We start from the raw sequence: 111491 nt of genomic DNA on the forward strand, positions 1-111491 counted from the left end.
TCGGATGCAACTCCCCGGGGTTACCGACCCTGGCCGTCGTCAGCGGCGGGCCCGGCACCGGCAAGACCACCCTCGCCCACGAGCTCGCCCGGGAACTCGGATGCCCCGCGATCATCCGCGACGAGATCAAGCAGGGCATGGTCCTCTCGACTCCCGGATACGAAGGCGGAGGCAACGACCCGCTCAACTACCCGACCCTGGACGCGTTCTTCGGCGTGCTGAACGTGCTGCTCAAGGCAGGGGTGACGGTCGTCGCCGAGGCCGCCTTCCAGGACCGGCTGTGGCGGCCGAACCTGGAACCGCTTGCCAGCCTCGCGCAGATCCGCGTCATCCGGTGCACGACCCCGACCGCCATCGCCCACGACCGCATCGTCCAACGCGCGCAGGAGAGCGTGCACCGGACCGCGCACGCCGACCGCGACCTCCTCGACGCCATCGCCGCGGGGGAACACTCCCTGGAGTCCTTCGTCCCGATCTCCCTCGATGTCCCCACCCTCACGGTGGACACCTCCCACGGCTACACCCCTCAGCTGGGTGACATCGCCTCCTTCATCCGAGCGACCACCGCACCGGCCGGGGAGTCCGGATGACACAGCACCCGTCCCGTGAGCAGAAGGCACGCGGCGGCGGGCTGTGCCCCAGCGAGCAGATGCGCGAACTCGGCATCGTCCAGTACGGCGCCCCCATCCTGGCCGAGCCCGCCCGCCTCTTTCTGCTCCCCAACGAACGGGAGGCCGCCGACACCGTCATTGGCCAACTTCTCGACGCCATGGCACGCCTCCGCCGCGCGCACGACTTCTCCGGCAAGGGCCTGGGCCTGGCCGCCCCGCAGATCGGCATCGGCCGGGCCGCAGCTGTCGTCCAGCCCCCTGGGGCCGACCCGATCGTGCTGCTCAACCCCCGCATCGCCGTCGCCTCCGAGGAGATGGACGAGAAATTCGAAGGATGCCTGTCGTTCTTCGACGTACGGGCCCCGGTTCCTCGGCCGTTGCGGATCACTGTGGAGACAGTGACGCCGGACGGTAGGGCGGCAACCGCGGTCTACGAACGGGGCGAGGCCCGGCTCATCGGGCACGAGATCGATCACGTTGACGGTCTTGTGCTGTTGAACCGAATGCGGCCCGGCGTGAAACCGGTCCCCGTCGAGGAGTACCGCACGATGGCCGAGGCCACCGGCCGCGGCTGGTCATACGAGTAGAAGGGGCAGGGCACGATGGGGGGCAGGCATGCCCGCCCCGGACCGCCGGACCAGCCGTCCCGCGCGGTCCCGAGCATCGACCCCGACGATCCGCTCGCCCCGTACCTGCGGCGCAGGCGGGCGCCGATGGACGTCTACCGCCGGCACCGGCCCGTCGATGGCGGTGCAGCCCACGTGCGGCCCGAGGAGCCGCGGGTCTTGGAGTCCTGGGACGGTTTCGCGTACGTGCCCGAGGGCACCGCGCCGAACCTCGCGGCAGCGCAAGCCTGGGCCGCTGGCGGACCGGCGCCGGGCGGGTAGACCACGCCTGGCAGTCTTTGTAGCGGGAGCCTGCGTCGCAGGGGCGGCATTCGCTGCTTCTCACAACTTGCCGACCGTGCTCCGGTCAGGAGAAGCCCATCGAAGGGTCCCGCCCGACGGTGCCGTGAGATGTTGCGTCGCATTGCGCGGCGAGGCGGGCGGCGTACAGGTCGAGCCGGCGGCGGAGCTCGAGGCGCCCAGCCTTCTAATGGGCGGGGGTGAGGAACTGGGCAACCTGGTCGACCGGCAGCGTCCTGTCCCGGCCGGGGAGAACCGCCCCGGCGCTTAGGGGCAGTTGAGATGCTCGGACTGGGTGACCTCAGCCCAGACGAGAACCGCGGCAAGGTCAGGTTCCTGCCGAGCCAGGCGGCCGAACTTGGGAATGCCGTTGCACAGCTCGGGCCAATCAGGCGGCGGCATGCCCAGGTCAGCGTGCCCGCCCTATGACAACTACTTCAGGCAGTCGCAGAGGGCTCTCCGTTTACCGCGACCAGTACGCACCATGTGTCCGTCTATAATCACCAGTCAGCCGACAAAGACACTTCACCGCCCACCGGCGCGTCAGCATGACCGTCCCTCGGCAGCTCCAGCACAGGTCGAGGAGCTGGTGTAGGCCCTCACCTCCCGCCGGCAGCTAGGTCAGCACGCTGTCGAGATGCGCCTGCACCGGCTCGAACAGGCCGTACGGAACGAGTTCCGGGATGTCTGCAAGCGCAACCCACTGCAGCTCGGCCAGCTCGTCCTTGTCGGCCACGTAAGCGGTGCCGGAGGTGACCGCACAGGCGGTGTAGGACATGTTCCTTCCGCTCTTGGGGTGGACGCGTTCGCCGAGGGGCTTGACTGCGGTCACTGCCAGCCCGACCTCCTCCTGCGTCTCGCGTACGGCCGCCTGCTCGGAATTCTCCCCGTCTTCGATCTCGCCGGCGGGGAACTGCCAGGACAACTGGCCCTCGGAGATCCTGCGCCGCACCATCAGGACTCGGTTCTCGTGGACCACGATCGCAGCGGAGATACCCGGCCGCTCCGCTGCCGTCTGCTCGGTCATACGTCTTCCTCCAGCGCTTCCAGGATCGGCGGGTAAATGTTGTCGGCGGGTATGAAGCGGGTCACTGCGCGCCGGCCCCTCTTGTCGTGCCCTCAGCCTCGGCGGGGGCCTGTGACGGTCGGCGCGGACATCGCCAGGCCGATCATGTCGGTCCACGCTGCGTCGCCCACGCTGTCCTGGAGTTCCTTGGCCACGCGTTCGTCGGCCGTCAGCACGCCGAACTCCACCCGCGTGTCGTACGGCAGGAAGTCGAGCGCCAGACGCCGGCCGACGTAGTCCAGGACGGACGTGGCCTGCTTGATCTCAGGGTCGTTGGTCAGGCCCGCGGGCTCGAAGCGCATGCTGACGTACTCGCGCACAAACACCTCCAGTGGGACCTGGTGCCGCAGCCCCTGGGTGATGGTCGTACTGAAGCCGTCCATCAGACCCGCCATGGTCGAACCCTGCTTGGCCATGAAGATCGTGACTGCGGCAGGACGGCCGTCCTCGGTGCAGGCGACCGTGAGGTAGCCCTTCCCCTCGCCGACATTGAACGACCGGGTCGTCGACTTCAGACGCCTCGGGGATCGCGGGGGTACCTGTCCAAGGGGGCTTTCCCCGCCCCTCTGCGTACGCGCCATGCCGTCAACGGTTCGGTCCGCCATCGAATCTGTCCTCTGCGTGGTCAAAAGGGGCCTAACAGGGCCGACGTCCACAACCTATGGGCACCCGACGTTCGATGACCACAAGATGTGGGTTTTCCACCGTAGAGGTGCGGGGTGGTCGGCACCAATCGCGGCACGCCGAAACATACGCCCCCAGCACGGTTGTTCCGCCGCGGACTACTCAGACCCCCATAAGCAGGGAGAAGCGACCGGACAAGGACGTCGGGGTGTTACTCCCAGAGCCGCAGCAACCGCGCCATCGGGCCGGGCCCGCCACGTTGTGGGCCGGCTGAGGGGGCCGGCGTCCGATGATTCAAGGCGCCTGAGTGGGGGTGCCGTTCGGCTCTCCCTCGGCCGTTGCCGGCAGCCGGGCGTCCCGGGGGACGACAACAATCTCGCTTCCGCTGAGCAGTCGCCAGTCGAGAGGTGCCCCAGCGGCTTTCCGAGCCCGCCGATACGTCAACGCCCACCCCATGTCCCGCTCGACCTTCCCGTCCGGCCCGATCCGGGTGCTCCACCACAGCCAGCCGATCCAGGATGACCGCTCCTTGAGGAGTGGCGACGCGAAGGCGTAGGCGACGGTGGTCATCTTTGCCAGCGCGCCGGCAAGCTGTTGCATCTCGCCCAGCGACACCAGGTCCTGCCTGATCGATACCCGAGCCGCGCGTACGAAGCCGCGTCCGACGGCCGCGATGACCACGGCGACGAGGAACCCGAGAAGGGCCCAGAGCGCGGTCATCGTGATGCCCGTATGGTCGTGCGGCTCGCTTCGTTCGTCTCCGCCAACGTGGTGTGGACCCGAAGCTCCGGGTAGGCGAGGGAGAGCTGCGTCACCACATTCGTGCGGCGCACGTAGCCGGGGTCAGTCCCAACGACCAATGACGCCCTGCCCTGGCCGACAAGCGTTCCCAGCTCGTACAGGGCGATCGGCTGGTGGTTGGTGGGCGAGTCGGGGAACCAGAACATGACGAGGTCAGCGCGGCGCAGATGCCGGTACTCCCAAGCAACTTGGGCCGCTTCCGCGTTCGGGTCGTGCAGCGGGAAGTTGCTGTGGGTTGAACACCGTGACATCGAGGTCGTCGAGCGCGGCTGTCGCGCTCTTCTGCCAGTCGGGGCAGTCGGTGATCCCTCCGGCGAGGAACAGGCAGGGGCCGCAGCCGGTGAACTCTTCGGGTGCCTCGACGTATCGCATTAGGCCGCCATGCGCGGGGCGGCGAGGGTGCGGCCGGCGAGGCCCTCCAGTTCCGTCTGCAGGCGGCGTGCCGCGCGGGTCGCCCGGTCGTAGGCGGCCTTGCCGTCGGCGAAGCGGGGCCAGGCGCGCACAGCGTCCCCCTTGGTGTACTGGCGGGACATCTCACTGAAGGCGTCGTCCGCGTCGGGGTCGACACAAGCGGCGGTGTTGCGGTAGTCAATCCAGGAGGGTCGCAGCGCTAAGAGGCCGGCGATCGCGGCCTGGGCCTCGATGAGCGCTGGGAGCAGCGGGCTGTGGGGCCCGACGCGGGCGGCCAGTGCCTCCAGGGCTCTGTGCACCGCCGCGCTGTCATACGCGGCCTGCCCGACGAACGTGTCCGGATCCGCCGGGCTGTCGTACACCGCCTGGCCCACGTGCGTGCCCGAATCCTGATGGGCCGTGGTGTCGCAGAAGGGGACGCGCGTCGCGACCGCGAGCATCGCGGCCCAGGCGAGCTCGCACTCCCGCCGAGCGGCCTTGCGTTTGAACCAATCGGGCACGATCGTGTTCCCCCTCATGAGTCGCGCGTCACACCCTGTGTACAGGACCGCGCTCCCGTCCCACAACGCGCCTCCACGCCTTCGGTCATCTCGGTCTCGGCGTTCCGCCATGCTTGTAGAGGCCACCAGCCTCTCGGTGCGTCGACAGCTGGTGAGGCCAGGGAGGCTTTGACCAAGTTCAATCACTCGAGCCACGATGCGTAGCCTGGTCGCCCTGGAATGTGGCCGTCAGGGCGGTACGACGTTGGTCACCGGCGGGTGACGCTGTAACCGGTGTCGTTGAGGGCGGCAGTCCAGATGTCCCGGTCGAACCATTTGCTGATGTCGGGCTGCATGGAAGTGATGGCGTTCATGCGGTGTGCCCAGTCGTGGCCCGAGGGCCCGCGACTGTCCTTGCATCCGTTGCATCCATCCTCGCCGTGGATGTGGCCGGCCATCCACGCGTTGACGGCCACGTTGGTGATCACCTGGTAGAGGTCGCCACCGGATTCCTCCAGGGAATCGGGAACACCGGCGAGGATCAGAGCCAGTTCGGGATTGTCTACTGGTGGCATTGGCGCCTGCCCGATCTTGCCCTCGTCGCCTTGCTCGAACTCCTGGCGTTGCTTCGCGAGAGTCTCGGCAAGGGCCTTCGCGTCGAAGTATCGCCAGGCAGAGGGAATTTTGATGCCGAGTTGGGTGGCCACAGCAGTGACGTTGTGCTCGATGACATCGGCAACGGTGCCCGGCCGGACTGTGATGCCCAGCCGGGCCAGCTCCGCGAGCGTATCCGTTACGGCAGATTTGAAGGCTTTGGTATTTCGCACGGCCCCAGCTTAGAGGCGAGGGCTTCGTGGAGTCCTCCGCTTCATCCCGAAGGCAGGCAGGCCGCCCTCGCGGAGCGCGAGCGAGACCCGGAGGGAAATGTGAGGTCGACGGCGGGGTCAGCGAGCGCGGCATTCATCAGCGCATGGGTCGGCATGGAGCCCCTCCCTACCCAGCTCGACTCGGCCCGGTATCACTGCCATCACCGTTGCCGTCTACCCGAGGACGGGATGGCCGAGCTCAACGACCGCGTCCGTGCTGCGATGGAGAAGGTCCCCGGCTCCGACTTCGAGCGCGATGGCTTCACAAGGCCAGTGCCACGTGATCACTGAGTACATACTGGACGGCAGTGAGGCCGTATCCGTGGCGGGCGAGGGAGTCGTCCCAGTTGCGTTCATCGGCGTCGTGCTCGTAGCGCAGGTGCTGCCAGCGGGCGGCGACTGGGTCGGTCTTGTCGTCGATGTCGTGACCCAGGTTCTCCAAGTGGGCCTCCCACCGCCGGACGATGCCGAGGGCGGTCTCCCCGGGGCGCGGGTCCATCAGGTCGTCGACAGCCTGCCGGGGCGCAGCGGCGGCCTCAATGCGCTGCTCCCTGGCCGTGATGTACAGAGCTGTAGCCAGCGCGGAAATTCCCTCCTCGTGCGAGCCGTCACTGTCGCTTTCGCTGAAGCGGTCGGCCCGGGTGCTAATCAGCTCGCGGGTGCGGCCCCATGCTCGCGTCCACTCAGCGGGGCCGCCTTCGCCCTGCCACGTCCGGGTCTGCTCGTTGATCGTCGTCATGTGGTCATCCTTCGCTGGGGTGTCGTGAAGGCGAGGGCTCGGGCTGTTTCGCCGGCGCGCACCCAGACGCCCTCGGCGACCTGGTAGGACCCCGTTGTCTCCTCTCCGTCGGGAAGACCGTTGGGGAAGATCCAGAACCCGTCCTCACCTCGGCAAGCCCCGGCAGCCTGCCGGGCCTCCTCGACCTCGAAGGCGCGGCGGACGGCACCACAGGACCCGCACGGGCATTCCGGCGGCTGTTCCGTCGCAACCCACTTCTCGTACAGCGCCTGCCCCCTGTCGGCGGGGAGCCCCCGGCCGATGGCCACCGCTTCGAGCATGGCGTCCCACCGAGCTGCCTCGATCGCGGGCAACTCGACGGTGCCCCCGACGGAGCGGTGGCTTCGCTCCTGGTGGACGTGGCGGAAACACGTACGGACATACCGAGATTCTGGCGAGTCCACCCCAGCCGAGCCAAGGAGTTGTGGGAACTTGCGGGAAGGGAAAACTGCGGCGCGGAGCCGGCCGGACGAGACGCGAGACGGCCAGCACCATCAACCGCCAAACCACCGACCGCGTCACGCGGAAGGGTGGCCACATCCTGCTCAGCCTCGGCTCTCGGCGGCTCATCCAGCTGCTGGCGCCGCTGGACGGTCCCATGTTGGACCCAGTTGCGCCTCGGACCGCCAATAACTCTGATCCGCCACGAAGGAGACTGGCTCTTCCCCGGACGCTCGGCGGGCCTGCCCATCCACGATTCACAGATCGCCGTCGGATGAACGCGATCGGCGTGAAGTCACGGCAGGCCCGAGGCACCGCCTTGTTCGCGCTCGCCCAGCGGCTGCCCGCGTGGCAGTTGGCCAAGATGCTCGGGGTGCACGTCAGCGCGGCCGTCGCCTGTTTGAGGCGCGGCTGGGTTACGTACGGAAACAACGGACGTCCACGACGTCCATGCCGGCGGCCTTGGCCGCTTGTACGCCTTCGGTCGAGTCTTCGTAGACCAGGCAGCGGGCTGGTGCGACGGCGAGGCGGGCCGCGGTGAGGAGGAACAGCCCAGGGTCCGGCTTGCCCCGAGAGGCGTCTTCACCGGTGATGACGTCGGTAAACAGAGGGCGTAGCCCGGTGGCGTCGAGGCCGGCGTGGACGGCTCGGCGTGCGCCGCCCGAGGCGACTGCCAAGGACAGGCGACCGTGCAGGGTCTCGGCAAGTTGAACCACCGGCCGGTATGTCTGCAGTTCGGCGACCTCGTCGAGGATCAGGTCGAGACACTGGGCGACGACCTCGTCGATCGGCACGTGGGTCCCCGTGGCGGCTGCCAGTTCACTGATCAGCTCTGCCCCGGAGGTCCCGATCCTGGACGCGTAGAACGACTCGTTCAGCGTCAGGCCCCAGTTGGCGCAGGCGCGGGAGAGGCCGCGGAAGTTGAGCGGATGGCTGTTGACGAGCGTTCCGTCCCAGTCGAAGAGCACCGCGTCGTAGCGGCCGAGGTCCGGAGGATTCCCGTGGTCGCAGGCGCCGGGCGCCGGGCAGTTGGCGTCGGGTGGTGGAGCGACGCCGAGCGGGTCACGTGCGCGCGGTTCGGTGGACGAGCACTGGTCGGCCGAGGGAACAATTCGGGGGTGACGTGCCTGCATGGTGGCCTCGCTGTCGTGTGGTCAGGTAGTTTTCGCGCTCAGGTCTCGTGCGTGGCGCTGGGCAGCCGCGGGGTCGGGCGGGGTTGCGGTGACCGCTGACATGAGACGTCCGAGCAGGTGAACGGAGCGGTAGGCGGCCAAGGTCTCCTCGGAGTGCGGGATGCCGTGGTCGGCGAGGACTCGGCTCAGACGGACCGGATGGACGGCGAAGGCATGAGCAGTCCGCGCGTAGTCGAGGCCCGGATCTCCGTAGATCGCCAGCTCCCAGTCGAGGCCCGCGGTAGCGGCTGGCCCGAACAGAAAATTCCCGGGCTCCGGATCGTTGTGCAGGAGGTGAGGCGCCGCCGGTTCGGGAAAGGGCGCACACGCCAGTGCCTCGGCTGTGGCCGCGGCTTCGTGGAATCCGTGACGGGCGTGCGCCGCCTCATACGAGACGAGCCGCTCGCGCAGGTACTCTCCCCAGCTTGCGGCCACCGGGGCGAAGAGCCGGCCGAAGCCGGGGCCGGTGCACTGGTGGACGCGGTGCAGGTAGGGGATCACTCGCCGTACCGCCTCCTCACCGCCGCCCGGCGCCGAGCCGTGCAGACGGCGTAGGACCAGCAGCTGGCGGCCCCGGATGGCGCCGCCCGCGAGTACGGACGGGGCTCGTATGCCGGCTTCGGACAGCCGCTCCAGAGCTGCCCTCTCGGTCTGCGCGCGCCAGGACTCGCGGTAGATCTTGACCACGGCGCCGGGCAGTTGGAGAAACCGGTTGGTCGGGGGGATCACCGTGGCGCTCATACGCGTGACGCGGGGCTGAAGGCCGCGCGCACGGACTCGGTGACGGCGGCGTACGGGGTGCGGGTGCCGAAGCGCAGGCTGACTGCCGGTCGGTCGGCGAGGGCGCCGAGGACACGGGATGCGTTGCTCGTCAGCTCGTCGGCGCCGCTGGTACGGATGTCGAGCCAGTCGCTGACGTAGATGTTGTCCCCCGGCGACATGCACTGGGCGTTCAGCAGCTCCCGGGCCTGCCCGGGGGGCGTCGTCCGAAGATGGAGCTCGTGGGAGTCCTGGATGATCTGGGGGAAGACGATGAGGTCCACGGTTGCGGTCGTTGCCAGTGGGGTGCCGGTGCGCTCATGCCATTCGGAGGGGAGGACGTGAAGTTTGTTGGCGCCGTGGAAGCGCTGCCAGTCGGTGTCCTTCGTAGGCTGGGGGCGGGTGAGGTCCCACTGGTCGGCGCTCGCGTAGCCGAGTGCTTGCAGGGTGCCGCCGTTGAGCCGGATCGGGCCGGGCATGGCGACAGCCCGGGGAGCGGCGCCTGGGGTAGCGGTGATCATGGTGCGGTCGTTGGAGAGGAACGCGCCCGTTGCGGTCGCGGCCAGGGCGAGCGCGAGGGTGGACTTACCGGCGCCGGAGTCGCCGACGACCAGGATGCCGCGGCCGTCCACGGTGGATGCCGACGCGTGCAGGCACACCCAGCCGTCGTCCTCGGCCAGGCGGTAGCCGATCTCCCGCAGATGCCGGGCGGTGTTCATCGTGGCATCGGTGTCGTCGCAGGTGATGACGGTGAAGCTGCCTGGGTGGCGGACGATGAGCTGCGGCGCGATCCCGGCGTCGGGATCGGTCAGGAGCACCGGGCCGCCGGGAATCTGGTGCCATGTTGCCGGGGCACCGACGTGCATCCGTACGTGGCGCGGCGGCTCGGTGCCCTGTGAGCGGACTCGCTCGGCAAGGGCCGCGACGCGGGCACGGGGCAGGGCGATACAGCGCATCGTCGCGGTGCCGCCGGTGACTGCGGAGTCGGGGCGCACGACGTTCCACAGGTTGCTCGGCGGCGTGAACAGGCGCTGTACGTAGGTCGTTGCCGTGCTGGTCGACGCGAGCACATCGATCGTGAGACCGCCGAGCTCGACGGTGATCTCCTCGGTGCACCACGGGTCGAGGGAGGCCGCATGGACGTCGCCGTCGAGGAAGGCGTCGAGCACTGGTATGACCTGATCAATGGCGGGCATCGGCGTCTCCGGTTGCGAGGAAGTGTTCGATCTTGCTCTGGCCATTGCGGGCGTGTGGGATGTGGTGAGCCGTCAGGACGGCGGCGACGGTGTCGGCGGTCTCGGCCACGGACTGCTGGATCTGGGAGGCGGTCGCCGTGACGGGGGTGGCGGTGAAGCAGGCCCCGTACTCGATCTCGACCTGTTGGAGGGTGCCGGGGTGCGAAGAGAGGGTGGCGGTGTCGACGGTGACGGTGGACCAGTGGCCGTCCGCGCCGGGCGGCGAGGGCAGGTCCCAGGTGGCGCGGTGGAGCGCGCCGGTATGAACGAGGCGCGGGTGGCCGAGGACTTCTGCCACCTGGGCCAGGGCCTCGTCGCGAGTGGCGGCGGGGCGGATGCTCTTGTGGAGACGGCCGTCCTTGAGGACTTTGGCCTTGGCCCACCAGGTTCCATCGGGACGGGGGGTCAGGGCGGCGTACTCGCGCCGCCCTGCACCCGGCGGCAGATAGATGTCTGAGCGCAGGACCCGCCGGTGGATGGTGGGGCCGAAGACCGGCACACCGGAAGCGGGCAGATGATTCCGCAGCAGACGGGCGACAGCGACAGGGTTGGCGGGGACGGTGAGGGTGATCTTCTCCTCGGCCTCCGGGCCCTGTCCGGAGCGGTGGCCGGGGCGGGGCAGCGGGAAGTTCACCGCAGCACGCCCATCGGCGATGGCGCAGGCCCACGCTGTGAAGTCTCCGGACGCGTCGGCGGACATGGTGGTGCGGTGGAAGGCTGCCAGGACGACGGCGTCTGGGCGCCACTGCACGGTGGCGAAGAAGACGGCCTCACCGGTGGATTTGTCGAGATGGCAGGCCCATAGGGGGACGTGGTCCATCCCGGGGACGGCCTGTGTCGGGCGATCGCCGTCGGGCCCGTGCCACAGCTGGCGGCGCAGGGTCGGCCCGTCAAGGACGAGGGCGGGGCCGTGCATGGGGACGCTGAGGTGGGCGTAGGCGATGCCAGGGTCGGTCGGCGAATCGGTGGTGGCCGCGACGAGAAGCACGAGTGGTCCCTTCGGAGGAGCTACGGCCGGGTGAGGATCGCGCGCCATACCGAGCGCTGCCCCGGGTCTCCCGGGCTGAGGTACTGCACGGCTTCCCCGCTCGGGACGAGTCCTGAGGCGTGGATGAGGCTGAGCAGGTCGTCGGGGGAAAGGAGCGTCATGTGCTGGCCGTTCGGCAGCGCGTACCGGTCGTCACCGAGCGGAGTGAGGCACGGGTCGAGGTGGCCGGCGGTGAAGAGGTTCAGCGACAGCGTTCCGCCGGGGACGAGGACCCGGTACAGCTCGCGTAGCGCTGTGGCGAGAGCGTCAGGGTGGTGGAGGTTGTGCAGGACGCCGTGGCACACGACGAGGGACGCCCGCTGGTCGCCCAGCGGGAGGCTGGTGACGTCGGCTTCGGCGAATGCGGTCCGAGGACCGGTGTGGCGGCGGGCCTGGTCCAGCATGCCGGGGTGCAGGTCGATCGCGAGTACCCGGTAGCCCGCTGCGGCAAGGGCGGGCAGGTTCCGGCCTGCACCGCAGCCCGCGTCGAGCGCGAGGGCGGCTTCGGGGGCCGGGGCGGCGAGCAGCTCCGCGAGATAGGGCGGTGCGGGCAGCTCGGCGAAAGCGGCGACCGTGGCGTGGTCGTTCCAGTAGGTGCCGGTGGGTGCCGGTCCGGAGTGGGTCACCGTTCCTCCTGGCCGTGGAGCGTGTATCCGCTGTTCCACGGCCGGCAGCGCAGGGTCCGCAGTCCCGCGTCGGCGAACGCCTGCTCGCACCGTTCGGGGGCGCGGGTGAGGGCGGCGAAGGTGGGGCCGACGGAGGAGAGGGTGAGGACCTCGGCGAGGTGTTCGGTGAAGACGTGTTCGACCTCCTCACCGGTGGCCAGCAAGTCGGGATGGGAGAAGGCGCAGTTGGCGAGGCTCCCCATCCGGAAGCGGTAGTCGAACAGCAGGCTGCCGAGCGGCCTCAGGTCGCCGTCGAGGAGGGCGGGCCAGGCGTCGTGCAGGAGCCGGTAGGCGATCTCGGGGCCGTACGTGCGGCCGGTGGTGGTGAAAGCGTCGAAGTGGTGGGCCTCGGCGGCGAGGCTGTCGCGGGCGTCCCAGATCACCGGGTCGTGGGGCATGCCGAGCACGATGTGTGTCTCCTCGGGCAGGGCGGCCTGCAACAGCGGCACGTGCGCGCCGGCGATCACTTGGACCGCGCCGGGTATGAGCCCGGCCGTCGCGGAACCGCCCAGACACTGGACCGGCAGAAGGCGACCGTCCTCGTTGTCGATCTCCTCACCGTGGTTGAGCGCCAGGAACTTGACGAGTCGGCGGGCGGGGACGGGACGTCCGTAGAGCTCGTTGACGGCCGCGGCCACGGCTGCGATCTGCCCGCTGCTCGAGCCGAGCCCGAGGTGCGCGGGCAGGTCCGGGGCGCTCACCCGCACCCGCAGCCGCTCGCGGGTGCCGAGTGTCGCGCGCATCAGCAGCGCGGCGTGCCGGGCCAGGACCGGGTGGTCACAGTCGGGGGTGGTCTGTACGGCGGGTCCGTCGCCGACGATCTCGACCTCGACGCGGCGCATGAGGTCACAGGCGAAGAGGAGTTCGCCCGCGAGGTAGGCGCCCTGACTGGGAACGATCTTGCTGGAGTCCAGGGCCATGGCGTTGATGCGGCTGGGGTAGTCCAGACGTACCAGATCGGCAACCGGCTGCGGCGGATTGATGGGCTTGGGGTCGAGTGCGAGCGGGGAGCGTGGGGCGCCGAGCGGGAAGGGCGGGAAGTCGCTGTCGATGGAGGTGCTCATAGGGGACTCCCGGGGCTGAGGAGGGCGCGGGCGCTGTCGGTGACGTCGAGTAGGCGGTCGAGGGCGCTGGTGGTGTAGCCGCCGCTGCCGAGTGATCCGTCGTCTCGCACGGCCATGTTGTCCCGTGCGAGTTGGCGGTGGGGCAGGCGGAAGCGCAGCAGGTCGTCGATGAGCAGAGCGACGGCCGGCCGTAAGTGCGGGTGGCGGCGGGCGAGGCGGGCCAGGCCCGGAGTCCGGCGGGCCGCGTCGACCATGGTGCGGTGGTGCGGCGGCAGATAGAGGACGTTGTCGGTGAGGTACTGCTCGTACCAGGCGGCGAGGTTGCCGGTGGCCGCCTGGCTGAGGATCATCACGTCGAGTACGAGCAGGGGCATCTGGGCGCCGCCCGGCGCGTAGTAGGTGGTCCCGTCGATGTCCAGGGGCGGGTAGTACGGACGCAGGAGACCGGTGAAGTACTGCGGTGTCAGCGTGCGTTTGACCGTCAGCAATCGGGCGGCGAAGTCTCGCAGCCGCTCGTGGACGATCGCGGCGAGGGCATCGGCCGCGTCCCGGTCGGCAGCTGCGGGCAGGGCGGAGCAGTGCCGGATCGCGTCGCCGAGGGCGTGGCTGGCTGCGGTGACCTCGTCGATGAACACGTGCTCGCCCGGGGTGTCGGTGAAGGAGCGCCTTCGGGGACCGCGGGGGTTGCGGGTCGCGTAGGAGTACACAGTCTCCCGGGGGACCTCGTCGGCCGTGGCGCCGAGGTGGAGCATGGCCGCTTCGACGGCGGGTGGCGGAACCCGGCGGCCGGTGTGGCGGGCGAGGGAGGCGGTGATCATGCCCAGGTCCCGTAACGCCGCCCGTGCGGGGGCGACGTCACGGATCGAGGCGGCATGCCGGGAGAGGCGCTCGGCTCGGGTATGCAGCCAGGCGGTGTCGGCCGCGATGTTGGCCTGGGGCAGGGCCCTCATCACCGCGTCGGCGCCGAGCGGGTCGAGTGCGGCCGTGGTCGAGTCGAGGTCGCGGGTGAGCGTCATAGGTCATCTCCCAGCTCCCGGGGCCGGTGCCCCGGGCGCGGCTATTCGATGGGCAGGTCATCCCGGTAGGACCACACGCGGCCGGCGCTGAGGCTGTCGAGGTAGCCCAGCAGGGGTTCGATCTCGGGGCGGGTCGCAGTGGAAGACGCCAGGACGGCCTTGGCCTCGGCCAGCGGCAGCAGGACCGCGCCGGTCACTTTGCCGTCCGGGTCGTGCACCGAGATCTCGCCGTCCCACTCGGCGCAGTCGAAGGTCAACACCACGGTGGAGGGGTACCGGTCGGTCGTGGTGTTGACCAGGTAAGCCAGCGGGCCCACCGCCGTCAGGTTCAGACCGGTCTCCTCCTTGACCTCGCGGACCAGGGCCTCGGTGAGGAGTTCGCCACGCTCGACGCCGCCGCCGGGGATAGACCACATCTCCTTGCCGTCGCGTTGTTCCTGGACCAGGACAATGTGGTCGCCGCGGCGCAGCAGTGCGGCGACGACCTGGACGCCGGGCCCGGTGATCGGTGCGGGAGCCGGGGTGGCGGCGGCGGTTTCGTTGGCGGTCATGTTCGCTCCAGTTCGTTTCGCAGGGCCGCGGTGCACCCGGGGAGCTGGGTGGGGTCACGGCCGTGCCAGTACAGGAAGTACGACAGGGTGATGACCAGGCGGTGGAAGGCGAGGCGCTGCTCGAACAACGGGTCGGCCGGCTCTCCGCGTTGCTGCCAGTAGGCATCCAGCAGCTGCTGGCGGTCGTGGGCGGAGGGCAGGCACCAGCGGTCGAGTTTGACGAAGTCGCTGGCGTATTCCGCCGTGGTGGCGTGGTCGAAGTCGAGCAGGGCGATCTTGCCGCCGGGACGGACGAGGATGTTATCCGGGTGGATGTCCTGATGGGTATTCACGCACTCCAGGTCGCCAAGCTGTTCGGCCACCGGCAGACCGCGTCGGCGGGTCGCCTCGGCGAGCGCGGTGGGAATCAGCCGGTGTCCGCGGAGGCAGTCGAGGAGGTCGGCGAGCTGCCGGGTACGGGAGGCCGGTGTCGCCATGAGGGAACGCGGCGGCGGGATGGAGTGCAACAGGGCGATCTGGCGTCCGAGCCGCGGCCACAGGTCCGCCTCGATGGCATCGTCCTGGCGGGCTTCGGCGAAGGTGCGGCCGTCGAGCCATTCCTGGAGCAGGAAGGGACCCAGATCCGGGTCGGCGCCCACACGCAGGACCCGCGGGACCGCGACCCCGCCCGCCCTCGCGGCACTCATGGCCGCGGCCATCTGGTGCAGATGGGCTTCACCCTCACGGTCGTTGAGCTTGAGGAGGTAGGCGTGGCCGGAATCGGCAAGGTGCCAGCAGGTGTTGAAGCGGCCCTGGGGCAACGGCCGAGTGCTCAGAGTCCCAGCGCGGGGCAGGAGACGGCCCAGAGCCGTGTGGTCGAGGGCTGCTGTGGTCATCGGCCGGCTCCCGCGATGACAAGGCCGGAGGGCAGTCCGTCGCGCGTGAACACCTCATGGACGTGCTCGGCGAAGTCGATGACCTGCTCGATGCCGAGCTGGTCCGGGTCGCGAACGTCCAGCCGGGGCAGTGCGTCGCGCAGATGGCGGCCGAGGCCCCAGGGCGCGGCGAGTTCGATGGCATCGGTCCTGGGCTCGGACACAGCGGTGAGCGCCAGGTGCAGGCCGCTGTCGCTGACCCGGCCGTCAACGGTGCACAGCCCGGCGGTCGCGGAGCGGGCCGCCAGTACGGTGCCGATGCTGGTGGGGGCGAGAAGTTCGGCCAGGTAGGCGTTGCCCGTCCAGGTCCGGCCGACCTCGATCTCCAGTTCGGTGTCGAAGAACCGGTTCGGGAAGCGCCGGAACTGCTCGCGGCGAAGGTGCCGGCGGCGCGGCAGCAGCACATCGGCGTTGTGCCGGGCGCTCAGGACGACGGGCGCGGCGGCGCCGTCAGTGGGGCGCACGCTGATCTCGGCAGAGGTGTCGATGGAGAAGGAGTAGTCGTCGCTGTGGGGGCGGAGGAATCCCGCCGCATCCTTGCCGATCTTGGCGGTGATGGCGTCGGGGAAGATCTGCAGCTCGTCGGCTCCGTGCTCACCGAGGGCTTTGTACTCGGCGGAGCGGAAGGTGCCGTCCGCCTCGAAGTTCAGCAAGACACGCAGGGATCCCGGCAGCAGCATCGTGGCGTGGATCGCGCCGACCAGGGACAACTGCTGCTGGTGGAGGTCGAGGACTTCGAGGAAGTAGCGGTCGGTGCGTACGCCCATCAGCTCGTTGGCGAAGGGATTCTTCAGGTCGGGGGCGTAGACCCACAGGTCGCCGCCGGCCCGTGCCCGGCCCCAGCGGATGTCCTGCATCTGCTCGCCGGTGGCGCGCCGGTGGGCGAAGGTGTGGAAGGAGTAGCCCGGCACCTGCGGGTCGCGCCGTCCTTCAGGGTGGACGACGAAGTGACGGAAGCAGTCGGTGTGGGTGCGGGTGTCCGCGACCACCTCGGAGGTGATGCTCCGCCCGCTGCCGTGGTCGTCAAGGGCCGTCGCGCGGGCTTGGGCGGTGGCATCGGCCAGGTGCCCGGCGAACGCGGTGATCTGGGCATCGGTCAGGGAGCCGGAGGCGTAGAAGTGGTAGAAGAGGCGCGTCCCGCCGCCCCCATGCGGGTCCGGGAGGGTGAGGGGGACGAGCCGGTAGCGCTCGCACAATTGCGGCGGCAGCCGTCCGCCGGGGTGGCTGAAGGCGGCGGAGACGACAGCCGCGTGCGGGGCGGGCACCAGCAGGGCGTCCGGGTCGGCGGCCCGTACGGCGGCGGTGAGCTGGTCGCGGCGTTCGAGGCAGCGGGTGGTGAGGACGGTGTAGCCCGTACGACCCAGCGTGTGCAGCGTGGCCCACAGGGCTGCCGCGGTGGCGCCGGGGCGGGAGCCCAGGACGGTCTCGTCAGGGATCCGGGTGTGAGGGTCGATGCGGGTGACATGTTCGAGCAGTCCCTTACGCACGAGCAGGGCCCCGCACGCGTACGGCATGAGGCCGGCCTTGTGGGGATCGACGGCCATGGAGTGCACGCCGGGGCTGCGGAAGTCGAAGGGCAGATCTGGGGCGGTGAAGGGGAAGACGAATCCGCCGTGCGCGGCATCGACGTGCAGGAAGCAGCCCACCTGTCCGGGGCGCTGGATGGCGAGGTCGCGCAGGTCGGCGGCGATCTCGTCGACGGCGTCGGCGAAGCCGCTGTTGTAGTAGCCGGCGGTGGCCACAACGATGATGCCGGTGATCCCGGCCGCCATCGCCCCCTGGGCGGCGTGGCGGACCTGCTCGCGGGTCAGGGTCCAGGTGGGCCCGGGAGGCAGGCGTACCAAGTCGATGTCGAGGATCTCGGCGGCCTTGCCGACCGAGGCGTGGCACAGGTCGGAGGTGATCACGCGGACTTGGTGGCCGTCGGCGCGCAGTAGGTTACGGGCGATGCGCAGGGCGGCGAGGGTCGCTTCGCTGGCGCCACTGGTCAGGTGTCCGTCGAGGGCGCCGCCGCGATAGAGGCCGGCGAGGACGGCCAGGGCTTCCTTCTCCAGCCGCCGGGTGCCCGCCTTGCCCTCCCCGAAGCGGGTGTGGGTGCCGACGTTGTTGGTGTTGAGCGCGGACCAGTCGCCCAGGACACGTACCGCCTCCGGATGCGGGGCGGCCATCGCGAAGCCGAGCCGGGTCTGCTCGGGGTCGTCCCAGGCCGGTATCTCGCCCCGGGCCTGCGTGAGGTGCTTGTCGATTGACGCGCGGCTCCAGCCGGTTTCGGGGAACGCGGTGGGCACGGCCCAGCCGATGTCGAGATCACTCATGAAGTGCCTCCTGCGGTCTCAGCGGGCTATCTCGCCCAGGTGCTCGGTCTTGGTGAACTTCAGGTCTCGGCCGACGAGTTGGGCGGTACTCGCGCGCACGCCCAGCAGCCACGGACCGAGCGCGCTCACCGCGGGCTGCAGCATGTAGGTGGCGATGGCCGCGGCGGGGGGCGGCTGCCGCCAGGTACCGCCAGCAGGGTCCGGCGTCCGGAAGTCGTCGAGGACGCGTCCGCGCAGCCGGTAGGCCACGACCGGCTCGAGGAGGCCCGCTGCCAGAGCGGCGGCTACCAGTGGCTTGATCCGCCGCTTCACCACCAGGTGGGTGGCGGCGGCCCCCATGACGGCCGGTCCCAGCGCCCATGCCGCACCATCGGCCAGGGCGCGGGCCGCCAGGAGCCGCTGCCCGGCAGGTGAGAGGCGTGTGGGGTGCGCTGCGGCGAAGCGGTAGTCGTGACGGGTTGCGGTGTTCGCGAAGGCCACGCTGCTGAACGCGCGCGCCATGGCCCCTACGCTCTGGTACGGCTCGACGATGTTGACCGAGGCCAGGACCGCGATCGGCTCGCCGGCCATGCTCAGGCGGTGACCGACGGCGAGGTCGTCGTGCGGTTCCTGGAAGAACCCGATGTCCTCGATCTTGTCGCGGCGCACGATGAGCCCGGAGCCCACCCCGTAGACCATCGGGCGCGCGAGCGTGGCCAGGAGCCGGGGGCGCCGGCCGGGAGCACACCACCGGGCCACTTGGATACGGCGGTACTCGATGCCCAGGGTGCGGCGGAACGCGGCAAGATCCTGGCCGGACATCACCGCCGAGCGCCGCCCGCTGCTACTGCCGGGGAAAGCGGGCAGCATCGGCTGCTGGATCATCGCGGGCCGACCGCGCGCGGCGCGGGCGAACTGGGAGACAAGCCGGGCATCGGGGACCGCGTCGGCGTCGAACACCGCAACGTAGTCCCCCGCAGGCGGGGACAGCTTGTCCAACGCCGCTACGGCGTAGTTGAGCTGGGAGGCCCGGCGGCCCTGTCCCGGGTAGGACACGACGGTGAAGACCTCCCTGGCGAGCATGGCGTTGTGCTGGTGAGCCAGGTTCCGGCACACGTCTTCGGTGGTTGGCCGGCCGCTGGGGGTCTCGGCGGCCTCGCGTCCCGCGGTGACGACCAGGACGCGCAACATGGGGCACCGGGCGGCGAGAGCGGCGAAGTGCTCGAGCGAGCGGGGCATCACCGCCTGCTCCCGCAGCGCAGGAATGATCACCGTCAGGCCCGGCGTCTCCTCGGGAAGTTCCTCCTCGGGGCGGTCGGCCTCGCTACGCATAGACCGGTAGGACAGGGCCAGGGAGGCCGTCATGTAGAGGGCCCTGGCGGTGTAGGCGACGGCGAGCAACCGGCTGGCACGGATCACGGTCTCTCCTGTTCGGCGAGGCCCAGTTCGGCCAGGCACTGTTCGGCGTCCTCGAAGTAGCGGGGGCGGGCTTCGGCGCGGCTGGTCAGGATGCGGGCCCGCGCGGCGGACGCCGCCCATCCGCGCGAGCGCAGAATCGTGTACGCGGCGGCCGGTGAGCGGTTGACTCCGGCCGCGCAGTGGACATACAGCCGGGCGTTCTCCTCGCGTGCCGCCCGTTCGGCGAAGGTCACGCAGGCGGCGTACCAGTCGGTGCCGCGCGAGGCGCCGTCGTCCTCGGTGGGCGCCGAGCACCACACCAGGCCGGGGCGGATGGCCGCGGGCAGCGGCGCCTGGCGCGGGGTCCGGCAGTCCAGGACGTGCGTGACACCCCGCTCGAGGAGTTCGTCCACGGCGCGTGTGCTGTCGGGTGCGGCGCCGAGCAGGAGCCAGTTCGTCACCGCATGGGCATCGAGGCACAGTTCAGCGCCCATGGACAGCCTCCCGGGCCGTCGGGCGGGGAGTGGTGTAGATCCTCTCGGCGGTGCCGTGGACGAGCCGCCGGGCGATGTCCTGGCCCATGGTGACGGCGTGGTCCATGTTGCCGATCTCGTAGCGCCAGGTGCCGAAGCGTCCGCGCGAGTAAATCTCGTGGCTCTCCAGCCAGGGCTGGATGAGCGCGAGGGCCGTGTCCCGGCCGGTGGTCGGGACCGGGTAGGCATACGGGATCAGCTCCAGGTGGCTGCTGACGCGCTGGGCACCGTCGGGGACCAGACCGCAGCGCCGCAGGGCTCTGTCGCACTCCTCGACCAGGGCGGCCCCATCGAGGAGGGTTCCGGCGGGCAGGGACGTCTCGGTCATCCAGGCCGAGTACCGGCTGGGGTCGGAGTCCGGGACATTGGCCGGTGCGTACCGGGAGAAGTTCGTCGCCCGGTAGAACGGCGTCTCGCGGCCGGGAAAGTACAGCCACGAACGTCCGTCGGTGGTCGGCGACTCGTAGCCGAGGCCCACCATGGCCACGGTGGTGTGTTTCAGAGCCGTGGCGGCCTGTCGTACCTGCTCGGGCGCCCCGGCCGTCATCGCGACGAGCTTGTCGAGCGCGCCGGTGGCCACCAGGCTCCCGTAGGAGAGGACGGTGCCGTCGGAGGTCAGCAGGGTTTTCGCCGCTTCGTCGATGTGCAGGACGGGCTGACCGATCCGGACATCTCCCTCCAGGCGGGAGGCCAGCCGCTTCCAGATCGCGCCGGTTCCGCCCGACGCCGGGAAGGCGAACTGTGCGTTGGGGCCCCACCGTCTCGTCGGCGTAGTTCCCGACACCGGCGTCTGGCGCAGCGCACTGGTGTCCGCGGGGGCGACCCGCTCCGCTATCCACGAGGCGGACATCTCGCTCAGGGCTGTAGCCCATATCTTGCCGTTGTACGGGGCGAAGAACTCTTCCACCAGGGCCGTACCGTAAGTGGCCTCCAGCCACGCACCGAAGTCCGTTCCCGCAGGGGAACGCCCACGGGCCTGAGCCGCGGCCAGGCCCTCCAGGCACTTCTGGGCCCGTGTCCGGGGAAGGTGGTGCAGGTGCTGCTGGAAGGGGTAGGGCACCCACCGCCCGCTGTGCCGGACGAATGAGGAGCGCTCGTGGCGCAGCAGTTCATGGGGCGCGAACAGGCCCTCCAGTAACTCGTCGAAGCTCTTCATCGTGGAGAACACGACGTGACCGCCGAGATCCCAGGTGAAGCCGGCCTCGTCGACGACCGAGGACCCTAAGCCCCCGACCGTCGGCGCGGCCTCCAGCAGTACCCAGTCGCGGTGACCGAGGCGCTGGAGTTCGTGAGCGCATGCCAGCCCGCACGGACCCGCACCCACGATCACCACCGGGGCGGCGATACGGGCTCTGGTGTTCCTCACGACACTCTCCTCCTCGCGCGGCAGGGAACTCTGTCGGCGCCTGGCATTCACCCCAGCGCAGCTGGCTGCGAGCGCCGGATAGTCGGCATGTTGTCTTCTTGGAGCTGATGAAGACGGTGGGTCTGCGGAACATGGCCCGGAACGGATGTCACACGTCCGGCAGTCGGAGTCGGTAGGTCTGGCGCGTGCCGTCCGCCGAGGGGAGCGAGGCCGGTGTGAAGCCGAGGTGTTCGTAGAAGCCCCGGGCGCCGCGGCCAGGGTGATCCGGCCCGAACGTCGTCACCTCGACCGTGCCCGGGGCAACCGTGAGGTCGCGCAGGGCGGAGCGGACCAGGAGTTCACCGATGCCCCGGCCCCGCCAGGCGGCGCCGACCGCCAGCCAGCTGATCTCGTACTGCGGGGGACGGACCGTCATCAGCAGCCCGCCGGCGAGCGCGCCACCGGGCGCGTCCCCCGCGGCCCGTACGCACAGGGCGGTGCCGCGCTCCATGTTGCGTTCCACGGCCGCCCGGAACTGCGGGTCGTCGACCATGGGGCCGAACAGGTCCTCGACTTCGCTCGCGAGGCACAACCATGCGGGAAGGTCGGCCCGGACGGCGGGAACAGCCTGCATACGTGCACTCCTGGCAGTGAGGGACCGGTACCGGCGCGCGGATCCTTCGTGATCGGTCAGCAATGGTCCGCTCCTTCCCCGCCGTCGGCGAGGGTGCGGCCCAGGCGAAACCACACCTGCTTCCCGGTGAGCAGCGGCTGGGTCTGCAGTTCCTCGGTGAGCGCGGCCAGCAGGAACAGTCCCCGGCCGCACTCGGCGTCGCCCGTGGGCTCCTTCACCGCGGGGAGCGCGTCGTCGAAGTCGGTGACGCCGACCAGGACGCCGCCGGGCATCTCGCGGATCAGGAGCTCGCAGTCGCCCGGTGTGTGCTTCCAGACGTTCGTCAAAAGCTCGGTGACGCCAAGCTCGGCCACGAAGCTCAGGTCGCTCTTGCACCACATCCGCAGGAGGATCCGTACGATCTCGCGCACGGGCTCCATCGCATCCGGGCTGATCTCCGGCAGCACCATGTGGTGCTGCCGTACCGGGCTGATCACCATCCCAGGCACTGACCCTCCAAGCGGCGCGGACGTGCACTCGAACGCGGTGGCGCACCGTAACCGGTACGCCACCGCCCGATAGGCGAGCCTCGATAATGGACCGCCAACTACCCCTTCGACAAGCAGTCCTTGAGGAAAGTCTTTCCCCTCGGGGAAATGGCATATTCCCGAACTGGCGAAGGCGCTACTCTTTCGCGCAACACATGGAGGTGGGCATGCCCGTCGAGCCAACCCCGCGACGCCGCCGCCTGGGCGCAGAGCTCCGGCGCATCCGTGAGGCACTCGGGTGGACGCAGGAAGAGGCGGCCAAGCGCCTCGGCTACCGCTCCTTCTCGACGGTCAGCAAGATCGAGAAGGGGGTCCAGGGGCTCAAGATCCAGCAACTGCCGCACTTCTTCGAGGTGTACGGCATCACCGACGACGCACTGCGCGAAGAACTCCGCAACCTCGTCCGGCGGGCCGGCGAAGCGGACTGGTGGCAGCGGTACGAGGGCGTGGTCGACGACCCGCTCGGGGACTACCTCTCACTGGTGGAGAGCGCCAGCAGCCTGTTCGTCTTCAACCCCGTCGCCATCCACGGCCTGCTCCAGACCCCCGAGTACGCCAAGGCCGTGACCAAAGGCAGCCGGGCCTGGAAGACCCCCGACGCCACCGACCGCTTCGTGGCCATGCGCCAGGAGCACCAGACCCACATGCTGGAGCGCGACCCCGAGCTCAAGATCTGGGCTGTCCTGCCGGAAGGGCTCCTGCGCCAGGAAGTTGGCGGACGCGCCGTGATGCGTGCCCAGATCGAGCACCTCATCGGCCTCGCCAGCACCAACCCCAGCATCACCATCCAGGTACTGCCGTTCCGCGCCGGCGCCCACGCCGGGATGGACGGGTCGTTCATGCTCATGTCCTTCCCCACCGGGCGGGACCTCGTGTGCATCGAGTCCATGCGGGCTCTGCTCCACCTGAACGAGCCGGAGGCGGTTGAGGTCTACCGCACCACCAGTGACCTGCTCAAAGGCGACGCACTCTCCCAGAAGGCGTCTGTTCCACTACTCACCACCATCGCCAAGGACCTTGCATGAACAAGAACGACCTCGACCCCTCCTGGGTCGAGTCCCAGCTGCGCGACGCCCAGTGGCAAACCAGCAGCAGCGGCGGCACGACCTGCGTCCAGATCGCCTTCCTCGACGACGGCATCGTCGCCCTACGCGACTCCAAGAACATCGGCACAGTTCCGCCCCACCTGTTCACCGACGCCGAATACGACGCCTTCATCGGCGGCCTCCTCCGCGGCGAACTCCGCCGCAGCTGATCTTGCCGCCCTGACAGTCGGCCGGTCCCTGTCGTCCCGGGCCGGCCGACTCCGCACGCTCATCGTCGAGAGCCGTCTGCTCCGCTGATCGAACGGGCAGCACTATGCCGGGGAGCGCTGTTCCTCGACGACCGCGTACAGGTGCTCGCCGTGCGCCCAGCGCTTGAGCTCCGGCCGGCCGATGAGGACGATGCCGTGCCTCTGGCCGAAGTCCACTGCGGGCTTGGTGAAGCCGTTGAGAGCGACGATGACGGCGAGGTCCGCGCCGTGTTCGGGAACGGCGGTGCCGTTGAACTTCTGCAGCGCCCCTGACGCGACCGGGGCGGCGTACTGCTTGCACTGCACCACTATTTTCCTGTCGTCCGGGTCCCAGGCCACGACGTCCGCGCCCAGGTCTCCGGAGCCCCCGACTCGGCGGGCGCGCACGAACCCGTCCCGGGCCAGCAGGTCGGCGCACGCTTGCTCGAAGCCGTCCGCGCTCATCGCGGTGAGCTGCTTCATCCGGAACGTCAGGACGTTGGGCTCCTCGGGGACCGATGCGGCAGCGTACTCCTCCTCAACGTCTTCGGTGTCGCTGTAGTTGACGTAGACGGTGCGGTCGGAGAAGACCACGAAGCACAGCAGCACCAGGGTGCCCAGGATGATCAGAGAGAACCACCAGGGGTGTCCGATCAGCCAGCCCCACACGTCCTCGCTGATCCACGCCCATACGTCCACGCTCACCCAGTGCCAGACGTCCTCGGTCAGCCACTGCCAGGCGACCTTGGCGATGGCCACGGCGAGGATGAGCCCGAGGATGAACTTCAGTACCGGGTCCAGCGACCCGTCCTCGTCGAACAACGTTCCCCCTCTTTGTCTCTCCGACAGGCCCGCCTCCGGCGGGTCTAAGCGGCGCGTCGCGCTGCTGTCCTGCGCGGTCGGCGGACGGGCAGCCGCAGCAGGTCGTGGAGCGGGACGCCGTCTTCGGCCCACTGCCGCAGCCGCTCGCGGTCGACCCAGTGGACCTGGTGCTGATCGCCCCACGCCTTGGCGTCGCGGGTGAAGCCGCCATTGGTGACCACGACCGCGACATCGGCACCGTGGACGGGCCCGGCGGTCCCCTTGACCTGGTACATCACCTTCGAATCGACCTTCCCGCCGACCGTGGTGTGCTTGGCCTGCAGCACAATCCGGCCCCGCTGAACATGCTGGCCGATGACGTCGGCGGCCTGGTCGCCTTTCTGCCCGACCTGCCGTGCCGACCAGCCGTCGCGGATGAGGAGATCCCGTAGTGCGAACTCGAACTCCGCATCCGAGAGCGCGTCGACCCGGGCGAGCGGGATCTGGAGTACCGCGAGCAGTTCGGCCTGCGCCCGCCGGCGGCGTACTGCACGGAGTTGCTGCCAGCCGAGACCAGCCAACCCCGCGACGGACAGCACGACAGCGACGGGCCACTCACGGACCGCCGCATCCCACGCGGCGCCGACCGCCTTGGCCAGCATGGTCACCACCGCCACGGCGACGAGCGCGGCTGCCATCTGCTCGCGACGCCCGCGGGGCCTGCGCAGCCGCAGCCGGATGCCGCTCACCGGTTCGGTGAAGCGGACACCGACGGTGCAGGGGAGGACGGCTTGTCCGCCTCCGCCTCGCCGAAACCGAAGACCTGCCCCCACAGCCAGACGAAGGCGGCGATGCCGGCGATCGTCCAGCCGCCTAGCTTCTTCCCGCGCGACCCCCTCGGATTGCGTCGGATGTGCTGGCGTACGACGTGGAACCCCTCCGGCGGCATGCCGTTCCCCCTCCTGTGACCTGGCAACCTGATGAGACTGCGCTCCTGGATATGGGTGTATCAGCAGCCACTGACGAAAACTGATGGATCATCACGACAATCGCCCCGCAGCAACGACAAACCGGCCAGAGCAGTCCCGCCGCCCTCGCGGGCGGCGGGAATTTCTCCGTACGACGCCGTGACCTTGAGGTTTCTCACCTCATACGGCATTGGCCACGCCGAGTACACGGTGGGGCCGACGCCGATTTGCCGCTCGCCAGAAGCGAGCTACCTGCGTCAACGCATGAGGGACTGTCCACGGGCCATGGCTCGCAGTTGGCGAGAAAGACGGCCCTGTCAGTGTTGAGCCCCGGCATCGCGAAGGGCGGCTACGTGAGGAGTTGGCTGACACGCAGTCCGAGGATGCGGGTCAACTGCTGGACCAGAATCACCTTGTCGCGGTCAGCGAGAGCGGCGATCTCTCCGGTTACCCGCTGCAGTCGTGCCGGGTCTTGCTGTTGGAGAGCACCGACAGCCGTCTGGATCACCTCCACCAACGCCATGTTCGGGTAGTCCGATCCGGGTTCGACCACGGCCAACGGCACCCCGCTAGTTGCGTCGATTTCGACCAGCACTCCGTCGGCGTGAATCATGGCCTGCGCGGCGACCTGAAGCCACAAGGCGATGACCATCTCCATGGCGTCGACCTTGCTGCCGATCAACGTGGCGGTGCGCTCCCGAGCGTCCTCGTAGTGGCCGGCGGAGTTCGCAGCGATCACCCAGGCCGCTTGTGAGATCAGGCTTGCGTGAGCCGGATCGGACAGCTGAGGCCCGGCGCAGGCATGATGCAGCCGGGCACACTCCAGTAGTCGTTCCACTCCTCCGGCCGCACGCAGGGCCTGGCGTACACCCTGGGCCATTACGCTGAGCATGGCGAAGATGCTGGTGCCATCCAGGTGCTGCAAGGCGTCGCGACAGGCGCGCCAAGCCTGTTCCGTGTCGGACGAGGCCATGCCGTCCACTACCGCCTCGGCATATGGGAGCCAGAGCGTCTGGGGCGCCTTCTGCCGTACCTGCTGGAACACCACGTAGCTGGATGGCCAAGGCAAGGACAGCAGGTCTGCCCAGGCGAGAATCAGTCTGCTGAAGCGACCCGGCTCCTCCAGCTTCCCAAGCAGAGACTGGCTATCCGCGTGGCGGCCCTCAGCGAGCGAGGCGCTCAACTCGTCGGTGACCGCGGCGACAGAGGAGAACCGATCATTCAGCAGAAGCATCCCTACAACGTATCCGGGAAGTGAAAGCCTCTGTCAGCCCCTCTGGTGCCCGAGCTCATCGGCCCAGGGGGATCTCCGCTACCGGCTCCCACGTCATGCGCCACCCGCCGAGTCCGTCGTCGAAGGTCCACGCCACGTCGAGGAGGTGTACGCGGTCGACGCGAAGGCTGGCGCGGCGCGGGAGCACCTTGTTGCGCAGCTCGCTGTTGAGCGGGTCGGACGAAGCCGTGCCGTAGCTGTAGCCGAGTGAGATGTGCGGGCGCCCGCCGGAGTGCTGAAGCGCCTCGTCACCCCGGGCTTTCCGGATCGCTGACCGGATCCGCTCGATGAGGGCAACGGTGCCCTCCTCCGGCCAGACGTCCAGGACTGCCCCCGCAATATTTCCGATGGGGGGACCGGCCTCCGTTGTGAACGCGGGCACGTCCGACAGCTCCGCACGCAAGGCATCCGCGACTTCCGTCAGGGCCGCCTCGTCGTACTCGGCGGACGGCGCATCGGCGAGCATCTCGCATGTGAGGTGCAGGAGGCCGGAGTCGCTCGGGTCACTCCCGCACTGCGGGTCGATCGGGTAGCCACCCAGGATCGGCCGGCACGCCTCAGCAAGGCCAAGCAGCTCGTCATCCACTCCAGGCCGAGGCAGCACGTATACGTGAAGGGCTCGCATCCCGCTCACCCACGGGCGGCCCTGAAACTTCGGCACGAACGGTTCCACGCGTTCCTCCCCGCTACAGCGGACGCCGCTTCGGCGTCCCTTGACCATGGTGACCGTCTGCACCAGGCCGGGGTGCCGCTTTCCAGGATCTTCCTCAACTGCCCCTGGGACAGAGACCACAGCGTCCGGGAGGACGTCCGGCCGGCCACCTGTTCCGCCCCCGGTCAGAAGCGGATGCGCTCGCGGTAGAACGGAGCGAGGACGTGGCGCAGGCCGTTCTCTCCCGCGTGACCGGCACGCAGCGAGCTGTCGTCAAGGTCCCCGTAGGCGGGCTCCTCGTGTACGTAGTCCAGTGCGCGCCAGCGCACCGCGACAGGATCATCGGCATCGTCCAACGCGTGGCCCAGCGCCACAAGTCGAGTTCGGATCTGCTCATGCGTGCGGAGCCTCCCGGCGCCGGGCGCCGAGTCAGCCAGCTCGTCCAGATCCTGAACCGTGATGTCGGCCGGGGCCACGGAGCGTTCACGGGCAAGCAGGTAGAGGCTGACCGCCAAGGCCCCCGCAGCCTCGACGTGGTCGGAGCCGACGTCCAGGGTGGACCAGGGCGGAGTGAACTTCTCGTCCCCGAACACGGGGGCCAGGACGGTGCGCGTCTGTCGCCACGCCTCGGCCCACAGGGGGTTGCCCTCCCGCTCCGCTTGCGTGACCAGCTCGTCCAGGCGGGCGCGGACTGTCAGGACTGCGAAGCTGCCCAAGGGGAGTTCCGCGAGGTGGTCCCACCTGTAGTACCCGAGGTCGAGGTCCTGGTGCATGTAGACGGCGTGCACGCTGCTGACGCTGATTTCCACACGGTTTGGCCGGATCGAGCGAAGGCGGCGGTTGAAGTCGGCGTCATGGACGTCACCGGTGCGTAGTACGCGAGTGTGGAGTGCGGCCACGGACGGTCCGGAGCTGGCCGCAGGGTGATGCCGTCCACGCTGCAGACGGCTTCCCTGACTTGGTTGCTCACGCGTGCGAGCGCCGTCTCCGGGTACATCGCGACGGTCACGGCGCTCGGGCCGGGCCACACTGGGCCCATGTGGACGTCCGCACGTGTGCTGTCCATGGCCAGCTTGTAGCGGACCCGCTCAACCGCGCGCTCCACCTGGTCCCGAGTCAGGAGGTGGTGGATACCCAGTACCGTCCAGTGCAGCCACTCGGCAGGCACGGTCCCTACCTGGTCCCCGTGCTCGGCCAGCAGTTCATGGTGCGCCCGTGTGTACTCCACGTACGCCGGGTCATCCAGCTTGGCCACGAAGTGCAGATACGGGCCCTGCGCCCATGTCCTCTTCGGAGAGAAGAAGCTCTCCACGCCCCCACCTTTCCCTTGTCGGGATACGCATTGCGACACCTGCACGCTACCCAACAGTGCGGAATGCCGCCCAAGCTGCCTGACAGGCGGCCAAGTTGAGCCCCGGAGGCCCTGTGAGGAGCTGTCTGCCGAGTTGTTCACCGTCCGACTTCGAGTGCCAGACCGGCGGCGGGGACGGCGGCCTCACAGCCGCCGTCATGACGAGCGGCTCGGGGCCGTACGGATAGCGAGCATGAGGGTGCGGTACTGCTCCAGGAGCAGGTTGTGACTGACGCGGGTGCCGGTCGCGGGGAGATGGGCGAGGGCCTTGGCGATGCTCGTGCTGGCCTCGGGTTGATGGCCGACCATATGCTGACCTGTCGCGAGCCAGTACCAGCAGCTATGCGAATTGGGGAGCTCGCGTACTGCCTGCGAAGCCCAGGACACGAGCAGCGGTCCTTGCTCGATGAAGGGGTGGGCGACACCGAGCCCGTTGAGCAGCAGGTCGAGTGCGGCCTTCGAGCCGGCGCGCCGCTTCCACGCCTGCTCGGCCCTCATCTGCGCGTACGCGCGGGTCCATTGCGGTGACCCGAGTATGGCGAACGCGAGCAGGGCGTGCTCCAGGGGCCGGAGAAGGTCGGACTCCTCGCGTCCTGCCAGCAGGAGTGCGTGCACGTCGTCGAAGCGGAACGCCGTTCGTGCCCGCCCGACCTGATACAGGCGGGAGAACTCGGTGACGGCCTCGGGCTGATCCTGGGAATGGGCCAGATATTGGGCCGTCTCGCCGAGCGGGTCTCTGCCGAAGTCCGCGGCCGTCAGGAAGCCGAAGCCCATCGCCCAGATCTCAGCCGTGTCGCGCTGCCACGGGTCGGCGACCCGGCTGAGAATCCAGTTCCCGCACGCCGTGGCGGTCTCGAGCCCGGGGTCGGCCAGGAATCTCCTTCTCCAGAAGCGATCTGCGCAGATGAAGAACGCGTCCGAATCCAGGTCCGTTGAGGCGATGTCGAACGGTGGCTCGGCCTCGGCCGCTACCAACTCAGCGGAGATCGCTTCGCAGAGCGCATCTCGCTCACGCGGATCTGTCGGCGCCGCCCGCAACCGGGCTCGCACCGAATCGGCATCGCTTGCCTCCACGCGTCCCCCGTATGACCCCGTCGAGCGTTCGGCCAGGATGGTATCCGGCACGAGGCGCGTCTGCGGCGCTCGGACCCGAATACTCCGATCAGTGCGGACTGCCCAATGGGTTGGTGACCGCCTCGATCAGCTTCGCACTCCAGTCGATGCTGTCCGGCGGCGGCACCGTGGTGACCAGCGGCAGCATGGGCATACCGGCCGGCAGGGGATCGATCAGGCGAGGAGTCACGCCCCCGGCCGCGTACACCTGGTGGACGCCCCGCCCCCATGCGGCACCGTCGCGCAATCCTCCGCAGAACCGGACGGTCTGATCCTGCATCGACCAGCTGAAGTCCGCTCCGTACCAGCCGAAGTCGAGATGTGGAACCACCCAGTACAGCCAGGAAGGCCGTGATACGGGGTGGTCACCGAGTGCGGGGCGGAGCGGTGACCAAACCTCCACAGCTCCGCCGCCTCGGATGAGGTGGCGGACGGTGTTTCCCAAGTGGTCGACGGGGTGGCCGAAGGGATAGGCGACTTCCTTGTCGTCCGTGGATCCAGGGAGGGTCAGATACAACTCGGCGCGGAGCGGCGGCACTGGCATCGACATGTCGGCGTCGGACATCGCCATGTCGTACCGGTCGCTCACCTGGACTCGCGTGGTGAGGCCGCCCGAAGACAAACTCCTGCCCGCGAACCGGAACCCCGCGGTCTAGCGCTGTGAGCCGACTGACCGTGCCGAGGATCTCGAAATGCCGCATCTCATCCGCCATGATCCGAAGGTAACTCCGCTGTCGGGCACACATGGCCGGATTCGCGAACCTGGCGAACTCGACTGCAAATCAGCCGATTTGGCGCGCGCCCGGCATTCCCGGCAGCGGCCGAGTAGCACCCTGTCCCATCGGGCTCAAGACAGCCAGGGCATCGTACGAGGACGGCTCGTTACACGCCGCAATCCCGGCGTCCGTCACGCGTCCGGGCCACGCCGGGAGCGCTCGCAAAGCTCGCGACGCATCAGCTTCCGGCGCTCCTCCTTTATCTTGTTGTTCACTTCCGCCTGGAGCACCAACTGGCCCCCGATGGCGATCGAACCCATCAGGACGCCCGCGTACGAGGCGGGGGCGGGCAGGAACCATCCGGCGGCACACCCTGCGAGCCCGAAGCACCCCAGCAGCACGGTCCGCACGGAGTCGGTGTCGCGGCGCGGCATAGTGGATCCCCTCATCCTGTGGGCGTTTGCGCCCCGTACGTCCGTCTCCAGGACGCTCGAAGGCGGCGCCCGCCCTGAACCCTAGCAAGGGCCAAAACTCCTGGTGGGACAGCTTCACGCCCCGTCACCGTGCACGGCGGAAATGCTAGGCACGTGATGCCCGTGAACCCGGACGCCGGTGTTCGGGAGTCGCGAGAGAAGGTTCAGGCGGTGTCGGACACTGCCGAAGGCGCGCGGTCGGCGAGCAGGTCTTCGCTGACGTCACCCGCCGAGAGCGCGCCGGCGGGGGAACCCAGGGCACTGCGGGCCGAGGCAAGGAACGCAGTCCTCGCCTGCTCCACCTCGCTGGACGGGATGCCGCCGTCACGTTGAGCGAGCGAGGCAAGGTGCCGAGCAGTCTCGACGACGTTGCCGGGGCCGACTAGCTCCAGGACGTCCAGGGCACCGGTGACAGTCCTCCGTTCCTCCACCGTCGATATGCCGGTCATGCCGAGTGCGGCATCAACGCGTACCAGGAGCTCAAGGTAGGCCGGACGGCGCGCTTCCCGCTCGCGCTGGACCCTGGCGGCGTCATTCCTCAGAGCCAGGAGGGCTGCCGCGAGCGGCTGTGCACCCGTTGGCGTCTTGATCTTCATGGGCCTAGCGAACCATGCAGTGGTCAAACCGCCCGCTGCCGCCGCCCCCGCGGCCAGAAGCGCAATCTCCCAAGGACTCATGCCGCAATGCTGCCAGGGCACGGCCTCTCCCGTACCGGTATCCGCTCTCGGCGACCGTTCGCATACGTGGCCCCATCGCCAGGAAGCGACAGCCGCGCTTGGGCGCAAACACTCGCAACTCCCTGGTCCGCCGGGCGAGAACGGTGCAAATCTCGGCAACTTCCGCGAGATCAAGCTGGGTTCGGCGCAACTATCCGCAACTCCATAGCCACGGGACGCAGTGCTGCACCAGACTCACGGCCGACCACATCACCACCCCTGACCTGGGAGTGTTCCCGTGAGCCCTGCGCACGCCTACCTCGGCGACCGCCCGCCCACCGTCGACGAGCTGACCGCCGAGGTCGCCGCCCTCGCCCGCGAGCATGCGGACGTCTGCGAGCTCGTCACGATCGGGAAGTCCCGGCACGGCGAGCCCCTCACCATGCTGATCGTTCCCGGCGACGGCCCGAGCATCCAGGTAGTTGGCGGTCCGCACTGCAATGAGCCGGTGGCCTTGGCGACCGTGCTGGCGCTGGCGCGGTACGTGGTGAGCCACCCCGATGCCCGACGCTGCTCCTGGTACATCCTGCCGATCATCGACCCCGACGGCGCACGCCTGAACGAGGCATGGTGGTCGACGGCCGGCGCACCGACCCTGGAGTCGTACCACCGGAAGTTCTTCCGTCAGGCGGAGGCGGACCAGCCCGACTGGGGCCTTCCTCGCACCGGCTTCGACGTGGTGCTGCCCGAGAGCCGGGCCGTCGCCGACGCCATCGACCGGGCTGCCCCGAACGGCTTGATCAGTCTTCACAACAGCGACAGCGGGGGAACGTTCTGCCTTGCCGCCACGCCCGACCCGGCGCTCGTGCCGATCCTGGAGCGGGCCTCCGCCCGCCACAAGCTGCCGGTGGAGGCCGTGCCGTCGGACGCGATCGAGTGGGAGTCGCCCGGCCCCGGCGTCCACGTCCTGCCGCCCGCTGAGCAGATGGCCCCCGCCCCCGGGAACGGACGGCGGCCGTTCGGCGCCAGCAGCGTGCACCACGCCCACGCGCGCGGCGCCAGCCTCGCCTTCGCAACCGAGACGCCGATGTGGACCAGCGGTCGCCACGACTTCCCCGCCGAGTACGCCGCCCGGCACCTGGAGGACACGGCGGCCGTCCTCGCCCCCGCCGCCGCGCTCCTGACACCCCGCGAGGACAACCCCTTCCTGCCCGCCATCACCGACAGGCTCGGCATCCACGCCATGATGGCCGCCGCCTACCGGCGCAACCCGGAGGGCGGATCTGGGCAGGACCTCGCCCACCTCGGCCCGCTGCGCACCACCGGGATGCTCCTGCGCGCCCTCGACGCCGAGCTGGCCCGCGGCGCCGCCCCGGCACTCAAGGACGCGCGGGACGAGATCGAAGGCCACTTCGTCCGCTGGCTCGCCGCCGCGGAGACCGCGCTGCGGCCCGAGCCGATCCCCCTCGCCCGTACGGCCGGCTTCCAGCTCGACATGATCCTCTCGGCCGTTGACGCCGTGACCGGATGACACGCGACCGCCGTCTGCGCTCAACATGCCGACCACACGAGGGAAGACGAAATGTCTTGGCTGCGACTCCTACTGCCCCACCCAGATCGCTAGGCTGCGGCCCATCTACTCACGTGACACAGGGGGCCTGATGGACGCACTGCTGGACTTCGTTGCGGCAAACCTCGACGCCGACGAGACCGAGCTGTTCGGCGAGACGACCCCCCGCCAGCCGATGACCGACGATGACCTAATCCTGTCGTCGGAAGACTGGAACCACATCGTATTCGGACGGAAGCGCACGGCAACGCCTGAGTACAGGGCAACGATCCAGGCCAGGCGGCGCGCCCTGTCGTATCACGAACACTGGTGCGACGGGGACTGCATGGGTGCGCTCGGGCCGGACCCGTCGTACTACGAGGCAGTCCGGATCGTGGCCTGCGCTTACGCTGACCGGCCAGGATTTCAGGCACGGTGGCGCGTCGCACGACGCTCCGGTGACCGAGCCCCGGGCCGCTCCAGCAACGCGGGGTGACGACTTTCGTCGCGGACGGTTTCGCTCGTCCGCTACTCGGCCGAGCGAGACCGTCGTTTCAGGTTCACCGTGCCGACCGTACGAGGCACGGCACGCCCCGACCGTGCCGGTGAGCGCCGAGTGAACGGTGAGCCTTGGCCGGACCTGGCTGATCTCCGCCACCATGTTGAGGTCAGCAAGACTGATCACACCGCCGTGTAGCGTGCGAAGAACTCGGTCTCGGCCTCTGAGATGCGGCGCGGGGCGCCCGTCTCCAGGTTGTAGGCGGCCAACTTCGTGGTGGCCTCGGCGTACGTGTGCTCGCCGTCCCTGATCGTGTGCGGCGAGCGGTGAGACGCCAGCCCATGAGCGTGAAACCCCCGGCCCCTTGATCGGACTCAACCGGGCCGAGGAGGTCCGCCTCATCCCCGGCCGGTACGGCGTCGGCTGCCCCGGGGACACCTATTGCGATGGGGAAGCGTCCGTCGTCATGGCGGTGCGGGCGTAACCCGTGCTGCACCTCCGTTGGCCGATCCGCGCGCCGCTGGCCTACTGCGTCAAAGACTGGTTCCCTCGGCTATCCCTCCGAGGAGCGGCGCCAGGTATTCGGCCATTGCGAGCAAGGTCCGGTCCGAATAGGTCGGTCCCACGAGCTGCACGCCGATCGGGAGGCCGTCCGCGTCCCGCGCCACAGGCATGACCAGGCTGGGAAGACCAACGTGGCTGGTGAGGTTGGCCCAGCCGGTCTGGTCGAAGAAGCTCCGCTCGAGGCCGTCGACCGTGAGAGCGCGGGTGTCGGCCGGGATCGCCGCGGTGGGAGCGGCGGGGGTGATGAGGACATCGTGGTCGGCGTCGGCAAAGAACCGGTGCCATGTCTCCCGAAGCAGGTGGCGCTCTTCGTTGGCGCGGAGCCAGGCGCGGTGTGTCTGCGTTCGGTGGCGGAGGAAGGTGGCCCGTGGGCTCGCGTCCTCCTCGTGCAGGTCGCGCGCTGCCGCGAGTTCGGCCGCGCCGGCTTCGTCGTTGGTGACGGCCGTTGCGGTGGCGTGGAGGAGCTGCTCGAAGAGGCGGAGAGAGTCGGTGAAGCCGACCGGTCCCGTGGTGCGGCGGACGTTCGTACCGGCGGAGGCCAGTGCCTGCTCGACGGTGGCGAGAGCATGGGCAGTTTCGCGGTCGACGGGGCAGGACATGTCCTCGGCCCACACCGCTACACGGAGCTGGCCGACTGCGCGACGCGCCGAAGGCAGCTTCACGAGCCAAGGGCTGTTCTCGGCGGGTGACGGCGTGGTCAGCGCGTCGAGGAGCAGTCCCAGATCGCGGGGATGGCGGGCCAGAGGGCCGGGGGTGACCATGTCGCTGCTGGTTATCCATCCCGGGGGACGCGGGATGTGGCCGCGGGCCGGGACGAGCCCGTGCGTGGGGCGCAGGCCGTAGACGCCGCAGTAGTGAGCGGGGAGCCTCAGTGAGCCGGCTAGGTCGCTGCCGAGGTCGGCGGGGGTCAGATGTGCGGCGACGGCGGCGGCGGGGCCGCCGGAGGAGCCGCCGACAGTGCGCTTGGGGTCGTGGGGGTTGAGCGTGGGGCCGAACAGGCTGTTGTCGGTGTGCAGGTCCTGGCAGTACGCCGGGGTGTTCGTCTTCCCCATGATCACGGCCCCTTGGTGGCGGAGCCGGGCGACCGCGTCGGCGTCTCGTGTGGGTACGTGATCCGTCAGGTCCTCGGCGCCGCTGGTGGTGCGCAGGCCGGCCGTCTCGAAACTGTCCTTGATCGTAAGAGGAAGGCCATCGAGAGCTCCGCTGCTCTCGTTGCGGGCGCGGCGTTCGTCGGCCGCGTGCGCGGCAGCTCGGGCCGCGCCGTCGTCACGGGTAACGACGGCGTTCACGTGGCTCGCGTCGATCCGGGCGAGGTGGAGGTCCAGCAGCTCGCGGCTGGAGATCTCGCGACGGTCCAGTGCGCGGAGCTGAACGTGGGCGGGCTGGTGGGTGAGGTCGATCGTCATGCGGAGACTCGCTCAAGGTGGGGGGCTCGTGCGGGCTGGCGGGGAAGGTGGCGAGCGACATCGAGGAGAGCATCGATGTCGTCCATGGGCCGACTGGTCTGGCGTTCGGAGTCGGCGAATTCGGTGAGCTGGTCGGGCGCCGGGCGGGTACCTGCGGCCCGGGCAGCGATTCCGGCGAGGATCTGGTCGGCGGTGACGGCTGCGGACAGCTCCTGGCCGTGCAGCCCTCGGGCCCGGTGGTGGTCTTCGCTGGACTCGCGGACCGCGGCATCGAGATACCGGCGGATCACGAACCGGCCGTCCCGGATCTCGACTGCTCGCCGGTAGAGCCGGATCGAGATGCGGCGGAAGCGGCGCCTCTGGGCCGGGTCGACTCGGTCGATGGGCAGCTCGATCTCGGGTGCTTCGCTGTAGAACGCCAGCCACAGGGGGCGCAGGCCGTAATAGCAGCGGTACTGCTTGATCCGGTATTGGACGCTCTGGGCCTGGTCGCTGATGGTGGGCACGAGCCAGCCGATCAGTGTGAGCATGGCGCCGACATCGCCGCAGGTCCAGGCGAAGCCCTCCCATTCTGCGAGGGAGGTGTCGAAGGCGCCGGCGATCACGTTGCCGATGCGGACCGCGCTGTATCCGAGGGTGACGGTAGCTCCGAGGGCGACGATGCGCAGGCCGACGCGGACGGACCCGCGGGTGCTGCGTCGGGCCAGGCGCCAGCAGGCGCGGGCGAGGAACAGTTCACCGATGGTGTAGGCCGTGACGTACAGGGTGAGGTACGCGGCGTACCAGTCGTCGTGCGCGTAGTACAGCGTGAAGTCGATCGGATGCGGCGCGCTGGGCGTCAGCAGGGCGAACAGCACCAGCAGTCCGGCGATCACCGCGAAGCCGGCCCCGAGCCACCGGCGGCTCCGCCGGCGGGCGACCTCAGGTGGGGACCCCCAGTAGGTGAGGACCACCTGCTGACAGGCCAGCAGCGCGACCACGCACCCCTGCGCGAGGGGCACGGAGAGGTTGACGGTGCCGAGCACGCGGTCGAGGTAGTTCCACATCGGGGTGATGGAGAACAGGAACGAAAGCCCTGACAGCAGGAAGACGGCGGCCAGCGCGGTGGAGGCGGGATCACGGCGGCGGGTCGGCACGTCCCGCAGGAGGCAGAGGAAGCCGAGCGTGGCGACGACGAGGCTGATCGGATGGAGCAAGTCCTTCACGGTCGGGCCTCCCGTCGGCGCAGGAGCGTGTGCGTGACCCGGTCCTGGACTTCGTCCCCGGAGGACTCGTCGCTGCGCAGCCACCGGTCGATGATCCGGCGCTGGAGCAGCGAGGCGAGGATCTCGGTGTCCCGCTCCTCGTCCTCGTCGTACTTCGTGCGCCCCAACATCATCTCCACGGTGGCCGAGCCCACGCTGGTGAAGATCGTTGAGGAGAGGGCGGACGCCGGGCGGTTTTTGTGATGGCCGAGCAGCAGGTGGCTGAACTCGTGGGCGATGATGTGGTCCTGATGCAGGGAGCTGGTCCGCGGGTCGTAGTACACGTGGAAGGCACTCTCCGTGACGGCGCAGGCCCCGCACACGGAGGGTGCCTGCTCACGGGGCTCTAGGACCACATTCCGTCCCGTGCGGCGTGAGACCTCGTCGCTGAGATCGCGGATATTGGTGACGTGCGGGAGCTTCAGCTCGGCCAAGAGGTCAGGCCGGCGCAGCCTACGTGCGGACCACATTACTTTTCCTTGATCACTTACTGAACTAAGGCCGTTTTACGCGCCAGTTGAGGGTGGCAACCCCTCGGATTTTCGTACGCTCTCGACGATCCCCAGGACGGCTTCTTTTCCGTCTGCGGAGACGTCGGATAGGCGAAGAAGAACGTTCTTGATCTTCGCGTCGCGAAGCAGTGCGAGCAACTCAAGCTCCTGCACTGTCTTTTCGGCAACGGCATCATCAAACCAGTAAGCGGGATCCACTCCGAAAAACCCTGCGAGCGCTTCGAGATGACGCTTCGTCGGGTTATCGCGCTGCCCTGTCCGCAGGAGCCACAGGTACTGGGCCGACAGCTTGCCCAGCCCCCGCCTCTCCATCAGTTCGGCCACTTCAGCGTTGCTGAAGGGGCCGCGATTGGGCGGGTGCACTGTGTCGAACAGGCGGTTCAGGCGGTCCATGAGCCCTTTGGGGTCCATCTGGCCTTCGATCGACTCTTCCATGATCCTTTTCCGGGCGGGGTTCATATTCACTTCAACCACCCTACCTCGCGATAAACACCAGTTGACGAGCCGATCCCGCGTATGGAAAGTTCTTCCTCGCCAGCACGTTTCTGCGTGGCACGCACCGCCTGTTTTCAGGTCGGCCTGTCCTTTTCTACCGGCAGGAGTGCGCTGGGCGACGTGGCGTGAGCCACATTCTCCTGGCGACGTACGTCACGTCTGGCACCCCAGAATTTGATCTTCAACCGGAAAGCGCGGAGGCGACCGTGGAAACACCTCATCCACATCGCATTTCCGCTGTGGGAAGTATCAGACACCCACTCCAATTCGGACACAATGGCACGCTCTCGACGTTCGGGGCAACCGCGGCAACGGTGCTCCTCGACGCCGGAGGGCGACCCGCACCGAGCCCCACGCGCGGCCCTGACCGCGGATCGTCCGGTGACTCTCTGCAACCAGTACAGAGTTTACGAACCAAGTCTGGATCTTGACAGGGGTCCGTGCGTATGTTCGTCGTCCCCGGGCAGCCCGCCCGCGACGGATGGACGTGAGGAGCCAGCAAGCACGGACCGGACCAGAAGGTCCACAAATAGCGACGGCGCCCGAGAGCGGAACTCACGGACGCCGAACGCGCTTAGCGGCATACCCGCCCCGGCAAGGGCGGCGACTGCCCACCATCACCACGCTGAGTCCTTCCGACGGGCGCACCAGCGTGGCAACACTGCAAAGGGGAGTATCGCATGCCTCCTGCCCTGCGTAAAAGGCCGTTCCGTACGGCCTGCGCGGCAGCCACCTCCGCCTCAGCGCCTCAGCGCCCCGAGCCGGAGCACTCCATCCCGGCCCGCCCCACCGGGGGCGGCCGATGAGCGGCGAAGCCCGCGAGTGGGTGTGGGAGAACAGCTCCAGCCGAGGGGCCGCGCGCCTGGTCCTGCTCTCGATCGCCGACCGGGTGGCCGACGACCAGTGCATTTCCTGGGCCTCGCTGTCCAGCCTGGCCAAGCGCACGCGCGCCTCGGTCTCCACGGTGCGCGAAGCCGTCGAGCGCCTGATCCTCGCCGGCGAGCTGGAACAGCTCGACGACCTCGTAGGACCGCAGCGCAGCACGGTCTACCGCCTGCCCCTCGCCGCCGAGGCCGTCATACAGGCCCGGCGAGAGCAGCCGGAGGACGACGACGCGGCGGTGTCTGACGAGCCCGCGGCTCCGGCGAAGCTCCGCCTCTCGGCCCTCCGGCGGTACGGAATCCGCCCCCGTGAGGTGCCGGAATCCCCCGCGAGGGCCCGGAAACCGGCAGTACCGGAAACCGGCAGGTCGCGACGGAAACCGGCACCCCGGCGTACCGGCCACCGGCACAGCGATGTACCGGCTACCGGCATACAGAACCGTAGTGAACCTGATTTGAACCGGAGGTACAGCAGTAGTGGTGCTGCCGTCACCTCGGCTGCCGAGTGGCAGGTCGACCCAGCCACCGACGCCTGGCTCCGCCAGCAGGGACACCTCGACCGCCTCGGCGAGCAGGGCCTGCAGGCCGCCGACGCGAAGTGGCGAGCTCACCGAGCCGACTTCAAGCCGAGGCCGGCAGACGCCTGGACTTCCGACTGGCGGTCCTGGATCGCCCGAGAGCACGCCCCTGGCCGCCCGAACCTCCACGCCGTGCCCGGCAAGAACAGCGCCGCGCCTGGCGGGATGACGCGGGCCGAGGCCCACACCGCCGCCCTTCTCGCCGCCCTCGACGAGCCGACCGGAACGGAGGGCTGACCATGGACCGCCGCGAAATCGCCGCCCTGCTGGCCTACATCGGCCGACTCGACCCCCGCACCATCCGCACCGACCAGGGCGAAGCACGCGACCAGCTCGCCCAGTGGCACGAGCTGCTCGGCGACGTGCCGATGGCCACCCCGCACGGCTGGGACGTCCGCGTCGCCGCCCGCCAGCACATCCGCACCTCGCCGTACCCGATCCTGCCCGCGGACGTCGCCCGCCCGTGGGAGAGCTACCGGCGCGACCGCCTGGCCCGGCACTCCGACCCCACGCCGTCCGTCGATCCGGACGATCAGGCCGCCTGGACCGCCGAGCTGGTCGGCACCCGCCACGCCGTCGCCACCGGCACCGCGCAGCCCGCCCAGGCCCGAGCGATCACCACCGGTCGCGACGGGGTCAATCCGAGGCTGGAGGCGAGGCTGCGGGAGATCGGCTCCTGCATACCGCCCGCCGCCCGAGCAGCCCTCGCGCCCTACCGGCCCGCCCGAGCGGCACGCGAGGCAGCCGTCGCGCAGGGTCTGCCGGACGCTCTGAGCGTCCGGTGCGAGTGGTGCCTGGCCCAGCCCGGCGAGCCGTGCCGCCGCCGGAGGATCGGCCCCGACGGCGGTGCCCGTGGCACCGCCCCGTGCGCAACTCATCCCAGCCGCCTCGACCTCGCCGCCGCCCAGCAGGCCGAGCAGACCGAGCAGGTCCAGCAGCCCGCCGTGGCCTGACCTGCGCGCAAGGCCGGTGCATCCCGTCCGGTGCACCGCCCTCCCCACACCACCGTCCCGCCCCGGCTGCGGCGCACGCTCTCGCGCCGCAGCCGGCACCCGACGCCGCGTCCGCCCCCGACGGCCCCAGCCGCCGACGCGGCAGCACATCGGAGATCCCCTTGCGCCACATCACCACCCACGACGCGCCGGCCACCGGCCTGCGCGGCATCGGAGACACCAGCTGGCACACCCGCGGAGCCTGCTACGGCATGGATGTCGAGGACGCCGAGGCGGTCTTCTTCCCCGGCCCCCGGGACCACGAAGAGATCGCGGAGGCGAAGGAGCTGTGCGGCTGGTGCCCCGTACGACGTGACTGCCTCGACTTCGCCCTGGAGAACGTCCTCAAGGAGGGCGTCTGGGGCGGCCTCACCGAGGCCGAGCGGCGTCCCCTGCACGACGGTCTGCCCCAGCGCCTCGACTACCGGCGTGTGACGGCCTTCTTCCGGGGACGCGACGTCCATCTCACCGAGGCCGAGCGGCAGGTCGTCATCGACCACGCCTACGTCCGCGGCTGGAGTCCGTACCGGCTCGCCGCCGCCCTGCAGATCAGCCACAAGCACGCCCGTGACCTGCTCCGGCAGTCCGCCAACAAGGTCCTCGACCGCGACCGCACCTACGGCGTGCCACGGCCCAAGAAGAAGCGAAAGAAGACCGCCCAGGCAGCAGGCGGCCCCGCAACCGCCAAGCCCGGCACCCAGCAGCCCGTACACCGCCCGGCAGCGTCGACCCCGGCGCCCGCCCCTCTCGGAAAGGCCGCATGACCCACCCCGTCCTGGCCCTCGGTGTCGCTCCGGACCTCCGTCTCCTCCTCGCCGCCGTCGTGCCCGCCGCCCTGGTTCTCGTACTGACCGCCTGGACGGTCCGGCGCCGGGGAACCCGTACGCAGAAGCGTCTCGGCGGTCCGGCGGTCAAGGTCGCAGCCCTCGCCGCCCTCGGCTGCACCGCCTACAGCGCCGACACCAGCTGGCGCTTCGCCGCCGACTACCTCGACATGGCCGGCACCGCCGAGCGGGCCGGCATGTTCGCCGCAGCCGAGCTGGCGCTCTTCGCCACCGCCCTGATGGCCCGGCAGAACCTGGCCACCCAGGGTGCCCCCGGCCTGCCGGGCACGCTGGTCTGGGTGATCACCGGAGTGCAAGTGATCCCCGCCTACGCCGAGAGCGGCCCCGTCGGCGGCACCGTCCGGGCCTTCGTCGGACCGGTCATGGCAGCGATGCTGTGGCACCTCGCCATGGGCATCGAACTGCGCCTGCACACCCCTGGTGCCGCCTCCCACGGGCTGATCGCCGTCCTGGGCCGGGAGGCCCGCGAACGGCTTCTGTCCCGCCTCGGCATCGCCGCGCGAGACCGCGACGCCGCGCAGATCATACGGGACCGAGCCACCGCCCGCGCGGTCACCCTCGCCGCCAAGCTCGCCGAGCGCACACCCCAGCAGCAGCGGAGCTGGCACGGGCGGCGGCTCACCCGGCGACTGTCGACAGCGGTCGGCAGGGCCTCGGTCGGCACCGACCCGCTCCAGCGCACACAGCTGCTCGACCAGCTCGCCGCACGACGGCACGCACTCGCGCTCGCCACGGTCCCGCTGCCCTCTCCCTGGTCCCCGGTGCCCAGCACCGCATCGGCAGCCACCGTCCCCCCGCAGCCGACGTCGAATACACCGGTCCCCGTGGACGGTCCCCACGGTTTCGACGAGTCGAACGGGGACCGCGGACCGAGCGACGTGAAAGGACCGGTCCCCGAAGTCGAGACCCTGAAGGCGCCGGAACGCCCGGGGACCGAGGACGGGAACGCGGGGACCAGCGTGGGGACCAAGACTCCAGAAGCAGGCGCGGTCCCGGGGACCGGTCCCGCCAAGCCGGAGGGGACACAGGAGGACACCGCAGGCATGGGGACCCACCGTCCCATGCAGGAAGTGCCTGCTCAAGGCCCTGATTCGTATCGGGGACCGACTGCCGCCGAGTCGGGGACCGAGCCCACCGGGGACCGGGGACCGACCACCACCGACACGGGGACCGAGCCCACCGGGGACCGGGGACCGACCACCACCGACACGGGGACCGAGCCCACCGGGGACCGGGGACACAAAGTCCCTCTCCGTCGGAAGCCGACCACGAAGCCCCGGACGAAGAACAAGGGGAAGCGCGGCCGGTCCCGCACCCCGCAGACGCAGCGCCCGCCACGAGAGCTGGACCCACCGGAGCGCCAGCTCGTCCGGGAGGTCCGTCCCCACGTCCCCGCCCTGCTCGAACGGGATGGCAACGAGTCCGTCACCCGGGTCCAGCTGCGGGAAATCATCCGCCGCGAGGGCCTGACGGGCTGCCGGAACGACCGCATCACCCTCGTCCTCCAGGAACTGCGGAGCGACGACACCACGACGACAAGGAGCACCGCCCGATGAAGACCTGCCACCAGTTCAACACCGTCCGCGGGGAGTACGAGCGGGAGATCGACTACATGCTCGCTCACGCCAAGCGGTACGAAGGCAGGCCGGCGGCGAAGTCCAGCGCAAAGCAGGCGGCCTCGGCGAAACAGCGGATGGCCCGGGCGCTCAACAGCCACGTCGGGCGCTGCCCCGAATGCGGCTGAACCGGCCAAACCCCAGCTCATCGCCCCTATCCGTATCGGGTGGCCCTGCTCTGTGCCGGGCCACCTCCCCGCTCCGGGAGACACGCCGTGATCCCTCGCTCATCCGAGCCCACCGCCGCCGAGACCAGCGCCTGGGCGGATGTCCTGGTCCGCCGACGGCTCCTGCACGCCGCAGTTCCCACGCCGACCGGCCAGTGGCTCGTCCAAGACCGGCCCGACGGGCCCGTCCGCGTCCTCTTGGGGCCGGCCGACGTCGTCGCGCTGGCCGCGACCATCCAGCACCGCACCCGCTCCACGAGGTCCGAATCCCGATGACGAACGCACCCCAGAACGGCACCACCCCGGAACCGGCTCCCGACTCCAACTCGGTCTCGGGGCGAGCAAGTTATCCCGTTAGTAATACTCCCGTCGGGAGTATTACTAACGGGCCTCCCGCCCCGGGGGTGGCGGGAGCGGACCAGCACCGGGGGGCGCAGGTCCGGCGGGATGCGACCGAGGGCGGCTCGCATCCCGATGAGGGGAGCCACCCATGCCACAACCCCCATTGCGCACACAGCGCCCCGACCCAGCCACCCCCGCGAAACCGCCTTCGAAAAGTTGCAGAGCAGAAGCGAGAGCACCTCATCGCCAGTCGCTTCAACACCCGTGAGCGAGCTGACCTGCTCGCTGCCGCGAGTGCATGTTCGATGACTCCCTCTGGATTCCTTGCCCACGCCGCCCTGCGCGCAGCCCGTGACCTCACCCGGACAGCTGCCGAAGTCGCCGGTGAACGTGAAGTGATTGACGAGCTGTTCGCACTGCGCCGGCACCTCAACCAGATCGGCAACAACCTGAATCAGGTCGCGAAGGCAACCAACTCCGGTGCTGAGGTCACCTATGCGACGGCCGTCCTTGACTCGGTACACCGTGCCGCGCAGCGCGTGGACAACTTCACCCAGGTCTACCTCGACACCGAAACCCGAACCGGATGATCCCGCGCGTCCACAAGCGCGGATCGGAGACGTTCGGCCTGCTCAACTACCTCTACGGCAAAGGGACCCATGAGGAGCACGTCGACCCGCATCTCGTAGCGGCCTGGGACAGCTTCGCTCCCGACCCCGGTCGCGATCCGCAGGCCACGAAAAGACAGCTTCAGCAGCTCCTGGACCAGCCCGTCCAGGCGCTGACGGAGTCGCGCCGCCCTGCGAAGCACGTGTGGCACCTTTCGGTCCGGGCCGCACCCGATGACCCGATTCTCTCCGACGAGCAATGGGGCGAGATCGCCCGACGCATGGTCGCCGCGACCGGCATCGCTCCGGCCGCCGACGAAGCGGGATGCCGCTGGGCAGCCGTGCGCCACGCCGACGACCACATCCACATCATCGCCACGCTCGTCCGCGAGGACGGCCGACGCCCCCGACTCAACAACGACGCCAAGCGGTCCCAGGCCGAAGCCCGCCTGATCGAAGCCGAGTACGGGCTCAAGCAGCTCAGCACCGGAGATGGGACCGCAGCGCAGCGCCCGACCAGCGCCGAGCGCCACAAGGCCCAGCGCCAGGGCCGCGAGCGCACCGCGCGCGAAGAACTGCGCGAGAGCGTACGTCGAGCGGTGACCGGCGCCAGAAGCGAAGAGGAGTTCTTCGACCGCCTCGCCGCCGCCGGCCTGCTGATCCGCAAGCGCGAGGCGCCATCCGGCGACCTGCTCGGCTACAAGGTGGCCCTGCCGGACGACCGCAACAAGGACGGCGAACCCGTGTTCTACCCCGGCGCGCGCCTCGCCCCGGATCTCTCCCTGCCGCGTATCCGGGAGCGCTGGTCCGCCGATTCCGACCAGATTTCGTCGACAGATACTCCCGGCAGCGCATCGCCCAACAGCCCTTCTGCCGCGCGTCGCCGGACGGCCACGGCTGCGTGGGTGGCAATCGGGGTCGTCGAGCACGGTGACGACGCAGTCGCTGCCGCGTACATCGCCGCGACCGGCGAGGTTCTGGACGCCCTCGCGAAGACGTCCGCCGCCCACACCCGCAGCGAACTACGCGACGCTGCCTTCGCGTTCGAGCGGGCCTCGCGCTCCCACGTACGCGCTGCACGCGGACACGACCGGGCCTTGCGGCAGGCGGCCCGCGACCTCGTCCACGGAGGCCCGGCCCTTGGCCGGGGCGAGGACGGCGCCACCACAGCGATGGCGATCGACATGCTGTTCTTCCTCGTCACCGCCGCCGCCCACTGGCATGCAAAGAAGGGCCACGCCCAGCAGGCCGAAGCCGCCGCCCAGGCCGCCGAGCACCTGCGCAACGCCTACCAGCCCGCCGCCAGTCAGCCGCTCGGCCTGCTCTACCAACGCGGCCGACGCCTTAGCCGGCCTGTGCTCCAGCGGCAGACGGCGCTTCTGCGCGAAACGCTGCCGAGCCTGGCCGAGCAGATCCTCGCCGAGCCCGGCTGGTACGCCCTGGCCGCGACCATCGCGGAAGCCGGCGCCGCCGGCCACGACCCGGCCGCGCTCCTGTCCGACGCCGTAGAGAGCCGCGAACTCGGCACCGCGGACTCCGTCAGTGACGTCCTGGTGTGGCGACTTCGGCGGCGAGCAGATCTGCCAGCCGACGCTACCGGGATACCGAAGAATCGCACGGTAAAGAATCCGGCGACCGTACGCCCGGCGGCGGCCCGAACCACCACTTCTGGTCGCCGTTTCGGTGAAGAGGCACCCGGCAACACACGATGAGCCCCCGCCGCCGGTGTGAGTGCGCCTCAGAGGAACTCGTGGACGCCGCGCAATCTCGTACGCAGCTTCGCCTGGGTGGCCCGGCTGTCGAGTCGAACGTCGAGTGCGCCGGACAGCGCGATGGTGGCGCGGAGACCCTCCGGCAGCCGGGAAGCATCGAGCCCGTCCCGCTGAGCGATCAACACGCCCAGGCCGTGACGACTCACGGCGTCCGTACCCGCAAGGTGGTGGATGCCGCGCGCGTCGGTGAAGGCCAGCTCCAGCAGGGCGGCGGCGAGGTCATCGACATGCACGGGGCAGCGGACGTCGTCGGTGAACAGGGCTCCGGTGCGGGAGCCGGTCGCGAGGTCGTGTACGAGGCGTACATGCTCGGACTGGTTGCCGCCGATGATCAGAGAGGTACGGGCGATGACGGCGTCCGGGGCCAGAAGCCGGATGCCGGTCTCCGCCGCGGCCTTCGCTGCGCCGTACGGGGTGACGGGATCGGGGAGACAGGATTCGTCGTAGTGGACTCGGGTGCCGGAGAACACGGCGTCGCTGCTGACGTGCACGAGGCGGCAGTCGTACTTCGCCGCGGTCATCGCCAGGCGGACGGAGCCTTCGGCCGTGACGGCCCAGTTGGCGCTACCGCTGCTCGCGTTGATGACCACGCAGGGGGCGAGCGAGGCAACGACCTCTTCGACACGGCCGCCGTCCCGCAGGTCCACCTCGTGCCACGTGGCCTCCGGTCCATCACACGGCCTGGTCGCGAAGGTCGCGGCGACGCGATGCCTAGCGGCAGATGCCTGGCGGACCAACTCGGTGCCCAGGAACCCGCTGCCTCCGACAATAAGGACAGTCATGGCATGCCACGGTAGACGACCCCCACCTCGCTCGAAGCGCCTCGCCCAGAGCGGCCCCGACCCGAGGAAGCGAGGAAACACCTCATGACCTGCCGAAAGTCACTGTGGACTTTGTGAATTGAAACCGCCAGGGGCATGGGGCACGATCATGAAGCGAGTAGGACGAGGCAAGGGGAGGACGCCAGGGTGTTTCACCGAATACGCCGCAGGGCCAAGGGACCGAGCGAGGAGCAGCGCCAGTTCGCCGAGGTGTATGCGCGGATGCAGAACCAGGTCCCGCCGGGCATCGGGATACCGCGGGCCAAGCCGGAGCACACCGAGCCGGCCGCCGTGGTCGACGACTTCCTCCCGCCCGAGCTGCGCGTACCGAGCCACGACCAGCTCGACGGCAAGATGATGCCGTGGAAGCAGCCCCTCGTCCTCGACGGCGAGATGGTCGCCTGCGCCGAGTGCGGGGCGTACCGGGACTGGCTCATCCTCTCCACCCGCGACCAGATCTGGCTGCGCTGCCGGGCCGGACACCAGCAGCAGGAGACCCGCCTCGACACCGCCTGGTACAACCGCAACAGCGGGCCGGCGGACGCGACGCACGCCACGTTCGAGGACTGCCTGCGCCACCTCGGGCACTGACCACCACTCCTACGACCCCACCGGGCCTACGGGCCCGCACTGACCACCCGTCGCCTAGCACCAAGGGGTCAGTTCCGTCATGCGCGTTCGCGTCGCCACCACCATCCTCGGCATCACCGCCACCCTCCTCGCCGTACCGGCCTGCTCCACCGACACCGCCGGCACCAGGCCCGACACTGCACCGTCCGCCCGTACGGGAAAGCCGACCGACGCAGCCCGGCAGGCTGCTCCACTCTCGTCGGCCACGCTCGAGACGCGCCTGCTCGACGAGAGTGACCTGGGCGGCGGCTACCTGAGCAAGCCGGAGCGCCCCTCCCAGCACGACGACGTCACCGTCATCGGCTGCCCGGAGCTGAGCGAGCTGGGCGGCGACGCCGCGACCGGCGGCGCGCTCAGCTTCCCGCGCAAGGCGAAGGCGGACTTCACCTACGGCGGCAGCTCCTCACTGGCGACCTCGCGTAATCGAGAGTCGCGTATTCCTTGGCCGGTGAGGGCTCGTGGTCACCGTGTGTGGCCGTGGGGAGCGTAGCGACTCCAGGTTCCTCCGGCTTCTGCGACGAGGCGGGCGTTCAGGCCATTGGGCGAATCCGGCCACCGGCCGTCTGTCGCAACGCGGCTTCCAGCCGGTCGCGGGCCTCGGTCTGGGCAGCGATCCGTTCATTGAGGACCGCCAGCCGTTCCAACGCGACCCGCAGGCCCTTGTCCGAGGGCGGTGCGGCGGCCACATCGCCATCCAGGCACGGCAGGAACACCCGCACGTCGTCCAGGGTGAGCCCGGCGGCCAGCAGGTAGCGGATATTGCGGACCCGCACCACCGCGCGCTCGTCGTAGATGCGGTAGCCGTTGGGGGCCCGCTGCGAGGAGATCAGTCCGGCCTGCTCGTAGTGCCGCAGCGCACGGGCCGTTGTCCCGGTCCCCCTGGCCAGCTTACCGATCCGCACCCATCCCACCTCCCGGGCCACTCCTATCACGCCACGACCGCTCCGCCGTCGACTGGGAGTACCACTCCGGTGACGAACGAAGCGGCCGGTGCGGCAAGCTGGGTGACTGCCCAGGCCACCTCCTCGGGGCGGCCGATCCGGGCCAGTGGGGTGTGCGCCAGCTGCCACTCCCGCACCGCTGCCATTCGCTCCGGCGTCAGGCCCTGGTGCTCGCCGATGGGGGTGTCGATCGCGCCGGGGGCGACCGCCACCACCCGGATCCCGCGAGGTGCCAGCTCGACCGCCCAGCTGCGGGTCAGCAACTCCAGAGCCGTCTTGCTAGCTGCATAGACCGAGCTGCCCGGCCAGGCCCGCTGCCCCACCGACGTACTGACATTGACGATCACCCCGCCCGACTTCTCCAGGAGTGGCAGCGCGGCCTGGGCCAGCAGGATGGGCGCGACGAGGTTGGTGGCAAGCTGGGCTGTGATCATCTCTGGCGTCAGCGTACCGAGGGCACCGCTGCGCACGATGCCTGCGTTGTTGACCAGCACGTCCAGTCGGCCGTATGTCTCCAGCACGGCCCGGATGATCCGGTCCGGCTCGCCGTCGGCGGTGATGTCGGCGGCCAGCGGCGTGATTCGGTCGTGCCTGGCCGCGGTCTCCTTGAGGGGCTCGGCCCGCCGCCCGATCGCGACCACGTGGGCGCCCTCAGCGGCGAAGGCGTGGGCGGTGGCCCGGCCGATCCCGGTGCCGGCTCCGGTGACGGCGACGATCCTGCTGCTCTGCGGTGCGGTGCTGTTCATGCCGATCATCGTGCAACCTTGCCGCCAGCGGCAAGGTCAAGCAGCGCCTGCGGTAGTCACCGCCAGTGGTCACCGGGGGCATAGTGACGCCAAGTTCCTCCGGCCTCTTCGGCGATCCGGGTGGTGTGGTCGTCGTTGTAGCCGAGCATCCTGGAGATCACCGGGGCGGGGGCCTGGAGGACGAGTTGGCGGATCGCGGCTGTGCGGCCTGGCCGGGTCGGGAAGCCAAGGTTGCGGAGCCGAGGTGCCAGAGCTTCTGGGGTCATGGGTTGTCCGGCCCGGCGTCCGGGGAAGAGCCATCGGGCTTCGGGATTGGTCGCGGTCTTGGTGTTCGGCCGCTGTCCCAGGTAGTCGAGCAGCATTCGGTCGAACGGCGCGGGAACAGGCGACAATGGGTCGCCGAGCCGGACGAGGACGTTGCCGTCCTCGTGGTGGACGTCGTCGGTGCTGAGTCTGGAAATCCGCGTCAGGGGCTGCGCGTAGAGAAGGACAAGGACGGCGGCCACGCGGTCCTGGAGCGGGACGTCGTCGCGGTTGACGAGTTGTCGCAGTAGCGCGAGTCGCTGTTGCTGGGTGATCGGTGCGGGATTGTCTGTCGAGCGGTGCGGGAGGGTGACGGCGGCCATGTGTTTGGATCGCATGGCCCAGCGAAGGAAGGTGTGGGTGAGGCGTCGGGCGGTGTAGCGGCCTGCGTACCAGCTATCGATCTCGGTCTGTGTGCAGTCGGCGAGGGCCCGTCCGCCCTGGGCAAGGTAGTTGAGGAAGGTGATGGCAAGGTGGACTTCGTTGCGGGCCTGCTTGGTCTGGCTGCCGGTGAGCGGGCCGCGACCGGCCAGGGTGCGCAGACGGCGTTCGATGTGCCAGGCGGCGAAGAGCTCTAGAAGCTTGCGGTGCTCGGGATCGCTGACGGTTGACAGCTTCTCGGCGAGCCACCGCTGGAACAGCAGCATCGGCCTGCGGCAAGGAGCCGCACTGCACGAGGAGATCGCGTAGGTAGGCGACCGATCGCCAGGGCGTGAGCTGGCTCAGTCCCGCGTGGGTGAGCGGGACTTGGCCGCGGGCCAGGGCCTGCAGATTTCGCTGAACATGCGGCAGTTTGGCCCAGGTGATCCCGCCCCAGGGGCGTCTCATCTGTCGGAACATGTCGAACAGCGGAAAAAGTTCGGGCCGGATGCTGCCGGAGCCATCGTCGAGTAGTTCGTGGAGGCGCTCGGCCAGGACGCATCGACCGCAAACTCCGCGGCGGTAGCGTCGCGCTTCCTGGCCGCACCGTTCGCAGGTGAAGTCACCGAGGCCACCAGCGCAGTCGGTGCAGAGCTTGCCGCCGTCGGCAGCGATCCCCGGGGTTAGCCGATCGACACCACAGCCGGCGCAGGTCCCGTAGGTTTCCAGGGCCTGGCCGAAGCAGCGTCCACAGAGGTAGCCCTCTGGCCAGTGGTTTGCCTTCAGCTGCACCGCCCGTCGGCATCGCGCGCAGAACAGGTCCTCGGCGCGGACGCGTGTGCGGCTCATCCTTCGGGCCGGATGCGGGCGCGTTTGGGGCGGACGGCCGACAGATCGACGACCGCGTCGCCGGTGGCGACCCTGCGGACGGCAGCGTTCTGTGCCCTGGTGGCGATCAGATCGGCCGGGGTGCAGTCGAAGGTGTCGCAGAGCGCGGCCAGCACCGGCAGCGACAGCCGCTCGGGAGTGCCGGTGACCAGGCGGTGAACCTGCGAGAGGGAGAGATTGATGCCGCGCTCGGCGAGCAGCGGGGCAAGCTCGCTGGTGGTGAACATCCCGGCGGCAGCCATCCGCTCGCGCAGCCGCCACTGATAGCTGACGCGCTTCATCAGGCTCCTCTCGCAGGCGTGAGCGCGGCTTCGATCGTGGCGTCCAGGGCGCGACGCAGCGTGCGAGTACGGAAGTCGGAAGACACGCAGGTATAGATGGACGTGGTGGACGCGTGATCGTGGCCGGCCTGCTGCTGCACGAACAGTGCATCCCAGCCGTCCTCGATCAAGTGGGTGACATAGGACCTTCGCAGCGAGTGGAAATCCAGGACCGGATCCAGGCCGAGGTCGTCGCGGTAGGCGGCGAAGCGGGAGTCCAGCCGTTGCAGTCCGACCCGCTGGCCGCGTTCGGACGGCCATAGCGCGGGCCCGTCCGCGTGCCGCATCGCGGGCCTCACCTCGCTGACCCACTGCTCGAGGACCTCGGCCGACCACTCCCACACGGTTAGCACGCTGCGGCGCTTCGGGGGCGAGCCCTTCTTCGCCTTGCCGTGCCGGACGTAGCAGACGCCATACTCGCCGAACTCCGCCCCTTCGGGGTTGCGTCCGAAGTCGGCCGTGTCCAACATCCGGGTCTCGTTGCGCCGCAGCCCGTAGGCGTACGCAGCCTTGAACAGCATCGCGTCGCGGAACGCGGGAAGCCAGCCCTTCCGGCCACGGCTGCGGACCCGGCCCACCTCGTCGTCGGCGTGATCGAAGAACGCCTGCAACTCGTCCCGGGTAAAAGCCCGTTTAGGGGCCTCGGCCTCACACTCCTGCATGTGCACAGCGGTGTTCCACTCGTGACACACCTGGATCGGATGGGTACCGAAGCGGCGCTCGCACTCGGCCGCCCAGCCGTAGACCGGATCGGTGACGTAGTCGCAGAACAGCCGCACTGCTACCTGGTAGCCGCGCAGGGTCGAGCGGACACAGCCGCCGACCGCCCGAAGATCACCGAACCAGTCGTCCGCCAGCGCCGAGGACCAACTCCACGGAAAGGCATCCGCGTGCGCGGCGAACGCCCGCACCTTCCGCTCCCGGCCGTTGATGGTCGATACCGCGAGGTTCCGTGCCAACTGCTGGTTCCGCCAGCCATCGAGCATTGCTTCGAAGACCTGCTCCTCCGGCCGCAACAGCGGTAACTCGTCGGCCAGATACAGCCGCACGGCCCCTGGCACCAACCCGTCCTTGCCCACCATTTCGTCACGCTCCGTAGGTCGCATCGAGTGCGAGAATCTCGCATCAGATGCGAGGGCCGGACAGGAACGGCAGGCCAGTCATCCGATCGAGTGAAGCACAACGACACGGCCCCACCCTTCGGCTACCGTCTCAGCGGACATGCGACAGGGGCCCTGTCCGCTGATCAGCGACTTCTCCATGCCCACCCGGCCAACGCGGCACAATATGCATCCAGTTCGCATCAGATGCGATTCGCGTCGGTTCAGAGGTCTCCGAGGAGCTGTACAGCGACAGCGCGACCAAGCTGTCCAACGGCATCGGCCGGATCTTCGATGCCATGACCGGCTGCCCGACCTATCAGGTCGTCGCCGGCGGAACCTCCATCGACATGGCCTCGCAGAAGCTGCCCGCGCCCCGCGGGCTCGGTGACGAGCAGTGGAGCCAGCTCCTGACGTTCTCCACCGGAGGCCGGAGCACCGTGGTCAAGCAGACCGCGATCCGTGACGGCAGCCTGCTGCTGATCGTCTCCGGTTCCGCGTCAAGTTCGCGCGTGTTGTTGTACTGATCGGCTTGCCCTGCGGCCTGTCGGTGCAAAGGCTCAGTTATCTCGGGTACGAATTGAGTGTCAGGCAAGTCTGTCAAGCTGCCTGGGAAGCCCGTGCCTTACAGATCTCCGAGGGGTCGTCAGGCGCGTTGGGTACGTAAGGCACACATGGGCAGCCGACTTCTTTCGGTTCCGCAAGAAGTCAGGCCCATGTGCCGGAGTATCAGGTGCGGTTCCACACATGTCGACGGTGACCTTGATGGACCGGTGGCCGAGCCGGCGGGAGACCTCGCGTATGGGAACGCCGTTCGCGAGCGCCGTCGGGGCGAAGAAGTCCCGCAGGGCACGCGATGTGTACTTCGCCCGGCCTGGCCGTCCACCAGTCTCTTGAAGTGGAAGCCATATGCCGGCCTTCGGTGCCTGTCGGACGGGCTGATGAAGTCGACAGGCACCGGGGCCCACTGACCTCGATCCGCAGCGGCCCCTCCCATCTCCCCGTTCCGGCTTCTTCCGCCCGAAGGATGGCCCCGACTTGCGCCCCGTCCGTTCGGCCTGCGCGCAGCGGCCGACCGAGTCCCGCAGGTCCACGCGCGGGGGCCTCGCCGGTCGAGGCTCACGACGATGTGCGGGTAGGAGACGCGCAGCGCGAACAGCAGGGGTCCGTCGACGAGGTCGGCGCACAGCTCCGCGAACTACGCCGCGGCGCTGGTCCCACCGCAGGCCATAGCACCGCGTTCTCCGTGCGGACGCGGACGACGAGCCAAGGCATGTTGGCGATGGTGAAGAGCATGGCGGTAATCCATGCGGTGTGGACGAGGGGCAGGGCGATGCCTTCGAACAGGACGATGAGGTAGTTGGGGTGCCGCATCCAGCGGTAGGGCCCCGTGGTGACCGGCGGTAGCCCGGGCACGACGATGACGCGGGTGTTCCAGCGGGGGCCGAGCGCGCTCATGCACCAGGCGCGGCCTGCCTGCACGAGGATGAGGACGGCCAGTGCCGGCCAGCCGATCAGAGGGACGAAGGCGCGGTGGGTGAGGGCGACCTCTGCAACGGTCCCCACGAGCAGGCAGACATGAAGGGTGATCATGACGGGGTGGTGGCGTTGCCCGTACTCGATGCCACCTTGATCGATGGCCCATCGCGCGTTGCGGCGGGCGGTTGTCAGTTCCACCAGGCGCACGACGGTCACGGCGGTCATGAGAACTAACAGACTTACGGGGATCGTTACCCAGACCAGGGACATGTCGGATCGTCCTCCTCACTCCCGGACGGCGGAATCCGCGTCTTACGCGGTCGCGAGTCGTTTGAGGCGTTCGGCCAAGGCGAGGTATCTGCCGGCCCGGTCCGATGCTTCCTCCATGTGGGCGGCGATCTCCTCCTGGGCGTGCTGTCCGAGCGGTGTGAGTCCGGTGGTGTCGAGGGCGCCGAGCATGCGGACGAAGGGAAGGGCGACGTCCTTGTAGTAGTTCTCCGCTGTGAGGATGCCCGACCTGGCCATGGAGCTGATCAGCCGCCCGAAGCCGGGTGCGGCGTGGGCGGGGGGACGGAATGTCGTGAGGACTTTGGCCACGGCCTGAAGCGTTCGGTCGGGGTGCATACGCATACACGCCTGGAGGATGGTCCGGTAGAAGAGCATGTGCCGGTTCTCGTCCTGGGCGATGCGCTGCATCAGGGCGCCACACACCGGTTCGTCACACAGTCGGCGGATTCCCTGGTAGCTGACGCGGGTGCCGAGTTCCTGGATGGTGACGTAGACCAGAGAGGCGATGAGGTCGCCGCGGTAGTCGATCTCGTAGCCGTGCTGCATCTGCGCGGTGCGGGCGTCTTCCAAAAGCACCGGGTCGGCGCTGCGGGTGACCAGGAGGTAGTCGCGAATGGCGGTGCCGTGCCTGGCCTCCTCTACGGTCCATCGATTGACCCAGACGCCCCAAGGGCCGTCGAGTGACAGCATTTCCCCGATCACCCGGTGGTAACTAGGCAGGTTTTCTTCGGAGAGCAGACTGTAGAGGAGGCCGTCCCGAGCGGCCGCGTTCAGTTTCTGCTGGGAGGGGTCCCATGGCTCCCCCTCGAGGAGACCGTCGTAGTCACGGCCCTGGCTCCACGGGACGTACTGGTGCGGGTACCAGTCGACGGTAGTCCGGAAGTGCGTGTCGAGGGCATCGGTGACCACCGGTTCGAGGTCGATCAGGATGCGTACGTCTGCGGGGATGGCGGGCACGGTCCTTGACACCTTTCTTGTCATTGCGGGCGGCACATTTCGGTGGCGGCGGGCAGGCGCTACCAGCGGAGGAGGACCAGTTCGATGGCGAACCCGGGCCCCATGGCGGCGACCAGGCCGGGTGCGTTCGCGGGGGGTGGTGTTTTCATGGCGGCGTGCAGGATGTCCAGTACGGAGACGGACGAGAGGTTGCCCCGCTCGGCCACGGAGCGCCGGGTGAGGTCCAGGGCGCCAGGTTGCAGGTCCAGGGCCTGCTGCACCGCGGTGAAGACCTTCGGTCCGCCGCCGTGGATGATCCAGCTCGCGATCTGGTGCGGCGTCAGTGCGTGCCGCGCGAGGAGGCTTTGGACGGCCGTGGGCAAGTGCTTCTCCGTGAGCGTCGGGACCTCGGGCGACAGCAGGATCCGGAAGCCGTGGGAGCCGATGTCCCAGCCAAGGACGTCCTCGGTGCCGGGGAGCAGCAGGCTGTGGGTGTCCACGAGTTCAGGCCCGGCGTGGCCGCCGTCCCGGTGGGCTCCAACGGCCACGACGGCGGCCGCGCCGTCCCCGAAGAGGCTGCCGGCGACGATGTTCGCCACGGAGCCGTCCTTGAGCTGGTATGCCAGTGTGCACAGTTCCACGGCGAGCAGGACGGCCACCTGGCCGGGGTGGGCCAATAGGTAGTCGTGTAGCCGGGCCAGACCTGCGGCGCCTCCGGCGCAGCCGCTGCCGAACAGCGGGATACGTTTGACGTCCGGCCGGAACCCGACCCGGTGGGCGAGCCGGGCCTCCAGCGACGGCACGGCCAGCCCGGTGACGGTGGTGCTGATCACCGCGTCGACCTCCTCCGGCTGGACGCCTGCGGTGCGCAGCGCGCCGATCAGCGCCCGTTCCCCCAGGTCCAGGGCGGTGTCGAGCCACACGCGGTTCTGCTCGGTGAAGTCCTCCCGGCGGGCGAGATCGACGAGTTTCTCCAACGGCAGGGACAGCGAGCGGGTCTCCACACCCGAACTGGTCTTGATCTTGCGGAGGACCAGAGCGCCCGTCTCGGACTCCCGCAGCGTCGTGCGGGCCAGAGCGGCCAGGATCTCTTCCTGCCGGTATTGGTACGGCGGGAAGGCCGTCTGGATCGCCACCACCTGGGGTGCGGCGACCGCCGACTGCCGGGTGCGGTCATGTGTCGCCTGACGCATCGACGTCATCTTCCGCCTTTCTTCATGGGTGTCGTGATTAACAACGGGGACCGGGTACGGGCCGGAGCCCACCAGTTGGCCGGGCCAAGGGCCGCCATGACGGCGGGTACCAGAACTCCCCGCACCAGGACGGCATCCACGAGCGCGCCGAGCGCGATGCCGATGCCGATGAACTTGAGCAGGGCGACGTGGGAGGTGGCCATGGCCGCGGTCGAAATCGCCACGGCTGCCGCGGCGGACGTCATCAGCCGGCCGGTGCGAGCGACGCCCTCGATGATCGACGTGCGGTTGTCGCCGCAGCGAACGTACTCCTCCCGGATACGGCCGAGCAGGAAGACCTCGTAGTCCACCGAGAGTGCGAGCGTGACGAACAGGACGAACAGCAGCATCGAGGCGTCCAGCGTTCCCGTCACGGTGAAGTGGCCGAGCACTGCGCTGCCGTGACCGTCCTGGAAAAGGATGACGAGCGCGCCGAGGCTCGCCCCGAGGCTGGCGGCGGCCACGATCAGAGCTTTCAGGGGGGCAATCAGGCTGCGGGTGAAGGCGCTCAGGAGGCCCAGGAGCCCCGCGGCCAGGAGAACCAGGCACCACGGAAGGGCGCCGAGGACGGCATCCGCCGTGTCGAGGACCTCCGCGGCCCGCCCGCCCACCGCCACGCTTCCCGGGGCAGGGGTCTGTCGTACCTTGCGCACCGCGGTGCGAGACTCCGGCGTGTCGGGGGCGGCGGACGTGGCCGCCAGCAGCACGACCGCCCCACCGGACGGAGCCACACGCACCACGCGGACACCAGTGACGCCCTGGACACGGGCGAGTCGGTCGGCGTACGCCGGTGCACCGCCTGTAGCCCGCGGTCCGGTGACGACCACGGTGAGGAGCCGCTCCGGCGGCGCGGTGAACTCGGCGCGCACACGCTCGGCCGCGGCGGCAGCCGGAGCCGATGAAGGCAGCGTGCGTTCGTCCACAATGCCGAGCCGTGCGTGAGTGAAGGGCACGGCCAGCAGGGCCAGCAGCAGCACCGCAAGGCCGCCCGCCAGGAGGGGCCGGACGGTGACCGCGGACGCCGTGCGATGCCAGAAGCGGCTCCCGTCCCCGGTACGGGCACGCCGCCACCGCGCCAGAGGGTCCCATGCCTGGGCCCGGGGGCCGAGCAGCCGCAGACAGGCGGGCAGCACGGTCAAGGCGACCAGCGCCGCCAGCACGGTGACGATCATGCCCGCCATGGACAGTGCGCGCAGCATCGGCACCGGCACCACCAAGGCGGTGGCGAGGCATACGGTGACGGCGGCGGCGGAGAATGCGACCGAACGGCCGCTGGAGCGGCGGGCCGCCGCCAGCGCCGTGTGAAGGTCCGCGCCTCGCGAGGTCTCCTCACGTACGCGGGCCAGCAGGAAGATGCTGTAGTCGACGGCCAGGCCGAAACCGATCGCCGAGGCGGCGTTCACCGCGACCCGTGACACGTCGGCCACCTGCGCCAGCAGGCCCAGGACCGGGATGGTGCAGCCGATGGCCAACGCGGCCACGAACAAGGGCAGCAGCGCGGACACCATCGATCCGTAGGCGAAGACCAAGAGAACAAAGAGGAGCGGCGCAGCCAGCAGTTCGGCCCGGCTCAGATCGCGTTCGATGGTCTCGTCGATCTCCCGGTTGGCCCACACCTCGCCGCTGGGCTCCACTCGCATCCCAGGGACGGCCGAGCGGGCCGCCGCCACCACACCGGGCGCCACCTGCTTACGTTCCTTGTCCGTCCCCCTCAGCCGTACGGCGACCAGCAGGGTGTGTCCGTCCTTGGAGCGCAGCCACGTGTCACCGGTGGTCTGTGCCGACCACACGGTCCTGACGTCGCGCTGCCCGGCCAGCGTCCTCACCATCGCCGTGGTGCCGTCCCTGACGGCGGCCTCGCGCTCACCACCGGTGCGTCGTGAAACCCCGGTGCGCTGTGAAACGGCCAGGAGCAGATCGGGCGAGGGCACGCCGAGCCGCTCCGCCTGCCCTCTGGCGCGCGTCGCCTCCGTGGCCGTCGCCACCGCGCCGCCCGTGCTCAGCGCCGAGAACGCAGCCGGGGCCAGCACCCCCGCGCACACCGCCGCAAGCAAGGCGCTCACCACCACCAGCCAGGCCCGGCGCCGCATCGCATCCATCCGGGTGCCTCCTTACTTGCATCCGATGCGGACGCTTCGTCTGGCTCCCTCTAGGAAGCCGTGAACACCAGAACGGCGTTCTGGCCGCCGAAGCCGAAGGAGCAACTGATCCCCGCGCCGCCGCGCGTGGGGCGGGGGCGTCCGGCGACAATGTCCAGCTTGTAATCCCCGTTCTGGCTCTCGAAGTTCGCCACCGGCGGGACGGCCCCATGGCGGAGCGCGAGAACCGTGTACGCCGCCTGGATCGCCCCGGCCGCCCCCAGCGCGTGCCCGATCACGCCCTTGGACGCGGTGACCGGCGGCACCTCGTCACCGAAGACGCGGACGAGGGCTTGTGCCTCGGCCGCGTCGTTCAGCGGGGTGGAGGTGCCGTGCGCGTTGACGTGGCCGACGTTTCCCGGCCCACACCCGGCGTCGGCGAGAGCGGTGTGGATGGCGCGAACCGCGCCGTCGCCCTGCGGGTGCGGGGCGATGGGATGGTGCGCGTCGGCGCCGGCACCATAACCCCGCAGCAGCGCCAGGACGGGAGCCCGGCGGGCCCGAGCCGCGCAGGCACGTTCGAGGACGAGGATGCCGGCGCCTTCGCCCAGGACGAAGCCGTCACGTTGCGCATCGAACGGCCGGCTGGCCAGGGCCGGTTCCGTCCTGCGCCGGGACAGCGCCCGCATCCGCGCGAAGCACGTGGCCGTCATGCGCGAGCGAGCCGACTCACTGCCGCCCGCCAGCACGATGTCGCAGGTACCGGACCGCAGCAGGTCGCGGGCCACTCCGATCGCGGTGGCGCCCGATGCGCAGGCGCTGGCGGTGGTGAAGTTGGGGCCGCGCACCCCCAGGTCGATGGCGACCTCGCCCGCGGCCATGCTCGGCACGCTGCGCGGGAGCGCGAGCGGCGAGACCCGCTCCGGCCGCCCGGCGCCAAGGTGGCCGAACTCCGCAACGTAGGTACTCAAACTGTTCGATCCCACGCCCAGCACGACACCGACCCGCTCCGCTTCCCAGGTACGACGATCGAGGCCAGCGTCCGCGACAGCCCGCCGGGCGGCGACGAGGGCGAACTGGATGAAGCGGTCCCCGCGCCGCGCCGACGCCCGGCCGAGTTCCGTCTCGGCGTCGAAGTCCGTCACTTGGCAGGAGAAGTCGACGGGCAGTCCCGCGAGGCCGGGATCCGTCGCGGCCAGCGAGCGCCCCCGGCACAGGGCCGCCCAGTTCGCCTCCACCGTATGCCCGGCCGGAGTCACCAGCCCCAGCCCGGTGACCGCGATCTCAGCGCGCATGCTCGAACGCCTGAGCCGCCTGGCCCAGGGTCGAAGACGGGCGCAGGTCCAGGGCGCTTTCGGGCAAGACGATCCCGTACTCCTCCTCCGCCGCCACCACCAATTCCATCAGCGACAGCGAGTCCAGGCCGAGACTCTCGAACGTCGTCCTGTCGCAGAGCTCATCGACGTCCGCCTCCACGTTGAGGTGGCCGGTGAGCAGGGCCACCAACTCCTTCGGAAGGGCCGACTCCGCTGCGTCTTCCGCCGCCTGCCTCATGCTTGGGTCTCCTGTTTCCTCGCTGCGACAGGCCCTGCGGCGCTGCCCGCGTTCATACGTTCCTAAAGGCCACGCGCGTGGGACGTTGGGCAGTTTGTCCTCGGTGAGCAGACTGATGACCAGCGCGTCCCGCACGGGCTGTGACAGCGTCCACTGCGCCGATTCCGAGGCAAACCCTTCAGCGGCCCGTCGAAACCCAGCGGCGCGCTCCACGCCACGAACTGGTGCGGCAGTCAGTCACGCGCAGCCGCAAGAAGCCACTCCGGGAGCCGCTCAACCGACGCCTCCAGCTCCCGCAGCACGACTTCCGCCATAGCGCACCCACGCCCGGACCTCCCCCTTGCCCTGCCGGTTACCTGTGCGTCACTGAGTGAACGCCGACCAGGGGGTGTAGGGAACGATCTGTCACTCGTTAGTGTCCGTAAGGCCGTTATAGCCATGGCCATGACACAGAGCTGCTGAACGCGCTGCCCCACCCGGCACCCAACCTTGCCCACACGCCCGAGGACCCGGTAGGGCCACATGCCGACGTTGAAGGGCTGACCCGCGCTTTCAGGCCGGCCGGTTCGTGGTGTAGGGCCGCCGCATCGACGACATAGCGGGGTTCGTGGTGTTGCCGAGGTGGGTGGTCGAGCGCACATTGGGATGGCTGATGCGCTCGAGACGCCTGGTGCGGGACTTCGAGACGCTGCCCGCCTCCAGCGAGGCGCTCATCTACTTCTCGCAGGCCATGCTCACGAGCCGCCGCCTGGCCCGCCCGGCTCCCCGGCCGCAGGAGCAGGAGCGGTCGCGGTGGGCTGCCGCGGCGTGGACCGCCCCGTCGGCGACGCCGTCAGCCATTCCCGCTCGGTCAGACGCATCGCCTTGGACCGCACTTGCCGGCCCCAACTCCAGCCCCAGCCGGGCCGTGATCTGTTTCGCCGACACGCCCTCACCGGACTCCACCAGCTCCACGATCCGCCGGCAGTCCGCCGCGAGGGCCTCCACGGTCGCTCCCTGGTGCCACCGTGGCACGATCGTCCCCGCGACCGGGCCCTTCTCCACTCCCGCCGGCACCTTGCGGGACAGGAACGGGAGCATCTGTCTCCTCGGCCGGGGTGGCCAGGGCCTCGGCGAGCTCCTCCCGAGCGATCACCGGGCGCTCCAACACCGCGCCCGTCTCGCCGAGTTCAGCAAGAACCCGCTCTGCTTCGCGTGCCCGGGCAGCCCGCTCCCGCTCCTCCACCAACCCCATCACCGATGTCACCGCTCAACTCCGCATCGTCGAGACCGAACTGATCTTCCGAACCCTCCCGCAACGACACCGGAGCCGTGCCTGAACAGCGGAAATCAACGATTACAGCCGGAAAGACATCGGCTTCTGATCCGGCGACCTGCGCGGGGAAGCGGAACCTTGGGGGGCGAGAGCGCCCCAAGATGGTCTGCCGTGTGCGCTAACCGGTGAAGATCACCGCATGCGGAACCGTGGCTCCGCCATAGGCGCCGCTCTCGCCGGACGCTAGCGAGTCCTGCGGGACCATGCACTCCGCGTCGCGGAAGAGTACGGCCTGGGTGTCGGTGACGTTGTCGGCGATACCCGCGCCGCCGTCCAGCGGGACACACGTGTCGTCTGGCGGATCGGTGATCGGGACCCGGAAGCCCGTGTCGGCCCGGTTGTAGAAGAACGTGCCCGACGCCGCCTGGGCACTGGTTGACACTCCCGCCACCAGCACGAACGCCGAGCCTGCGACGACGGTCATCCTGGCGAGCCGTTTCCCCATGTACAAAGAAGACCCCTTTTCTGAACCGCTGTGCCTCTTGTGAGGGCTATGTCCAGCGCAGCAGGGATGACAGCGGCATGCCACCGCTATGCGCACGGATCACCCTTTGAGGTGCGGAGAAGCGGAAGCTCGGACGACGAACACTGCGGGTTGCGCCCCATCGGATTCCCCCCCACGGCGCTAGCGCTGTAACTCATCCCCCAGGGTCAGACGAGCCCCTGCCACAGGGACGTCAGCCGTCCGGCGGCACTGTGCTCGGCCTGTCTTGGATCCTGCCCCCAGCCGGTCGGCAGACTTTGAGGGCGGAGCCCGAGGACAGCGGCCGCACCGCGCCGCCCTGGTGCGACCCCTCACGCAGCTGGGCGTTCTCGACCTCCAGCACGTGGACGACGCGCGCGAACTGCTGCACCAGGCCGCGCAGGTGGCGACGGTCGGCCTGCAGGTCTTTGACCGTCTCTCGGAGCAAGGCGTTCTCCCGCTCCAGATGCCCGGCGGGCTGCGGGCCCGTGTGCCGGGCGCGTACGAGCGCGTAGAAGAGGTCCTTGAGCCCCGTGTGCTTGTGGGTCAGCTTGTTGCGCTTGAGGCCGGCTTCCTCGGCCAGGGACTTGATGGTCAACTGGCCGTCGCAGCGCAGCGGGACACCGGCGAGCAGGCGGACGATGGCTTGGGTGATCGCGGTGACCTCCTGGGCGTCGGCCTGCTTGGCGGTGTCCTGGGCCGCCGTGGCCATTGCGGTGCTGATCGTGAGGGCGAGCCGCATCGCTTCGTCGCCAACCGGCTGGGGCGGGATGGTCATGGCCGTGCTCCGGGAGTGGTGCGGGTGGCGGTGTGCTGGTCGATGACGGCCTGCTGGGCGTCGCGGCGTTGCCGCAGCCGGTGTTCGATCGGCTGCGGGTTGAGGCCGTCATTGATCTCGGCGCTCAGCGCGGCGACCTCGTCCCTCAGGGATGCGACCGTGGCGTCGGTGCGGGCGATGTTGGCGCAGGACTGCTGGCAGCGGTCATGGCTGGGGGTCGGGGGCGGGCGGTGTCCGGGGCGGTCGCGGTGCGGGTCGCAGAGCGCACGGTGCGGGTCGCGGTTGCAGATCAGCATGGTGTGCGGGTTGGTGAAAACCTGCAGCCGCGGGTTGGTGAGCAGGGCGGCGGCCTGGCGTCTGGTGAGGTGGCCGCCACCGTAGGTGTGGTCGAACTCGCGGATCGCGGCCACAAGACGGGCGGCTGCGGGGCCGCTCACTCCCGCCCCGTCGTGCAGCTGTTCGGCAGCCTCGGCGAGGGTGTCGGCGATCGCCTGGGCCCGTTCGAGGTCAAGGAGTTCCAGCATGTCCGTGCTGGCGCGGCCGCTGTAGCCGTCCGAGACGGCCAGTTCCAGATGTCCGTACTGCAGGCCCAGCGCGATCCGGCCGCCCGGCTGCCGGTTGATGAACCAGGCCACCGTGCGGCGAAAGCGCCGGAGGGTGAGGCGGCCCGTAGGGTCGGCGGGAATCATCTCGTGGGCCCGGCCGTGCCGGGCGGCCAGCCGGTTGGCCCAGATGATGAACTGCTCGATGCGGTAGGCGGCCGTGCCCGTCGGCATCGCGGCTCCCAGGTGCTCGCGCGCGTGCCGGTGGTCGCGTTTGTGGGTGAAAGCGCGCGGGAAGAGCAGGTCGCCTTCGACGAGGTCTTCCAGGACGGCGACGGCCTGATGCACCACAGGCACCACCGTCCAGGGCTCGCCACGTACCTCGCCCTCGGGCTTGAGGCTGCCCGCCGCGTCCCGCACGCCCTTGAAGTGGCGCCCCGTCAGCTGGCAGCGCTCCACCGGGGACTGCGGATCCTGCCGGATGCGACGGCAGCCGCGCTGAAGGTGGAGGACCTCCTCGGGGCGCATCCCCGACAGGTAGGCGATCACGATGAGGGCGGCCGTGGCCAGGTGGATCCCGAGCGGGCGGGCCTCGTCGAAGTCGATGGACCCGTGCCAGGGCCGGGCGTTGATGCGGCCCGTGATGGGTGTGGCCAGCGGGGTACCGGCGTCCCCGGCCGGCAGGCCACAGGTGGGGGCCTGTTCGTGGACGACCTGGGAGACCTGTTGCACCGAGACACCCAACTTGCCAGCGATGTAGCGGGCGTTGACCAGGGGCCGTTCCGGCCTGCTCTGCCCGGTGCGGTTGTTCATGCTGGTGCGGGCCATCTCCGTGATGCTGTGGCGCAGGACAGGCAGCAGGCCGCCGCTCTGCTGCAGCCGGCGGAGATAGGCGCGGACCGCCGCGCGGCCGCCGGGCGGGGAGGCAGGGGCGATGGCGTCCTGGATGCGGTCATGTGCGTGCTGGGCGGCCAGGATGTCGGGGGCGAAGTCGGTGACGCAGCGGATCGCCCACACGATCAGCGGGGACATCACCGACGGGTGGATGGGGACAGTCGTGTTCTCGCCCGTGGCGGTCCTGGGCGTGCCGGCCAGGAAGGCATCGAGGCCGTCCTCGTCCCAGGGCGGCATGGACAGGCGGTCGCCGGGCAGCAGGTGCGGGGCGAACGCCCACAGCCTGGTGAGTGAGAGCAGGTATTCGGAGCGGGTAGTGCGGTGCCGCCGCCGGGGCAGCTGGTCGGCGTAGGCGCGCAACAGGGCGCTGTCCACCGCGTCCAGGCCGGTGATGCCCTGGTCGGCGAGCCAGTAGGCGAAGCGGCGCCAGCCCACCAGGGTGGTGGCCACCGTGCTGGCGCTGATGCGCGGGCGGAACGTGGAGTGCGGCCGTGTCAGGAGCACGGGCGGGGTGGGCAGGTTGAGCAGGGCCCACGCGGCCCGCTTGAACGTGCCCAGCAGCCGCGGCGGGAAGTCCTCCCAGCCGATGGCCTGCGCGGTGTTCGTTTCGCGGTGGTGCAGGCCCGCTAGCTGCCAGCGCATCGCGGAGAACAGTGGGATCTGCGGCGCCGGGAAGCCGGGCCGGGCTCGCTCCACCGGGAACACCGGTGCATCGGTCGCCGGATCCACCAGGACCAGGAGTCGCTCCGGCTCACCCGGCGCCGCGACCGCGTGCGGCGTGCTCATCCGTCGAGCCTCCGATCCAGCATGCGGTCGATCAGCCGGCGGTCGTCATCGGTGAGCTGCTGGCGCAGCGCGGCATGCTCCTCGGTGCGGGTGTGGCGGCGGAGCAGGTCGCTGATCCGGGCAAGGTGTGCGGCCCAGTCGGCGTGCCACACGGCCGGGCTGACCGTGGCGCGTAGCTGCTCGATGGCCTGGTGGAGGTAGAGGATGCGGGGTAGGTGCCGCTCGGTGCTCAGCGCGTTCGGGCAGGCGAAGCACAGCAGGAAGGACACCGTGCAGGGCCCGTTGGGAGTGAAGGGGCTGTGCGCGAAGTCGGTGCAGGCCCCGACCGCGGTATCCAGCCGGCCCGCCCCCAGCCGCCGGGCCGTCCCCGGGTCCAGACCGGTCTCGCGAACCAGCAGGCCCTCCTCGGTGCCGCGCACCAGACGCATGGCCAGCCTGGCCTGGGCATGGTCGAGTGCCTCCGTCAGGCCCTGCGCGATCACGGCCGGTGCACCGGCGCGCACGTGCGGGTCGCGCAGCCGGTACACCTCGTCGCTGACCTTGGGCGTGTTGTGGCGGGGCCCGCCGAACAGGGTCTGGACCGTGCGGTGCAGTCGCTGGATCGACACCGCCACCGGCACCCCGTCTGGTGGGCAGGGGGCCACCGTGCGAGCCCAGCGGCGCACGGCCGCATCCACACTGACCGGGCCGGCGGCGAAGTACTCGCCCCTACGGGGCCGCGTGCGGCGGGCGATCAGCAGCCGGGTGTTGGGCGTGCCCATGGCCGCCTGGGTGGCGCGCGCCTGCTCGGTACAGAACACCACCTGCCGCATCACCCGGCCCGCCGACCCCTCGCCCGCGTCGACTAGGTTGTTGGTGGCATGCCGCAGCCGCTCCGTGCGCCGGGCCTTGTACGTGGCGACCCGCTGCACCACCGGCTCCTCACCGCCCGCCTCACCGTTGGGGTACAGATCGGGCACGTACATCGTGGCAAGCGGGGTGAGGTTCCAGCCGTCCGCGCAGGCCAGCGCCACTGCCGCGGCCCCCATCTCCTCAAAGGTGAAAAACAGCCGCACCCAGAACGGGTAGCCGGCCCGCGACTGGCCAGCCACCAGAGGGCGAAGCCGCGCGTGGATCGGCGCCTGCTCGCCCTGCGGGCGGATGCGCGGCGCATCAGCCGTACGGGCCACCTGGTCCAGAGCCCAGCCCCACAGCCCCTCCTCACTCTGCGGCTCCAACTGCCCCTGGCGCCACCGCTCCAGAAGCCCCCGCCCCTGGGCGATACGCTCATGGGCCCGGCGCACCGAGGCCAGCGCGGCCCGGCGCACCGCCGTGAACTCCTCCACCGTGTAGGAGACGACGCCCGACACCGGCGCCGGCCGGGGGGTGCGGGTGCGCAGCAACTCCCCCGTCGCCTGCGGCAATGCGGTCTTCAGCAGCAGGGGGCGCAGATTCATCCGGCCCGGCGACGCGGCCGTCCACGACCGCCACACCATCGGGCTGACGTCACACGCCCCTTCGACCTGCGGATACTGTTCGCCGACGAACCGCAGAAACTGCCGCAGGGCCTTGAAGGCGGTCTGGCAGCTGGCCCTGCTGGTCCACGTGCCGCGCGGCGGAGCCGACGCCGCGAACGCTGCGACCAGCTCTGCCCGCAGCACCGCAGGCCCCGCGCTGTCCCGGAAGTCGTATACCCCCAGCTCCTCTCCCTCCTGCGACACCGCCACAACCACCAGGCCGCCCGCGCCCACCCGCTCGGGCACCGCATAGCCGGACGGCGGGAACGCGGCTGCCCGGCCCCGCACCACCCCGGTCATACCCGGGCCTCCTGTGCGTGATCGAGAATCAGCCCGGTCGTCGCGGCCAGCCGCGCCAGCAGCTCCTCGTTGTCCGACGCCTCCTCCTCGCCGCTCAGCAGCGTGTCCAGCTGCAGCCCCCGCACCGGCTCCAGATAGATCTCCCGCGTCACCACCTCGGACCGGTGCCCCAGCAAATCCCGCACCAGCAGCCACACATTGCCGTACAACTCCTCGTACTCGCGCCGCTCCTTGGGTGTCAGGCCCAAGCGGCGGTCCAGCACGCGGCTCAAGGTGACCAGCATCCGCAGGGCGAACGAGTGCCGGCATATATGCGGGGTGCAGAACACCGGTAGCCCCAGGCGGGCGCAGCGCGCACTCGCCCGCTCGAAGATCCCACTCCAGCCGCGGTAACGCAGCGGCAATCCCGTCTCAGTCAGCCACAGAGCCAGCGGCTCCAGCCCCTGCTCCCCCTCGGTGTACAAGTGCACCCTCTGCCGGTCGGTAAGCCCGTCCAGCAGTGCCTCGCACCGCCGTCCCCGCTCATCGACCCACGCAAGTCGGCCCGCGCGGTTCATCGACCGCACCACCCAGCGCACCGGCAGCCTCTCGTACCGCCCCGCCGCCTGCGCCTTACGCACCGCCTCCGCCCTGGTCGTCACCCGGTACACCCCCACCGCCGTCAACGCCGGACGGCTCACGTAGAAGAACCGCCCAGACGTCTTGGCCACCGCGGATGCCACTCGGCCCGCGTAGTACGACCGGGGCAGCAACACCTCCGGCAGTTCGCTGGTCAGCAGCGTCCCCGCCTCCCGGCGCCGCAGCCCGCTGCTGAACAACAGATCCGCGAACGCCGCATCCCGCCCGTCGTTGCGACCTCGCCATGCCCGCTCCGGCAGCCCATCCGCCCCGTACCCCCGCAGCCCCACATCCCGCCACAGCCGAAACGCCCGCGGCGTCACCCACTTCACATTCGAGCTGCGGACGTTCTTCGGCGTCAGCTCTGCGACCTGGGCGACACGACCGCCCGGCAAACGGACCTCCCGCAACTGCACCGGACTCGCGCGCACATAGCCCCGCCGCGCCGACCACTCGTACAACAGGCGGAAGGCCGCCAGTTCGCGCCGGAACTTGGCCCCTCCCACCCGCCCCGGGTTCCCCACGCCCCGAAGCCGCCACTCCTCCCACGTCTCCAGATCACCGACGGTCGCCTCGTCCCAGTACCGGCCCTCGCGCCACAAATGCGTGAACAGCAACCGGTAGTCACGTACGTAGGAATCCTGCGAACCGACCTCCAGCCGAGCGAACCGGGAGCGGCGGAAGAACTCACTCAGACGGGGATCAACACGGAAGTGCGGATCGACGAGGATCGGCTGCCCTTCGCGAAACCCCAACGCCTGCTCCCGGCTCTCCAAGCCACACCCGCCTTCACGATCGAGCCACTCGGAGGCTTCACCAACCGGCCCGCCCACCCAGAACAGGGACCACTCATCCAGCATCACGTCAGCCCTAACTGCGCAACACGACCTTGGGCAACACGCGAAACGTATACGGAACCGACGCTCCCCGGCCCTCGTCGACCGCCACCTCGACGAGGCCCTCGCCAAGGCCACACCAGCCAGCTGACCGGCCCTGACACACTGCTGCCCCCGAACTGGACTGCGTCGGTCGGGGGCAGCAGTGCTGTGCGGCGGACGGCCGGGCGCCGTCCGGCACGCTCCTAGTGGGACGCGACCCAGGCTGCGAGATGGGACGTGAACGACGTTGCGAGTCTGCTTCCCGCCGTCGCGACGAAGGCCAGGGCGATGACCGCCACCGTCCAGGGCGAGATGCGTTGAACGATGATGTGCACTCCGCCGCATCGGAGTTCAAGGGCAGGCCGCTGCTTCTCTTCGGTTCGAGGCATGTATCTATTCAGTCGCACGGGAACGTGGCACCGCTACGCCATACCGTGGCCACCTTGCCTACTTCAACGGCGCCTCAATTAACACATGTTGGGCCGGATTGCTACGCCAAAGCTTGGCCACCTTGCCGGATTTCAGGTGCTGGCAAAACCACACAAGGGATTCTCGCTGCTACGCCGGGCAGACCCCACTTCCCCCAGCCGAGGGCCCGCAAGTGGCCAACGAAGCCGCGCCGACCCGACACCTCGTGCTCGTCGCGCAAGTCGTTGCCCTCTGACTTGATGGCCCACCCTAGACCTGGAGAGGAACGCCAGTAGCCCGGCCCCCCGCTTTGGGGAGGACCGGGCTTCTCACGTCGGGTCGCAGGGTGCCGCCGAACGCTATGCCGGCGCGCGCAGCAGTCGCTCCCTGGTGGCCTCGGGCAGCACGCGCCGCAGGACCGGTGCGGTCGAGCTGAGGGAGGCGGCGAACACGGCGACGAGGTCGTGCGGGGCGCTGGCGGAGAAGGAGGCCGCCCACAGGCAGGGGGCCCCGAGCGCAGGCTCGGCCCACGCCTGCCATCCGGCCGATCCCGCGTCGTCGGCCTCGGTGGTCAGGGCGCGCGGATCGGCGTCCTGGATGAGGGGCGGCACCTCGCCGAGGCTGATGTGCGAGGTGAATGTCGGGTCCGTCGCTCCCGCATGGGGCTGGTCGATGTCGCGGAGCCAGCCGTGTGCCGCGACGGCGTCGAGGACCGTCTCGGGGCAGGCGAACGGCACGGCGGGCTGATCGCGTGCTTCGAGCGCGACGAGGTAGTCGGCCACCGCCTCGCTCGGGACGTCGGTGGTGAAATAGGACGACCACGCCGCGAGCGGGCTGCTGGTGTCCGTGCGGGCGGAGATCTGCCAGGCGATCGGCAGGTCCCCCAGGTGGAACGGCTCGTCCGCCAGGCTCCACTGCGCCCAGCGCAGGGTGTCGGGGCTGATGTGCAGGACGGTGCTGCGCAGGACCTGGCGGTCCTCCGGTGCCTCGTCCGGCTCCTGCCGGCCGCGGACGATCGTCAGGCTCGTCCAGCCCAGGCCGGCGAGCGTGTCGGCAACGCGGTCATAGAAACGCCCATCGTCACCGGCAAGATGCCGGGGACCGACCCAGAACGCGGGCTGACCGCCACGCGAGGTGGACGGGTCGAGGGGGAAGTCGGGGTACAGGGGCGCCTCCAAGGGCTCGGTACGGGTCTACTTGCCGCCGGCACGGCGGCGGGGGCGGCGCGGGGGTGCCTGAACGGGGCCCTGCCAGGTCAGGTCGATAGCGACTTCGGGCGGCAGATGGCCGAGTTGTGCGTCCGTGTCGCGTCCCTCAGCGAGGTAGACGACGGTCCGGCCGGTCTCGTCCACGGACTGAACCACCTGCGCCAGGCGGTGGGCCATCGGGAAGAACGGGTTCATGGCCTGGCGGACCGGAGCATCCCGGTCGCAGCCGGACAGCAGGTCGATGAGATCGGCGACGGTCATCTCCGAGGACGTCACGAACAGCCTCCTGTGGGTGGGGAACGTTGAGCGATGAAAGAGGGCGGGCGATCGGCAGTCGGCAGCCCGCCGCGCGAGGGCTACGTGTGTGCGCCTGACTGCCGTATGCGACGTGAGGTCTCCAGCACGCGCGCCACGGCAGCGGCGACGATGTCGGCGGGCGTCTCGGTGTCGAACGACAGGCGGTAGCCGCGTACCTTGGCCGTGCCGGTGACGGCGATTGTCCATCCCTCGCCATCGGTACCGGGGCGGCCGAGCGGGAACCAGCCGAGGTAGAACCGGCCGTCCTTGCTGCTGACATGTACGTCCGCGCGATCATCGACGATCAGGTGGAAGTCCTCTGCGGAGAACTGGTCCATGACCAGCGTGGGCTGTCCGGGACCGAGTTGCCATTTCCGCAGCCGCAGGGCTTCGACGGTCGTTGAGAAACCAGGGCTCACGGGAGCCACGGTCACGAGCATCACCTCTCTGACCTGGGGTTTCTTGCAAGGTCGTTTACCTTGACATGCCTTCGCCCACGTTGGCCAGTCTTTCCGCGGTCTTTCCTGTCTGCCCCCGGCGAACTGCTGTTGCAAAGCCCTTTCGTATCGAACTCACGAAGCCAGCCGAAGGGAAACGAGTGGCCAACCGGGGCCTTCTGGGTGCATGCTGGCCCGTTTCCCATCGTGAGGAGAAGTACATGGAGATCCGGCCGCTTGAGGACTTGCGCACCGCGGACGATCTGTCGCTGGCGTTCAACCCCTACGGGCTCGGCGGCCGAATGAAACCGGAAGACGCTGCGGAGTTCCAGCAGCGTCAGATCGCCGACTGCGACCTGGCGGCGGGTGTCGCGGCTGGAACACGCGGCTCCTTCGAGCGGCTGCGCACCGTCTTCGCCTATGGCGTGCTGTGCTACGACGTGTACACCATGGTCGGGGACCAGGCGCTCCTCATCTACGAGCAGGCGTTGCGCGACCGCTTTATGGAATGGTGCGCCGGCACCATCACCTTCCGCGTCCCTCAGTCCCCGGACGTCTCCCACACCGTCACGTCGTACGAGGACGTCAAGAAGCGCGCCGACGCGATGAAGGGCCGACGCGCGAAGCTGGTCGTCGCCACCCACGCCATAGAGTTCAACGGGATGCTGTACGGGCTTCGCCTGTGGGCGCGTGCGGCGGGGCTGCTCCGCGGGCGGCGCAGCCGCGCAGTCGAAGACGCGCTGGCCAAGCTACGCAACTACGTTGCCCACCCCTCCGGCCACCACGTCGACACCCCCGTCGAGGCGGCCCGAACGGTGCGGGATCTGGCGGAGCTGATCAACCAGCTGTGGGGGCAGGCCACACCCGGCGGACGCCTGTACCCGGCACCCCTGCGCCGGGAGATCGCCGTGCTGAGCTGGAACGGTTCCGGGCGGGCACGGATGGAGCCCGCCGACGCGCTCACCGTCCCCGATCCCGTAGAAGAACACGAAGACGACGAGTACCAGCACGTCGTGGTGCGGGCCATCCCCTTCGTACCGGGAAGTCGCCGGGACGACGCTCACTGGGCGGAGTTCGACACCCGCTACGAGACCACGCGGTACCCGACGGATTACCTGTGGGGGCCGGGCACCCGAGAGCAGGCTCGGACGTGGCTGGAGCAGGAGCGCCCCGAGGGGGACAGCGTCGACTTCACCGACCGAGTGTTCCTCGTCCAGGACCACGAACGCCTGCTGCCACCGATGCGGCCGGCGGTAGCGGCCGGACTGCCCCACGACGAACGCGTCGGGATCTGGCATGCCGTGCGGGCCGACTTTCCCGACGACGCCTTCGCCCACGTCCGAAGCTCCGGAGATCGCAGCACCGGCCATACCCGCCGCCCCGGTGACTGTGCTGCCTGTTCTGCTGAAGTCCTTGGGTCCGGCTCCTACGACGAAGCCCTTCGCGCTGCAGCGGCCGCTCTCGGCCCGATCCAGTCGGTACGGCCGCCCTCCGTCCGGCTCCCTGTGTCGACTTTCTGGCCCGACCGGCCGTGAGCAGTGCAACGCGAGGAGGCGGGTGGCAAGCCAACAACACCGGTCGCCACTGGACATGACCGTGACTGCGAGATGACGACCGGAACCAATGGGATCGGCGGCCTGCTGCCCGGTATCCGGGAGGGTCAAGGCCCGTGCCAGAGTGATCCTCATGATCCCCGCGCACATCGCCGACGAGCCGCCGCTCACCTACGCCGACAGCTTCGACGTACCGGTCCTGTTCCGTAGCGGACCCGCGAACAAGCCCAAGAGGCAGTGGCGCACGGCGAAGCACGAGGCGTGGAGCGCGTCCGACGGATTCCCGGCAACCGACGGCTGGTACGCCCCGACCACCACCTGGCGGGAGATCATCAAGGCCGCCACCGAGGTCGGCCGCGACGTCACGCCGCACCTGCAAAATCAGCCCCAGTACGCGCACGGGGAACTCGTCGCCCGGGTCTCCCCGCTGTACGCCTACCTTGGCGCCCACGCCGTCACGCCCCGGCACCCCGTACCGGGCGCAAAGGGCCGGCGCCTGACACTGAATCCGGTGTACGAGCACGGCACCGAGCGCACTGCGAAGAACGCCGCTGCCTACCGGCTGGGCATGACGATGACCGAGTGGGCGTGCCGCTCCTTGCTGGGCCTCGGACAGACCCACCACCTCGAACTCGGCGACCCCATCCCCGATCTGAGCGAGACGTTCAAGGACCCGAAGAGGACGCTGCCCGACCTGTGGGGACGGCACGAGGCGGAAGAGATGTACTGGCTGATCGAGGCCAAGGGCGGCAGTGTCGGCGTCGACACGCTCCGCAAAGGGTGGGCGCAACTGGAGGCCGGCAGCAAGGTCCTTGGCTCCTACAAGCACCGCATCGTCCTGGTCGGGGCGTCCGTCCGGCCCGGAGACGACCTCTTCCTCACGATCGACCATGACCTGCACTCCGGCGAGCCGCCCCTTCCCCCGGCCGGATCCGGCGCTGACGACGCAGCGGTCGGCCCCGGCAACCTCGAAGACCACCTCGGGGACAGCGACGACGCGCTCATCGGCGCGGCCCGTGCCCAGATGCTCGCCTACCTTGCGCTGCGCTCCGCTCCCGCATCTCAGTTGCGCACGGTGCCCGTCCCGGCCGACCGCGCGTCCCGCCACCGTCGTTCCGGGCTGACCACCCCCTTGGAAAACGACGACCTCACCCTTGCCATGCGGGCGGACGCCCGAGGATCGGCGCCCCACATCGAGTCGCACACCCTGCGCGCCCAGATCCGCTCCTTTGGGCTCGACGACTTCCTCTCCTGCCGCATCCCGGGAACCGAGGTCCACCTCGGCATGTCCAGAAAGCTGTTCGCCGCCTGCGCACGCCTCCACGAAGAAGATATGGCCATCGCCCGGAGCACCCCGGGGCTGCGCGCCGAGGACCAGCCAGCCCTCGACCAAGGGCTCAGCGACGAAGCACAGGAAACACAGCGGCTCACCCAACGACGCATCTTCCGCGAACAGCAGGAGGAAGCCCGCCCGCGGCTGCGCCCCCTCCTCCGCGACGCCTACGAGCGGGGAGCAGCGAGCGACTGGAGCGACCTGCTGCGCCGTCCCCAGGAGCCGGAGCTCGACCTGGAGGGCGACGAGGGTCTCCTCGAAGCGGCGACACCGGAAACGTACCTGCCGTCAGCCGCTACGACCTGCCCCCCGCACGCGCCTAGTCCGGCCCGGGCAGCGTCCGTATGTGAGTGTCAGGCCAAGGAGATGTGACTGAGTGTTCCAGTTGCGGGTGAGCGCTTGAGCTGGCGATTTTCGCCGCGTGCCGGGCGACCGGGTGAGATCGGCCCGAGACGCGGTCCCGCCCGAGCGCGTCTCATCACGTTCAGCAGTCCACAGAAGGGCCTTGGCCTGGCAAGTCCTCGATGACGCTGCGGCTTCGGCCAGGCCGGGCACCGGCGCCAAGGCCAGGGACAGTCTGAGCAACCTTTGCCGGTACGACGCTACTCAGCGGGGGGCGCCTCGTGCGCGAGCTTGGGGGCGGCGTGCTCAACTTGCACGGCGGACCGGTCGGGGATGGCTGGCGCGGCCCGACGGAAGTCCAGGTCGTCGAATTCTCCTATTGTGTCGGCGAGCTGGTCGCCGACGATGTCGCGCAGCACCTTGACGGCCGTCACCAAGAGGTATCTGTGTTCAGGGGTGAACAGATGATCGAAGGCGGCCTCGGTGTATGCAAGGTCGCCGCAGCGTGCGTCGAAGCAAGCCAGTTCGGCGGTCTGGACGAGGTCCCTCGCGATCGCGGGGTTGGCTCGCAGCTTGGTGACCAGGCCGATGTAGCGGTCAAGCCACCCGGGTGGTTCGGCGACAATGGATTTGAGGCTGGCGACGGCGATGTCCTGCCGGGTGGCGCCGACCCTGGTGTAGCTGTCGTGGATACGCCGGACTTGGTGTTGGACGAGTTCGTCTGCCTGGCTGAGGATTTCCAGGATCTGGCTGTTGTCGGGATCGCCGAGGGTGACTGCGCGGGCAACCCGTTCCTTCAGATCGCTGGCGGGTACGACATCCAGGCGGGAGGCGTCGCGGATTGCGGCCAGCAGCAGCGCGATCAGCGCGTGGCTGGCCAGGACCTGTGAGGTCGGATTCGGGACGACGCCCTGGCGTGTGGCGGAGCTCAGCGCGACCAGCGCGTTAAGACATTCGGGCGAGTCGGCCAGCAGGCTATCGGCACGCAGAAACGCCACCAGTCCACCGGGAATGTGTTTGAGTCCCTTGAGCTGGGTGTCAGTGCGACGTTCCGCCTGTTCACAGCCCACGCCTTGGATGTGGGCGAATCGTTCGGGTACCCAAGCGTGGCCCTCCTCCCTGGAGGCGAGGGTCTGCATGTCCATGATCTGCAGATCCAGCGCCTGGGCGATGGTCCGGCCCCGGCGGGTGATGGTTTGGCGAACGAGGACGGCTCGTTGGGTGCCAGTCAGGCGCTGCAGTCCGGAGAGCCACAACAGCCGATCCGGCTCACCGGACTGTCCCTTGGTGGTCTTGCATTCCAAAACCGACAGGCTCGTCCGCAGCCGGCCATCGATGTCGACCGCGAGCACGTCAAGGTCGGTCAGGATTTCGCGCCCCCGGTCGGCGGCTACCCGCAACGGGACCCGCAGGCGAGCTAGGGCGCCCTCAGCGAACTCAAGGCGTCCCACCCGGCGCTCCAGGTCCGCGCCTGGATCCTCGGGACGAGTGCGGTTCGTCTGGGTGGCCGCCACTAGAAGTTCCTCCGGGCCGTCGTGTCGCGCAGTGCTGACATGAACCGCCGCGAGTCGGCATCGTCCAATACGACCGCCGTGGCGACCTGGGCGCGCTCGCGTTCCAGGTGGTTGTACGAGCGTTGCTCGCCGATCCCGGCAAAAGTCGTGTTCTCGCCGCCAGCGGTGTTCCCGCGCGCGTCGAGGATCGCGAGCGCTTGCTCCGCGACCTCGGCCTGCAGCAGGCGCATCCGAGCATTGCGGCCGTCGCCAACGACTTCGATGGTTCCAGCAGTTTCGAGCATCGCGTAGTCCTCCGCGATGCGCTCGTGACTGCCAGCTTCGCCGTCGCGGATGAGGACGTGCAGGAACGCGCCAGGGCTAGTGAGCTTCCAGGACGCGAACGTCGATGCATAGATCATGCTGCCGACGAGCTGACGGATGTGGCCGGATGGGTCGCGGGGGTCGGTACCGAACGGGTCTCGATGCAGGTGTGGTGTGAAGAGGAGCTTCTTGTCGCTGGTGGCGACGACCTGGGACCGCTCGACCAACCCGGCACTGACAGCGAAGTCGATCCATCGCTGTTCGGTGCTCTTGACGTGCTCCTCCGGAATACCGGGCGAGGCCATGACCTCCTCAATCAGCGCACCGACCTCCCGCTGCACACGCGCGTCCTCAGTGCGCAGCGCGGCCGTCACCACCTCGGCGTCACCGACCCAGATGTTCGGATTGAAGACCACCGCGCGGCCGTCCTCACTCTGCACCTCGCGCACGAGGTTGACGGTGATCAAGCAGCCCAGCGCCCGCTCGGCAGACTCATCCCCATGCGCAGAGCCAGCCTGCAGAGCCGCATGGCGCTCCAGCGGCTGGATTGAGGTCGCCCGCATGATCTCCAGCGCGGCACGCTGCGTCGGTGTGGCAAGCAGCATGCCCAGCAGCCGATCCGTCGCACCCAACAGCTCGGCATTCGGCGGAACGAAGGCCGCCACGCTGACCAGCGCCCCGTCGGGTCCCCGGTCGCATTGAACCCAGCCCAACTGTTCCATCGTAGGCAGCACAAACCGGTCAAGATCCAACGGTCCGATCTTGGCTTCGATGCCGATAGCCCGTACTCGTTCGACCGAGGAAACTTGGGCGTTACGCAGCCGCCAGGCCATCTCGTAGACCTGCCCGGCAAAACGCAAAGTCTCCAGTTCAGCGTGCACAGCCGACACCGAGTAAGCGGTCAGGTGCCGAGAAAAACCCAGGATGAGCTGAGCGTCGCTGATCAAGAATCCCCCTGGACGTGATCCGTGAAGGCTAGACCGACGAGCGTAACGGATAGCAACGTCTCTGCAGGCTCTGCAATACCGCAAGTTCGGCCACGTTGCAGCGGCAAGAGCGGAACCCGCCCCCACGGCCCGACGGCCACCTCGCACGATCCAGCTGACGAGGTCCGCTGCGACAATCGAAGTACTGGCCCTGATCGTGCTCATCCTCATCGGCGTGGCGCAGCCGAACGAGGCATCTGCGAGTCCGCGGACGGCAGAGCCCCCGGCTTCCACGCTGTGGAATCCGGGGGCTCTGTGTCGCGAAGAAGCGGGGGTGAGGGTCAGCTCTCGGTGGAGTCGTCGGCGGACTCGTCCGCGCGACGGCGGCGGGCCATGACGAGGACGCCTCCGCCGACGACGATCAGCACCCCCGCGCCGCCGATCAGCCACGGCGTGGCATCAGCGCCGGTGTGAGCGAGGGAGCCCACCGGTGCCTTCGACGTGGAGTCGCCGACCGGGGTCGCGGCAGCGGGGGTGGAGGAGTCGGCATCCGGTGTGCCGGTGGCCGGCACGGAGGGCGTGGTCTCGCCGGAACCGCTGCTCGGCGTACCCGGGTTGGACGGGGTGTGGGTGGGCTTGTGCGTCGGCTTGTCCGAGGGGTCGGGCTTCGGGTCGGTCGCGGTCTTGGCGTTGGTGACGGTCACAGTGACCGGGGCACCGGGGCCCGCGGTGAACGTCTTCGTCGGCTTGTAGAGGTTGTAGCCGGCGGGGGCCTTGATCTCCTTGACCCAGAACTGCGTCTTCCGGCTCGTCACCGGCAGGTCTCCGGAGGCCGTGCCCTTGGCTCCCGTGGTCAGGGTGAGCAGTGTCGAGTCGCCAGTGCCGATGTTCACGGTCGCGCCGGGCAGGAGCTTGCCGGTCTTGTCGTCCTTGGCCTGCAGGAGAACCTTGGCCGCCTTGAAGGGGTCGGTGATCGTCAGCCGGGTGGTCGCGCCCGGGGTGACGATGACGTCCTGGTCGGCAACGACCTCGTGGAGCGGGCTACCGGAAGCCGTCTCCTTCAACCGGTAAACACCCGGCGCGAGATCGGGGAAGGTCAGCTTCCCCTGCGCGTCGTTCTTCCCGCGTCCGGCTTCCTGACCGGCGGAGTCGAGCAGCAGAAACGCGGCGCCCGGCAGCGCGTCCCCGGCCGTGTCCTTAGTGGTGATCTCGACACTGCCCGCGTCCAGGGCCCGCGTCTCCGCGGGGGCGGCAGAGGCCGAGGGGGTCGGTTCGGAGGGCTGGGCGATCGCGGCCGGCGCCCAGGTGAGGGTGCCGGTCACCGCCACGGCGACGGCAGCGGAACGGACAAAAGGTGCGTGCACGAGGAAGAGGACTCCTTGATCATGGGGGGGGAACGTCAGCGGATGTGGGCACCGTTGCGGGTGATCGGCGGGGCAGCTGCCTTGAGCGCGGTACGACCCGCCGCGCGGCTGGGCGCGGACGCGGTCCAGGCGCCGGGGAACCAGACGGCGGTGTACTGCTCGATGGCGTCACGCAGCTCGGTGGTGACTGCGCCGTCCCACGGCGGGCGGCCGGGGCGGTGGTAGGTGTCGAAGGTGCCGTACTGCTTGGTGTTCGGACGGGTGTTGGTGGCTTCGTCGCGGCGGTGGAACGTTCCGTGGTCCAGGAAGCTGAGTGCCACCGCGTCGATCTCGCCGCGGTCCGGGTGAATGACCGCGACGCGCAGGCCGCCGTAGGTGTCCGCGTGGATGGTGCGGCTGAAGTCGATCCGCAGCCGCATCGGTGCGCCCGGGACGGGGACGGCGAAGTAGGTGTTGCCCACGACGGTGTGATCGTGGAAGGGGAGGCACAGCTCGGCGAAGAACTCGGCGGCCTGCAGGGACAAGAAGGGCTCTCCAGTCAGAGGTTGGGCCGCCGTCAGCGACGGGGGCCGGGCAGCGCCGGTCGGCTGGTGGTGCTCCAGCGCGGGACGCTGGACGCAGGGAGCGCGGCCGGACGCCGGGATGAGACGGCCCGCTGCACGTCGAGCGGTGTGGGAGCCGGCGGTCCAGGCGGCAGGATCGGGGTGAGCTGGGCCATCCCCTTGATGTAGCTGAAGGTCTCCTCACGCCAGCGGGGCAGCGGGGCCGGATCGGCGACGCACTCGGTGACGGCGGTGAGCAGGGCGACGGGCGTGACGGTGCTGGCCGTGGCGTACCAGACGGCCCGGTCGATGGACTTGCCCGCCCACAGCTGCCAACGGGCATCCCGCGTGGTCAGCTCGGCCTCCGGATCGAGGTCACCGGTGGTGAACTCCATGCCGGCGAGCCCATCCGGGGCCTGGACCGCGAAGACGCCCCAGCGCGGGCGGTCGATCTCCCAGCCCTGCTTCAGGAGGGGCACGACGGCGAGGAAGGGATCGTGCTCGTCGATTCCGGCGACCGGCCGGGCGAGGTAGGCGTCCGGCCCCTGCTCGTATGCCGTGGCGAGGACGGTGGTGAACGCCTGGACGAATTCGGTGGGGACGCGGTCGTTGAAGCAGACGCCCCACGCCGGCGGGCCGAAGGAGTCCTTGTAGGCGTTGATGCGCCAGAGGCCGTCGTCCTCGCCTTCGGGCAGGTAGCCCAGACGTACGCGCCGGTCGGGAGCGCTGACGTAGACGTTGCCGAGGTCGTCGTGCTGGAGGTCCCAGCCGAGGTCGAGCAGCGGGGTGAGGGCGGGGTCACCGGTATAGGTGCTGCTGGCGAGGTGGCGCGGGGAGACGTAGACGTCGCCGTCGATGTCGCGGAGCGGATCGGGCTGAGAGTTCATCGGTCCACCCGCGTGGTGACGGTGATCTCGTCGGCCGCGGTGCCGAGGCGCTCGGTGACCTCGGCGGTGTTGCGGCCGGTGACGATGTAGAACCCGGCCCGTGCGGTGAACAGGTCACCGTCGGGCGGCAGGAGGAGCGGGTCACCGATCTCGCGGATCCACTGCACCTGCCGTAGCCACGGGGTGTGGGCGGCGAACGGGGTGTTGATCTGCCGCTGGGTGAGGGTGCCGGAGGCGTCCGGGTAGAGCATGCGGATGCCCGCGGCCTCGCTGCGGGTCGGGGTGAGGTCCGGCGCCCGGCCGCAGGCGAGGTCGGCGGCGGCCTTCGGCAGGTCGATGCCGGTGGCGAGGCGGACGAGGTGGCCGATCATGTCGCCGCCGATCCTGGCGTTGACCTCGATCAGTCGGGGCCGGCCGCCGACAAGGCGCAGCTCGACGTGCTGCACGCCGTCGGTGATGCCCAGCGCCTTGACCGCGGCAGCGGCTGCCGGGGCAACCTGGTCCAGGAGCGGGTCGGTGGCATCGACGGTGTGCCCGGTCTCGTCGAAGTACGGGGTTGGGCCCAGGTGCTTGCGGGTCACGGCGACCGCCGTGGTCTCGCCGCGGTGGGTGACGCACTCGACGGAGAATTCCGGTCCGTCGAGATACTCCTCGACCAGGACGCCGGTGTCCTCGCGGCTGCGGCTTGCGCCCTCCGATGCGAAGGCGAACGCGGCGGGCAGTTCTTCGGGGCGGTCGACGCGGATCACGCAGATGCTGCCGGCAAGGGCGGCGGGCTTGATGACGGCGGGGTAGCCCAGCGTCATCGTCGCAAGGCTGGCCTCCAGCAGGGTTCGTGCCTTCATCGAGGCGGCCGACGGTACGCCGTGTCGGGCGAACAGGGTGCGGGCGGTGGCCTTGTTGCGGCAGGCCCGCATCACCTCGACGGAATTCGAGGACAGACCGAGCGCGCGGGCGAGGCGGGCGGTGGGTACGAGGTTCCACTCATCCCAGGTGACCACGCCGGCGAGGTCGTGGCGCTCGGCCAGGGCCCGGCCGCCGACGAGCAGGGCTGTGGGGTCGGTCAGGTCGACGACGGCGTGGTCGACGATGAACGGTGTCTCCCACGACGGCTCGGTGCCGGTGAGCAGGACGACGTCGTACGCGGCGGCCACCTGTTCAAGGCAGTAGCCGCGATAGGTCTCATCACCCGGAGAGACGACGAGTACGAGGGGACGAGCGGACAAGAAGAGGTTCTCCGTATCAGTGGACGGCAGGACGAGAGAAAGGAGAGTGGTGTCTCAGGCGGCACGGCGGCGGCGTAGCTCGAACGCACCAGCCCAGTGGGGGTGTTCGTCGATCAACTGGCGGGCGTAGAGGGCGGTGTAGTTGTTGTTCAGTCCGACGACGCCGTACGGCAGCTGACGGCGCAGGTCCTCGAACAGGTCCTTGAGGCTGACCCGCGTGGCACCTGCGGCCAGGCGGCGGGCGGCCATGCGTTCCAAAGCGCGATAGACGTGCGGGTTGCGGGCGTCGAAGGCATGGAACTGCTCGGTGATGCTGCGACCGCTCGCACGGTGCGATCCGAGGATGGCGGTGGGCATGAGGTTCTCCACAGGCTGGGGACGCGGCAGGGTCAGGTGCGCAGGACGGGATCGGTACGCAGGCGGGCGAAGGCGCAGAACAGGCCGAGGGCCTGCAGGGCGGCGCAGGCGGTGATGACGTGGCCCAGCGCGTTCGGCGGGGTGAGCGCGGTCAGTACGCCGGCGACGGGGAAGGGCAGCAGGAGGATGAGGATGGTCGCCGACAGGGTGCTGCCGAACTTCTCTGGGGGAATCAGGCGCGAGCGCAAGGTGCGCAGGACCACCGTCATGCCGCCCTCTGCCGCCATGAGAACCGCGACCAGGACCAGGTAGGACAGGTAGTCGGGGGCCTGGGCGGCGGCGAGACAGGCGAGCGAGGCGAGGGCCGCGCAGGCGGCACCGACCGGCCACAGTCCCAGGCGGTCGAGCGCGAACCGGCAGATCGTGACGCTGAGGAGCGTGGCTGCAGCGGCTGCGGACCAGACCAGGCCGACGGCCGTGGTGGATTGTCCGAAGTGCTTGACGACGATCACCGGGCCGGCCGCCTGGAGAAGCCCGGTGGCGAGGTTGGACAGGGTCAGCCCGGTCACGAGCCAGCCGAGCGCGGGCAGCGAGCGGATCGTGCGCCACCCTGTGAGGAGTCCGGCACCCGGCTGCCCCTTCGGCGCGCGGGCCGGGGCGACGGGCGAGGGGGGTGTACGCAAGGCGAGGAGCGCGGCGAGCAGCGAGAGCACGGTGATCACGGCGAGCATCGGCGGCGGCCCGGCGAGCAGGAGCAGTCCGGCGAGCGCAGGGCCGGCCAGAGTCGCGGTCTGGTCGATGCCGAGCAGGACGGCTTGCACCCGGTGGGCTCGCCGTCCAGCCCTGCGGCCGGCGGCGGCGCCTGCGGTCTCGGCCGCGATGTAACTGAACTCGGTGAGCACGCCGGTCGTCGCCGCGAGCACCATCACGGTCACGCTCGCCATGTGGCCGGACGGGTGCAGGTGGAGAAGGACCGCGCCTGCGGCGAGTGCCAACGCGCGTCCCAGGGATGCCAGGTGGAACACCACGGCTGCCCCGCGCCGGTCGACGACCGCTCCGGCCCACCCGAACGCCGCCAGCCGTGGGACCCACTCCAGGGCGAATGCAATGCCCGTCAGCGCGGCGGAGTTCGTGGTGGCCAGGACAAGCAGCGGAATGCCGTAGGTGGACATCGCGAACGCCAAGGCGTCGGCCGTGCGCGGCAGGTAGATGCTGCGCATCAGCCCGGCGGTGTGGCGTGCGTGCCGGGGTGTAACCGCTGCGCTCACGCGACCGGCTCCGGGTCAGGGACCCGGGTGACCTGTGGGTTACCGGCCAGCCACTCGATCAGCAGAGCGCGAGGGCGGGCAAGGTCCGCCTCAGTGCTGGGCAGACGCGCGGCCGAAGGCCACGAGCGGCCGTCGGTGTTCTGGGCCGCAAGTGCAGGTGCCAGCAGGTCGAGGACGTGTCGGATGCGGCTGCTGAACTCGCAGATCGGTGTCGGGTAGGCGTGGCGTCGGGCCCAGCGAGCCATCGCGTCGTACAGATCGGCCAACTCTGCTCCGGAATCAGTAAGTTCGAGTCCAGTGCCTGGCGCGGTCCGGACGAGACCGTGGGTACGAGCGGTTTCGGTGGCGCGGCGCTGTTGATGCGAGGAGAGGTCGGGGAGGGTATTGGCCAGCCGTCGCGGCGGGATGGCCCCGTTGTCGTCGATCTCGGTGACCAGGCGGACCAAGGAGCGGGCAGCCAGCAGGTCGACGGCGTTGCGTACTTGGGCAGGTGTGAAGAGGGCAGTCATCGGCGCGGCCCTCCCGCCTGGATGGCCGTCTTCGGGCGGACGGTCGTGGCGTGGGAGAAGAGATCGCGGTTGTGCCACGCCGGAGCGGGCTCACCCGTTCGGCCTGGCGGGAGGCTTGCGGGGGTTGGCCGGGACTGGCTGCTGACCCACGGCCTCGGTGCGGGCTTGGCCTGCGGGTGCCCCCAGACCGGGTGGTGGGCCGCCTGGTTGAGGGGCTGTCCGGCGGACCACGCAGACAGGGTGCCGAGCACGGGGCCCAGGCCGTCGCCCGCCGCGGACAGTCGGTAGGGCCGGCCCATGCCCTCGGTGTCGACCAGGCCGTCGGTCACCAGCTGCCGCAGCGGCGGGTAGACGTTGGTCCAGTCGCTGTCGGGCATCACGATCCGGGCCAGGGCCCTGCCGCTGACCTCCTCGCGGGACTTGAGCACCCACAGGATGGCGGCGGCGTGCCGTCGGGTGAGCAGCGTGAGGCTGTCCTCGATCTGTTCGATCGCGGGCAACGGCCGTTCCGCCGTCTCCAGGTACTCCTCGGCCCAGGTGACGATCATCGGCAGGACCGGCAGCAGGGCTGCGCCGCGCTCGGTGTGGCCGTAGGTGACGTGCCGTGCGGTGTGTTCGGTGCGCTCGACGAGACCGGCGTCGCAGAGCGACTTGAGCTTGGGGTGGAGCTGGCCTCCCTGCAGCCAGGACACCTTGGCCGCCAGCTCGCTGTAGCGCAGCGGCGGGCCGGAGAGCGCCAGCATGATCCTCACGTTCCAGCGTGGGGTGATCATGGCGAGGGCTTCGGTGACCCGGGCGATGTCGGCGTCGGTGTCGGGAGGCAGAGCGGTGATGGCCAAGGGAGGAACTCCTGGGTGAGTAAGGGAAATCGCCTGCGGGTCAGCGGCTGTGCGCCGTGCTCTGCGCCGGAAGGGGCGGAGCCGGTGGCGGCGGCGTGAGAACCGGCGGGGGCGGCGTGGGGGCCGGGACGCGGGCGAGGCTCTGCAGAACGGCGGCGGCTGACTTGGCCTGCACGTCGCGCACGGCGACTGCTTCGGCGAGCCGGCGGGAGCCGTCGACAAGGTGGGAGACCTCATGCCGGCCGATCTGCCGCTCGGGGTGGATGAGCCGGGCGAGGTGGTCTCGGTGGAGGTCGATGCTGCGCTCGGCGAGGACGAGGTCGTCGTGCATGCCGAGCAGGGCGGAGAGCATGCCGGGGGGCTGGTCCTGGGCGTGGGCTTCGAGGTCGGCGAGCGGCGCGCCGTACAGGTCCTCGATCCGTCCGGCTATCTCGGTGGACGTGAGGTGGGGCAAGCGCGGGCTTTCAGGATCGGCGGGCCCGGGCCGCCCCGGCACGCTGGGGTGCCGGGGCGGCGGACGGAGGCAGGGTTGCGGTGGTCCTGAGCTGCGTCATGCGGACGGGGCGGGCCTGCTGGTTGGGCGCAGGCATGGTGCGCAGCAGGTCACCGAGGGCGGCGCGGTAGCCGTCGCGGGCATCCAGCGCCGCCTCCAGCCACTGCGCGTCGAAGCGGAGCTTGTCCGCCGACAGATCGCCCATGTCACGGTCCGGATCCATGTCCGCGTGCACGCGGTCGCGGACGCGGGCGACCTGCTCCTCGGTGAGCGCGAGGAACGAACGCAGTTCCAGGGCGCGGGTGAGCGCGGGAGAGGCTTCGGGTCCGGTGGCCGCCTCGTACAGCTCGGGGAGCGGGGGTCCGAAGACCTTCTGCAGGTCGGCGTCCATGGTGCTGGCCTTGTCCCGGCTCATCGGACGGTCCTTCCCGCCCGCCACGCCGACGCCGGCGCGGGCGTCCCCATGGGTCGGTGCGGAGCACTGGTCTGCACGGCCGGACCGGTTCGGGGACGAAGTCGGGCGAGGCGTTCGGCTGCGAGGTCTTTCTTCCCTGGAGCATCCGGGTCGAGGAGCCAACGCACAACCAGGGCCCGCCCGTCGCGGGCGGTGACGGCGGCGTTCACGCGGTGGGCGAGGCCCATCGTCGGGTCGTCGACCTCGCTGGGCTGGGTGTCCAGCGAGGCGAGGAGGTCGTCCTCCGCGCGGTCGAGCACCGACTGGGCCTCAGCGAGAAGGCCGTGCCACTTGACGACATCGGTGGCGTCGGGATTGGCGGTCGGCGCGGCGGCGACCGCGGCCTTCAACTGGTCCATGTCCATGCCGAAGCGCGCTTCGATCCGTTCGGTGAGCACGCCCACGACATCCTCAGCGTCATCGGATATGCCGTCGGACAAAGGAAAGCTCCTGTTCTGGAAAGGCCGATTGCGTGGGGGAATGTGCAAGGGCGGACTTACCCGGCGGCTCGGCTGCTTCCGGGTACGGGCTGAATGCCGGTCAGTCCAGGCACATTCGGACGTCGCGGTAGACGTACGTGCCGGAGACCCAGCCCTTGACGCCGGTCGACTTGTCCGTGATGTAGAGCCAGTTGCCGCTCTTCTTGGACACGCTGAACTTGTGGCTCTTGTAGAGCACGCCGAGCGCGGTGGACTTCGAGCTGGCCTTGGACCGGATGGTCACGGCCTTGGTGTGCACCTCGTAGGGCAGCGGCGGCAGGGACGAGCAGCTGCTCGCGGGGGCTGCGGTTACTGCGGCGGGGGCCGCGCTGGCGGTGGTGGTGGACAGCACCGGCAGAGCGAGAGCGCCGAGCATCGCTGCGGATACGGCTATTCGGGTGGAGCGCATGCGGAAGAAACCTCCGTGAGGTCATGGGGATTGCGTGGAAGAGCGCCGCGGTTGTTGTCGCGGCGGCTGTATAAGAGTCCGGAGAATCGCCGGTTTGGCTAACCGGCGATCGTCGGCTATGTTTCGCCGCTCTCCTCGGTCGTGGCGCTTAGCGCGAGCGGCCGGGCGGGCGCGAAGCAGGGGCCTTAGCCACACCGGCCGGACGGACGACTGCGGCTGCCGGGCGGACCGGCGGGAGAGGGCCGGCCTCGCCGGTGAGACGGTCGGAGCACCACTGCAGGGCGCCTTCCTTCGTGTCGAAACCGCCCTCGCGCAGGGTGTGCGTCCACGCGTCCGTGTCGACCTCCTCGACCACGACGCGGAAAGGGCTGGGCGCTCGCTCGTCCAGGGCGCGCAGCGCCACTACGGTGACCATGTCGTCCGGGTCATCCGCGGTGTAGGAGTAGCCCATGGCGTAGTGGTCGCCGTCGTCCGCGAGGCGCTTCTCCAGCGCACGAGTCGCTTCGTCTGCCGGCGGAGGACCCAGCTCGGGGTTGAGGCCGATGGCTTCGTGCGGGCAGCCGCGGTGGATGAGCCAGGACTGTGCCATCGCGGGCAGCGGCAGTGGGGCCTGCTCGAAGCTGAACGTCTGCTCTCGTGGTCCCGTTGCAGGTGTACGGCGAGCACCTGGGGCATGCCGGGGTGCCCCCAGGTGGCGGTGCGGTCGAACAGGACGTAGTAGCTGTGCGCACCGTCGTGGTGTTCGGCGAGGGGAACGAGCATGTCCTCGTGGACGCCGACCTTGCGGTAGAAGTCGAGGTATTTCTCCTCGTCGGCGTCGAGGTCGTCAAGATTGAAATCGACTTGTGGGACGGACGTACGAGCCGGCGCCGGTTCGCTGGGAGACAACAGGGGCCTTTCATTGGGTTCAGCGCCGCTGGGGCAAGGTGGACGGCGACGTGCCGGGTCGAGCCGGGAGCTTGGGCGCCTGAGTTGTGGGCTTCCGGCGGGCGGCGAACAGTGCGGCGCGTCCGGTGTCGGTGAGGGCGACCGGCTGGCCGGCGTGTACGGGGTGGCCGGTGTCCCGGACGACCAGGCCGGCGTCCTCCAGCCGCTGCAGCTCGGCGTGAGGGATGCGGGTGCCGGAGGCGGCGGTCACGGACATCCGGCCGGTCAGCAGGTGTTCGTAGAGCTTGGCGCCGCCGGCGATGGCAAGCAGGGCCGCCTGGTCGTCCGTCGACAGCGGACTCGGGCCTTGCGCCGAGGCCGTCGCGGCGGCCTCGATGGGCTCCAGGGCGGCGCTCACCGTCCGGGCAGCGGCGTCGCGGGTATCGGTGGCCTCCTCCAGCTGGTCCACCGTGCGGTCGATGCGCGTGAACAGGGCGTCGTCGACGTCGAACTCGCCGCTCGACAGGCGGTTGAGTAGCTTGAGGTAGAAGACGACGCCGGTCTGGGCCTTGGCCAGCTCACGGTGTCGGTCGACCAGGTGAGCGTGGGGATCGTCGAGGACACCGCGGTCGCGGTAGGCCCACAGGGTGTCGATGTCGTGGCCGATGGCGGCTTCGATGCGATGGTCGAGCGGGGAGACCGCACGCCGCACTGGTGTCGGCGTGGGTTCAGGGGGCATAGGCGGGACTCCGTGCGTTCAGCGGGCGTGATGGTGCGCGGGGTTGCGTGCGGGACGGGGCAGACCCGGCAGTGCGGTGGACGGCGGGCCGGGCCGGGGTGCGGGACCGCGGGTCGTCAGCTGCGGGGAGCGGGAGCGTGCCGCGTGGGTGCGGGCGCTCAGCGGCCGGCGGGTCATCCCCAGGCGGCGGCCGACTTCGTCGTAGACGTCGTTGCCCGCACGCGGCCGGACCGCGACGACATGGATCTCCTTCGGGTGTGCGGACTCCGAGGGCGACGGGCGGACGCCGTAGACGACGCGCCAGTCCTTGCGCGAGTCCACGAACAGCTTCCGGAAACCCTCCAGGTCACCGTCGAGGCGCAGCCCGAAGCGCTGGGCGTTCACGACCTCCTGCAGGTAGGCGAGCGTGAGGTCGCGGATGTCACTGGGCGCCTGGAGGAGGTCGGTCAGGGCTCGGGGGTCGAAGCTCAGGCCGAAGGCGGGCTGCACCTGTCCCGCGCTCACGACGTCGGCTCGTCCTGCTCGGCAGGCCCAGCGGCCTCCGCCGGGGATGCCGCCTCCGTACGCACGGACGGCGGCGGGCCGGGCAGGAGACGGTGTGCGGGACGGTCGGGAGAGGTCATGCAGGCCGACAGCGGGCCGCCCGGGGCGCGGATCGCCGCGACGGCATGGGTGAGGAAGTCCCGGTGCCACACGAACAGGCCGGAGAGCCCGGCGTCGGGTTCCTTGTGCTGCTGGTATGCGAGCCACAGGGCGTGGAGCCAGGCCACGACATCGTCGTGCTCCTGCCACTGCAGGCACCAGGGTGCAGCGGTGGTGACCTCCGATCCGTAGACCGGGAGGAAGAAGTCGTCGATCCAGTCGCTGAGCGCGTCGAGTTCGTCCTCCCTTTCCTCCCCGTCGAGTTCCAGAATCGGGCGGGGCTCGGGCGGGGCGGCGGGAGGCGGCCCGCCGAGCCCCGGCATGCCGAACGCGGCGAACGGCGATCCGCTGGGCTCCGGAGTGGACGCGAGGTGGTCGAGCTGCTGCGCCTGCTGCGCCGACTGCTCCATAAGCCGTCGGACGCTCGCTTCGATTCCCTCAAGCTGCGGATCCGGAATGCGAACCGGCTCCAACTCCCCTTCGTCATTAGGTTTTGTGGATTCGGGCATGGAAAGTTTCGGCCTCCTACGAGACGCGGAATGAGAGAAGGACGGAGGCGGCGACGCGCGGACCGTTCGGCGAGTTACCGGCTCTGCTGTACCGGAATTCCGCTTGGGGCGCCGTTCGCGCGGTCGCAGCTCAGACGGTGAGAACCACGTCGTCTTGGGTGAGGGTCTCGCGGATGGTTTCGGTGAGCCGGTCGGCCGCGATCGACGCGTAGTGCTCGGTCTTCTCCACTCCGATGAAATCCCGGCCCTCCAGCAGGGCGGCGACGCCCGTGGAGCCGGAGCCGGCACAGAAGTCGAGGACCGTGCCGCCGTCGGGGCTGATCTTGACCAGCTCGCGCATGACCTCGACCGGCTTCTGCGTGATGTGCTGGCGCTTCGACCCCGAGGGCTGCGACGCCGAGTACATTCCCGGCAGGTAGACCGGGTTCCGGGAGCCGTCGATCGGCCCCTTGGACGCCCAGATGATGAATTCGCAGTTCTGGGTGAATCGGCCCTTCTGCGGGCGGGCCTGCGGCTTGTGCCAGGCCAGCACGCCGCGCCACAGCCATCCGGCAGCCTGGATCGCATCCGTCGTCGTGGGGAGCTGGCGCCAGTCGGTGAACAGCAGCGCGGTGCCGCCGGTCTTCGTGAGGCGGTGGGCTTCGGTCATGATCTGCGTCAGCCAGAACGAGTAAGACCTCTGGTCCATGTTCTCGCCGGTGAAGTCGGCGAGGTCGTTCTTGGAATCCGCGGACGTGTACTTCTGCTTGGCGGAGCGGGTGGTGCGCTCCTTCGCGGTCCTACCGCCCGAGTTGTACGGCGGGTCGGTGATGACGGAGTCGACGCAGCCGTCCGGGAGGCCGGCGAGAACGCTGAGGGCGTCGCCCTGGTGCAGGGAAAAAGGCAAAGAGGAACCCCTATTCGGGTGTGGGAACGCGGAGGGAACTCACCGCCTCACGCAGGAGTCCTCGCGGGCTGGAATCGGGCATGCAGAAGCCCAGGGCCACAGACCGAGGAAGGAGAGGGGGAGTCCAAAAACTGTAGAGGCGAATCCGCCGACGACCAAGAAATGCTCCGCTGAGGTGCCGGATTCCGGTACCTCACGCCGATTTTTTGGTCAACCGCCAATCCGCGCCTACTGTTTTTGAACCGCCCGGCGCACACCGCCGCTGGCTACTCCCCGCCACACCTCACGGAGGTACCCCCTGCCCCGGCACACCTAGCTCACGGCCCGGCCACATGGAGCGAGCGGCAACTCGCCCACACCGGCCCGCCACGATCGCCCACCCCGGCCGCCGCGCCCTTCCGATCCGCTCGCGCACGCGGCACGCCGGACACCGCACCCCGAAGGACACGCTCATGACGTCTCGTTACCCACCCCTGCCCGAAAACGCTGACCGGCGAGCGGTCCCCTCCGGTTGAAGGCGCTCGCCGCCGGCATCGGCGTCGTCTTCCTCTCCCCGATCCTGATCGCCGGCACCGGCATGATGCTGGCCTCCTCCGCCGACGCCGTGCAGAGCAACGGCCTCGTCAGCAGCTGTCTGACCGACATCGACGCTGACAAGGTCGCTGAGCAGGTCGGCAAGATCCTCGACGGGGCGTCCGGCAAGGACATCCACGTCGAGGGCCTGGACCTTCCCGCCGAGCAGGTCCCCAACGCCCAGACAATCGTGGCCGCCGGCCTCTCACTCGACATCCCCACGAAGGGCCAGGTCATCGCGCTCGCCACGGCGATGCAGGAGAGCCGGCTGCGCAACCTGAACTACGGCGACCGCGACTCCCTCGGCCTGTTCCAGCAACGACCCTCCCAGGGATGGGGCAGCGCCCAGCAGATCCGCGACCCGGTCTACGCCTCCGAGCAGTTCTACAAGCACTTGCTCAAGGTGAGCGGCTGGCAGCAGATGACCGTCACCCAGGCCGCCCAAGCCGTGCAGAAGTCCGGCCTGCCAGACGCGTACGCGAAGTGGGAGAACCTGGCCACTGCGCTGCAGGCCGCCATCGCCAAGACCTTCCCCGGCGGCGGCGATGACGCGGACGGCAAGGACGCGGACCAGGGCAAGAAGCCGTCGACCGGTACGACCGGCTGCGCGCCGGGCCAGGACGGTTCCGGCTTCGGCCGCATCCCTGAGGGGAGCGTCCCCAAGGGTTACTCGATCCCCAAGGACGCCGATCTGAAGGCGCGCAAGGCCATCGAGTGGGCGATGCACCAGCTCGGCACGCTCTACCAGTGGGGCGGGTCCTGCACGAACTCGCATGGGCCTGACCCCATGGGCCGCTGCGACTGCTCCAGCCTGATGCAGCAGGCGTACGCGCAAGTCGGCGTCACGCTCACCCGCACCACGTACACGCAGGTCAACGAGGGCAAGGCGGTCTCGCCCGCCCAACTCAAGCCCGGTGACCTGATCTTCAGCCGCGGCAGCGCCGCGCGACCTGAGCACGTCGGCATGTACATGGGCGAGGGCCTCGTCATCGAGGCACCCCGCACCACCAAGCCCGTCCGGATTACCCCGATCAAGGACTGGACGATTCTCGCCGCCCGCCGCGTCCTCTGACGCCGCCCCGCCCGGACACCGCTCCAGGGCGTGCCGCCGCGGCCACTTCCGCGCCCCGAGCGCACCTCCCCCTCCGCATTCCCCTTCCCGCCGGCCCTCGCCTGGCCCGCGTATGCAAGGAGCCCCGCCACACCTATGTCCCTCCCTCTCGCAGACCGTGTCATCCAGCTCGCCTACGACCCAGGAATCTCACCCAAGGGCGGCGGGTTGCCCGGCCTCGCCGTGCTGAAGAACGTCGTCAACAGCATCAACATGTTCGGCATCATCGCCGTGGTCGGCGCCCTCGCCGTCTCGCTCGGCGTATGGGCTTGGGGCCACCACACTGGTGGCCACCAGGCCGAGGCCAACGGCAAGAAGGGCGCCGTCGTCGCCGCCGGCGCCGCGCTCGGCCTCGGTGCCGCGAATGGGATTGTCGCGTTCTTCTCCAGCCTGGGGTCGCAGGTCCACTGATGCGGAAACGATTCCCTTCCCTCTCGCCGTCCTCGTACGGCGCGGGCTGGCCAGCCAGCACGCGCATCGCGCTCGTCGCCTCGGCCGTCGCCGTCCTCCTCGCCATCGCTGGGGTTGTCGCCCTGATGACCGGCGGCGGGAACGGCCACCGGGCTCCGGACACCGCCGCGCCCGCCCCGACCGGCAGCCCGTCTTCCTCCGAGGCCGCCCCGAAGCCTTCCTCCGGCTCCGGGTCGGTGCCCAAGCCACCGCAGATCTCCGAACCTGTCGCCTACGCCAAGGCGGCGGCCCAGATGCTGTGGACCTACGACACCCGGAACACCAGCCGCGACCAGCAACTCTCCGGCATGCGCGCCTGGATGACAGGCGAGACCACGTACGCCGACTGGGCCTCCGTTGCCGGCCAGGTTCCCGATCCGGTGCTGTGGTCGCGAATGGCCGATCAGGACCAGCACGCCACCGCCAGCGTCACCGAGGGCCACTACCCCTCCGCGTTCAAGGCGGCGCTGGCCGACGACCCGTCCGCGATCACGAAGGCGTACATCTACGTCGTCACCGTCAACGGCAAGCAGCAGATCGCCTGGAAGAAGGGCGGGGGCGGCGCCGAGGAACGGGCCGTGACCCTCGCCGTCCAGTGCCGCCCGAACCACGACTGCACCCTGGCCGCCCTCGCACCGAGCGTCACGCAGTGACCCGCGCCTGAGACAAGAAAGGAGGAGTAACTCCTCGTGGGTTTCTGTGATTTCCCCCTGGCAGACAAGCTGTGCGCCGTCGGCGACGCGGTGAGTTTTGCCTCGGACCCGGGCAAAGCCATCGGTGACTGGATGGCGAAGTCGGCTGGCGAACTCGCCGCCGCCGCAGCCGACCTGGCCGCCGAGGCAGTCAACACCACCACGAAGGTGGACCTCAACGCGACCTGGTTCGTCGACAACTACGAGATGCTGCTGCCACTGGGCCTGGTCCTCTTGGTCGCGACGTTCTGCGCGCAACTGGTGCGAGCCGCCGTCCGGCGCGACGGACAGGCCCTGACACAAGCGTTCACCGGCACCATGGGCGGCGTCCTGTTCGCCTTCTGCGCCATCGCCTTTACGACGGTCGCGGTCGAAGTGGTCGACGCGATATCCGACGGCCTGTTCAAGACCGCGCACCTGAACATCGAGTCGGCCGTGCGCCGGATCGTGAAGGTCAACCAGATCGGCGGCCTGGCCGGCCTGGGCTGGCTCGTCCCGGTCGTCGCCGGTCTCGGAGCCGCCATCGGCGCCTTCCTCTACTGGTGCGTGATGATGGTCCGCAAGGTCGGCATCCTCGTCATGGTCACCTTGGCCGTGTTCGCGTCGGCCGGCGGCGGCTGGGAGGTCGCCCGGCGCTGGCGCAAGGGCTGGATCGAGGCCACCGCCACCCTCGTGGTCAGCAAGTTGCTGATGACCGTGATCTTCGTCCTCGGCATCGCCGCCATGGGCAAGACCGAGGCCAAGGACGGCATCGCTGCACTGGCTGACGTCATGTCCGGCATCGTGATCATGGTTCTGGTGCTGCTGTGCCCGTACGCGGTCTTCAAGTTCGTGCACTGGGCGGCCGACGGCACCGACGGCGAGTCCATCCACCGTGCCGGTGGCGCCGGAGCGCAGATCGCCAAGGCTCACGCCGAGAAGGCCGCCCGCAAGGCCGCCGCCGCTGCGGCCACCGCCGGAACCGGTGGTGCCGCAGCCGGAGCGGGCGCCGCCCCGCAAGGCCCCGAGGCCGGTGGCGGGGGCGGATTCCCCGGCGACGTCGCCGCCAACCCGACTGGTGGAGGCGGAGAAGGCAAGGAAGGTTCGCAATCCGGCGGAACGGGCGTCTCGCCCGGTGGCGATGCCGTCAAGTCCGGTCTGGAGAAGGCCGTCCAGCCCGCGCCGACCAGCGTGTCCGACGACACCAGCGGTCAGGTGGGCGGCAGCCAAGGGCCGGGCGGATCCGGCGCGAACGCCGCGTCCGGCCAGGGCGATGGATGGCAGTCCACCCCGCCGAGCACGACCCCGCCGCCCCAGGGCGCACCGCCGTCCTCCGGCTCACAGAACGCCACGTCCAGCGGGTCGGCCACACCGCCACCGCCCCCGGCCGGCTTCTGATCCCCTGCCCGACTCCCGGGGGCGGGACGTGCACGCCACCTCCCGCCCCCGGGTTCCACCCGCGCCTCCAGGACCCGCCCCTTGACTGATCTCTCCGTCGCCCCGATCACGGTGAAGTTTCCGCACCGGTCCCGCCGCGGCATCCTCCTCGGACTCTCTCTCCCTCAACTCGTCCTCGTGTCGTGCTCGCTGGCACTGCTGCTGATGACAGTGATCTCCACCGGACTGCTCGGCGCCGTCGCCCTGGCCCCGCTGTGGGCGGCATCCGGAGCGCTCGTCGCGATTCGACGGCACGGCCGGTCCCTCATCGACTGGGCACCGATCGTCACCCGCTACGCACACCGTCGCCGTACCGGCCAGACGCTCTGGCTCGCCCGGCCCGTCACCCGGCCGCGGCAGGACGGCGTCCTCCATCTGCCGGGCACCCCCGCCTCGCTGAAGGTGGTCACCCCCGGCGACTCCGCCAACCAGGCCGCGGCCGTGCACGACCCCCGCCAGCAGACCCTGACCGCCATCGCCCGCGTCAGCAGCCGGGCGTTCGCCCTCCTCGACCCCGCGACCCAGAATCACAACGTGTCGAGCTGGGGGCGGGCGCTTGCGGGCATCGCCCGCACCGGGCACATCGCCACCGTGCAGGTGCTGGAGCGCACCGTTCCCGACAGCGGCGACACCCTGACCCGTCACTGGACCCAGAACGGGCAGCCCCAGGCCCCCGTTGCCGGGCAGATCTACTCCGAACTGGTCGCCTCGGCCGGTCCCGCCGCCGCCCCACACGAGACCTACCTCGCCATCTCCCTGGACCTGAAGGCCGCCAAGCGTCTGATCTCGCAGGCCGGCGGAGGGCTGCCGGGTGCGTTCACCGTCATGGAGCAGACGACCGCGTCCATCGCCCAGGCCGCCCGGAACGCCGGGCTCATGGTGACCGGGTGGCTGAGTGCCCGGGAGATCGCCGCCGTGATCCGCACCGCCTACGACCCGAAGGCGCTCGCCGCACTCCAGCAGTGGTCCGAGACCGGCCGCGCCGAGGCGGACCCCGCAGCCGCCGGGCCCGTCGTCCAGTTCGAGGAGTACGACCGGCTCGCCACCGACTCCGCCCGCCACGCCACGTACTGGGTGGAGAACTGGCCGCGCACCGAAATGGGAGCGGGCTTCCTCCACGGCATCATGTTCACGGCCGGTGTGCGGCGCAGCCTGTCCCTTATATACGCGCCCCAGGGGCTCGAGTCTGCACTGCGGGACGTCCAGCGGAAGAAGGCGGCGATCATCGCCGACGCGAATGAGCGCGCCCGCCGGGGACAGGTCGACAGCGAGGAAGACTCCGTCGAGTACGCCGACGTCAAGCAGCGCGAGCGCCAGCTCATCGCCGGGCACGCCGACGTCGCCCTGACCGGCCTGGTCACCGTCACCGCCGACACCGATGCCCTCCTCGACGCGGCCTGCGCGCAGATCGAGACCGCCGCCGTCACCGCCGGCGTCGACCTGCGCCGCCTCAACTACCAGCAGCCCGACGCCTTCACCCTCACCGCGCTGCCCCTCGCCCGGACCGCCCTGTGACCCGCCAGCCTCCGGCCCGTGCCGCCGTGCCCCAACCCTCGCACCTCATCGACGACATCCAGGCGCTGCTGGACCCGCTGCGCCAGATGCACCGCCGCCACCAAGCGGCTCTCGACGAACACCGCACCAAAGACGGCTACGTCATCGAGGGCCACCACGCCGCCTACGAGGAGGCCCGCTACACCACCGCCATCGAAGCCAGCGACACCCTCGACACCATCAGGAACCGGCTGGAGCGACTGATCGCCGCCCCCGCACACCGCGCCTTCACCATCGCCCACAAGGGCCCCGGCCACGACGAGGGAGCAAGCCCCTGGCTGTTCGTCGTCAACGCCACCGACCTCGACGACGCGCACCGCACCCTCACGCAATTGCCCTCATACAAAAACTGGCTGGTGGACACCCGCGCCCCGGGCGACACCGACTCCGCCTCCAACGCGGACGTCGTGAGCGACCACAGCCATGTCGGCACCCGGGCGCCCGGCACGTACCTCGACCTGCGCCAGGAGCAGGAACAGATCCTCGCCTCCCCCACCGCATCCCGCAGCGTCCCCGCGCCCCCGCCTCCCAGTCCGCCCTCGGCAGCGCCCCGGCGCTCGCGCTGACCACCGGCCCCTCGCCGTCTTTGGCGGATCGCCCGTCACTGCCCCTGCCGCTACGGCAGGAAGGACCCCTGCCCCTTTGACCTCTGCCACCCCCGTCGGCGACGCGCACCCCTACCTACGTGCCGCCACCGCCGGCGTCCGCCACCACACCCGCTCCCTCACCACGGCGGCACCCTCGGCGCCACAGCCCGCGGACCGCGTGCACCTCGACGTGCTGCACGCGCACCTCACCGCCCTGCACCGGCTGTTCGACCAGCTCGCCGAGACCACCCGGCCACCACATCCAGCTGCGGGCCGTCACCTGGCCACTGCCCACACCCGGCTATGGCAGGCCACCGCCGCGCTGCACGACGCCTTCCACCTCCTGCCCGCAGCCAACGAGAGCGCTGCGGAGGCGGACTGCCATCCCGAACGGCTGCCGGAAGGACCCCCAGTCCTGACCATCTGCCAGCGCCACCTCGCCGCCGGTCACATCGTCCGGCGCAAGACCACCCCAAGCGATCTCAACACCCCGCTGCACGGCCACACCACCACCTGCAGCCAGTAACCCCCACCCCGACGAAAGGCACTCCATGCGCAAGCTGAAGCGCTCCACCTCCACCGCCGTCATCATCGCCGCACTCGCCGGCACCGCCGCCATAGCGACCGCCACCCCCGCCGCAGCCGCCACCAGCTACAAGTGCACGACCAGCACCAAGTCAATCGACGACCCGGCGTACACGGGCCCCTGGGCCGACAACTGGGACGTCCGTGTCACCCTGTGCGCCAAGCGCTCCGGCTCCACCGTCTACACGTACGCCAAGGTCAGCTGGGACGGACCGGCGTACGGCCAGGTCGACGACAGCACCATCTTCGACGGCGCCTACTTCAAGCTCCAGGTCAAGAAGTCGCAGGCCGGCACCGACCCGGTGAAGAAGTCCGCCAACTACTACGGCATCGAATCGCGGCTGGAAAACAGCGACTCCAACGCCAACTACAACAACTCGTACACCACGCCCGTACTTAGCTACACGATCGGCTCCGCACGCGGACTGGGCGACGGCGAACTCCACCTCGACTGGAACAACGACGGCAAGGGCTACTGGAAGCACCAGTTCAGCGCCTCACCGGTGGTGTGACCGCCCGCCCCGACCACCGCCACGTGAAAGCCGTCCTATGAATCACCGGCCCGCACGCCGAGCCCGCCGCGCCTCCGCCTCCCCGCTGTTCACCCCGCACGGCACCGACCGGGCCAGCAGAAAAGCAGCCCGCCGCCAACTCGCCGAAGCCGCCGCCAAGGCCCGCGCCGAAGCCAGCTCCCACCCGGCGGGTACCGCGCCCGCGGAGCACGAAATGCCCGCTCCTCTCTTTCCACCGAGCGGGCGCCCCGGCCCTGCCTCCGCCCGCGGAAACCGGCTGAAGCTGCCCGCCCACCGCATGACCACCGCCGTCGCAGCCGGCGCGTACCCGTTCCTCGCCGAAGGCGGCCTCGGCGCCGAAGGCATCTACGTCGGCCGCGACGTCCACGCCGAAGCCTCGTTCGTGTTCGATCCGTTCGCGCTGTACGGCAAGGTCGAGGGCTTCACCAACCCCAACATCCTGCTCGCAGGCGTGATCGGTCAGGGCAAGTCAGCGCTGGCGAAGTCGTTCGCGCTGCGGTCGGTCGCCTTCGGCTACCGCATCTACGTCCCGTGTGACCCCAAGGGCGAATGGACGCCCGTCGCCTCCGCACTCGGCGGCACATCCGTCGCCCTCGGTCCCGGACTGCCCGGCAAACTCAACCCGTTGGACGCCGCACCGCGCCCCGACAGCGTCTCCGAGGCCGACTGGATCGGCGAGATCCGCAAGCGGCGCCTGCTGCTGCTCGGTTCTCTGGCCCGGACCGTCCTCGGCCGTGACCTCCTCCCGATGGAGCACACCGCCCTCGACGTCGCCCTCGACGTCGCCCTCGACGCCGTCGTCACCGGCGCTGCCGCCACCGGCCGTACACCACTTCTCGGCGACGTCGCCGCCGCCCTCAACAACCCCACCGCGCTCGACGAGGCCAGCGGGATGATGTCCGGACGGCTCGGCGAAGCAGCCCGCGACCTCGCCCACGCCATGCGCCGCCTGGTCCACGGAGACCTTGCCGGCATGTTCGACGCCCCCTCCACCGTCGCCTTCGACCCGAACGCGCCGATGCTCACCATCGACCTTTCCCGCCTCGGCGGCTCCGGCGACGACACCGCCCTCGTCCTGGCGATGACCTGCGCGAGCGCCTGGATGGAGTCCGCACTCTCCGATCCGAACGGCGGCCGGCGCTGGATCGTGTACGACGAGGCGTGGAGGCTGATGCGGCACGTCGGCCTGCTGCAGCGGATGCAGGCCCAGTGGAAGCTGTCCCGCGGCCTCGGCATCGCGAACCTCATGGTGATTCACCGGCTCAGCGACTTGCTCACCGCAGGCGACGCCGGATCACAGGGCCGGGCTCTGGCCGAGGGGCTCCTCGCCGACTGCAGCACCCGGATCATCTACCGCCAGGAGACCGACCAACTCCACGCCGCGGCCTCCCTGCTCGGCCTGACCTCCGTCGAGATGGACGCCATCGCACACCTCAACCGAGGGCGCGGTTTGTGGAAAGTCGCAGGTCGGAGCTTCATCGTGCAGCACCTCCTGCACAGCTACGAACTGAAGCTCTTCGACACCGACGCCCGTATGCACTGAGGAGCAAGAGGCCCGTGAAGCCCGACTTCCAACGCGACCTGATACCGAGCGATGACGCTCTCCACCTTATCGGCGCGCTCAACGTGATGAAGGACAAACTACTCAACGCCGCCCAGCAATGGGAGCTGCTGGACGAGAACGGACACGTACCGGCCGCGCCCTCCTACCCCGCACTGCTCCGGCACGCCACCGACGCACAGGACCTCTCCCGCGACGTCTTCCGGCTGACTGCTGACTTCGCCCAGAGCCCGCACCACACCACCCGCGCCGGCGACACCGTCCTAAAGCATCTCGCCATGGCAGCGACCATGTCGAGCCACGCGGCCCCTCACTTCGCCGAAACCGCGGAGTGCGCCCTGACCCTGCCCCGGTCTGCCAACCCGACCGACCGGCACTACCTCACGAACCGCATGGTCATCGATCACGCCTCAGCCCGCGCCTTCCTGCGGCGCACTTCGGAATCCCTTCGGGACGCGGCCAAGGAACTCGACGACCACCTCGGCTTCCAACGCTTCCTCGCGCCGCTCACCCGTCAGGAAGGTCCGCCAGCGCCTCCGCCACCCAGGCCGGGCGGTCGCCACATCTGACCGCGCCGAGCCCGGAGCCCGATCCACCCACAACCCCAAGGAATGATCTGAACCGCCCCGCTCATTTCAGCGACGCCGACTGGGCCGAGTACCAGCAGTGTCAGGCCGAGCACGACGACCTCATGGCGCAGGTCACCGACCGCGAAGCCCAGCTGGAACACGACCTGATCGCCACCTACGACGAGTACGAACTCGACTTCAGTCCAGTTCCGAAGCCGGAAGCCGACTCCGGACGCCGGATACCTCCGCCGCGCCGATCGCCGGCCTCCCGCAGGAGGAGCCGTGGCCGCTGACGTGGAGAACACCCCCGATACTCGCCGGACGGCTCCGCTTGCGCCGCTTCCCGACCACCGCGACGTGAACACCCCGTGGTGGCAGGAGCTGTGGAGCCGCCACGCGCACATCACCACACCGCTGCGGGCGCGCGGACTGCAGTGCGACATCGAGTTCGGCCTCAGCGCCTACATCGTGCGCGTGCCGCTCCCCGACGACAGCTACCTGATCATCGGCCCGCCACAGGAGCCGTCGTCCGAACGCCCGCCCGGAGACCCGGAGGGCTGGATCGCAACCCGTGAGCACCCCGACGACCAGGCGCTGTTCGAAGTCCTCTACGACTCGGCTCCCTCCGGCGACCCTGGCGTCCCCCAGAGGCCCGAAGCCCGCCACGGCGGCAGCGCCCAACCCCTGATCGAGGCACTCGACCATCGCCTCGCCCAGCTCGGGCTGCTACCGCATCCCGTCCTGCCCCACGAAAGCCCGCACGTGCACCCAGCTCAGGCGCCGCCCGAACCGTTCAAGACCCCGGACGCCCCCGCCGCAGCAGACCGCGCTCCCTCCTACGTCTACGGCGACGCGATGCTCGCCCTGACCAACCGGCTCAACGGAGCCGAGTCCCACGCGGATGCCGCTGGCCTCCTCCACCAGGTCCTGGATCCGGTCAACGGCCTGCTGGAGCGGCTCGGCGAGTTCTTCGAGGCAGCCGGCGAGAAGGCCAAGGAAGCCGAGGAGGACGACGGCTTCGACCTGTCCTACGACCTCGCCGACGCCGCCGCCGAGATCCGCAATCTCGGAGAGGTCCTGCACGTGGCCGAGGACCGGATGCGGGCGCTCACCCCGCTCGTTCCCACGCCGCGGCTCCACTCCACCCCGGCCCGTGCGCCGTCCCTTCCCCCGCGAGCCCTCCCGCCGGCACCGCCACGGCACACCCGCTGACGCCGCACCACCACCTCCTTCCAGGAACACATGACCTCACCCCGCACCGACCTGTCCGCCTTCGCCACCGGCCTGGCCGACCGCCTGCCCGGCACCTGGACCAGCGAGTACCAGCGCCACGCGCAGTACGCGGACCAGCTCCCCCGCACCGAGCAGCTCTGGGACAACGGCCACGTCGACTACATCGTCAGCCAGTACGTCCTCACTCACGACGCCGTACTCCACGGGCCGAACGACCAGCGACTCTACGTGACCGACCGGCCCCTCTACCCGCACCAGTTCGTCGTCGCGCCTCTCGCCCCCGTCGGCACGCACATCAGGCCCCACCACTTCGACGCGGTCGAGGAACCCAACGGCATCGCCGTTCCCAAGGACGCCGCGCGGGCGGCGGCACGAGTCGCCCGGCGGGTGCTGCCCCGCTACGAACAGGCCCTGCAAGCCGTGCTCGGCAACGCGGCGGGCCAGCCCGACCCCCCGCACCGGCCGGGCCCGCCACAGGTCGACCAGGTCCTCACCCTGACCCTGTACAGCGACGGAGCCCTCGGCGCGCCGTACGAGAGCGTGCCGGTCGATGCCCGCATGACGCTGTACGCCCACGGCTTCCAGTACCACCCGCACCAAGCAGCTTTCCTCCTGCCCACCGCTTACGGGGACAGCGGTCGCGCGCTTCGCGTCCACGGCGTGGTCCAGCAGCTCACAGCCAAGGGCATCGGTGTGAACCTGCGCCACTCGGCGCCCACCACCAGCGCAGCCGTTCCGCCGGCGTCGCCGACGACCGCACCGACGACCAGCCGCACGCGCTGATCCCCTTCCCTTCCTGCAGATCCTTGGAGCCTCCATCCGCATCGCCCGCCCCACCTTGCCGCTGTTCGTCGGCACCGCCTGCCTCGCCCTGGCCCTCACCGGCTGCACTGGCGAGGACGGCCCCGCCCAGGCCCGGCAGACGCCCAGCGCCAGCACTGCCCCGAAGCCGGCACCAGCCCTGACCGCCGCCCAGGCCCGCGACGTCATCACCCACTACTCGAAGACCAACAACGAGGCCAACTCCGACCGGAACCGCGCCCTTCTCGACACGGTCGAGGACGGGCCGCTGTACGCGATGTCCGTCTCGGAATACAAGGAAACCGAGGGTCTTCCGACAGCGGACCGCAAGCCGTACAAGCCGTGGTCCTACGACCCCGCGGACGCCAAGCTGTACATCCCGCGCCTGGCAGCCGGACAGAGCCCCTGGTTCGCCGCCGCGCTCTCGGACCAGAAGGGCAAGGCCCCCTCGCGGCTCGGGGTGTTCGCCGAAAGCCCCCAGCACAAGCGCTGGGAGCTGGTGTCCGTCGTCGACCTCGACACCCCGAAACTGCCGGACATCGCACTCGACCGCGACGGATACGCGACGGCCGTCTGCGCCGACGGCAACAAGCAGCTCGCCGCCGGCGCCGACCTCCTGCGCACGGGCGTGCTCGACAACTTCGCCACCGGAGGCACGAACACCGGAACGAAGATCTTCACACCGACCAAGGCGAGCAAGCAGCAGATCGAGGTCCACGACAAGACCGGCACCCGCTACGGGAACCAGGGCACCACCGTCTTCGCCGGCGCCGCCAACCGCTACAAGGACGCCTACGCCCTCAAGACCACCGACGGCGGTGCGCTGATCCTCTTCTCCCACACGCACACCCAGACCGATGCCGTCGCGCACTCCGGCCTGCAGATCAACCCCGGCAAGGACGACCGGGCCTGGCTCCACGACGTGCCCCGCACCTCGATCCAGTACACGTTCGTGTGCAACGACGCCGCCACCGTCCCCGCGAAGGCCGAGCCCTCCCGCCTGATCGGCTACACCTGCGCCCGCACCGACGCCTCCGGCCCCCCGGTCGCCTCCTGGTCGCACCGCGCGTAGACGCACCCGCGCGCCACTTCGATGGCCGCCGTAGATCCCCGCCCCCCTTGACCGATCTGGAGAAATCCCCTGTCCACACGCTCCTTCATCGCCCGCCCCACCTCCGGCACGGGGTACAGCGGCATCCACGTCCAGCTCGACGGTCTGCCAAGCGTCCACCTCCTTCTGCTCCTGGCCGCCTACCAGTACAAGTTCGGACGCAACGTCGAGACCATGTGCCAGCACCTCATCGACGACGTCGCCGTCGGCTGGGACGAACTCGGCACCGATCTCCTCGACGGCGCACCGCCCGCCCTCGTGAACGCGCTGACGGGCGGCGACCACTGGCCCAGCCGCACCCTCGACCACCTGGTCACCCCGGACGGCTCCCCGCCGGTCCGCATGTCGGTCACTGACACGACCGCCGACGAGCAGGACATGCAGTGGGGATACGTGCTGCACACGGAGGGCATCGAGGTGATCAGCCTTCTGCACGAGGACCTCGGCCCGGTCGTGGACTGGGCCACCGACCCGCGCACCGTCTTCAACGACCACCCGGCGGCCTGGTCCTGCCTCGACCCCGCGCCCACTATCCGGGTACCGCGCAGCACACCGTCCCAGAGCGCTCCCGCCACCGCCCCGGCGAAGGCCGGGACCACGCGCCCCGCCACGCGCCGCTAGTTCCCCTTGTCATCCCCGGAGCCTTCCCTGCCCCCGAACACCACTCCCCTGATCACCGTCGTCATCGCCAGCCAACTACGCGAGGACCGGCTCGACTACCTGACCGCCATGCATGCCAGCCTCACCCGGCAGTCCGTGCCGTGGGAGGCGGTGATCGCGCTCGACGGTGCTTCTCCTGACCGCCTTCCGGCCTCGCTCGCGCAAGACCCGCGCGTCCGCACACTGGTGCTGCCCCGTTCGGTCGGCGCCGCCTGCGCCAGGAATCTGGCCCTCGCCCACGTCCGAACCCGGTATACGAACTGGGCCGATGATGACGACGAGTTCCCCGACGACGCCATGTCCCTGCGGCTGAACACCCTGGAATCGACCGGGGTCGGCTGGTGTGCGGGATGGAGTGAGGACCAGCACCAAGACGGTTCGACCACCTTGTGGCGGTGCCCCACTCCGCCCGGACGGCACGAGGCCGGCGATGTGTGGACGTACTGGAAGTCCCCGGCGGACACCATTCCCATCGGGCCGACCACGATCCTCGCCCGCACCGACCTCGTACGCGCCGCCCCGATGGGCGGCCTCATTCAGGGCGAGGATTACTGCGCGGCCCTGGGCGTAACAGCTCTCGCCCCCGGAATCCTGCTGCCGGTCCCTGTGTACAGATACCGAAAGTGGAACGGGCAGATGACAGCGCAGGTCGGATACGACCAGCTGGAGGCGGCGGCCCGGGAGCATTCCTGGGCCTACGGCCGCAGCCTGCGCGCCGTCCTGCGCGACAGCAAGGACACGGTCCATGGCTGAGGCGCAGATCATCCTGTCGCACAGCCGGGAGTCCGGGATCGTGGCCATCGCCGCAGGCGAGCAGTACCCGTGGGCCCACACCGCCCTCGCGGAGAGCGGCTTCCAGCGGGATGACGAGGGCGTCTACCACCTTCCGTCAGATGGCACCGGAACCACGGTGGCCGCACTGGTGGCGTGCGCGAAACGGCATCGCACCAGCGTGCACACGAGCAGCCGCCGCTTCATCGGGGACGCCGCCCGCGACCTCGCGCACCAACTGCCCGGCCGGTGGCACGCGTCCGTTGAGATCTACTCGCACCCCGCCTGGCAGGGAGACCTGGTGCCCTGGATCTGGGACAGCGGCGAACTCGGCCGCGCCCTGCAGAGCGAACGGATTCCGTACGCCGCGACGCTCACCGACATGGTTCAGGGCACCACGCTGCTGCTCGTCGAACGCCCCGGACATCAACTCGGCTATCTCGTCGGCGCCTTCGCTCCGGAGGGACTCGAAGAAGGCTACGGCGATCCGCACGCGCCGCGCAGTATCGTCCTGCCGCCGTTCGCCGGACGGGCGGCCCAGGCCGTTGCCGACCGCTACCTGCCTTCCTACGAGCAGGCCGTCCACGCCCGCCGCACCGATGCCATCGCCGCCGTACTCGGGGACCTCCGCTCCGAGCACGACACCTGGCAGGCCATGGTCGACTCCGGCCGTTACAGCGATGCCACCCCACTGAGCGCCGCCGCCCTCGGCACCGCGACCGAGGAATTCCTCGACCATGCCTGGCGCCGATTCCTCACCGTCGTCGACCACGCCCCGTTGCTGATCGATCGGTGCCGTCCCGCCAGCAGCCCGTGGCCCAACGACTCCACGACACTCTCCCGCCTGGCCGAGGCCGTGGCCGATGCCGAGAGCCTGCTCGACGAGGTCGTCCACGGCAGCTCTGTGCCACCGCAGGAGCGTCGTGCACGCGCGTGGCCTGCCATCGAGACCTGGCTCACCGACGGCGAGACGTTCTTGCGCCAGGCCCGCGTGAGCGCACCCCACCGCCGCCCGGCCCTCTCCGTCGCCGCGTCGGCCCGACCCCTCGCTGGGGCCCCTGCCGCGCGCCGCAGCCGCTGAACCATTCCACTTCGACAACGAGAGGGGATCCCCGCCCCCTTGCAGCCCGGCCCCCACTTCGCCTTCAGCGACCACGACACGCACGGCTTCGTCGCCTCCTTCACCGCTTCCCTCCCCCCGCACCTTGGCCACTGGTTCCTGGAACGTGAGCAGTTCGAGCCCGTTCCCGAAGAACCCGGCCTGTACCGGCTCAGCGAGCCCGAGCGCGACGGTGCCCGCCGCACCCGCCAGGCCGTCCACGACCTGCGCCGACAGGGCTACACCGTGCAGGCCGACATCCGCCTCGACCCGGCTCTGTCCGCCGGTCCGCCACGCCCCGTCCGGCCCAACGGGCTCCAGGAACGCCGCAGCCGCCTCGCCCAAGCCGCCGCCGCCCGGACGACACAACGCTCCACACCACCCACCACCTCCCCACCGTCGGCCCGGCCGATCCCGCCGAAGCCCACCTACGCTCCCACCGTCCACCTGACGGCCTCCGGCGGCGGGCGGTCACGATGACGCCCGAGAGCAATCCAGCCCCCGACGGCCCCCAGCCGAGCGCCCCCGAACTCTCCAACGGCGCACGCGACTTCCGGCTCCGCATGGCAGTCATCGACTGCCAGACCGAAGCCGCGCTCGACATGACACGCGACCGCTACGGTCGCACCGTCCACGCAGGCGCCGCGGAAGCCGCGCAGGCCCACCGCGACAAGGCGGCGCTTGAGGCGTACAGCATCCACCTCGCCCCACACGCCGACGCGCTGCTCGAAACCGCCCGTCGCGCACTCGACGAGCTGCCGTCCGCCCAGCACCTGACCGGATGGCGAGGCGTGCTCGACGGCCTGGCCGCCTCCGCCACCGAGATCCGCCGGGCACTCGACCGGCCAGCCGCCCCCAGCTCCCCGGCCGAACGCACCCAGCACTCGACTCTATGGCCGCACCTCACCGCCTGGGCGGACCACAGCGTCATCGCCAGCAATCTCGCCGACCAGCGAGATGGGCAGCGCCACAAGGCGCCCCTGACCGGCGAAGAACAGCAGAGGTGGACCGAGAGGGCCCAGGCCGCGCAGCGGCGCGGCGAACTGGAGCTGACCGAGTCGTGGTACGCCGCCGACGGGCAGCCGATCACCCTCGCTTACCTGGTCGAGGACGACGACTCGACGGTGGTCGCGCTGCGCGGCGACCCGGGCGCACCGGGCTGGCAGGTGATCGGGCACTACACCCATGAATACGAGGCAGGGAAGGTACTGCCCGCTGCGGTCCCGCCCGGCGTACTGCGCCCGGACGTCTCCCGGTTCAACCGTCCGGTACCGGCCCCGGAGGTGTCCCTGCAGGAACTCATCCGCGACGCCGTCGAGGCACAGCACGCCGGCGATGCGTCCAACGCACTGCTCAGTGCCACCCAGCGCGGCTACGACGCGGGGCCAATGGTCCGCCTCCAGGAACTCCTCGAAACCAGCGGCCAGTTCGCCAGCGCCCTGGAGACCGTGCAGGGCCGCCAGATCGCCGCCCGCCTCTCCGCACTGGGCCGGCAGATCGAGTTCCTCACCCGCGAAGTCGAGGACGCGGCCGAGGACCTCGGCGCGACCGTCGCCGTCCTGCCCCCGCACCGCACCCCCGTGCTGCGCACCCGCCCGCGCCCGGCCGTGGACACCACGCCACCCGCACCGCCGCCCCGCGCCAGCACGCCCTCCCGCCTCCGCTAAGCACCGAGAAAGTACCCGTTGTCCCTGACCGCACCCCCGGCCCCGGCACCGCGCATCACCTACTGCGCGGTGCTGGGCAGCCCGTACGTCGCCCGCCTCCTCGGCGGCACCCTCACCGGCCGACTCCCCAACGGCATGGCCCCCGTCGCCATCCTCCTGTGGGCCACCGCGAGCGGCCACAACATCGCCTTCGGCGGACTGCTCAGTGCCCTGTACGGGCTGTCCTCGGCGCTGGTGCAACCGGTCAAGGGCCGCCTCATGGACCGCCACGGCCAGAGCGTGGTGCACCTTCCCGCCGTTGCGCTCAACTCGGCCCTCCTGGTGGCCCTGCCCCTGGCCGGGCCGTACGGCGGACCCGGTCTCGCCACGGCCATCGTCGTCGCCGGCGGCCTGACGACCCCGCCCCTGGAGGCCGGGCTGCGGGCCTTGTGGCCGAGCGTGCTCCCCGATGCCCGGCTGCGGCACGCTGCGCTCGCCCTCGACACCGGCACGCAGGGCCTGCTCTACATCGCCGGCCCCCTGCTCGTTGCCGCGCTCGCCTCCGCGTACAACCCCGTTGTCGCGCTCGCCGTGACCGCGGTCCTCGGGCTGGTCGGCACCGCCGTGGTCGCCCTCGCTCCGCCATCGCGGCGCTGGCGGCCGACAGCATCAACAAGCCTCCACAGCACCGCAGTTAGCCGTCTGGCCAGCCCCGGCCTGGTGCTGCTGTTCGTCTCTCTCACCGGCACCGGGTTCGCGATCGGGGCGATGAACGTGTGGTCGATCGCCATGGCCGAGCACCACGAGCAGGACATGCTCTCGGGCATCATCCCCGCCGCGTTCTCCACCGGTAGCTTTCTGGGCGGCCTCATCTACGGACGCCGCACCTGGAAGGGAACCACCGCAGACCGGCTGATCACCGCCGGTGCCGTGTTCCTCGCCGGGTGGCTCCCGCTCGTGGCGCTGCCGGGGCCCTTGGGGGCCACCGTCGCGGTCGCCGTGCCCGGTGCGTTCCTGACCGTCGTGGCCGCCTGCGCCTATGTGACCACGGACACTCTTGCCCCGCCGGGCCGGACCAGCGAGGCGTACGCGTGGCTCATCCTGTCGATCGGCGTCGGACAGTCCGCCGGCACCGCCCTGGCCGGAGGTCTCGCCGAGCAGCCGCTCGCCAGCGCGGCGCTCCCCGCCGCCGGAGCGGCCCTCGCTCTCGCCGTCCTCCTCGCCGCGCGTCGGCGCCTGGGCCCCACCGGACAGCTGCCGCGCGGCCGACACCGCCGCCCACTTCGAGGCCGGCACAAGACGCCCTGATCAGGGCGCAACCCCACCACCTTCCACCCCTTTTGAGGAGACCCATTCATGGCCGTACGTACGCACTGGACCGTGGAGCACGCCTGCTCCCACCAAGTGGATCACGACCTGTCCAACCGTCCTGCCGACAAGCGGGCCGGATTTGCGCGCTGGCTCGCGTCGAAGGACTGCAGCGACTGCTGGAAGGCGGCGCGCGACGAGGACAGCGAGTCGAAGGAGGAGTGGCTCGCAGCGAAGCGCGCCGAGGAGCAGGAGGCCGCCGTCACGTGGGCCAAGCAGTTCGACATGCCGCAGTTGGAGGGACCGGAGAAGGCCCTTGACTGGGGCGAGCGCTCCCGCCACCAGTTGATGACGGCCGCGCACACTGCCCTTGTGGTGGAGGGGAGTTGGGACGAGGCGGACTGGGCGGAGCTGGAGGAGAAGGCCCGCTCCATCACCCGAGCCGGATGGTGGATAGACCAGCGCGACGCCGAAGGTGCTGACCTGCTCGAACTCCTCGACGCAGCCAGTGAGGCGGACCGCGGGACGGAGAACCCGTTCCGCTGACGGCGGGGCAACATAGCCGGGAAACGCCGGTTAGCCAAACCGGCGTTCCTCCGGACTATTGATGCTCCCACCCCGCCAGCAACCGCGTGGAAGGAACTCATGTCCCAGCCCCCGCCCACCTCGGCGTTCGCACCGACGCCCGACCCGCTCACCCCCGACCGGGACATCACCCATTCACACTTCCAGGCCGGCGACACCGTCGTCGTCCTGAAGGGGGTGGCCGGCGGGGAGCTGTGGGGCGATGCGATGCGCGTCGTGGCTCCGTCCTGGCACACCCCGACCGACGAGGACGGGTGGCGGCTGCGCGATGCGACCGGCGGAGCCCAGTCCTACGTCACCGCCCACCCCCGCTACCTCGTGCACCTCTCGCGCCGCTGCCCCGACTGCCTGATCTACCTGCGGGCCATGGAGGACACGCTCCTTGCGCGGTTCGCCGACCGCAACGAACTGATCGACTGCGGCTGGTACACCACCACCGCCCTGGGCCAGCTCGTGCACATCGCCGACATCCGGGGCGGCCGGTGATCCCCCGCCTCCACGAGCGGACCCACGCACCGCACGAGCCGCTCGCCGAGGCACTGGGGCGGCCGGTCTCCCCGAACGAGGGCCTGACGGAGTACACGGTCGTAGCCCACTGGCCGGGCCTGGATTACTTCACCCTGGACGACGAGCAGAAGACCTGGACGTCCGTCCAGTGGGCCGAGCACCTCGAAGACCCTTATCTGGAGCACCCGTTCGCCGCCAGCCCGGACGACGATCGGCACGCGATCCTCCATGTCACCGTCCGGCTTCACCCGGACGACCGGCAGCTGACCGGACCGGAGTGGGCCGAAACCGCCCACCGGCTCGCGCGGGCCGCAGGTATCGAGATCCCCGGCAAGGAGCACGGCTGCCGGTGGATCGCCGTCCAGGCCCAGCCGCAGCGCCTCGACCTGATCGCCAACCTGATCCACCTCGACGGCGCGTGGCACGCCCCGCCCACCGACATCCTGCGGCGCCTCGCGGACGAGACGGGCCGTATCGAGCAGGACCTCCACCTGATTTCCCCGGTACGCGCCGGGCACAGAGCGCGGCCTGCCATCCGGACGGCGCCCACGGCATCGGCCCAGCTCGCGAGCGTCCTTACCCAACTCGCCGACGAACAGGCCGGCCCGCTGGCCGCGGTGCGCGGACTCATCGAGCACACCGCGCACCGGGTCGCTCGCCAGCCCGGAGCGGCCGGCACCGACACGGCTCACCGTCTGGAGCTGCTCGCCCGCCGCCTCTATGCCATCCAGCAGGACTTGGACGGCACCGCCGCCCACCTGGTCCGGCCCCGGATCGCCGCCACACCACCCACCACCCGGCGCACCACCCACCGATCACCGTAGGAGAAACGTCTCTTTGCCTCTCGCCGACCGCTTCCTGGACATCCGCCGCGACCCGCACTCCGGGGAAGTCCTCGCCCGCGGCGGTGACTCCGAGGCGCACGGCGTCCTGCAGCGGGCGGGGTTCATTGCCGTTGTACGAGTCCACGAGACCTACCACCGCGCCCCCACCGGCCTGGCCGACCGGGACGAGGACCGTCTCGCCACCGACGCCGTCGCCCGCCTGCGGGCCGGATACTACGTCGACTGCGACGAGGACTTCGACACCGATTCCCGTCCGGCGAGCTACCTGCCGCTGGGTTCGCCCGTCGCCCACCTCGCCGAGCGCATTCGCGAGGCCACCACCACGGACGAGGCGGCCGAGGCGCTGACCGAGCTGACCGCCGCCCACGACGGCATCCTCGCCGCGCTGGAGGAAGTCCTCACCGCCACAGCCGACTTCCACGACGGGCTCGGCCAGGCGGCCGACCCGCATATCGCCCGGCGGCTGCGCTACCTCGCCGACGAGCACCTGCGCATCATCCGCACGGACCTGGCCGACACCCGCAACACGTTCGCCGACCGGCATGCCCCGCACCCCGGCCGCAGCACCTGCAGCGCAGAGGTCCCCGCCACCGAACGCGAGCGCTCCGCCGTGTGCGCCTGTCCGCCCCCGCCCCGCACACTCCCGGCCCCGCCACCTCCGGTGGCCGCCGGACTGCGCCGCTGACTCCCCACTTCGCCGAAGGACACCATGCACGACCACGACACCTCCGAGCGCCTCGCCTCGTACGCCGACGTCCTCGCCGGCGAACTCCCCGACGCCTGGACCAGTTCCCACCTCCCGCCGGACGCCAAGGACGACCTCGCCGAACTCGCGGACCGGATATGGGACCTGGACCTGGTAGCCGCCTCCCTCGCCGAGCGTCCGCTTCAGCAGGCGGCCGTCCTGAGCCGCCCGGACGGCGCGCAGCTCGTTCTACTGGACCGGCACGACGAACGCGACGGGTTCCTTATCGCCGCCGTCGCCCCGCGCGCCCTGCCCGACGAGGCGTACCGCGCCGTCCCCGAGCCCAACGGCATCGCCCTGGCCGACGATCCGTTCCTGAGCGCGGAGCAGGTCGCCGAGGACCTGCTCGCGCGCTACGACACCGCGCTCGCCCAGGTCCGCCACAACGCCCTGGGCGGCCTCCAGCCCTCCCAGGCGGACCGGATCGTCCTGACCTGGCAGCCCGACGGCAGCGTCGCCACCGCCCCGGTCGATGACCGTGCCGGTGCGATCCTCATCGCCCACGGCTTCGCCCAGGACCCGCAGAGCGGCATCTACCGCCTGGGCAGCGACGACACCCAGGCGCAGGCCCGCGCCCTGCAAGCGATCGGCCCCCAGCTGGAAGCGATCGGCATCGGCACCGGCCTGCAGCATCCCGCAGGCCGGACCGCACCCACGTCCGCCCCGGCTTCCGTGCCGCCGGTTCCGGCGGGCACCCGCACACCGGCCGCCCGCGGGCGATGAAGCAGACGGAGCCCGACTTCTGGGTGCTGGAGTACGTCACCATCACCAAGGATCCGCGCAGCGGCCTGGTCGTCGCCATCGGCGGCACCGAGAAGGCGGCGGACATCCTCCAGCGAACCGGCGGGTTCCTCTCCGCGGCCGGACCTCGCGGGGACTATCACCGGCTTCCCCACGGCCTGCCCGTCGAGCAGCAGCGTCTGAAGGCGACCACCGCCTCGCACGGCCTGCTCGCCGCCGGACACAGCTTCCACCTCGACCCCGCGCTGAACGCGCTGGCCACCCCGGACGGCGAACACGAGGCGGCCCTGCGCTACCTCGCCCATCTCGCCGAGCGGGTCGCCGCCGCCGAGACCAGCAGTGAGGTGGCCGAGGACTGCTGCCCCTCACCAGAGAAGTCGTCGTCCGTGCCTGGATCACCGCCAGTGACCTCCAAGGGGCCTCGCCCGGCGTGAGGAACCGGAGCCGATCGCACGGCTCGGGGACACCGCCAGCTCCATGAGCCAGGCCGCCCGCCTCATTCTCCACGCCCGCAACCACGCCGCCCGCGCTCCGCAAACGGCGGCCCCCACACCGCCGCCGGGTTCAACGCCCCCAGCTTCCCGGCGGCGTTGAACCCGGAGAGAAGTACATGGCCAACCTGGCCGACGAATACGGCACGGACGTCGAGATCTACATCAAGGCCCTGACGACCACCATCCACGCCGACACGCCCACCGGAGCCCCCGCCGGGCTCCACGACCTGCTGGAACAACTCGGCCTGGAACGCCACGAATACCCCACGGGCGGACCGCTCTACATCTGGCACACCGTGCCCGAACACCTCGGTGCCGACGAGCAGAAGCACCTGGCCACCCGCGCCATCCCCGCCCTGCTCCTGGCCGGATACGAAGTCAACTGCACGCCCGACGTCTTCGACGAAGCCGCCTACCGGCAGGCCGTGCGCGACATCCGCACCCATGCGGCCCGCCCTGCCGCGCAGCATCCGGCACCGGCCAGCTCTCCCTCACGGCCCGCGCCGGCCCGCCGCACCCCGTAAGCCCCCCGGGTGGCCCCGGCACCGCGCCGGGGCCACCCACCGAACCGCCCCGACTCCCGGAGAAACCCGTAGCAAGCCGCACACCCCTACAGATCAGCAACCGGCTCAAACCCCGCCTCGCGACCGCCCTGTTCCGCCGCTACCTGCGGGCCTGCATTGCGACCGGGCCCGACCGCGCCTCCCCGCTGGCCGGCGCCCGCCCGGAGGCCGTCCTCGCAGAAGCACAGCGCGTCGGCAACCGCCACTGCGCGCCCTCGCCCGCGCCGTACAGGACCACCCGGCCACGCCGCGCACCGCGCAGGTCGACCTTCTGATCACCGAGCTGCGCACGGCCGCGTGGGAGCTGGCCGACCAGCACACCCTCCACTATGCACTCGACGATCTCCGTGACCTGTACGGCAGTTCCCCGGTGAGCGAGGAGGGGTGCTGCTGGTGCCGCTGAGCGAACGGCAGCTCGGCGCCTTCGCCGACAAGCACGCCTGGCAGATCCCCTTCGACACCAGCCCCCGCCACCTCGCCGGCCCCGGAGACGCCCGCCACATCACCCACGGACTGGCCGCCGCCGGATGGGGTGCTGTCTCCGACCCCCTGAGCGCCGAGATCGTCCTGCGCAGTCCCGACCTGCGCCACCAGCTCCAGTTCGACCCGCAGTCCGCCACCTCCGCGTGGTGGCGGCTGCGGGCCGAGTCCGCCGACGGCAATCCCGGCTGGTACGCCGAGTTCGGTGAACTCGTGCCCGCCGAGGTCCTCGCAGGCTTCACGGACGCCCTCATCGTCCCACCGCCACAGCA

At 69.9% G+C, this 111491-nt stretch carries 124 protein-coding genes and 3 pseudogenes (1 of these 127 running past the window's edge); 48 read left to right on the forward strand and 79 right to left on the reverse strand.

Annotated features, from left to right (window positions below; genetic code table 11):
• The first annotated feature begins 29 nt into the window (after window positions 1-29).
• The 3 genes from J7E91_RS18840 to J7E91_RS18850 are packed head-to-tail and all read left to right on the forward strand — an operon-like array spanning window position 30 to window position 1498.
• Entirely contained in the window at window positions 30-590 is a 561-nt protein-coding gene (locus J7E91_RS18840; RefSeq protein ID WP_214906472.1) for an AAA family ATPase, read from the forward strand.
• Window positions 587-1198: a peptide deformylase gene (locus J7E91_RS18845; protein WP_214906052.1), complete on the forward strand. Its 612-nt coding sequence runs from the start codon at window positions 587-589 to the stop codon at window positions 1196-1198. The genes J7E91_RS18840 and J7E91_RS18845 overlap by 4 nt, the downstream gene beginning before the upstream one ends.
• A 15-nt stretch (window positions 1199-1213) precedes the next feature.
• On the forward strand, window positions 1214-1498 hold the full coding sequence (locus J7E91_RS18850; RefSeq protein ID WP_214906056.1) for a DUF6087 family protein: 285 nt from the start codon (window positions 1214-1216) through the stop codon (window positions 1496-1498).
• A gap of 634 nt (window positions 1499-2132) precedes the next feature.
• Here J7E91_RS18850 and J7E91_RS18855 read toward each other — a convergent pair.
• From J7E91_RS18855 to J7E91_RS18965, 23 genes are all read right to left on the reverse strand, one after another.
• Entirely contained in the window at window positions 2133-2543 is a 411-nt protein-coding gene (locus tag J7E91_RS18855) for an NUDIX hydrolase (protein ID WP_214906059.1), read from the reverse strand.
• A 92-nt stretch (window positions 2544-2635) separates the two neighbouring features.
• Window positions 2636-3163, reverse strand: a complete 528-nt coding sequence (locus tag J7E91_RS18860; RefSeq protein ID WP_251015909.1) for a ribonucleoside-diphosphate reductase — start codon at window positions 3161-3163, stop codon at window positions 2636-2638.
• Window positions 3164-3500: 337 nt separating this feature from the next.
• Window positions 3501-3926: a hypothetical protein gene (locus J7E91_RS18865; RefSeq protein ID WP_214906065.1), complete on the reverse strand. Its 426-nt coding sequence runs from the start codon at window positions 3924-3926 to the stop codon at window positions 3501-3503.
• Window positions 3923-4258, reverse strand: a complete 336-nt coding sequence (locus J7E91_RS18870) for a nucleoside 2-deoxyribosyltransferase domain-containing protein (RefSeq protein ID WP_214906068.1) — start codon at window positions 4256-4258, stop codon at window positions 3923-3925. The genes J7E91_RS18865 and J7E91_RS18870 overlap by 4 nt, the downstream gene beginning before the upstream one ends.
• A 120-nt stretch (window positions 4259-4378) precedes the next feature.
• Window positions 4379-4918, reverse strand: a complete 540-nt coding sequence (locus J7E91_RS18875; protein WP_214906071.1) for a hypothetical protein — start codon at window positions 4916-4918, stop codon at window positions 4379-4381.
• A gap of 248 nt (window positions 4919-5166) precedes the next feature.
• Window positions 5167-5724 (reverse strand): hypothetical protein, encoded by a 558-nt coding sequence (locus J7E91_RS18880; protein WP_214906074.1) that lies wholly within the window; start codon window positions 5722-5724, stop codon window positions 5167-5169.
• A gap of 301 nt (window positions 5725-6025) precedes the next feature.
• Window positions 6026-6502, reverse strand: a complete 477-nt coding sequence (locus tag J7E91_RS18885; protein WP_214906079.1) for a hypothetical protein — start codon at window positions 6500-6502, stop codon at window positions 6026-6028.
• Window positions 6499-6822: a hypothetical protein gene (locus J7E91_RS18890; protein WP_214906083.1), complete on the reverse strand. Its 324-nt coding sequence runs from the start codon at window positions 6820-6822 to the stop codon at window positions 6499-6501. The genes J7E91_RS18885 and J7E91_RS18890 overlap by 4 nt, the downstream gene beginning before the upstream one ends.
• Before the next feature lie 576 nt (window positions 6823-7398).
• Window positions 7399-8115, reverse strand: coding sequence for an HAD family phosphatase (locus J7E91_RS18895; RefSeq protein ID WP_214906086.1), 717 nt, complete (start codon window positions 8113-8115; stop codon window positions 7399-7401).
• A 21-nt stretch (window positions 8116-8136) separates the two neighbouring features.
• Window positions 8137-8895, reverse strand: a complete 759-nt coding sequence (locus J7E91_RS18900; RefSeq protein WP_214906089.1) for a phosphotransferase — start codon at window positions 8893-8895, stop codon at window positions 8137-8139.
• Window positions 8892-10109 carry a hypothetical protein gene (locus tag J7E91_RS18905; protein WP_214906092.1) on the reverse strand — a complete coding sequence of 406 codons (1218 nt, stop codon included), beginning with the start codon at window positions 10107-10109 and terminating at the stop codon, window positions 8892-8894. Before J7E91_RS18905 ends, J7E91_RS18900 begins: the two co-directional genes overlap by 4 nt.
• Entirely contained in the window at window positions 10096-11136 is a 1041-nt protein-coding gene (locus J7E91_RS18910) for a hypothetical protein (RefSeq protein WP_214906095.1), read from the reverse strand. The genes J7E91_RS18905 and J7E91_RS18910 overlap by 14 nt, the downstream gene beginning before the upstream one ends.
• Before the next feature lie 20 nt (window positions 11137-11156).
• Window positions 11157-11801 carry a class I SAM-dependent methyltransferase gene (locus J7E91_RS18915; RefSeq protein WP_214906098.1) on the reverse strand — a complete coding sequence of 215 codons (645 nt, stop codon included), beginning with the start codon at window positions 11799-11801 and terminating at the stop codon, window positions 11157-11159.
• Entirely contained in the window at window positions 11798-12904 is a 1107-nt protein-coding gene (locus J7E91_RS18920) for a hypothetical protein (RefSeq protein WP_214906101.1), read from the reverse strand. The genes J7E91_RS18915 and J7E91_RS18920 overlap by 4 nt, the downstream gene beginning before the upstream one ends.
• Window positions 12901-13920, reverse strand: a complete 1020-nt coding sequence (locus J7E91_RS18925; RefSeq protein WP_214906104.1) for a monodechloroaminopyrrolnitrin synthase PrnB family protein — start codon at window positions 13918-13920, stop codon at window positions 12901-12903. Before J7E91_RS18925 ends, J7E91_RS18920 begins: the two co-directional genes overlap by 4 nt.
• 41 nt (window positions 13921-13961) lie before the next feature.
• Window positions 13962-14471 (reverse strand): NUDIX domain-containing protein, encoded by a 510-nt coding sequence (locus tag J7E91_RS18930; RefSeq protein ID WP_214906107.1) that lies wholly within the window; start codon window positions 14469-14471, stop codon window positions 13962-13964.
• On the reverse strand, window positions 14468-15346 hold the full coding sequence (locus J7E91_RS18935) for a phosphotransferase family protein (RefSeq protein ID WP_214906110.1): 879 nt from the start codon (window positions 15344-15346) through the stop codon (window positions 14468-14470). Before J7E91_RS18935 ends, J7E91_RS18930 begins: the two co-directional genes overlap by 4 nt.
• Entirely contained in the window at window positions 15343-17700 is a 2358-nt protein-coding gene (locus J7E91_RS18940; RefSeq protein WP_214906113.1) for a pyridoxal-dependent decarboxylase, read from the reverse strand. The genes J7E91_RS18935 and J7E91_RS18940 overlap by 4 nt, the downstream gene beginning before the upstream one ends.
• An 18-nt stretch (window positions 17701-17718) precedes the next feature.
• Window positions 17719-19098, reverse strand: coding sequence for a glycosyltransferase (locus tag J7E91_RS18945; protein ID WP_214906116.1), 1380 nt, complete (start codon window positions 19096-19098; stop codon window positions 17719-17721).
• Complete coding sequence (locus J7E91_RS18950; protein ID WP_214906119.1) at window positions 19095-19571, reverse strand: dual specificity protein phosphatase; 477 nt, start codon at window positions 19569-19571, stop codon at window positions 19095-19097. Before J7E91_RS18950 ends, J7E91_RS18945 begins: the two co-directional genes overlap by 4 nt.
• Window positions 19561-20976 (reverse strand): NAD(P)/FAD-dependent oxidoreductase, encoded by a 1416-nt coding sequence (locus J7E91_RS18955; RefSeq protein ID WP_214906137.1) that lies wholly within the window; start codon window positions 20974-20976, stop codon window positions 19561-19563. Before J7E91_RS18955 ends, J7E91_RS18950 begins: the two co-directional genes overlap by 11 nt.
• A 148-nt stretch (window positions 20977-21124) precedes the next feature.
• Entirely contained in the window at window positions 21125-21589 is a 465-nt protein-coding gene (locus tag J7E91_RS18960; protein WP_214906140.1) for a GNAT family N-acetyltransferase, read from the reverse strand.
• A 56-nt stretch (window positions 21590-21645) separates the two neighbouring features.
• Window positions 21646-22068 carry an ATP-binding protein gene (locus J7E91_RS18965; RefSeq protein ID WP_374224743.1) on the reverse strand — a complete coding sequence of 141 codons (423 nt, stop codon included), beginning with the start codon at window positions 22066-22068 and terminating at the stop codon, window positions 21646-21648.
• A gap of 215 nt (window positions 22069-22283) precedes the next feature.
• Here J7E91_RS18965 and J7E91_RS18970 point away from each other — a divergent pair, with 215 nt between their 5' ends.
• Together J7E91_RS18970 and J7E91_RS18975 are read left to right on the forward strand one after the other, a co-directional pair.
• Window positions 22284-23141, forward strand: a complete 858-nt coding sequence (locus J7E91_RS18970) for a helix-turn-helix transcriptional regulator (protein WP_214906147.1) — start codon at window positions 22284-22286, stop codon at window positions 23139-23141.
• Complete coding sequence (locus tag J7E91_RS18975; RefSeq protein ID WP_214906150.1) at window positions 23138-23371, forward strand: DUF397 domain-containing protein; 234 nt, start codon at window positions 23138-23140, stop codon at window positions 23369-23371. Before J7E91_RS18970 ends, J7E91_RS18975 begins: the two co-directional genes overlap by 4 nt.
• Before the next feature lie 102 nt (window positions 23372-23473).
• Here the strand turns inward: J7E91_RS18975 and J7E91_RS18980 are convergent, their stop codons facing one another.
• The 10 genes from J7E91_RS18980 to J7E91_RS19025 form a co-directional block, all read right to left on the reverse strand.
• The gene (locus J7E91_RS18980) at window positions 23474-24211 is read right to left on the reverse strand and encodes a restriction endonuclease (protein ID WP_214906153.1); all 738 of its coding nucleotides are present in this window, start codon (window positions 24209-24211) and stop codon (window positions 23474-23476) included.
• A 44-nt stretch (window positions 24212-24255) separates the two neighbouring features.
• Window positions 24256-24888: a restriction endonuclease gene (locus J7E91_RS18985; protein ID WP_214906474.1), complete on the reverse strand. Its 633-nt coding sequence runs from the start codon at window positions 24886-24888 to the stop codon at window positions 24256-24258.
• A gap of 47 nt (window positions 24889-24935) precedes the next feature.
• Window positions 24936-25139 (reverse strand): hypothetical protein, encoded by a 204-nt coding sequence (locus tag J7E91_RS18990; protein ID WP_214906156.1) that lies wholly within the window; start codon window positions 25137-25139, stop codon window positions 24936-24938.
• A 368-nt stretch (window positions 25140-25507) separates the two neighbouring features.
• Window positions 25508-26392 carry a hypothetical protein gene (locus tag J7E91_RS18995; protein ID WP_214906160.1) on the reverse strand — a complete coding sequence of 295 codons (885 nt, stop codon included), beginning with the start codon at window positions 26390-26392 and terminating at the stop codon, window positions 25508-25510.
• Between the two features lie 55 nt (window positions 26393-26447).
• Complete coding sequence (locus J7E91_RS19000; RefSeq protein WP_214906163.1) at window positions 26448-27017, reverse strand: 2'-5' RNA ligase family protein; 570 nt, start codon at window positions 27015-27017, stop codon at window positions 26448-26450.
• Window positions 27018-27268: 251 nt separating this feature from the next.
• Window positions 27269-27871 carry a hypothetical protein gene (locus tag J7E91_RS19005; protein WP_214906166.1) on the reverse strand — a complete coding sequence of 201 codons (603 nt, stop codon included), beginning with the start codon at window positions 27869-27871 and terminating at the stop codon, window positions 27269-27271.
• Between the two features lie 719 nt (window positions 27872-28590).
• Entirely contained in the window at window positions 28591-29508 is a 918-nt protein-coding gene (locus tag J7E91_RS19010; RefSeq protein WP_214906177.1) for a hypothetical protein, read from the reverse strand.
• An 88-nt stretch (window positions 29509-29596) separates the two neighbouring features.
• Entirely contained in the window at window positions 29597-30136 is a 540-nt protein-coding gene (locus J7E91_RS19015; protein WP_214906180.1) for a hypothetical protein, read from the reverse strand.
• 318 nt (window positions 30137-30454) lie between these two features.
• Window positions 30455-30697 (reverse strand): hypothetical protein, encoded by a 243-nt coding sequence (locus tag J7E91_RS19020; protein WP_214906184.1) that lies wholly within the window; start codon window positions 30695-30697, stop codon window positions 30455-30457.
• Window positions 30698-30900: 203 nt separating this feature from the next.
• Window positions 30901-31332, reverse strand: a complete 432-nt coding sequence (locus tag J7E91_RS19025; protein WP_214906187.1) for a hypothetical protein — start codon at window positions 31330-31332, stop codon at window positions 30901-30903.
• A 358-nt stretch (window positions 31333-31690) separates the two neighbouring features.
• Here J7E91_RS19025 and J7E91_RS19030 point away from each other — a divergent pair, with 358 nt between their 5' ends.
• Together J7E91_RS19030 and J7E91_RS19035 are read left to right on the forward strand one after the other, a co-directional pair.
• Window positions 31691-32923: a M14 family zinc carboxypeptidase gene (locus tag J7E91_RS19030; protein WP_214906190.1), complete on the forward strand. Its 1233-nt coding sequence runs from the start codon at window positions 31691-31693 to the stop codon at window positions 32921-32923.
• A 130-nt stretch (window positions 32924-33053) separates the two neighbouring features.
• The gene (locus tag J7E91_RS19035) at window positions 33054-33437 is read left to right on the forward strand and encodes a DUF6221 family protein (RefSeq protein ID WP_214906193.1); all 384 of its coding nucleotides are present in this window, start codon (window positions 33054-33056) and stop codon (window positions 33435-33437) included.
• 536 nt (window positions 33438-33973) lie between these two features.
• On the opposite strand, the gene J7E91_RS19040 is transcribed toward J7E91_RS19035, so the two are convergent.
• Genes J7E91_RS19040 through J7E91_RS19055 form a run of 4 tightly spaced genes read right to left on the reverse strand, consistent with a single transcriptional unit; the run spans window position 33974 to window position 37631 of the window.
• The gene (locus tag J7E91_RS19040; RefSeq protein WP_214906196.1) at window positions 33974-35410 is read right to left on the reverse strand and encodes an amidase family protein; all 1437 of its coding nucleotides are present in this window, start codon (window positions 35408-35410) and stop codon (window positions 33974-33976) included.
• On the reverse strand, window positions 35407-36615 hold the full coding sequence (locus J7E91_RS19045) for an MAB_1171c family putative transporter (protein WP_214906201.1): 1209 nt from the start codon (window positions 36613-36615) through the stop codon (window positions 35407-35409). The genes J7E91_RS19040 and J7E91_RS19045 overlap by 4 nt, the downstream gene beginning before the upstream one ends.
• A complete protein-coding gene (locus J7E91_RS36050; protein ID WP_251015910.1) occupies window positions 36612-37124 on the reverse strand; it encodes a hypothetical protein in 513 nt (170 codons plus the stop codon). The genes J7E91_RS19045 and J7E91_RS36050 overlap by 4 nt, the downstream gene beginning before the upstream one ends.
• Window positions 37125-37160: 36 nt before the next feature.
• Window positions 37161-37631, reverse strand: a complete 471-nt coding sequence (locus tag J7E91_RS19055; protein WP_374224740.1) for an XRE family transcriptional regulator — start codon at window positions 37629-37631, stop codon at window positions 37161-37163.
• 832 nt (window positions 37632-38463) lie between these two features.
• Here J7E91_RS19055 and J7E91_RS19060 point away from each other — a divergent pair.
• The 8 genes from J7E91_RS19060 to J7E91_RS19095 all read left to right on the forward strand — a co-directional run bounded on the left by J7E91_RS19060 (window position 38464) and on the right by J7E91_RS19095 (window position 45402).
• A complete protein-coding gene (locus J7E91_RS19060) occupies window positions 38464-39357 on the forward strand; it encodes a helix-turn-helix domain-containing protein (protein ID WP_214906205.1) in 894 nt (297 codons plus the stop codon).
• A 2-nt stretch (window positions 39358-39359) separates the two neighbouring features.
• A complete protein-coding gene (locus tag J7E91_RS19065) occupies window positions 39360-40073 on the forward strand; it encodes a hypothetical protein (RefSeq protein ID WP_214906208.1) in 714 nt (237 codons plus the stop codon).
• 161 nt (window positions 40074-40234) lie between these two features.
• The gene (locus tag J7E91_RS19070; protein ID WP_214906211.1) at window positions 40235-40876 is read left to right on the forward strand and encodes a WhiB family transcriptional regulator; all 642 of its coding nucleotides are present in this window, start codon (window positions 40235-40237) and stop codon (window positions 40874-40876) included.
• Window positions 40873-42513: a hypothetical protein gene (locus tag J7E91_RS19075; RefSeq protein ID WP_214906214.1), complete on the forward strand. Its 1641-nt coding sequence runs from the start codon at window positions 40873-40875 to the stop codon at window positions 42511-42513. Before J7E91_RS19070 ends, J7E91_RS19075 begins: the two co-directional genes overlap by 4 nt.
• On the forward strand, window positions 42510-42701 hold the full coding sequence (locus J7E91_RS19080) for a hypothetical protein (protein ID WP_214906217.1): 192 nt from the start codon (window positions 42510-42512) through the stop codon (window positions 42699-42701). The genes J7E91_RS19075 and J7E91_RS19080 overlap by 4 nt, the downstream gene beginning before the upstream one ends.
• 87 nt (window positions 42702-42788) lie before the next feature.
• The gene (locus J7E91_RS19085; RefSeq protein ID WP_214906220.1) at window positions 42789-43016 is read left to right on the forward strand and encodes a hypothetical protein; all 228 of its coding nucleotides are present in this window, start codon (window positions 42789-42791) and stop codon (window positions 43014-43016) included.
• The gene (gene mobC, locus J7E91_RS37335) at window positions 43013-43672 is read left to right on the forward strand and encodes a plasmid mobilization relaxosome protein MobC (protein ID WP_214906226.1); all 660 of its coding nucleotides are present in this window, start codon (window positions 43013-43015) and stop codon (window positions 43670-43672) included. Before J7E91_RS19085 ends, mobC begins: the two co-directional genes overlap by 4 nt.
• Entirely contained in the window at window positions 43669-45402 is a 1734-nt protein-coding gene (locus J7E91_RS19095; protein WP_214906229.1) for a relaxase/mobilization nuclease domain-containing protein, read from the forward strand. Before mobC ends, J7E91_RS19095 begins: the two co-directional genes overlap by 4 nt.
• A gap of 26 nt (window positions 45403-45428) precedes the next feature.
• Here the strand turns inward: J7E91_RS19095 and J7E91_RS19100 are convergent, their stop codons facing one another.
• On the reverse strand, window positions 45429-46244 hold the full coding sequence (locus J7E91_RS19100; protein WP_214906232.1) for a sugar nucleotide-binding protein: 816 nt from the start codon (window positions 46242-46244) through the stop codon (window positions 45429-45431).
• Window positions 46245-46430: 186 nt separating this feature from the next.
• Here J7E91_RS19100 and J7E91_RS19105 point away from each other — a divergent pair, with 186 nt between their 5' ends.
• Window positions 46431-46874: a hypothetical protein gene (locus J7E91_RS19105; protein ID WP_214906235.1), complete on the forward strand. Its 444-nt coding sequence runs from the start codon at window positions 46431-46433 to the stop codon at window positions 46872-46874.
• 79 nt (window positions 46875-46953) lie between these two features.
• Window positions 46954-47319: pseudogene (locus J7E91_RS19110) on the forward strand (hypothetical protein); the annotation flags it as partial.
• Between the two features lie 124 nt (window positions 47320-47443).
• Here the strand turns inward: J7E91_RS19110 and J7E91_RS19115 are convergent.
• The 5 genes from J7E91_RS19115 to J7E91_RS19135 form a co-directional block, all read right to left on the reverse strand.
• Complete coding sequence (locus J7E91_RS19115) at window positions 47444-47815, reverse strand: MerR family transcriptional regulator (RefSeq protein ID WP_214906238.1); 372 nt, start codon at window positions 47813-47815, stop codon at window positions 47444-47446.
• Window positions 47816-47841: 26 nt separating this feature from the next.
• Window positions 47842-48609 (reverse strand): SDR family NAD(P)-dependent oxidoreductase, encoded by a 768-nt coding sequence (locus tag J7E91_RS19120; RefSeq protein ID WP_214906241.1) that lies wholly within the window; start codon window positions 48607-48609, stop codon window positions 47842-47844.
• A gap of 47 nt (window positions 48610-48656) precedes the next feature.
• Window positions 48657-49550, reverse strand: coding sequence for a hypothetical protein (locus tag J7E91_RS19125; RefSeq protein WP_214906244.1), 894 nt, complete (start codon window positions 49548-49550; stop codon window positions 48657-48659).
• 558 nt (window positions 49551-50108) lie between these two features.
• The gene (locus J7E91_RS19130; RefSeq protein ID WP_308376769.1) at window positions 50109-50432 is read right to left on the reverse strand and encodes a helix-turn-helix transcriptional regulator; all 324 of its coding nucleotides are present in this window, start codon (window positions 50430-50432) and stop codon (window positions 50109-50111) included.
• On the reverse strand, window positions 50432-51553 hold the full coding sequence (locus J7E91_RS19135; RefSeq protein ID WP_214906247.1) for a site-specific integrase: 1122 nt from the start codon (window positions 51551-51553) through the stop codon (window positions 50432-50434). The genes J7E91_RS19130 and J7E91_RS19135 overlap by 1 nt, the downstream gene beginning before the upstream one ends.
• A 242-nt stretch (window positions 51554-51795) precedes the next feature.
• On the opposite strand from J7E91_RS19135, the pseudogene J7E91_RS19140 reads away from it, so the two are divergent.
• Window positions 51796-52098, forward strand: a pseudogene (locus J7E91_RS19140) (hypothetical protein); the annotation flags it as partial.
• 592 nt (window positions 52099-52690) lie between these two features.
• On the opposite strand, the gene J7E91_RS19145 reads toward J7E91_RS19140, so the two are convergent.
• The 17 genes from J7E91_RS19145 to J7E91_RS19225 form a co-directional block, all read right to left on the reverse strand.
• Complete coding sequence (locus J7E91_RS19145) at window positions 52691-53275, reverse strand: isoprenylcysteine carboxyl methyltransferase family protein (protein WP_251015913.1); 585 nt, start codon at window positions 53273-53275, stop codon at window positions 52691-52693.
• 87 nt (window positions 53276-53362) lie between these two features.
• Complete coding sequence (locus J7E91_RS19150) at window positions 53363-54295, reverse strand: acyl-ACP desaturase (protein WP_308376772.1); 933 nt, start codon at window positions 54293-54295, stop codon at window positions 53363-53365.
• 59 nt (window positions 54296-54354) lie between these two features.
• Window positions 54355-55476: a type III polyketide synthase gene (locus tag J7E91_RS19155; RefSeq protein ID WP_251015914.1), complete on the reverse strand. Its 1122-nt coding sequence runs from the start codon at window positions 55474-55476 to the stop codon at window positions 54355-54357.
• The gene (locus J7E91_RS19160; protein ID WP_214906256.1) at window positions 55473-57605 is read right to left on the reverse strand and encodes an MMPL family transporter; all 2133 of its coding nucleotides are present in this window, start codon (window positions 57603-57605) and stop codon (window positions 55473-55475) included. Before J7E91_RS19160 ends, J7E91_RS19155 begins: the two co-directional genes overlap by 4 nt.
• Before the next feature lie 50 nt (window positions 57606-57655).
• A complete protein-coding gene (locus tag J7E91_RS19165) occupies window positions 57656-58879 on the reverse strand; it encodes a beta-ketoacyl synthase (RefSeq protein ID WP_214906269.1) in 1224 nt (407 codons plus the stop codon).
• Window positions 58869-59138, reverse strand: coding sequence for an acyl carrier protein (locus J7E91_RS19170; RefSeq protein WP_214906272.1), 270 nt, complete (start codon window positions 59136-59138; stop codon window positions 58869-58871). The genes J7E91_RS19165 and J7E91_RS19170 overlap by 11 nt, the downstream gene beginning before the upstream one ends.
• 552 nt (window positions 59139-59690) lie before the next feature.
• Complete coding sequence (locus J7E91_RS37340) at window positions 59691-59852, reverse strand: hypothetical protein (RefSeq protein WP_374224741.1); 162 nt, start codon at window positions 59850-59852, stop codon at window positions 59691-59693.
• On the reverse strand, window positions 59853-60218 hold the full coding sequence (locus J7E91_RS19180) for a hypothetical protein (protein WP_214906503.1): 366 nt from the start codon (window positions 60216-60218) through the stop codon (window positions 59853-59855).
• Between the two features lie 353 nt (window positions 60219-60571).
• Complete coding sequence (locus tag J7E91_RS19185; protein WP_214906275.1) at window positions 60572-60877, reverse strand: hypothetical protein; 306 nt, start codon at window positions 60875-60877, stop codon at window positions 60572-60574.
• Between the two features lie 253 nt (window positions 60878-61130).
• Entirely contained in the window at window positions 61131-61694 is a 564-nt protein-coding gene (locus J7E91_RS19190; RefSeq protein ID WP_214906278.1) for a hypothetical protein, read from the reverse strand.
• Complete coding sequence (locus J7E91_RS19195; RefSeq protein WP_214906281.1) at window positions 61691-63916, reverse strand: hypothetical protein; 2226 nt, start codon at window positions 63914-63916, stop codon at window positions 61691-61693. The genes J7E91_RS19190 and J7E91_RS19195 overlap by 4 nt, the downstream gene beginning before the upstream one ends.
• Window positions 63913-65712, reverse strand: coding sequence for a hypothetical protein (locus J7E91_RS19200; RefSeq protein WP_214906283.1), 1800 nt, complete (start codon window positions 65710-65712; stop codon window positions 63913-63915). The genes J7E91_RS19195 and J7E91_RS19200 overlap by 4 nt, the downstream gene beginning before the upstream one ends.
• Complete coding sequence (locus tag J7E91_RS19205) at window positions 65709-67190, reverse strand: integrase (protein WP_214906285.1); 1482 nt, start codon at window positions 67188-67190, stop codon at window positions 65709-65711. Before J7E91_RS19205 ends, J7E91_RS19200 begins: the two co-directional genes overlap by 4 nt.
• Before the next feature lie 221 nt (window positions 67191-67411).
• A complete protein-coding gene (locus J7E91_RS19210) occupies window positions 67412-67597 on the reverse strand; it encodes a hypothetical protein (protein WP_214906288.1) in 186 nt (61 codons plus the stop codon).
• 378 nt (window positions 67598-67975) lie between these two features.
• Window positions 67976-68794 carry a DUF317 domain-containing protein gene (locus J7E91_RS19215; protein WP_214906291.1) on the reverse strand — a complete coding sequence of 273 codons (819 nt, stop codon included), beginning with the start codon at window positions 68792-68794 and terminating at the stop codon, window positions 67976-67978.
• Window positions 68795-68809: 15 nt separating this feature from the next.
• The gene (locus tag J7E91_RS19220) at window positions 68810-69100 is read right to left on the reverse strand and encodes a hypothetical protein (RefSeq protein ID WP_214906294.1); all 291 of its coding nucleotides are present in this window, start codon (window positions 69098-69100) and stop codon (window positions 68810-68812) included.
• A gap of 80 nt (window positions 69101-69180) precedes the next feature.
• Entirely contained in the window at window positions 69181-69555 is a 375-nt protein-coding gene (locus J7E91_RS19225; protein ID WP_214906297.1) for a DUF317 domain-containing protein, read from the reverse strand.
• A gap of 224 nt (window positions 69556-69779) precedes the next feature.
• On the opposite strand from J7E91_RS19225, the gene J7E91_RS19230 reads away from it, so the two are divergent.
• Entirely contained in the window at window positions 69780-71093 is a 1314-nt protein-coding gene (locus tag J7E91_RS19230) for a hypothetical protein (protein WP_214906299.1), read from the forward strand.
• A gap of 151 nt (window positions 71094-71244) precedes the next feature.
• Window positions 71245-72816: a gamma-glutamyltransferase gene (locus tag J7E91_RS19235; RefSeq protein WP_251015916.1), complete on the forward strand. Its 1572-nt coding sequence runs from the start codon at window positions 71245-71247 to the stop codon at window positions 72814-72816.
• 230 nt (window positions 72817-73046) lie between these two features.
• On the opposite strand, the gene J7E91_RS19240 is transcribed toward J7E91_RS19235, so the two are convergent.
• The 19 genes and pseudogenes from J7E91_RS19240 to J7E91_RS19330 form a co-directional block, all read right to left on the reverse strand.
• On the reverse strand, window positions 73047-74300 hold the full coding sequence (locus tag J7E91_RS19240) for a hypothetical protein (RefSeq protein WP_214906301.1): 1254 nt from the start codon (window positions 74298-74300) through the stop codon (window positions 73047-73049).
• Window positions 74300-75550 carry a hypothetical protein gene (locus J7E91_RS36060; RefSeq protein ID WP_251015917.1) on the reverse strand — a complete coding sequence of 417 codons (1251 nt, stop codon included), beginning with the start codon at window positions 75548-75550 and terminating at the stop codon, window positions 74300-74302. The genes J7E91_RS19240 and J7E91_RS36060 overlap by 1 nt, the downstream gene beginning before the upstream one ends.
• 320 nt (window positions 75551-75870) lie before the next feature.
• On the reverse strand, window positions 75871-76893 hold the full coding sequence (locus J7E91_RS19250; protein ID WP_214906303.1) for a collagen binding domain-containing protein: 1023 nt from the start codon (window positions 76891-76893) through the stop codon (window positions 75871-75873).
• A gap of 35 nt (window positions 76894-76928) precedes the next feature.
• The gene (locus J7E91_RS19255) at window positions 76929-77417 is read right to left on the reverse strand and encodes a hypothetical protein (RefSeq protein ID WP_214906306.1); all 489 of its coding nucleotides are present in this window, start codon (window positions 77415-77417) and stop codon (window positions 76929-76931) included.
• 32 nt (window positions 77418-77449) lie between these two features.
• Window positions 77450-78322: a DUF317 domain-containing protein gene (locus J7E91_RS19260; protein ID WP_214906309.1), complete on the reverse strand. Its 873-nt coding sequence runs from the start codon at window positions 78320-78322 to the stop codon at window positions 77450-77452.
• Window positions 78319-79548 (reverse strand): ATP-grasp domain-containing protein, encoded by a 1230-nt coding sequence (locus J7E91_RS19265; protein WP_214906312.1) that lies wholly within the window; start codon window positions 79546-79548, stop codon window positions 78319-78321. Before J7E91_RS19265 ends, J7E91_RS19260 begins: the two co-directional genes overlap by 4 nt.
• Window positions 79549-79602: 54 nt before the next feature.
• Complete coding sequence (locus tag J7E91_RS19270; RefSeq protein ID WP_214906315.1) at window positions 79603-79905, reverse strand: hypothetical protein; 303 nt, start codon at window positions 79903-79905, stop codon at window positions 79603-79605.
• Window positions 79906-79937: 32 nt separating this feature from the next.
• Entirely contained in the window at window positions 79938-81173 is a 1236-nt protein-coding gene (locus J7E91_RS19275) for an MFS transporter (protein WP_214906317.1), read from the reverse strand.
• Window positions 81170-81682, reverse strand: coding sequence for a regulator (locus J7E91_RS19280; protein ID WP_214906320.1), 513 nt, complete (start codon window positions 81680-81682; stop codon window positions 81170-81172). Before J7E91_RS19280 ends, J7E91_RS19275 begins: the two co-directional genes overlap by 4 nt.
• Window positions 81679-82521 carry a helix-turn-helix domain-containing protein gene (locus tag J7E91_RS19285; protein ID WP_214906323.1) on the reverse strand — a complete coding sequence of 281 codons (843 nt, stop codon included), beginning with the start codon at window positions 82519-82521 and terminating at the stop codon, window positions 81679-81681. The genes J7E91_RS19280 and J7E91_RS19285 overlap by 4 nt, the downstream gene beginning before the upstream one ends.
• 40 nt (window positions 82522-82561) lie before the next feature.
• Window positions 82562-82975 carry a hypothetical protein gene (locus tag J7E91_RS19290; protein ID WP_214906326.1) on the reverse strand — a complete coding sequence of 138 codons (414 nt, stop codon included), beginning with the start codon at window positions 82973-82975 and terminating at the stop codon, window positions 82562-82564.
• Between the two features lie 10 nt (window positions 82976-82985).
• Window positions 82986-83429: a hypothetical protein gene (locus tag J7E91_RS19295; protein ID WP_214906329.1), complete on the reverse strand. Its 444-nt coding sequence runs from the start codon at window positions 83427-83429 to the stop codon at window positions 82986-82988.
• Entirely contained in the window at window positions 83426-83908 is a 483-nt protein-coding gene (locus J7E91_RS19300; protein ID WP_214906332.1) for a hypothetical protein, read from the reverse strand. Before J7E91_RS19300 ends, J7E91_RS19295 begins: the two co-directional genes overlap by 4 nt.
• 100 nt (window positions 83909-84008) lie before the next feature.
• On the reverse strand, window positions 84009-84356 hold the full coding sequence (locus J7E91_RS19305) for an SH3 domain-containing protein (protein ID WP_374224742.1): 348 nt from the start codon (window positions 84354-84356) through the stop codon (window positions 84009-84011).
• A gap of 148 nt (window positions 84357-84504) precedes the next feature.
• A pseudogene (locus J7E91_RS19310) lies at window positions 84505-85247 on the reverse strand (hypothetical protein).
• A gap of 16 nt (window positions 85248-85263) precedes the next feature.
• Complete coding sequence (locus J7E91_RS19315; protein ID WP_214906335.1) at window positions 85264-85962, reverse strand: hypothetical protein; 699 nt, start codon at window positions 85960-85962, stop codon at window positions 85264-85266.
• Window positions 85963-85980: 18 nt separating this feature from the next.
• Window positions 85981-86466, reverse strand: coding sequence for a hypothetical protein (locus J7E91_RS19320; RefSeq protein WP_214906338.1), 486 nt, complete (start codon window positions 86464-86466; stop codon window positions 85981-85983).
• Window positions 86463-87014, reverse strand: a complete 552-nt coding sequence (locus J7E91_RS19325; protein WP_214906340.1) for a DUF4913 domain-containing protein — start codon at window positions 87012-87014, stop codon at window positions 86463-86465. Before J7E91_RS19325 ends, J7E91_RS19320 begins: the two co-directional genes overlap by 4 nt.
• Window positions 87015-87243: 229 nt before the next feature.
• Window positions 87244-87999 carry a site-specific DNA-methyltransferase gene (locus J7E91_RS19330; RefSeq protein WP_214906343.1) on the reverse strand — a complete coding sequence of 252 codons (756 nt, stop codon included), beginning with the start codon at window positions 87997-87999 and terminating at the stop codon, window positions 87244-87246.
• 511 nt (window positions 88000-88510) lie between these two features.
• Between J7E91_RS19330 and J7E91_RS19335 the strand changes: the two genes are divergently transcribed.
• The 28 genes from J7E91_RS19335 to J7E91_RS19470 all read left to right on the forward strand — a co-directional run.
• Complete coding sequence (locus J7E91_RS19335) at window positions 88511-89644, forward strand: C40 family peptidase (RefSeq protein WP_214906346.1); 1134 nt, start codon at window positions 88511-88513, stop codon at window positions 89642-89644.
• A gap of 135 nt (window positions 89645-89779) precedes the next feature.
• Window positions 89780-90094 carry a DUF6112 family protein gene (locus J7E91_RS19340; protein WP_214906349.1) on the forward strand — a complete coding sequence of 105 codons (315 nt, stop codon included), beginning with the start codon at window positions 89780-89782 and terminating at the stop codon, window positions 90092-90094.
• Entirely contained in the window at window positions 90094-90786 is a 693-nt protein-coding gene (locus tag J7E91_RS19345) for a hypothetical protein (RefSeq protein ID WP_214906352.1), read from the forward strand. Before J7E91_RS19340 ends, J7E91_RS19345 begins: the two co-directional genes overlap by 1 nt.
• Before the next feature lie 36 nt (window positions 90787-90822).
• A complete protein-coding gene (locus tag J7E91_RS19350; protein WP_214906355.1) occupies window positions 90823-92202 on the forward strand; it encodes a type IV secretion system protein in 1380 nt (459 codons plus the stop codon).
• Window positions 92203-92283: 81 nt separating this feature from the next.
• Complete coding sequence (locus J7E91_RS19355; RefSeq protein ID WP_214906358.1) at window positions 92284-93756, forward strand: SCO6880 family protein; 1473 nt, start codon at window positions 92284-92286, stop codon at window positions 93754-93756.
• Window positions 93757-93782: 26 nt separating this feature from the next.
• A complete protein-coding gene (locus J7E91_RS19360) occupies window positions 93783-94361 on the forward strand; it encodes a hypothetical protein (RefSeq protein ID WP_214906361.1) in 579 nt (192 codons plus the stop codon).
• Window positions 94362-94437: 76 nt separating this feature from the next.
• Window positions 94438-94908 carry a DUF6238 family protein gene (locus J7E91_RS19365; protein ID WP_214906364.1) on the forward strand — a complete coding sequence of 157 codons (471 nt, stop codon included), beginning with the start codon at window positions 94438-94440 and terminating at the stop codon, window positions 94906-94908.
• Window positions 94909-94933: 25 nt separating this feature from the next.
• Window positions 94934-95479, forward strand: a complete 546-nt coding sequence (locus tag J7E91_RS19370; RefSeq protein WP_214906367.1) for a hypothetical protein — start codon at window positions 94934-94936, stop codon at window positions 95477-95479.
• Window positions 95480-95516: 37 nt separating this feature from the next.
• Complete coding sequence (locus J7E91_RS19375) at window positions 95517-97043, forward strand: VirB4 family type IV secretion system protein (RefSeq protein ID WP_214906370.1); 1527 nt, start codon at window positions 95517-95519, stop codon at window positions 97041-97043.
• Between the two features lie 14 nt (window positions 97044-97057).
• Complete coding sequence (locus J7E91_RS19380; protein ID WP_214906373.1) at window positions 97058-97630, forward strand: hypothetical protein; 573 nt, start codon at window positions 97058-97060, stop codon at window positions 97628-97630.
• A 122-nt stretch (window positions 97631-97752) separates the two neighbouring features.
• Window positions 97753-97923: a hypothetical protein gene (locus J7E91_RS19385; RefSeq protein ID WP_214906376.1), complete on the forward strand. Its 171-nt coding sequence runs from the start codon at window positions 97753-97755 to the stop codon at window positions 97921-97923.
• A complete protein-coding gene (locus tag J7E91_RS19390) occupies window positions 97913-98842 on the forward strand; it encodes a hypothetical protein (RefSeq protein ID WP_214906378.1) in 930 nt (309 codons plus the stop codon). The genes J7E91_RS19385 and J7E91_RS19390 overlap by 11 nt, the downstream gene beginning before the upstream one ends.
• A gap of 30 nt (window positions 98843-98872) precedes the next feature.
• Window positions 98873-99646, forward strand: a complete 774-nt coding sequence (locus tag J7E91_RS19395; RefSeq protein WP_214906381.1) for a hypothetical protein — start codon at window positions 98873-98875, stop codon at window positions 99644-99646.
• 55 nt (window positions 99647-99701) lie between these two features.
• Complete coding sequence (locus J7E91_RS19400) at window positions 99702-100736, forward strand: hypothetical protein (protein WP_251015918.1); 1035 nt, start codon at window positions 99702-99704, stop codon at window positions 100734-100736.
• Between the two features lie 144 nt (window positions 100737-100880).
• Window positions 100881-101396: a hypothetical protein gene (locus tag J7E91_RS19405; RefSeq protein WP_214906493.1), complete on the forward strand. Its 516-nt coding sequence runs from the start codon at window positions 100881-100883 to the stop codon at window positions 101394-101396.
• 48 nt (window positions 101397-101444) lie between these two features.
• Window positions 101445-102188 carry a glycosyltransferase gene (locus J7E91_RS19410; protein ID WP_214906491.1) on the forward strand — a complete coding sequence of 248 codons (744 nt, stop codon included), beginning with the start codon at window positions 101445-101447 and terminating at the stop codon, window positions 102186-102188.
• Entirely contained in the window at window positions 102181-103287 is a 1107-nt protein-coding gene (locus J7E91_RS19415; RefSeq protein WP_214906386.1) for a hypothetical protein, read from the forward strand. The genes J7E91_RS19410 and J7E91_RS19415 overlap by 8 nt, the downstream gene beginning before the upstream one ends.
• 39 nt (window positions 103288-103326) lie before the next feature.
• The gene (locus J7E91_RS19420; protein WP_214906389.1) at window positions 103327-103785 is read left to right on the forward strand and encodes a hypothetical protein; all 459 of its coding nucleotides are present in this window, start codon (window positions 103327-103329) and stop codon (window positions 103783-103785) included.
• Window positions 103782-104972: a hypothetical protein gene (locus tag J7E91_RS19425; protein WP_214906392.1), complete on the forward strand. Its 1191-nt coding sequence runs from the start codon at window positions 103782-103784 to the stop codon at window positions 104970-104972. The genes J7E91_RS19420 and J7E91_RS19425 overlap by 4 nt, the downstream gene beginning before the upstream one ends.
• A gap of 18 nt (window positions 104973-104990) precedes the next feature.
• Window positions 104991-106259 (forward strand): MFS transporter, encoded by a 1269-nt coding sequence (locus J7E91_RS19430; RefSeq protein ID WP_251015919.1) that lies wholly within the window; start codon window positions 104991-104993, stop codon window positions 106257-106259.
• Between the two features lie 48 nt (window positions 106260-106307).
• A complete protein-coding gene (locus J7E91_RS19435) occupies window positions 106308-106805 on the forward strand; it encodes a hypothetical protein (protein WP_214906395.1) in 498 nt (165 codons plus the stop codon).
• A 99-nt stretch (window positions 106806-106904) separates the two neighbouring features.
• A complete protein-coding gene (locus J7E91_RS19440) occupies window positions 106905-107330 on the forward strand; it encodes an inverse autotransporter beta domain-containing protein (protein WP_214906398.1) in 426 nt (141 codons plus the stop codon).
• Complete coding sequence (locus J7E91_RS19445; RefSeq protein WP_214906401.1) at window positions 107327-108175, forward strand: relaxase/mobilization nuclease; 849 nt, start codon at window positions 107327-107329, stop codon at window positions 108173-108175. Before J7E91_RS19440 ends, J7E91_RS19445 begins: the two co-directional genes overlap by 4 nt.
• A 13-nt stretch (window positions 108176-108188) precedes the next feature.
• Window positions 108189-108881, forward strand: coding sequence for a hypothetical protein (locus J7E91_RS19450; RefSeq protein WP_214906403.1), 693 nt, complete (start codon window positions 108189-108191; stop codon window positions 108879-108881).
• Between the two features lie 24 nt (window positions 108882-108905).
• Entirely contained in the window at window positions 108906-109664 is a 759-nt protein-coding gene (locus J7E91_RS19455) for a hypothetical protein (protein WP_214906405.1), read from the forward strand.
• Window positions 109661-110116, forward strand: a complete 456-nt coding sequence (locus tag J7E91_RS19460; RefSeq protein ID WP_251015920.1) for a hypothetical protein — start codon at window positions 109661-109663, stop codon at window positions 110114-110116. The genes J7E91_RS19455 and J7E91_RS19460 overlap by 4 nt, the downstream gene beginning before the upstream one ends.
• 176 nt (window positions 110117-110292) lie before the next feature.
• Entirely contained in the window at window positions 110293-110700 is a 408-nt protein-coding gene (locus J7E91_RS19465) for a hypothetical protein (RefSeq protein ID WP_214906408.1), read from the forward strand.
• Window positions 110701-111132: 432 nt separating this feature from the next.
• Window positions 111133-111491, forward strand: the 5' portion of a protein-coding gene (locus J7E91_RS19470) for a DUF317 domain-containing protein (RefSeq protein ID WP_214906411.1). The gene runs 463 nt beyond the window's last position; the window shows 359 of its 822 coding nt (coding positions 1-359); its start codon is at window positions 111133-111135; the stop codon falls past the right edge of the window.

The organism is Streptomyces sp. ISL-99 (assembly GCF_018614005.1).
GTDB classification, from domain to species: Bacteria; Actinomycetota; Actinomycetes; order Streptomycetales; family Streptomycetaceae; genus Streptomyces; species Streptomyces flavidovirens.

Bases quoted from the DNA above. Each gene is read 5' to 3' on its own strand.
- J7E91_RS19160 (WP_214906256.1), bottom strand. From the start codon at position 57,605: ATGGATGCGATGCGGCGCCGGGCCTGGCTGGTGGTGGTGAGCGCCTTG.
- J7E91_RS19235 (WP_251015916.1), top strand. From the start codon at position 71,245: ATGATCCCCGCGCACATCGCCGACGAGCCGCCGCTCACCTACGCCGAC.
- J7E91_RS19130 (WP_308376769.1), bottom strand. From the start codon at position 50,432: ATGAAGCGCGTCAGCTATCAGTGGCGGCTGCGCGAGCGGATGGCTGCC.
- J7E91_RS19060 (WP_214906205.1), top strand. From the start codon at position 38,464: ATGAGCGGCGAAGCCCGCGAGTGGGTGTGGGAGAACAGCTCCAGCCGA.
- J7E91_RS19395 (WP_214906381.1), top strand. From the start codon at position 98,873: ATGACCTCACCCCGCACCGACCTGTCCGCCTTCGCCACCGGCCTGGCC.
- J7E91_RS18925 (WP_214906104.1), bottom strand. From the start codon at position 13,920: ATGACGCTCACCCGCGACCTCGACTCGACCACGGCCGCACTCGACCCG.
- J7E91_RS19295 (WP_214906329.1), bottom strand. From the start codon at position 83,429: ATGAGCCGGGACAAGGCCAGCACCATGGACGCCGACCTGCAGAAGGTC.
- J7E91_RS19205 (WP_214906285.1), bottom strand. From the start codon at position 67,190: ATGCTGGATGAGTGGTCCCTGTTCTGGGTGGGCGGGCCGGTTGGTGAA.
- J7E91_RS19065 (WP_214906208.1), top strand. From the start codon at position 39,360: ATGGACCGCCGCGAAATCGCCGCCCTGCTGGCCTACATCGGCCGACTC.
- J7E91_RS18935 (WP_214906110.1), bottom strand. From the start codon at position 15,346: ATGACCACAGCAGCCCTCGACCACACGGCTCTGGGCCGTCTCCTGCCC.
- J7E91_RS18950 (WP_214906119.1), bottom strand. From the start codon at position 19,571: ATGGGCGCTGAACTGTGCCTCGATGCCCATGCGGTGACGAACTGGCTC.
- J7E91_RS19095 (WP_214906229.1), top strand. From the start codon at position 43,669: ATGATCCCGCGCGTCCACAAGCGCGGATCGGAGACGTTCGGCCTGCTC.
- J7E91_RS18895 (WP_214906086.1), bottom strand. From the start codon at position 8,115: ATGCAGGCACGTCACCCCCGAATTGTTCCCTCGGCCGACCAGTGCTCG.
- J7E91_RS19325 (WP_214906340.1), bottom strand. From the start codon at position 87,014: ATGGAGCAGTCGGCGCAGCAGGCGCAGCAGCTCGACCACCTCGCGTCC.
- J7E91_RS19170 (WP_214906272.1), bottom strand. From the start codon at position 59,138: ATGAGGCAGGCGGCGGAAGACGCAGCGGAGTCGGCCCTTCCGAAGGAG.
- J7E91_RS18975 (WP_214906150.1), top strand. From the start codon at position 23,138: ATGAACAAGAACGACCTCGACCCCTCCTGGGTCGAGTCCCAGCTGCGC.
- J7E91_RS18900 (WP_214906089.1), bottom strand. From the start codon at position 8,895: ATGAGCGCCACGGTGATCCCCCCGACCAACCGGTTTCTCCAACTGCCC.
- J7E91_RS18905 (WP_214906092.1), bottom strand. From the start codon at position 10,109: ATGCCCGCCATTGATCAGGTCATACCAGTGCTCGACGCCTTCCTCGAC.
- J7E91_RS19190 (WP_214906278.1), bottom strand. From the start codon at position 61,694: ATGACCATCCCGCCCCAGCCGGTTGGCGACGAAGCGATGCGGCTCGCC.
- J7E91_RS19375 (WP_214906370.1), top strand. From the start codon at position 95,517: ATGAATCACCGGCCCGCACGCCGAGCCCGCCGCGCCTCCGCCTCCCCG.
- J7E91_RS19340 (WP_214906349.1), top strand. From the start codon at position 89,780: ATGTCCCTCCCTCTCGCAGACCGTGTCATCCAGCTCGCCTACGACCCA.
- J7E91_RS19145 (WP_251015913.1), bottom strand. From the start codon at position 53,275: ATGACCGCCGTGACCGTCGTGCGCCTGGTGGAACTGACAACCGCCCGC.
- J7E91_RS18930 (WP_214906107.1), bottom strand. From the start codon at position 14,471: ATGACCGCCAACGAAACCGCCGCCGCCACCCCGGCTCCCGCACCGATC.
- J7E91_RS18985 (WP_214906474.1), bottom strand. From the start codon at position 24,888: ATGGCAGCCGCGCTCGTCGCCGTGGCGGTGGTGACCATGCTGGCCAAG.
- J7E91_RS19040 (WP_214906196.1), bottom strand. From the start codon at position 35,410: ATGACGATCGACCTCACCCACCAGCCCGCCCACGTTCAGCTCCGCGCA.
- J7E91_RS18960 (WP_214906140.1), bottom strand. From the start codon at position 21,589: ATGCAGGCTGTTCCCGCCGTCCGGGCCGACCTTCCCGCATGGTTGTGC.
- J7E91_RS19415 (WP_214906386.1), top strand. From the start codon at position 102,181: ATGGCTGAGGCGCAGATCATCCTGTCGCACAGCCGGGAGTCCGGGATC.
- J7E91_RS19035 (WP_214906193.1), top strand. From the start codon at position 33,054: ATGGACGCACTGCTGGACTTCGTTGCGGCAAACCTCGACGCCGACGAG.
- J7E91_RS18845 (WP_214906052.1), top strand. From the start codon at position 587: ATGACACAGCACCCGTCCCGTGAGCAGAAGGCACGCGGCGGCGGGCTG.
- J7E91_RS19185 (WP_214906275.1), bottom strand. From the start codon at position 60,877: ATGACCGTCGTCGCAGGCTCGGCGTTCGTGCTGGTGGCGGGAGTGTCA.
- J7E91_RS19080 (WP_214906217.1), top strand. From the start codon at position 42,510: ATGAAGACCTGCCACCAGTTCAACACCGTCCGCGGGGAGTACGAGCGG.
- J7E91_RS18850 (WP_214906056.1), top strand. From the start codon at position 1,214: ATGGGGGGCAGGCATGCCCGCCCCGGACCGCCGGACCAGCCGTCCCGC.
- J7E91_RS19075 (WP_214906214.1), top strand. From the start codon at position 40,873: ATGACCCACCCCGTCCTGGCCCTCGGTGTCGCTCCGGACCTCCGTCTC.
- J7E91_RS18965 (WP_374224743.1), bottom strand. From the start codon at position 22,068: ATGGTGATCAGCCCGGTACGGCAGCACCACATGGTGCTGCCGGAGATC.
- mobC (WP_214906226.1), top strand. From the start codon at position 43,013: ATGACGAACGCACCCCAGAACGGCACCACCCCGGAACCGGCTCCCGAC.
- J7E91_RS36050 (WP_251015910.1), bottom strand. From the start codon at position 37,124: ATGTGGTCCGCACGTAGGCTGCGCCGGCCTGACCTCTTGGCCGAGCTG.
- J7E91_RS19230 (WP_214906299.1), top strand. From the start codon at position 69,780: ATGGAGATCCGGCCGCTTGAGGACTTGCGCACCGCGGACGATCTGTCG.
- J7E91_RS19435 (WP_214906395.1), top strand. From the start codon at position 106,308: ATGGCCGTACGTACGCACTGGACCGTGGAGCACGCCTGCTCCCACCAA.
- J7E91_RS19455 (WP_214906405.1), top strand. From the start codon at position 108,906: ATGCACGACCACGACACCTCCGAGCGCCTCGCCTCGTACGCCGACGTC.
- J7E91_RS19315 (WP_214906335.1), bottom strand. From the start codon at position 85,962: ATGCCCCCTGAACCCACGCCGACACCAGTGCGGCGTGCGGTCTCCCCG.
- J7E91_RS19465 (WP_214906408.1), top strand. From the start codon at position 110,293: ATGGCCAACCTGGCCGACGAATACGGCACGGACGTCGAGATCTACATC.
- J7E91_RS19425 (WP_214906392.1), top strand. From the start codon at position 103,782: ATGACGCCCGAGAGCAATCCAGCCCCCGACGGCCCCCAGCCGAGCGCC.
- J7E91_RS19155 (WP_251015914.1), bottom strand. From the start codon at position 55,476: ATGACGTCGATGCGTCAGGCGACACATGACCGCACCCGGCAGTCGGCG.
- J7E91_RS18920 (WP_214906101.1), bottom strand. From the start codon at position 12,904: ATGAGCACCTCCATCGACAGCGACTTCCCGCCCTTCCCGCTCGGCGCC.
- J7E91_RS19120 (WP_214906241.1), bottom strand. From the start codon at position 48,609: ATGATCGGCATGAACAGCACCGCACCGCAGAGCAGCAGGATCGTCGCC.
- J7E91_RS19270 (WP_214906315.1), bottom strand. From the start codon at position 79,905: ATGCCCACCGCCATCCTCGGATCGCACCGTGCGAGCGGTCGCAGCATC.
- J7E91_RS18865 (WP_214906065.1), bottom strand. From the start codon at position 3,926: ATGACCGCGCTCTGGGCCCTTCTCGGGTTCCTCGTCGCCGTGGTCATC.
- J7E91_RS37340 (WP_374224741.1), bottom strand. From the start codon at position 59,852: ATGAGCGCCTCGCTGGAGGCGGGCAGCGTCTCGAAGTCCCGCACCAGG.
- J7E91_RS19370 (WP_214906367.1), top strand. From the start codon at position 94,934: ATGCGCAAGCTGAAGCGCTCCACCTCCACCGCCGTCATCATCGCCGCA.
- J7E91_RS19025 (WP_214906187.1), bottom strand. From the start codon at position 31,332: ATGAAGATCAAGACGCCAACGGGTGCACAGCCGCTCGCGGCAGCCCTC.
- J7E91_RS18870 (WP_214906068.1), bottom strand. From the start codon at position 4,258: ATGTCACGGTGTTCAACCCACAGCAACTTCCCGCTGCACGACCCGAAC.
- J7E91_RS19195 (WP_214906281.1), bottom strand. From the start codon at position 63,916: ATGAGCACGCCGCACGCGGTCGCGGCGCCGGGTGAGCCGGAGCGACTC.
- J7E91_RS18860 (WP_251015909.1), bottom strand. From the start codon at position 3,163: ATGGCGCGTACGCAGAGGGGCGGGGAAAGCCCCCTTGGACAGGTACCC.
- J7E91_RS19165 (WP_214906269.1), bottom strand. From the start codon at position 58,879: ATGCGCGCTGAGATCGCGGTCACCGGGCTGGGGCTGGTGACTCCGGCC.
- J7E91_RS18995 (WP_214906160.1), bottom strand. From the start codon at position 26,392: ATGCTTCTGCTGAATGATCGGTTCTCCTCTGTCGCCGCGGTCACCGAC.
- J7E91_RS19125 (WP_214906244.1), bottom strand. From the start codon at position 49,550: ATGCTGCTGTTCCAGCGGTGGCTCGCCGAGAAGCTGTCAACCGTCAGC.
- J7E91_RS18890 (WP_214906083.1), bottom strand. From the start codon at position 6,822: ATGCTCGAAGCGGTGGCCATCGGCCGGGGGCTCCCCGCCGACAGGGGG.
- J7E91_RS19440 (WP_214906398.1), top strand. From the start codon at position 106,905: ATGTCCCAGCCCCCGCCCACCTCGGCGTTCGCACCGACGCCCGACCCG.
- J7E91_RS19305 (WP_374224742.1), bottom strand. From the start codon at position 84,356: ATGCGCTCCACCCGAATAGCCGTATCCGCAGCGATGCTCGGCGCTCTC.
- J7E91_RS19385 (WP_214906376.1), top strand. From the start codon at position 97,753: ATGGCGCAGGTCACCGACCGCGAAGCCCAGCTGGAACACGACCTGATC.
- J7E91_RS19460 (WP_251015920.1), top strand. From the start codon at position 109,661: ATGAAGCAGACGGAGCCCGACTTCTGGGTGCTGGAGTACGTCACCATC.
- J7E91_RS19020 (WP_214906184.1), bottom strand. From the start codon at position 30,697: ATGCCGCGCCGCGACACCGACTCCGTGCGGACCGTGCTGCTGGGGTGC.
- J7E91_RS18990 (WP_214906156.1), bottom strand. From the start codon at position 25,139: ATGCCGCCGGAGGGGTTCCACGTCGTACGCCAGCACATCCGACGCAAT.
- J7E91_RS18885 (WP_214906079.1), bottom strand. From the start codon at position 6,502: ATGACGACGATCAACGAGCAGACCCGGACGTGGCAGGGCGAAGGCGGC.
- J7E91_RS19345 (WP_214906352.1), top strand. From the start codon at position 90,094: ATGCGGAAACGATTCCCTTCCCTCTCGCCGTCCTCGTACGGCGCGGGC.
- J7E91_RS18940 (WP_214906113.1), bottom strand. From the start codon at position 17,700: ATGAGTGATCTCGACATCGGCTGGGCCGTGCCCACCGCGTTCCCCGAA.
- J7E91_RS19210 (WP_214906288.1), bottom strand. From the start codon at position 67,597: ATGCCTCGAACCGAAGAGAAGCAGCGGCCTGCCCTTGAACTCCGATGC.
- J7E91_RS19100 (WP_214906232.1), bottom strand. From the start codon at position 46,244: ATGACTGTCCTTATTGTCGGAGGCAGCGGGTTCCTGGGCACCGAGTTG.
- J7E91_RS19180 (WP_214906503.1), bottom strand. From the start codon at position 60,218: ATGCTCCCGTTCCTGTCCCGCAAGGTGCCGGCGGGAGTGGAGAAGGGC.
- J7E91_RS19280 (WP_214906320.1), bottom strand. From the start codon at position 81,682: ATGACTGCCCTCTTCACACCTGCCCAAGTACGCAACGCCGTCGACCTG.
- J7E91_RS18970 (WP_214906147.1), top strand. From the start codon at position 22,284: ATGCCCGTCGAGCCAACCCCGCGACGCCGCCGCCTGGGCGCAGAGCTC.
- J7E91_RS19135 (WP_214906247.1), bottom strand. From the start codon at position 51,553: ATGGTGGGCAAGGACGGGTTGGTGCCAGGGGCCGTGCGGCTGTATCTG.
- J7E91_RS19200 (WP_214906283.1), bottom strand. From the start codon at position 65,712: ATGACCGGGGTGGTGCGGGGCCGGGCAGCCGCGTTCCCGCCGTCCGGC.
- J7E91_RS18855 (WP_214906059.1), bottom strand. From the start codon at position 2,543: ATGACCGAGCAGACGGCAGCGGAGCGGCCGGGTATCTCCGCTGCGATC.
- J7E91_RS19260 (WP_214906309.1), bottom strand. From the start codon at position 78,322: ATGAACTCTCAGCCCGATCCGCTCCGCGACATCGACGGCGACGTCTAC.